Below are 115,343 nucleotides of genomic sequence, written 5' to 3'. Positions count from 1 at the left end.
CACCCGCCGACCGGCGGGCAGGGCCTGAACCTCGGTGTCCAGGACGCGTTCAACCTCGGCTGGAAGCTCGCCGCCGAGGTCAACGGCTGGGCGCCGCAGGGGTTGCTGGACAGCTACCACGCCGAGCGGCACGCGGTGGGCGCCGCCGTGCTGGACAACACCCGCGCGCAGATCACGCTGATGGGCACCGATCCGGGCGCGATCGCCCTGCGCGAGCTGTTGTCGAAGCTGATGGACTTCGAGGAGGTGAACCGGTACGTGACCGGGATGATCACCGCGGTCGGGGTCCGCTACGACTTCGGCGAGGGCCCCGACCTGCTCGGCCGACGGCTGCGGGACGTGCCGCTGGAGCGGGGCCGGCTGTACGAGCTGATGCACGAGGGCCGCGGGCTCCTGCTGGACGGCAGCGGCCGGCTCTCGGTGGCCGGCTGGGCGGACCGGGTCGACCACGTCGTCGACCGGAGCGAGGAGCTGGACGTGCCCGCCGTGCTGCTGCGGCCGGACGGCCATGTCGCGTGGGTCGGCGAGGACCAGCAGGACCTGCTCGGCCCGCTGGCCCGGTGGTTCGGCACGCCCGTCGCCTGAGCACGGGCGTCCGCGCGTGGCGGCGCCGGACTCAGCTGCAGCTGATCAGCAGCGCGAGGGTGGCCGTGCAGGTGCGGGACGCCCGGTCGTTCGTCGCCACCGGGTCGGTGGGCGCGCTCGCGGTGCGGGCGGCGGTGACGGTGAAGGTCCGACCGAGGTTGAGCAGGCCCACGTAGACCGTCACGTGTCGGGTGACGCTCGCCCCCTTGGCGAGCGGACCGGCGATCGCGCAGGTCAGCTTGCCGGCCGCGATGGTGCAGTCGGTCGAGGAGGAGGTGAGACCGGACGGCAGATCAGCGGTGACGGTCGCCGAGGTCACCGTCTCCGGGCCCTGGTTGGTCACGGTGAGAGTGTAGTCGACCCGCCCGGAGAGCAGCCCGCCCACCGGGTTGGCACCGAGGGTCACCGCGAGGTCGGCGGTCGGCGCGATGTAGGTGAACCGGCCGGCCGGGACGACGGCGCTGGTGCCGCCGGGCGTGGTGACCCGGACGTCGACCGCCCCACCGGCGGAGGCGGCGGGCGCCTTCGCGGTGCAGCTGGTCTCGGTGCACGAGAAGGTGGCCGCGTTGCCGGCGGCGCCGAAGCTCACCGCGGTCGCCCCGGCGAGGTCGGTCCCGGTGACGGTGACCGTCGTCCCGCCCGCCTGCGGACCGGAGGCCGGGGTGACGGCGGTGACCACGGGCACCGGCAGCGGGAAGCCGAGCACCGTCACGGCGCCCGAGGCGAAGTCGGCCAGGTAGCCGCGCCGCCCGTCGGGGGTGACGGCGAGCGCGTACGGGTTCGTGCCGACCGGTACCGTCGCGGTGACCGTACGGTCCGCCGTGGCGATCACGCTCAGCGTGCCGTCCGTGTAGTTCGAGGCGTACGCGGACTTCCCGTCGGGCGACAGCGCGACCGAGAACGGGTTGGCCCCCACCGACACCGTGCCCACGACGGTGTTGCCCGTCGTGTCGAGCACGCTGACGGTGTCGTCGCCCCCGTTGGCCGTCCAGAGGCGGGTGCCGTCGGAGCTCAGGGCGAGGCCGAAGACGCCGTGGCCGATGGGGACGCTGGCGCTCACCGTGTTGCTCGCGGTGTCGATGACGTCCACCGTCTGGGCGGCCGAGGCGGCCACGTACACGTGCGCGCCGTCCGGGGAGACGGCCACGCCGTGCGGCTCGGCGCCGACCGGGACGGTCGCGGTGACGGTGTTGCTCGCGGTGTCCAGCACGCTCACCGTGTTGGCGCCGGCGCCGCTGACGTACACGTGCGCGCCGTCGGGCGCGACCGCCACGCCGAACGGCTCGGCGCCGACCGGGACGGTGGCCGTCACGGTGTTGCTCGCGGTGTCCAGCACGCTGACGGCGTTGTCGAGGTGGTGGGTCAGGTAGGCGTGCTGCCCGTCGGGCGCCCAGGCGGCCGCGTACGAGCCGCTGCCGGCCGTGAAGGCGCCGGAGACCGCGCCGGTGGCGGCGTCGAGCACGGTGACGGTACCGCTGCTCTGGCTGGTCACGTACGCCCGGCTGCCGTCCGGCGCGAGCGCGACGCCCGCCGGGTAGGGCGCCACGGTGACGGTGGACGTCACGACGGGCGCGGGAGCGACGGCCCAGGCGGCGCCGGGCTGCACCAACAGCGCGGCCGTGGCCGCCCCGGTGGCGACCACGGCCGTCCAGACGCGGCTCGGGGAACGGCTTATTCTCACGGGGGATTTCTCCAGACTCGTCAGACCATCGGGGAAACGCTCGGCTCGGCGACGACTTCGTCGCCCACCGGGCCGCACGAAGCGTAGAAGGCGACATGACGGACCGTCATGAGTTGACCGGGATTGTCGCCAAGTGTTTAGAAATGGTCGCCGTCCGACACCGCTCCCGGGACGCCGCCGCGGTACCGGTGGCGGGCGGGCGCCGGTCGGGAGCAGCCTGGAGGGAGGCGGTCGGCACGACCCCGGGAGCGGTCATGGACGAGATCGACGTACTGGTGGTGGGCGCGGGCCCGGTCGGACTGACGGCCGCGGCCGAGCTGCGCCGTCACGGGGTCGACTGCCGGATCGTGGACCGGCTGGCCGCCCCGCAGCACTACGCCAAGGCCGTCGGCGTCCAGCCGCGCACCATGGAGGTCTGGGACGCCATGGGCCTGGTCCGGGCGGCCCTGGACGAGGCGGTCCCGATGCACGGCCAGCTGCTCTTCGTCGACGGGCGGCCCGGCCCCCGGATCGAACTCGCGCTGCCGCCCGACATCCCGTACGGCTTCGCCGCGCTGCCCCAGTACACGACGGAGCGACTGCTCACCGAGCACCTCGCCGGGTACGGCACGCCCGTCGAGCGCGGCACGGAACTGGTCTCAGCCGACCAGGACCCGGACGGCGTGCTGGCCGTGCTCCGCACCGCCTCCGGGCCGCGGGAGCTCCGGGCCCGCTACGTGATCGGCTGCGACGGCGCGCACAGCCTGGTCCGCAAGGCCGCCGGCCTGCGGTTCGAGGGCGACGCCTTCCCCGAGCAGTACATGCTGGGCGACGTCGAGGTCGAGTGGGACCTGCCCGCCGGCTACGGCGTCCGCGCCACCCACCACGACGCCGACGGCCGGGTGGACGACCTGCTGGTCTGCATCCCGCTCCCCGGGCGGGGCCGCTACCGGATGTCGATGATGGTGCCCGACGAACTGGCCGGCCCGGACGCGGCGGACGGCGTCGCCCACGGGCTGGAGGGCGGCGCCGCCCCCGAACTGCGGCACATCCAGGCCGTCCTCGACAGGCTCTCGCCCCGGCCGGTGCACGCCTCGGCGCTGCGCTGGTCCTCCACCTTCCGGATCAGCCACCGCCTGGTGGACCGCTACCGGGCCGGCCGGCTCCTGCTGGCCGGCGACGCCGCCCACATCCACCCGCCCACCGGGGCGCAGGGCATGAACACCGGCATCCAGGACGCCCACAACCTGGCCTGGAAGCTCGCGCTCGCCGTCCGGGGCATCGGCGCCGACGGGCTGCTCGACAGCTACCACGCCGAACGGCACCCCGTGGGCGAGGAAGTGGTCGGCCGGACGGTGCGCAACGCCCGGAGCGGGGTCCAGGCCTCCCCCGGCGCCGCCGAGGACCTCGGCACGGTGCTGCGACGGGAGGCCCAACTGCTGGTCGGCTACCCGGACAGCCCGCTGGTCGAGCCCGGTCCGGGCAGTGGGTCCGGTGCGGACGGCGGGCCCGGTCCGGGCAGCGGGCCCGGTGCGGACGGCGGGCCCGGTGCGGACGGCGGGCCCGGTGCGGACGGCGGGCCCGGTGCGGACGGCGGGCCTGGCGGGCCCGAGCCGGGCGACCGCGCTCCGGACTGCCGGGAGCTGACCCGCGACCTGGCGAGCTACCCCGTCCGGCTGTTCGACCTGCTGCGCGGCCCGCGCCACACCCTGCTGTTCCACGTCGACACCGCCACCCCCGGTGTCCTGGTCACCACCTGCGCGGTGGCCGCCCTCTCCACCGCGCACGGACTGCTGGACGTCTACGCGCTGCTCGCCCCGGACGCGCCCGCGCCGCCGTGGCGGCTGCCGACCGCGCGGGACTCCGCCGGGGAGTTCCGCGCCGCCTACGCGGCCCGCCCCGGCGAGGCGTTCCTGATCCGCCCCGACGGCTACCTCGCCGGACGGTTCCACCCGCCCACCCCGGAGGGCCTGGCCACCTGCCTGCGGCGCACCTTCGGCACGGGGTGAGGGCCGGCCGGCTCAGCCGGTCGGCGCGGCCCCGAGCAGGCGCTGCCACAGGGTCTCCGGCGCCACGCGCGTCCGGTAGTCGAAGTAGAGGCCCAGGTCGCCCTCCTCGCTCGCGAACGAGTCGAGGGTGCGCTGCCCCATGGCCTCGTCCAGGAAGCGCGGCTGGTCCCACGGGGCCGTCAGCAGCGCGACCGGGTCCGTCTCCGGCTCACCGGGCGGGCCGATGTAGACCACCCAGCAGGCCATCTGGGGGAAGTAGCCCGAGACCGCGACCTGGCGCACGAGCTCGCCGAGCGTGGTGGAGCCTTCGGCTGGTACGACGCCCCGGTGGGGTGCGTCCACGTCGTCGCCCATGGCGACGCTGGCACGCGTGATATTGACTCGCATGGGGCCAGCGTAGCGAGTATTCGTCATTCTGACGAGAATGGTGCCTGCGGGACACTCCGGCGTGGCCCGACGGCGTTTCACCGCCCGCCCCCGCTGGAACAATGAGGTCACACCGTCGGCGAGGGGCCGCCTCGGCGCACCGCGCGGCGCGACTCCGGATGCGTCGACTCCCGACCTCTCGCGCGGCCGTCGCGGTCTTCACGGTCGGCCCGAGGAAGCCGCCGGATCGCCCGCCGCGGGCGCACCGAGTCGCTCCCCTCCGGCGCTACTCGGGGAGTTGGGGAGAGATGGGCTGGCTGATCTTCTTCATCGTGGTGGCGATCGTCGGGTTCGGCATCAAGGGCATGCTGGGCGGGGACGACAAGCGCAGGAAGTCCCGCTACCGGGGCGGGGACGGGGGCAGCAGCAGCTCCGGCGGAGGGTGCGGCGGGGGCGGCTGCGGAGGTGGTGGCGGCTGCGGCGGTGGAGGGTGCGGCGGCGGCAGCAGTTGAACGCTTCGAAACGACCGCATCGGCCGGTCGGAGAGGGGACAGCGTGCTCGCGCGAACGTTCGCCCGGCGCCTCGACCGCGTGCAGGCGGCGGTCGACACGCTCGAACTCCCGCCGGCCGTCTACCGGACGTGCCCGTTCCAGCCGCGCGAGCTGGTCGAGACGGGGCTACGGCAGTGGCTGCGCTGCTGCGGAGCGGCGATGCTGGACCGGGAGGTCATCGGCATGCCCTCGTTCGCCGTCGACGAGGCCTGGCACGGACTGATCCTGTGCACCGAGCGCTACGCGGCCTTCTGCCGGGCGGCGTACGGCCGGTTCCTCCACCACCATCCGCAGGGCGGCGAGCTGTCCGGGAGCGCGGAGCGGGCGGGATCGATGCACCAGCAGCTGCACCGCACGGCCGTGGCCTGGGAGTTCGTGGCCGGCCCCGGCGAGGAGTGCGTCCTGTGGGACGTGGATGTACGGGTGGGCGTGCCCGAGCCGTGGGGCCGAACGGGCAGCGCGTAGGCCCCCGGCCGGCGTGGCGGCCGGGGGCAAGAGTGTCAGGCGTCGCCGAACTCGCCGACCCGGACACCGGCGACGAAGGAACGCCAGGCGTCGGAGGGGAAGACGAGCGCAGGACCCTCGGGGTCCTTGGAGTCACGGACGGGGACGAGGCCAGGGGAGTCGGCCGCCACCTCCACGCAGGTCCCACCGTTGTTGCTGTGTGAACTCTTGCGCCACTGGGCGCCACTCAGGTCTACGGACATGCCCATCAAGTCCCTCCCCCACGCGTAAAATCAGCTACCCATGCTGGCGGCGTCTATATCCCCACGAAGAACCACGCAAACGGCCCCCGATCGGCATACCGATCGGGGGCCGCAGACGACAGCCGGTCAGACGCCGCCGAAGTCGCCTGCCCGGACACCGGTGACGAACGAACGCCAGGCGTCCAACGGGAAGACGAGCGCAGGACCCTCGGGGTCCTTGGAGTCACGGACGGGCATGACCCCCTCGTGGCCGTCCGCCACCTCGACACAGCCACCCTGACCGTTACTGAAGGTGCTCTTGCGCCAATGGGCACCACTGAGGTCAACGGGCATCGTCCTCGAAGTCCTTCCGTGCTTTTCGGATGAAGGCCAACGACGCCGCCTGCGACAGCGCCTCGACCTGGAGCCGATCGTAACTGCCAACCCAGCCAGCTACCGTCTCGGCATCCCGCTCAAGATACCCACGCTGAAGGGTCTCGGTGTACCCCATGACTCGGCGGTCCGGAAGCACCAGGAGAACAAGTGGATAGTTGAGCGGCCTGTCCTCCCCCAGTTCAAGCGGAGCGACTTGAAGGACGACTGTGGGGCGCTGCGACAAGGCCTCCAGATGCCTCAACTGCTCGGCCATCACTTCATGACCACCGATCGGCCTGATCAGGCATGTTGCATCGAGGACAGCCTGGACCGTCGGCGGGCGACTGTCGGACAGGCGACTCTGGCGCGCTTCCAGGAAGGCCAGCCGTTCGGTTGCCTGAGCCTGTGTTGAATGACCCTGTCGCACCGCAGCCGCCTCGTACGCCTCAGCGTACGAGTGAACTTGCAGCAGGCCAGGGACCACGCCGATCTCGAAGAGCCGTATGGCCGTTGCGTGCGATTCATGCTCAGCGAACTCCGGAAAGCCTTCGATCAGGACACTGTGCTCTAGCTGATCAAGCATTAGCTCGATCGTCCCGCCGGTCTCCAGGGCTCGGTCCGCTTCGCAGGCGAGCCGACGGCTGGGCGACTCCACCCCTCGTTCAATTCGCGAGATGTAGGACGCTGAAAATCTGATGAGTTCGCCGAGCTGCACCTGGGTTAGGCCGCGAGCCTCGCGTGACCTGCGCAGCTGAACACCCAGCGCAGCACTCGGGGATGACGCTGGATCAAGATCTCGGCGATTCACGCGACTCCTCAACTGAACCCAGTCCAACTCGTCAGTTCCGTAGCTTCCGATCGTAGCTCCATCCACCCCACCATGGATACAGGTCGTAACAGACCAATCGCCCAGAGCTACCAAGGGAGCCCCCATGCCCAGCCGCCCCCGCATGCCCGCGTACACCCCCGCGGTGGGCGAGGTCGTCCACGACCTCGCCCACCGGACCTCCAACGGGCAGCCCTCCGAGGCCGTCTACATGGACACCCTCGGCGGCGCCGCCTACCTCAGACCCGAAGCCGGCGGCTGCGAGTGGACCACCGGCCCCCACCACATCCGGCCGCTCGACAGGCCCCGCTTCGTCGACGTCCAGCGCCCCAGCCGGCCGCGCGCCAACGATCCGGCGTGAGCCCCGCGTTCAGGCTCCTCACCACACTCCTCGGGGTCTCGGCCCTCAGCGCCGCCACCGCCGCGCTCGCCTGCTGGCCAATCCGCCACGGCCCCCTCGGACCCCGCCTCCTCATCTCCGGCCTGTTCCTCGCCACCGGCCTCGTCACCGCACTCCCCGCCTGCTTCACCCGACTGTCGGCGACCACACCCGGCCGCTGACCCCCGAACTCCCGCGTGCCGGTGTGGTGCGCCACGCGGGACGCCCGGTCCGGCCCGCGACCCCAGCCGCGAGCCGGACCGGGCACTCACCCCCAACTCCCCCAAGGAGCCCACGGTGCTCTACCCCCTGCCCGAGATCCTCACCAACCCGCCCCGCCGACGCCTCGGCCACCAGGCCCTCGTCCTCAACACCGACGGCGCCGTCCTGCTCGTCGAGACCACCTACAAGACCGGCTGCACCCTCCCCGGCGGCAGCGCCGAACGCAACGAACTCCCCCACCTCGCCGCCCGCCGCCACACCGAGACCGAGACCGGCCTCGTCCTCCCCCTGCGCACCATCCTCGCCACCGACTACGTCGACGCCCAACTCCTCCCCGAAGGCGTCAACTTCGTCTACTGGGGCGGCCGCCTCACCCGCGCCCAGGAAACCACCGTCACCCGCCACCGCCCCCCGCACCGCATCATCGCCCTGCACTGGGTCCAACCCGACCGACTCGCCGACACCATGGCCACCGACCAGCACCGCCGCACCGCCCAGGCCCTCACCGCCCTCGCCCGCGGCGCCCACCTCCCCTTCCTCCTCCGCGGCATCCCCGCCGAATAACTGTCGGACGAGGGCCGGAGGTAAGGTCGGTGGCTCATCAGTCAGTTGTGAGCCCTAGTGAGGTCAGCACGTGGAACCGACGGGGGACGGCGGCCCGGGTCACCCGGCTCCGACGGAAGTCCGCAACGACCTCTCGGGCCAGGTGTCCGGACCGGCCATCCAGGCGGGAAGCATCCACGGCGACGTGAACGTCGTGATGGTGACCACCGCCCGGGAACCCGACCTCCCCGACGAAGCCGACCTTCCCGATCAGGCCGTCGCCGAGAGACTGCGCAGGTCGTCGCGCAGCTGGCGGGCGCGTTTCTCCAGTGTCGATCTGGTCAACCTGCCACGGATCGCGATGCTCGCGGACGGGAAGGCCGTGATCAGCGCGGCCGCGAAGGCGGGACTCGACGTCACCAAGCCGTTCGGAGGCCAGGCACTGGCCCCCGGGCTCTTCGTCCAGAACGTCAGGCCGTTGTTCGAGACCTGGCACTCGGAGGAGGCGACGAAGCTCGCCGACAACACGGTCGACGATGTGTACCGCGGCCTCCTGGTCTCCTTCGAGGGCAGAATGCGCTGCCGCAACCCGCCGAGAATGCCCCCGACCGAGCCCACCGGCGTCCTCTCGAAGGACCCGCACCTCCTGTTCGACATCGGCGAGCGCCGGGTGATCATCACCTTCGACCCGCGATGGCTCACCACGTCCACGGCCTCGGGCACGCTCCACACCGCCGCCCGGAACCCACTGGTCTACTCGGGGCTGGGCGTCGTGACGGCGGTCCTGGAGGACGGCACGGTCCGGGTCTCGGCGCTCGTCTTCGGTCAGCCCGAGAGCCCGTTCCAGTCCCAGCTGAAGCACGCGGAAACGTCCAGGCTGCGAACTCCGGCCGGGCTCACCACCGCCGACTTCCAGAACGAACACTCCACACGCACCGGGCAACCGCTCCCCCGACTCCGCGAAGGAACAACCGTGCGTCGTACAGGCGTCGCTCTCCTCTTCGACGAGGACCAGGTGATCTCCGGTCAGATCGACCGCTCCGTGTTGGCCCGGTCGACGCGGATCGCCCCGGAGTACCGTCGCGACCTCGGCGTGGCGGTCGCGAGCCTGGTCCTCGGTCCGGCTCTCGACGTGGGGGCCACGGCGGCCGACATCGCCGCACACCTGCTGGCCCGGGCGCCCTCGCTCTGGAAGTCCGTGACGGTCCCGGGGCTCACCGCGCTACTCTGTGCGCGCAACATCGCCGTGTCCACCGTCACCGGGCTCAGCACGGAGCAGATCGCAGACCTCGACGAGTTGATGCGGGCGGAGGTCCCGAGCTATCTCGGCGGCGTGGAGCTGGACCGGACCCTGCCGATACAGGAGCAGCTCTTTCCGGAGTACGACCAGTACCACGTCGTGGGCGCCGAGCTCCGACTGGTCCACAGCGCCGAGAGCCGGTACATCGCCGAGGCCGAGGGCCTGGACCTCGACGAGCCGCTGGAGGAGTGGCGGCGGACCGGACTCTTCCGCACGGTGACGTGGGAGGAGGACACCCGCCAGTCGGCGGAGGAGGAGCAGGTCGCCCTGTACCTCCTCCAGGACTGGCTGGGCGACCGGGCCGATTAGGGTTCGCTCCGGCGGATCCTGACCGGTCGCACCACCGTACGCTGGGGCGGTGCTGCTCCCCACCGTCCCGCGCACCCGCCTGCGTTCCGCCGATCGGCCGGCTGTCGACACGCCGTTCGGCCCGCTGACCTTCACCACGACCATCGGGAACACCGCTCTTGCGCCCCCGCCCGACGAGCTCTTCCGGCTGCCCGCCGATCGCACCGTCGCCCGCTGGGTGACTCCTGCGGCCCGCGTCGAGCTGCTGCTGACCCCGTACGATCCCACGCTGGACCCCGAGACCTGGGGGCCGCTGACCGACTGCCGCGCGGCGGTCTGGAGGATCGACGCCCTCGCGCCGCTCGGGCGGGTGCGGTTCTCGGCGGAACTGCCGGCGCCGCTTCCCGAGGGCGCCGACAGTGGGTACGACGGGGGGCAGGGGCTGGCCGCGATCACGGTGGAGGACGAGACGACCCGGCTCACCGTCGGGGGCAACGACGAGGAGGCGATCTGCTGGGCGGCCGAGGCGCGCGAGGTACCCCGGCGGTGGGCGGCGCTGATCGACGAGGTGTCCGAGCACGCGTCCCGCACGTGGGGCGTGGACTACGGCCGCTCCCCCTCGATGTCCTGGACGCTGCCCCCGCTGGAGGCCGGCGAGCACTGTGAACTCCCCGTGGTGGCAGCTTGGGCCCCGGTCGCCGACGAGAGCGCGAACACCTGGTACGCCGTCATGCCGTCGCCGACGGTGGTGCTGCGTCAGGTCGCTGCCGAGGCGGCGAAGCGGGCCGACACTCCGGCCCCGGGCTGAGCACCACCCCGGCCGTCACGCCCCGTCGAAGCGGTGCCGGGCGGACTCGATCGCCTCCAGGTGCCGGTGGGTCCAGTCGCACATGGCGTCGACCGTGGCGCGCAGCGCCCGGCCCGGTTCGGTGAGCGTGTACTCGACGCGCGGCGGCACGGTGGGGTGCACCGTCCGCTCGACCAGGCCGTTGCGCTCCAGCAGGCGCAGGTTCTGGGTGAGCATCTTGTGGCTGATGCCGTCGATCCGGCCGCGCAGTTCGGTGAACCGCAGCGTGCCGTCGCCCAGGGTCTCGACGATCAGGAGCGCCCACTTGTTGGCGATGTCCGAGAAGATCTCCCGTGCCAGGGAGTCCGCGCGGGTCAGGTCCGCGTCGTCGACCGGGCCCTTGGGGCCCCTGAGCTGCTTGGTCACCATGAGGTTCCCCAGTCACCGAAAAGTGCGTTCTTCCACGTCAGCCGCCACTCTCCTACGGTTACCGAGTCACCGCAAGAGAGCACAGGAGGCAGAGAGCACGATGGCCATCACCCTGCTGAACCCCGCCGGGCTGCCCGAGATCGACGTCTACCGGCAGGTCGCGGTCGCTTCCGGTTCGCGGACCGTCTACGTCGCCGGGCAGGTCGCCTGGGACGCCGACGGGGCGACCGTCGGCGTGGGAGACCTGGCGGCCCAGGTCGAACGGTGCTACCTCAACGTCGGCACCGCCCTGGCCGGGGCCGGGGCGTCGTTCGACGACGTCGCGAAGCTGACCGTCCACGTCGTCGACTGGACACCCGACATGATGCCGCTGCTCCTGGACGGAATCGCGCGAGCGGCGTCGAAGCTCGGGACCACCGCCGCCCCGCCCGCGACCCTGCTCGGTGTGGCGGCCCTGGACGTCCCCGAGCACCTGGTCGAGGTCGAGGCCGTCGCCGTCCTCGACTGAGCGCACGTCACCGATGCCCGCGCGCCGGAAGTCGGCGGGTCCGACTTCCGGCGCCTACTCCGGCGTCCGCCGTCCCGTGGGGCACCGAGTCGGAGGCCGAGGGCGTCATCGGTCGCCGGGAGTAGGTCCCTCGCCCCATGTGCGCTCCGCACCCGCTGACTAGGGTCGGCACTCATGCAGACCACGGGAATCGTTCGCCGTCAGGCGGCGGAGCGCAGGCGCGACACTCTGGCACGGCTCGTCCGCGAGCGGGACGCGTGGGTGTCGACCGCGCATCCCGATCACGGGCCGCACCAGGTGCCGCTCTGGTTCCGGTGGGACGGACAGGCGGTGTGGATGTGCACCACCGCCACGTCCGCGACGGCACGCAACGTCCGAGCGGACCCACGCGTGCGCCTGGCGCTGCCCGACACGTTCGACGTGGTGCTCCTCCAGGGTGAGGCCGCCTGGTTCCCGGACCAGGACGTGCCCGGCGACGCGGCGGCGGCGTTCAGCGCCACGTTCGGGTGGGACCCGCGTACGGAGGAGGATTCGTACCTGTACATTCGCGTGACGCCGAAGACCGTGCGCGCCTGGCGCGGCGAACCGGAGCTGCGCGGCAGGGTGATCATGCGCGACGGCACGTGGGTGGAGTAGCAGCCGTCCTGCGACACGGCACGTCCTCGGCGCACACATCCCCGGGCTCTCGACGAGGAGCGCACCGGCCCGACGGAGCCGGCCGCGATCCGGTGGCGGACCGAGCCGTACGTCGGGCAGGCTCGTGCGCATGGTCTCAGTGATACAGAACGTGGCGATCGACTGTGCGGATGCCCATGCACTGGCTCGCTTCTGGAGCGAGGTGCTCGGTCACCCCCTGCACGCGGAGGACAAGCCCGGTGATCCGGAGACCGAGGTGATGCTGCCGGAGGGCCCGCTGCTGCACTTCAACCAGGTGCCGGAACCGAAGACGATCAAGAACAGGCTCCACCTGTGCCTGCGTCCGACGACCACGCGCGAGGAGGAGGTCGAGCGGCTGCTGGCCCTCGGCGCCACCCTCGTCGACGACCGCCGGGAACCCGACGGTGCCGGCTGGGCCGTCCTCGCGGACCCGGAGGGCAATGAGTTCTGCGTGCTCCGCAGTGCGGCCGACCGCGCGGCGATGTCGTCCTGACGCCGACGGATCCGCTCGCGACGCCACCTCCGGAGCGGGCCCCGGCCGTCCTGACCCCGGAAGGACCCGGCGGCCCGAGCGGCGGACCGCGCGCCGGGCCGCCGGCTCCTCCCGGGTCAGGACCGGCTGAGCTGACGTGCTGCCGCGTCGACGGTCTGCGCGAGGAGGACGGCGATGGTCATCGGACCGACACCACCGGGGACGGGAGTGATCAGGCTCGCCCGGTGCCGGGCGGTCTCGAAGTCGACGTCCCCGACGTTGCCCGGGTTGTAGCCCGCGTCGATCACCACGGCGCCGGGCTTGATGTCCGCCCCGTCGATGAAGCGCGGCCGGCCGACCGCGGCGACCAGGACGTCCGCCTCACGCACGATCGAGGGCAGCTCGACGGTGCGGGAGTGACAGTAGGTCACCGTGGCGTCCCGCCCGAGGAGGAGCATGCCGACGGGCTTGCCCAGGATGGGGCTGCGTCCCACCACGACGGCGTGCTTCCCCGTGAGGTCGACGTCGTACTCGTCCAACAGGCGCATGATCCCCCCGGGCGTGCAGGAGACGAAGCCGGGCAGCCCGAACCCCATCGACGCGAAGGAGTGCGTGGTGACCCCGTCGACGTCCTTCTCGGGAGCGATCGCCTCGAACGCGGCGCGCTCGTCGATGTGCGCTCCCACCGGGTGCTGGAGCAGGATGCCGTGCACGTCCGGGTCCTCGGACAGCGCGGTGACGGCCTCCACCAGGCCGCCGGTGCTCACCGAAGCCGGCAGGGCCACGTGTCGCGAGCGGATGCCGGCCTTCGCGCAACGGGCCTGCTTCATCCGGACATAGGTGACCGAGGCCGGGTCCTCTCCCACCAGCACAGTCGCCAGACAGGGGGACACCCCGGTGCGCAGACGGATGTCCTCGGCCAGTGCGGCGCTGGTCCCGGTCATTCGGCGGGCGAGATCCGTACCGGCCATCAGCCGCGCCTGCCGCGTCTCCATCATGTGCCACTCCTGAGCTCCACGGTGAGGTGCCCAGGCGCACGGCATCGACGATGCGTCAGGCCGCTCCCCGGTGGTACTCCACCTCAGCGCCAGTCACGGCCCGAGCCCACGATACCCGCGACCACCGGTCGGTTGGTCCCGTCCGCCGGAACTCGATCAGCCAGGTGTCACCCTTGGTGATCCGCGGCCGTAGCGCCTCCTGACGCGTCGCGGCGCCGCGACGTGCACAGGTTCCGGGTGCCGGCTCCGCGCGGTGCCCAGGGCGCTGCGGTGGAGCGCGGCCGCGGTTCGCGCGTCACCGGCGTGGCGGTGGGTCGGCCGGCGACCCCGTCGCCGCAGACTCCCCTGCCACCCTCCCCAAGGGCGACAATCGTGGCATAACGGTACAGACGCACCGGCCAGAACGTATCGTGCCAAGGACGGCCGCGGGCGATCGCCGACCGGTGGGAGGCCACGCCGTCCACCGGCGGGAAGGCCCCGAGGCACCCGCCCCGGAGGCACCCGGCCCCGAGTCACCCGGGCGCCGCCGCAGGAGACAACACCGGACAAGGGGGCACCACGGGTGGTCGATCCGCAACTGACACCCGAGGTCTTCGACCGGGCGATCGTGGCGATCGCCCTGACCGCGGGCCGGGAACACCGCCTGGTCTACCGCAACGACGCCTTCCGTGAGCTCTTCGGACCGCGCTCGATCGGCGTTCCCGTCCGGGAACTGTTCGCCGAACCCGGCGTGGAGCGGTTCTTCGAAACGCTCGACCTCGTCCTGGCCGACGGCACCGCCCGCCAGGTCACCACCCCCCGCACGGTGGAACGGCCCGGGGACGACAGCGACGACCATCGGCACTTCGTCTACAGCTGCTCACCCATCTCCTCCCGCTTCGGCCCCGGCATCCTGATCGCCGCGATCGACACCACCACCGAGGTGCACGCCGCCCAACAGGCCGAACAGCTCTCCAGCGACCGCCTGCGCACCCTGGAGCGGTACGAGGCGCTGATCTCCGCCGTCTCCCAGCTGGTCTGGATCGTCCGCGCCGACGGCTCCATGGCCGAACTCGTGCCCGGGTGGCAGCGGCTCACCGGGCAGCCCTGGCGGGAGACCATGGACGAGGCGTGGTTCGAGCTCATCCACCCCCGGGACCGCGCCGGGCTGGCCGAGAAGTGGACGAAGGCGGCGACCGGCGAGCCGTCCATGTTCGAACACGACTTCCGGGTGCGCACCGCCTCCGGGGACTACCGGCACGTCGCCGCGCGCGCGGTGCCGATCGTCCGCGAGGGCCGGCCGGTGGAGTGGGTCGGGGCCACCTCCGACATCGAGGACCGCTGGCGCAACCGGCTGCGCGAACGCCTGCTCGCCGGGGCGCTCGCGGTGACCGAGACCGCCCGGCCCGACGACGCCTTCGCCGCCGTCGCGGACCTCGTCGTCCCGGAGCTCACCGACGCCTGCACGGTGTTCCTGCTCTCCACCCGCGAACACACCACCCGGCCCGACGAGATCCTCGGCACCCGGATCGCCTCCACCGCCCGGCCGGGCCTGCCACCGCTGCCCGCCCTGCGCCAGCAGAGCTACCGGCTCGGGCCCGCCGCCCTGCGGGTCGTCGCCCGCCAGGCCCCGGCCCTGCTCACCTTCCCGGTCGGCGACATCCCGCCCGGCGTCGTCCCCCGCGAATCGGCCCAGTGGCTGACCCGGGCCCGCGCCACCAGCCTCACCCTGCTGCCCATCGTGATCGACGGCACCACCGTCGCCCTCGCCGCGGCCGCCGGCTGCGAGGACACCCCGCCCCCCGGCCGGACCGACATCGACCTGCTCCAGGAAGTCCTCCAGCGCGCCCAGGCGACACTGCGCCAAACCCTGGAACTGCAGCGCACCCGGCAGGTGGCGCTCGTCCTCCAGCGGGCGCTGCTCACCGCCCCGCCGATCGTGCCGGGCGCCGAGCTCGCCGCGCGCTACCAGCCCGGTAACCGGGCCGCCGAGGTCGGCGGCGACTGGTACGACGCGTTCCTGCTGCCCGACGGCTCGCTCGCCCTGACCATCGGCGACGTGGCGGGGCACGACCTCACCGCCGCCACCACCATGGGGCAGCTGCGCAGCATGCTGCGGTCCGTCGCGTACAACCGCACCCACCTGCACACGCCCGCCGACACGCTCACCGCGCTCGACACCGCCGCCGACGGCCTCGGGGTGGCCGCCTTCGCCACCGCCGTCCACCTGAACCTGGTCCGCGACGGCCACGGCTGGCGGGCGGCGTGGTCCAACGCCGGGCACCCGCCGCCGCTGCTGGTGCCCGCCTCGGGCGAGCCCCGGTTCCTGAGCACCGAGGAGGCCGACAGCGATGTGCCGCTCTGCGTCGCCCCCGCCGAGCAGCGGCACACCCACTGGACGGACATCGCGCCCGGGGACACCCTGCTGCTCTACACCGACGGGCTGGTCGAGGTTCCCGGGGAGAACCTGGCGGCCGGGCTGGAGCGGCTGGCGCGGGCGGCGGGCGAGGCCGGTCACCGGCCGCTGGACGAGCTCTGCGACCACGTGCTCGCCCAGGTCGCCGACACCCGGGACGACATCGCCCTCCTGGCCTTCCGCACGCTGGCCGCGCCCGGCTGAGCCGTCCCGCGCACGTTCCGGCCCCGGGGTGGCCGGTGACCGGTCGGCCGCACCGCGCGGGAGCAGCCGAGTGACCGGTCAGCCCCGCGCGGTCGGCGGGCGGCTGCGGGCGGCCGGGGAGCGCGGTCGGCGGGCCGGGCGCGGACCGTGGCGCCTGCCGCCGACCCGGGCGAACGTCCCACGCCTGACGTTCGCCCGGCGGGAGCCGGACCGGGCCCACGGCACACCGAACAGCGGCCACGCCGGAAGAGCCGGCGCGGCCGCTCGGGTCGGGCGCGGCTCAGCCGCCCCGGGGGAACGAGCGCTTCACCTTGCCCTTGGTGTCGGCGGCGAGGTAGCCACCGCCGTACGGGCCGGAGAGGTAGACCCGGATGCTCGGCGTACCGTCGAGGCTGTCCGGGCCGATGATCAGGTAGCGGCTGGTCGGGTTGGGGACGTTCAGCGTGTCCTGGGCCTTCTGGAGCAGCGCCGGAATGATCTCCCAGTCGTAACTCCGCAGGTCGACCGTCTTGTCCCGGGACGTCATCGTGCCACCCGGGGTACGGGTGACCTTGCCGGCGCGGTAGTCGAGCCGGTCGTAGACCGTGGCGTCGGCGGCGGTCGGCCCCGTGGCGCTCGCATAGGTGGGGTAGACGGTGAGGTCGGTGATCTTGGAGTCGGCCAGGAACGGGCGGACGGCGTCCACCGTGGTGCGGACCCCGGCCGGGGTGAGGAAGTCCGGCGGAACGGCGGACGGGGGCGCGGACTTGGTCGCCCCCGGCGAGGAGGCGGCGGGCGCGGGCGTGGCGGCGGTCGAGGCGGCGGCAGGCGCACCGGGGTCCGCGCTCCCGGTCACCCCCGTGCTGGACGCCGCCGGGGGCGCGGCGGCGTCGGAACCGCCGGGGGCACCCGAGTCGGGCCGGAGGTTCCAGGCGAGGACGCCGGTCAGCGTGACCGCGGCGACCGAGAACACCACGGCCCGCGCCCGCCTGCCGCGCGGCGCGGGGACCACCCGGCCGGGCGGGGTCGCGTCGGTCGGGAACTCCGGGTGAGCCGTGGACCCGGGGTGAGCCGTGGACCCGGGGTGAGCCGTGGACCCGGGGTGGACCGGGCCGGTGGCGCCCGGGTGGACCGGCGCGTCGACCGGGCCGGCGCCGTGGCCCCAGCCGTCGCCGTAGCCGTACGCCGGACCGGTGGCGGCCCCGGCACCGGCACCGGGCGACAGCCCGAACGTCGCCCGGTCGGCGCCCGGCCACGGAGCCGGCGCGGGCCGCGGTGTGTCCAGCCCCGTCGGTGACCAGGCCACCGCGCCGAGGGCCGGACCGTACGACGGCCCGGGAGCGCCCCCGGCCTCGGCGTCCGCGAGCGCGCGGTCGAGCTGCTCCGCGTCCGGCCGGGCCGCCGGGTCCCTGGCGAGCAGGGCGGCGAGCAGCGGCCCGAGCTGCCCCGATCGCACCGGCGGCGGCAGCGGCTCGTCGAGCACGGCGGCGAGGGTGGCGAGCGTGGTGGCCCGGCGCAGCGGGTGGTGACCCTCGACGGCGACGTACAGCATCATGCCGAGCGACCACAGGTCGGAGGAGGGATCGCCCTCGGACCCGCGGATCCGCTCCGGGGCGATGTACTCGGGCGAGCCGATCAGGGCTCCGGTGCTGGTGAGGGCGGTGGCGCCGTGCATGGCGGCGATGCCGAAGTCGGTGAGGACGGGAGTGCCGTCCGGTCGCAGCAGGACGTTCCCGGGCTTGACGTCGCGGTGCTGGATGCCGGCCGCGTGGGCGGCGCGCAGCGCCGAGAGCACCCCGCGGCCGATCCCGGCGGCCTCGGGCACCGTGAGCGGGCCCCGGGCCAGCCGGTCGGCGAGGCTGCCGCCGGTGACCAGTTCCATGACGAGCCAGGGGTGGGGGTGGTCGGCGGTGTCGACGATGTGATGGATGATCACCACATGGGGGTGCTGGAGCCGCGCCAGGGCGCGCGCCTCGCGGAGCACCCGCTCGCGCAGCTCCCGCGCGCCCTCCGGGTCGGCGGCCGCCATCGCCGGATCGGGCGGGCGGACCTCCTTCAGGGCCACCTCGCGGTGGAGCGCGTTGTCCCGGGCGCGCCAGACCAGGCCCATGCCTCCACCGCCGAGCCGTTGCAGCAGTTCGAAGCGGCCGTCGATGAGCCGTGCGTCCGACCCCTCAGCGTTCATGGCCGTCATGGTAGGAGACGCCGCCGACACCCTCGCGGCCGGGACCACCGGGACTGCCGGACCGGCGAGCGCCGGAACCGGACCCGGTTCCGGTTCCGGCGACGGGGGTGACCGGTCAGGACCCGGTCCGCACCCCGTCCAGGGCGATGGCCAGGACCCGGTCACGCTGCCCCTCGTCGGGGAACGCGACCGAACTGACGCCGGAGACCAGGCGCAGCAGGTCGTCGATGGAGATGTCCGCCCGCACCACCTCGGCGTTCTGCGCGCGCTGGAGCAGCGGGGTACCGGCGTCGAACATCGACTGACGGCAGGCCAGGAAGATGTCCGACTCCTCCCCCTCCAGCGCCTCGCGGATCGCCCGCTTGGTCAGGGTGTAGGCGGCGAACCGGCGCAGCCAGCCGGCCAGCGCCTCCCAGGGCGCGCGCCCCGACAACTCCTCGGCCAACCGGCTCAGTTCATTGACCTCGTTGGCGTAGACCGTCTCGAAGAGGTGCCTGCGAGTGGGGAAGTTGCGGTAGAGGGTGCCGATGCCGACGCCGGCCCGGCGGGCGATGTCCTCCAGCGAGGCCTCGGCGCCGTGCTCGGCGAAGGCCTCGCGGGCGGCCACCAGCAGCGCGTCGAAGTTGCGCGCGGCATCGGCGCGGCGCGGACGCTGGGCCGCGATGAACTCGCCGACCACGACCTGTTCCGTCACTGGGGATCTCTTTTCGGACACCGGGTTGAAGCGGAGGTATGCCTCCGCTAATCTGGAGGCATGCCTCAACTTTAGCAGTGGGGCCCCGCCCCCGCCCCTTCGCGGTACCCGGCGGGGCCGCCCTCAGCCCCCTCGTCGATCCGGCACCGGCACCGGACCCGGCCCCGGACGCCGCCCGCCGGGCGGCTCCACCTCCGCACGCGACCGTTCGCCAGGTTCCCGTTCGCCGCACAGCGCGGCACGGCACGGCACACCCGGCACAGCACCTCGCCGCGCGGCGCTCGGCGAGGCACCCGCTTCCCCGTACCTCCGTACTCCCGTACTCCCGTACCGCACGCATCCCGTGGGCACGCGCTCCCTTCGTGCCCCCATGCCCCGAGAAGGTCCGATGAGCCGCCCGTCCAATCGCCTCACCTTCGGCGTCCTCGCGACCGGTGCGGGCGTGTTCGCCCTGCTCCAGTCGCTGATCACGCCCGCCCTGCCGACCGTCCAGCACGCGATGCACACGTCCCAGGCCACCGTCACCTGGGTGATGACCGCCTACCTGCTCTCCGCCTCGATCTTCACCCCGATCCTCGGGCGGGTGGGCGACCTGGTCGGCAAGAAGCGCACCCTGGTCGCGGCGCTCGGCGCGCTGCTGGTGGGCTGCCTGATCGCCGCCGTGGCCCCCAACATCACCGTCCTGATCATCGCCCGGATCATCCAGGGCATCGCCGGCGCGCTCTTCCCGCTCTCCTTCGGGATCATCCGCGACGAGTTCCCCGCCGCGCGGGTGGCCACCGGGATCAGCAACCTGTCCGCCGTCATCGCGGTGGGCAGCGGCCTCGGCATGGTCCTGGCCGGGCCGATCGTCGGCGCGCTGGACTACCGCTGGCTGTTCTGGTTCCCGGTGATCATCGTCGCCGTCACCGCCGTGATCGCGTACCGCTACATCCCGGAGTCGCCCGAGCGTCCCGAGGGCGCCGGCGGCGCGGGCCGGGTGAACTGGCTCGGCGCCGTCCTGCTCTCCGGCTGGCTGGTGGCGCTGCTGCTCCCCATCAGCCAGGCCTCGAAGTGGGGTTGGGGCTCCGCCGGCGTGCTCGGCCTGCTGCTGGCAGCCGTCGTCCTGTTCGCCCTCTGGGCCCTGGTCGAGGCCCGCTCGCGCAACCCGCTGATCGACCTGCGCATCATGCGCCTCCCGGCGGTCTGGACGACCAACACCGCCGCCCTGCTGTTCGGCGGCGGCATGTACGCGGTCTGGGCCTTCCTCCCCGGCTTCGCGCAGACGCCCTCCTCGGCCGGCTACGGCTTCGGGGCGAGCATCACCGGCGCGGGACTGCTGATGCTGCCCATGCTGGTCACCATGTTCGTGGCGGGCATCCTCGGCGGCCGACTGGCCGGCCGGTTCCCCGCCAAGGCCCAGCTCATCACCGGCGCCGTTCTCGGCTCGGCCGCCTGCGCGATGCTCGCGGCCTGGCACGACCGGCCGTGGCAGGTCGCCCTGGCGGCGGGCGTCTTCGGGCTCGGCATCGGTCTGGCCTTCGCCTCGATGAGCAACCTCATCGTCCAGAGCGTGCCCGCGGCGCAGACCGGCGCCGCCACCGGCATGAACGCCAACATCCGCACCATCGGCGGCTCGATCGGCGCCGCGCTGATGACCAGCCTGGTCACCGGCCACCTCCAGCCCTCCGGCCTGCCCTACGCCGCGGGCTACACCGACGGGTTCACGCTGCTCGCCGTCTTCTGCCTGGCGGCCGCCCTCGCCGCCCTGCTCGTCCCGGCCCGGCGGTCCGTCCCCGTCCTGCTCGGCGGTTCGGCGACCGCCGCCGACGCGGTCACGCCGGCGGCCCCCGGGGCGGCGGCTCGGCCGGAGACGGTCCGGAGCTGAGCCCCCGCGTCGCCCCCGGGACCGCCCCGGGGGCGACACCGGGTGCCTGCGGCGCGCCTCGGCAGCGCCGCCGGGCGGGGCCTCCGGTCCGGTCCGGCGGCGCTTGCCCGGCGGGTGCCACCCACCGCCGACGGCCGGGGCCGGCCCAGCCGTCGGCCTAACCGATCAACGCCGTGAAGGCGGCCTCCAGTCCGGTCACCGCCGCCGCCAGCAGCGCGACCGACCGGAGGGCGTCGACGACGGTGCCGACCCGGCGCCGGAGCACGCCCTCGCGCGGCTGGTCCCGCGCCGTCTCCTCCAGGATCCCGGCCAGGGCCGCGTCGGCGTCCACCGCGTCCTCCTCCGCCACCGCGCCCGGCTGTTCGGTCCGCAACCGGGTCAGGGCGGCGCGCAGGGACTCCGCCGCGGCGCGCAGCCCGTCCGGGCCGGTCGCGGCGGCGGCCCAGGCGTCGCCCCCGACGCCGATCTGCACGGTGGCCCCCTGACCGCCGGCGATCGGGCCGATGACCGTACTGCCGTTCACCTGCACACCACCGGCGTTCCGGTTCCCGACCGCCGGCGGCCCGGGCGGGCCACCGGCCGGGACGTTCGCCTGCTGCTCCATCAGAACCACTCCTCGCCGGTCTCTTCTACGGTGTCCGGATGGTGACCGAGGAGCCGGCGCCACCCGCGACCGGACCCCTCACCGTGCTGTTGTTGACCTGGACCCCACCGTTGTTGATGTTGGTGATGTTCTGCGACTGCTCCTCGAAGGCACCGCTGTCGTAACCGCGTGCCCTGAGTTCGTCGCCCACCGCGCTGAAGACCCGCTGGGTGACGGTGTTCAGGAAGCGCTGCACGTCGTGCGCCTGGAAGATGTGCTGGAACTCGTCCGCGGCGCCCAACTCCCGCACGCTCGACCGCGGTGCGTAGTCGACGGCGTAGCCCGCCCCCAGGATCTGCCGGTAACGGCGCGCATGGGTGGCGGCGTGCCCGCGCGAGCTCCACGCCCGGCTCACCTGGCCCACCGCGACGGCGATGTCACGGCTCAGCCGGCGCGCGGCCCAGCCGAGGGCGTTGTTCCAGTCGCCGAGGGCCGAGTGCCGGCCCAGGTGGTCGACGACGTGGTAGGCCTGATCGACCGGCGCCAGGACGTACGGCAGCCATTCCAGGTAGAGCAGCCCGCCCCGGGTGGTGGTGCGGACCAGCACGGTGACCACCACCTCCTCCTGCCAGGACCCGACCCTGATCGCCAGGTAGTGCCGGAGCCGCTCGTGCCCGGAGCGGCCCAGGAGGTCCGCCCACGCCGGTTCGAGCAGGACCTGGTCACCGGCCCGGGCGGACATCGCGCCGCGCCAGTGCCGGGGGTCGTCACGGCGCATGCTGGGCCGAAACACCCGGTCGGCGACGGAGAGCCCGCGCAGCGGATCATCGGGATAGCGGGTGTCCTGCGCCAGTTGGCGCACCCGCGCGGCGATCGCCCGGTAGAGGACCGAGGCGTCGATCGGCTCGGCCTGCAGCCCCTGGGCCGCCCGCTCGGCGGCGGGCCTCAGCTCGAAGGTCATCCGCCAGCTGGGCCCCGCGAGGCCCAGGCCGACCAGCGGCGCCCGGCTGCGGTAGAGCAGTTCCGGTCCGCTCTGCTGCTCGCGCAGCCGGTCGTACAGCCAGGCGGCGCGGCGGCCGTACGGCTTCGAGTCCGGTCCGGGCGGCCCCCCGGCCAGGGCGGCCAGCCGGCGGCGGATCGCCAGCCGCAGCACAGCGGCGATCAGCCACAGGACGACCAGCTCGACGAGGACGGGCCCGGCCTGGGCCCGCAGTTCCGGGCCCAGGTCCTCGATCCGGCTCGCGGCCGTGTCTTCGAGGTAGCGGAACGCCATGACGACGAGCACCAGCACCACCAGGGCCGCGACCGCCCGCTGCCGTACGCCCTCGGCACGGCCGGCCGCCCTCCGGCGCGGCGGCCGCACGACGGCCAACCGCTCCAGCGACAGGCCGATCCGATGGTCCATCCGGTCCGTGCCGTACCCGCCGAAGAGGCCGAGGAGCACGACGACCCCGATCGCCGCGATCGCCGCCACCGGGCCGAGCAACGGGAAGCCGGCCGCCAGCACCACCAGGAAGGCCGCGCCCGCGCAGGCCTCCCAGCGCCGGGCGGTCAGCGCCTCGTGCAGCACCCGGACCAGATCGGTGCCCGGGGACGGGGCGGGGATCCGGAACGACTGCTCGACCAGTTCCTCGATCAGGTCCGCGCGGAAGTCCCGGTCCAGCCAGGCCGCCGCGCAGAGGTAGCGGGTCGCGTCGCCCGGGACGGGACCGGCCTGGTCGGACAGGTTCTCCGGCGTCGCCGGGGTGGGCGGCCGGCCGCCGGCTGCGCCGTACGCGCCGCCGCGTCCGAACCCGGCAGCGGGCGGCGGCGCGGCGCCGGGCGGCGGCACGGCGAGCGGGCCGGGCGGGTGGCCCCAGCCGGCCGGGCCGGGCGGGCCGCTCTGGAACGCACCCCCGTACGGTGCCCCGCCGTACGGTGTCGCGCCGCCGTAGGACGCTCCGGCAGCGGGCGGCGGTCCGGCGTACAGGCCCCCGTACGTCCTGTCCTCGACGGGCGGCCGCGCGGGCCGTGGCGGAAGCGGTGGAGCTGCCGGCCGTGGCGGTGGTGGTGGCTGGGCTTCGCTGTCCATGACGTCCCCCGGTCGTCAACGAATGTACCTGCCAACAAGAGCGCCCAGTAAAGCAGTTGGCGGACGACTCCGACAGAGCCGGCGCGCGCCACCGGTACAGTGACGCGTCGGCCCCGGACCGGCCGCACCGCGGACCGCCGGGCGCCCCACCGGCCCGCGCGCCGTCCCGCGCGCCCGCCGACCCGGCCCCGTCCCGCGCGCCGGCGCCGCCCTCCGACCCCGCCCTCCGACCGCGCCCGGACCGGGGCGCGGTCGGAGTGTGCAGGAAATTGGATTCCAGGATTCGCATTCGCTAGCCTTTCGAACGTGAGGCTGACCAAGAGCACCGACATCGCCCTCCGCGTCGCCATGCGGCTGGCGGTCCTCGACGAGGACACGAACCCGACCACCCGCGAGGTGGCCGAGTCCGTGGGCGTGCCGTACACGCACGCCGCCAAGGTCGTCAGCCGGTTGCAGCACCTCGGCGTGGTCGAGGCGAGACGCGGGCGGGGCGGGGGCCTGGCCCTCACCTTCGCGGGCCGGACCGGCTCGGTCGGGTCGCTGCTGCGCGAGCTGGAGGGCGTCGGTGACGTGGTCGGCTGCGAGGACGAGCCGCCCTGCCCGCTGCGGGCCGCCTGCCGGCTGCGCGGGGCGTTGCGGACCGCGCAGGAGGCGTTCTTCGCCTCGCTCGACCCACTCTCGATCGACGACCTGGTCGCCCCGCCCACCGGACCGGTCCTGCTGAGCCTCACCGGCCGACCCACCGGCTGATCCCACCCGGGCCCCTGCCTCGACCCTCCCCGCCCACCGTCCCGCCGCACCGCCGGGTCGCGCCTCCGCACGGCCTTTAATGCGACTCTCAGATACCAGTTTGGAGCGAGCCCCATGCTGTCCGCCAAGTCCGCCGAGATCGTCGAAGCCACCCTGCCCGTCGTGGGCGGCGCGATCGGTGAGATCACGCCGCTCTTCTACGACAAGCTGTTCGCCGACCACCCGGAGCTGCTGCGCGACCTGTTCAACCGCGGCAACCAGGCCAACGGCACCCAGCGCCAGGCGCTGGCCGGCTCGATAGCCGCGTTCGCCTCCGCGCTGATCGCCCACCCCGACCAGCGGCCGGACGCCATGCTCACCCGGATCGCGCACAAGCACGTCTCGGTCGGCATCCGCGACGACCAGTACCGGACCGTCCACACGTACCTGTTCGCCGCGATCGTCGAGGTGCTCGGCGAGGCCGTCACGCCGGAGGTCGCCGCCGCCTGGGACGAGGTGTACTGGCTGATGGCGAACGCCCTGATCGCCATCGAGGACCGGCTCCGCGCCGAGACCGCCGCCGCGTGGTCGGGCGACCCGGAGGACCTCTGGCGCCCCTTCACCGTGGTCGCCCGCCACCAGGAGACCGACGAGGTGACCAGCTACCTGGTCCGCCCCGCCGACGGCGGCCCGGTCCCGCCCGCCCGGCCCGGCCAGTACGTCTCGGTGCGCGCGACGATGGCGGACGGCGCCCGGCAGATCCGCCAGTACAGCCTCTCCGGGAGCGCCGACGGCGCCCTGCGCTTCAGCGTCAAGCGGGCCGCCTCCGGGGCCGACGGGACGCCGGCCGGCGAGGTCTCCGGCCACCTGCACGACCACCTGCGCACCGGCGACGTCGTCGAACTCGCCCCGCCGCTCGGCGACCTCACCCTCGCGGACGGAACCGGCCCCGTACTGCTCGCCTCCGCCGGCATCGGCAACACCCCGATCACGGCCATGCTGGACCACCTCGCCGCCGCCGGCTCCCCCCGGACGGTGATCTCCGTCCACGGCGACCGCGACCAGCTCTCGCACGCCTTCCGCGCCGACCTCGACCGGTTCACCGCCGAGCTGCCGGACGCCGTCGCCCACGTCTTCTACGAGCGTCCGCTCGGCGACTGGCCGCAGGAGCGCACCGGACTGGTCGACCTCGCCACGGTGCCGGTCCCGCCCGGCACCGTCGCCTACCTCTGCGGCCCGCTGCCCTTCCTCCGCTCGGTACGGGCACAGCTGCTCGCGGCGGGCGTACCGGCCGCGGACATCCACTACGAGGTATTCGGACCGGACCTCTGGCTGGGCCAGGACGCCTGAGCCCCTCCCGCTCCCCCTCCCCTTCCCCCGGCCACGCCGCCGCGCCACGCCGCCGCGCCACGCACCCGCCCGGCGCGGCGGCCTGCGGACCCGGACCCGCCGGCCCGAGCGCCGCGGCTCAGGCCGGCCGCAGCTCCAACGTGCAGCACTTGGGGCCGCCCCCGCCCTTGAGCAGCTCGGAGACGTCCACCGGCACCGGCTCGTAGCCGTGCTCGACCAACCGGCCGGCCAGCGCCTTGGCGGCCTCCGGCAGCAGGACCCGCCGCCCGTCCGAGACCGCGTTGAGGCCGAACACCTCGGCGTCCGCGCGGTCGGCGAGGATCGCGTCGGGGTAGAGGCTGCGCAGCAGCGCCTGGCTGTCGGGCGAGAAGGCCGCGGGGTAGTACATGACGTGGTCGTCGTCGAGGACGGCCAGCGCGGTGTCCAGGTGGTAGAAGCGCGGGTCGACCAGCGTCAGGCTGAGCACCTGGACGCCGAACAGCGCCCGGGCCTCGGCGTGCGCCGCCGGATCGGTGCGGAAGCCCGTGCCGGCCAGCACCCGCCGGCCGGCCACCAGGTGGTCGCCCTCCCCCTCGTTGACGTGACCGGCCCGGTGGACCTCCCGATATCCGGCGGCCCGGAACCACGCCTGGTGGGCATCGGACTCACCGGCCCGCTCGGGGTGCCGGAAGGTGGCGACCAGTGCCCGGCCGGCCAGGACGGTGGCGCCGTTGGCGGTGTAGACCATGTCGGGTAGGCCGGGCAGCGGTTCGATCAGCTCGACGGTATGGCCGAGCCTGCGGTACGTCGTACACAGCCGCTCCCACTGGCGGACGGCGAGATCGGTGTCGGTCGGCCGTGCGGGGTCCATCCAGGGGTTGATGGCGTAGTCGACGGTGAAGTACGTCGGCCGGCACATCAGGTAGCGCCGCGGCCTCGCGGTGCGCTCCGGGGTTCGATTCGGCATGCGGCTACCTCCGCTGTCCGGGAAGTCGGGGTTCGGGAGTGCTGGGGCACTGGGAGTGCTGGGGTACTGGGGTACTGGGGTGCGGGCCCACCGGGGTGCCGGCGTACCGGGTGCCGGGCCGCCGGGTGCGCCCGGCCCCGGGTGCCGGGCAGCGGGGCGCGCCCGGGGACCCCCGGCGCGCGCGCAGCCCAGAGGGCGGCTGCCCGGGCCGCGCCGTTCGCACACCTGCGCGGCCGCCCCCGCCGGGTGCAACCCCCCGCGCACCCGGCGCGCGCACCGGCGCACGGAACATCACCAACAGGGCCCAAGTCGACCGATCAGAAGTCCGCTTGATGATCCGTCAGTCCGCTCCGATCGGGCGAAGCCACCGCGATCGACCCCGCGCCCCGTTATTCCCGATACCCGCCGACATCGCACGTGGTCCATCTCACGTACCCGCACAGGCCACCTACGGTGGCGTAGGTCACTTGAGACAGTGAACTATCTCCTTCATGCCGAACCTCCAGGAGACCCTTGACCTCAGTTCGTACGCGGCCCTCGGGGACAGCTTCACCGAAGGGCTGAACGACCCCGGCCTCGGCGGCGCCTTCACCGGCTGGGCCGACCGGCTCGCCGGACTGCTCGCCGACGGATGCCCGCCGGGCGGGTTCCGCTACGCCAACCTCGCGGTGCGCGGCCGGCTGCTCGACCAGATCATGGCCGAGCAGGTGCCCGAGGTCCGGCGCATCCAGCCGGACCTGGTCACCTTCTGCGCCGGCGGAAACGACATCCTGCGCCCGGGCAGCGACCCGGACGAGGTGGCCGAGCGCTTCGAACGTGCCATCGTCCAGCTCACCGAATCCGCCGGGACGGTGCTCATCTGCACCGGCTTCGACACCCGCGGCGTGCCCCTGCTGAAGCACCTTCGCGGCAAGATCGCCACGTACAACGGCCACATGCGGGCCGTCGCCGACCGCAACGGCTGCAAGGTCGCCGACCTCTGGTCGCTGCGCGCGGTGCAGGACCGCCGGGCATGGAGCGAGGACCGCCTGCACCTCTCGGCCGAGGGGCACCAGCGGGTCGCCCTGCTGGCCGCCCGCTCGCTGGGCCTGCGCACCGAGCAGGACCCGGAGGCGCCGTGGCCGGCCCTGCCGTTCCAGACCGCCGCCGACCAGCGCCGGGAGAACCTGCAGTGGGCCCGCGAGTTCCTGCTGCCGTGGGTCGGCCGCCGGCTGCGCGGCGAGTCCTCCGGCGACCACGTCGAGGCGAAGCGCCCGGAACTGCTTCCGCTCTGACGTACCGTCACGCCCGGCCGGGCGCGCTCCCCGTCGATCCGACGACGGACCGCGCCCGACCGGACCGCGTCAGCCGCAGCACCGCCCCGTGCAGCAGGGCGGCCGCCCCGGCGCCGACGAGGTACCAGCCGAGATCGGGCACGTCGAAGGTGGAGCCGAGCACCAACCGCGCCACGGCACTGCGCCGGCCGAGGCCCTCGGGCACGCCGGTGAGCTGGAACAGCTCGACCGCCCAGCTCAGCCCGGCCGTGACCACCGCCGCGACCGACGGGCGCAGCCTCGGCGCGACGAGCAGCACCAGGGCGTACAGCAGCACCGTGTAGGCCGCGTCGCCCGCGTACTTGGCGACCTCACCACCCGCCACCGCCCGCACACCGAGCCCGGCCCCCACCGTCAGCACCGCCGCCACCGCGGCGCCCACCCGCACACCGCCACTCCCCCGAAGCCCGTTCACGCCGGCCAGCTCAGGGGCCCCTGTCCACCGGTGCCCCTTCCGGCCGTCGACCGGACAACCGAACCCGACCACGACCGAGACGACGGACGGCTTCGGCGCGGAAGGCCGATGTGGTGGCACCCCGAACCGGCGCCCGGCATACTCGGGGATGCCCGAACGGGTTCGGACGACCAGTGGACGGCGCGGACGCCGAGGAGGAGGCCGCGGCGATCGCGGCCCATCTGGACCGACTGGCCGGCAGGACCGCCGCCGGCCTGCTCCAGGAGCGGGAGGCGGGCTGGTACGAGTTCGCCCACCTGAGCTTCCAGGAGTACCTGGCGGCTCGCCACCTGGCCGGCTACGTCAGCCCGCGCGACCGGCTCGACCTGGCTCTCGATCCGGCCTGGCGGCACGTCTTCCTGTTCACCGCCGGCATCGCCCAGATGTCCCGGGAAGGGCTCGCCGACCTGCTGATCCTGGTACGCCGGCTGCTGCGCGGCGCGAGCGCGGCGGGCACGGGCACGGGCACGGGCACGGGCGCGGACCTGGAGCGCAGCGCGGTGGGCGCCTGTCTGGCGGCGGAGATGCTGGCGGAGCTGGGCACCGCCGCGGTCCGGCGCTACGGGCTGGAGTCCGCGCTGGCAGGCTCTCCGCCGTCGGAAGCGGAGGACGCCGAGTTCACCGGCCTGTGGCCGTTCGCGGTCGAGGTGGCGGCCCGGCTCGCCGCGGACCGCCGACTGGGCCGGGCCACCCGGATGCGGGCGCTCTGCGCGGCCAGCCGGCTGGGTGACCCCCGGTTCGCCGAACGAGACGATCCGTTCGGAACGCTCGGGCAACTGGTGGTGGTACCGGGCGGCCGGGGCCGGGTCGGCACCGACCGCCCGCTGGCCATGCACGACCCCAAGCGGGTGCCGTCGAACCCGCCCCGGCAGGTCCGGGTGCGAGAGTTCGAGATCGGCCGGTACCCGGTCACCAACCTGGAGTACCAGGCCTTCGTGGCGGACGGCGGCTACGAGCGGCCCGCCTGGTGGCAGAGCGACGAGGCCGCTCGCTGGCGGGCCGGTGACGAGGGCTTCCTCGGGGAGCTGGTGGAGCTCTGGGAGCAGCAGAAGGACCTCAACTTCGTGAAGGAGTTCGGCGAGCCCGAGTTCGCCACCTACGCCCAGCACGCCTCGGCCCGGATCGCCCGCCGGACCATGGCCCGCGGTCTGCCGCTGTACTGGCGCGACGCCCGCTTCAACCTGCCCACCGCACCGGTGGTCGGCGTCAACCTGTGGGAGGCACAGGCCTACTGCGCCTGGCTGCAGCACCGGCTGCGCGACCAGGGGCGGATCGGCGAGCGCGACACCGTCGCGATCCCCACCGAGATCGAGTGGGAGTGGGCCGCGGGCCGTTCCTGGGCCGGCCCTCGGCTCGACTACCCGTGGGGCGGGCGGTTCGACCCCGATCGATGTCTGGTCCGGGACTTCACCGATCCCGGTGACAGCCGAATCGTCAACTTCGGCGCGATACCGGTCGGCTTCTTCGCGCCGACCGGCGACGGTGCCACCCCGCCGGGCCCCGAGGACCTCGGCGGCAACGTCTGGGAGTGGGTCACCAGCCGCTCACTGCTGTGGAGCGACCCCGGCGAACGCGACGCCCCGGGCGGTCTGGAGAAGCGCGTGGTGCGGGGCGGTTCCTGGTACAGCCGCGAGCCGATGGCCACCCATGTGAGCTTCCGGCTCGACGACCCACCGTGCAACGCCTACTGGGACCTCGGCTTCCGGATCGTGGTCCGCCGCTCCGGGACGGGGGGAACGGGGGGAACGGGGTGAACGGGGTGAAGGGAGGGGACGGGCGGGACAGGACGAGCCGTCCGCGGCCCGACCGCCCCCGACCGGGCCGGCCATTGCCGCGGTCCGTGGGCGGCGCACGCCCGACGCGGCGCCGTCGCGGTGACGGACGGCGAGGTGCGCCCGCCGGACCGCGTCCGGATCCGCCGGCCCCCGCCCGCAACCGCCACCCGCCGTCGGGCGTCCCTCCCTCCCGACGGGCCGCGTGAGCGGACCGGTAACCTGCTGCCCGGCCCGCGGACGGGCCGGGTCCGCGCAGGTCGCGGGCGGGAACGACAGAGGACGGGGCGGGGCACGATGACGCAGCTCACCGAAGCGGTGGAAGAGTCCGGGGCGCGGGCGGACGCGGCCGGAGCGGGGCGGCGGTTCGCCGTCGACGGGTTCGCGCCGCGCCACGACGGTCACGCCCGCGAGCGCGGCAAGGCTCTGCGCGAGCGCATCCCGCGTGAGCGGCACGCCGAGTTCGGCACCCCCGACGACCGCCCGACCGCCGTCGAGGCGATCGAGGCGTCCAACGCCGGCCGTCTCACCGAGCTGGTCCCGATCCGGCTGGGCCGGATGGCGGCCACCCCGTTCGCCTTCCTGCGCGGCTCGGCCGGTCTGATGGCCGCCGACCTCACCGGCACACCCACCACCGGGATCACCGCCCAGCTCTGCGGTGACGCGCACGCCGCCAACTTCGGCCTGTACGGCGACGCCCGCGGCCAACTCGTGATGGACATAAACGACTTCGACGAGACCGTGCCCGGCCCGTGGGAGTGGGACCTCAAGCGGCTCGCCGCGAGCCTGGTGCTGGCGGGCCGCGAGGTCGGCGCCGACGAGACGACCGCGCGGCGTGCCGCGTTCGACGCCGCCGGTTCCTACCGCCGCACCATGCGCACGCTGGCCAAGCTGCCCGTCCTGGACGCCTGGAACGCCGTCGCCGACGACCAGCTGGTCTCGTTCGCCCAGGCGCACGACCTGGCCGAGGCCCTGCAGAAGGTCGGTGCCAAGGCGCTGGGCAACACCAGCGCCCGGTTCGCCGCCAAGTCCACCGTCCGCGCGAAGGACGGCGGACTGCGGTTCACGGCGGCGCCCCCGGTGCTCAGCGAGGTCCCGGACGTGACGGCCGCCGCGGTGGCCGCCGCGCTCGGCGAGTACGTCACCACCGTGCCCGCGGAGCTGCACCCGCTGCTCGCCCGCTACCAGGTCCAGGACGTGGCGTTCCGCGTGGTGGGCACCGGCAGCGTCGGCACCCGCTCGTACGTCGTCCTGCTGACCGACCACCGTGAGCAGCCGCTGGTGCTCCAGGTGAAGGAGGCGCGCCCGTCGGTACTGCTGCCGCACCTGGCCCGCGCCGGCTACCCGGTGACCGTGCCGGACGGCCACGAGGGCCGCCGCGTGGTCCTCGGCCAGAAGCGCATGCAGGTGGTCAGCGACACCCTGCTCGGCTGGACCACGGTGGACGGACTGCCCTACCAGGTGCGGCAGTTCCGCAACCGCAAGGGCAGCGTGGACCCGGCCGCACTGCTGCCCGACCAGTTGGACGACTACGCCCGGATCACCGGCGCCCTGCTCGCCCGGGCCCACGCGCACACCGCCGACCCGGGCGTGATCAGCGGCTACTGCGGCAAGAACGAGGCCCTGGACGAGGCGGTCGCCGCCTTCGCGGTGGCGTACGCGGACCGGACCGAGGCGGACCACGCCGACCTGGTCGCGGCCGTCCGGGCCGGCCGGCTCCCGGCCGAGCACGGCGTCTGACCCCGGCTCGTCGTCACGTCGCCGGGGCGGTGCGTCTCGTCGGGGCGGTGGGCTGCCTCGGCTCGCCGGGCCGGTGGGCTGTCGCCGGGCGGCCGGCGAGCGGGTCAGCCGAGACGGTCGGCGGGGTCCAGGAACGGCGCGACCACCGCGACGAACTCCGCCGGCCGGGCGTGGTGCACCAGGTGGCCGGCCTCCACGGTGACCACCCGGCAGTCGGGGATCCGCTCGGCCAGCTCGGCGAGCCGGTCCTGCGGCACATGGCTCGCCCGGCCGCCGGCCACCACCAGGGTGGGCGCGACGATCGCCGCCATCCGCTCCAGCCAGCGCGGGTCGGGGGTGTCGATCTGCTCCTTGACCGCCTTCACCACCGCCCAGTCGAAGGCGACCGGTTCGGCGGGCCCGTCGGCCACCGGGCTCGCCGGGCGCGGGTGGGGCGCGGGGACGTCCTCCAGCACCAGTCGGCCCACCCGTTCGGGGTGCTCCTGGGCCAGCAGGTACGCCACCACCCCGCCCATCGAGTGACCGACCACATCGACCCGCTCCAACCCGAGCGCGTCCAGCAGGCCGAGGACGTCGTCGCGCATCGGTCCGACGCCGTACCGGCCGGGCCACCCGCTGTCCCCGTGGCCGCGCAGGTCGAGCGCGAGGACGCGGTGGTGCGGGGCGAGGTCCGGCAGGACGCCGTCCCAGTCGGTGGCCCGCTCGCCGAGCGCGTGCAGCAGGAGCAGCGGCGGGCCGCCCGGCGGGCCGGACTCACGGTAGGCGAGGGTGACCTCCGGCAGCTCGACAGTCCGATGAACAGTCATGACGGTCACCGTATGCCGTGATCACCGGCTGCCGGCCCGCCGTTCGCCCACCGCTCGATCCGGCCGCGCCGGCGCCGTGCGCGCTCGGCGCTACCGCCGCGCCCGCACCTCACCGCCCTGGCCGGACCGACCGCCCTCACCCGGCCCGGCGGCCTCGCCGGTCGACGCCGAGCCGGTGGCCCCCGCCCGACCGCCCGGTCCCGGGACCTCCGCCCTCCCTCCCGAGCCGGCGGCCTCGCCGGACCGACCCGGCCGGTCGTCCTCCCGCGCCGCCGCCCGGCTCGCGAGCACCGAGGCCAGCACCGCCAGGCCGGCGACCGCCGCGCAGACGGCACTGGCGTACGCGTACGCGGCCCGGTGGCCGCCACCGCCCCCGGTGGCGCGCAGGTAGACGCCGGAGAGCGCCGAGACGCAGACCGCCGCCGCGATCCGCTGCGCCATCTGCAGGATCGCCCCGCTCACCCCCGCCGCCTCGGCGGGCGCGTGGCGCAGCACGTACCCCTGGTTGGTCGCGGTCATCACCCCGGCGGCGGCGCCGCCGAGCAGTTGCAGCGCCGCCAGCAGCCAGGGCAGCGCGCCGACGGGCCCCCAGCGCACGAGCAGGCCGCCGGTCAGCATCACCAGCGACGCGACCGTCAGGCCCGCGGTGACGGTCCGCCGGCCGAAGCGCTGCACCACCCGCCAGGCGAGCGCCGAGGCGACCCCCATGGAGACCGCCGAGGGCAGCGCGACCAGCGCTGCACCCAGTGGGGAGAGGCCGAGCCCGTCCTGCAGGAACATCGCGAGCACCAGCCCGGCCGCCACCGCCGACCCGAACTGGGCCATCGCCACCGCCGTACCGAGCGCGTACGGCGCGGACCGGGTGAGCGCCGGGTGGATCAACGGGTGCCCGCCGGTGCGGGCGCGGCGGCGCTGCCACCACACCAGCAGGCCGAGCAGCAGGGCCGCGCCGGACGCGAAGGCCAGCCAGCCGGTCAGGGCGGGCGGCTGCACGAAGGGGAGCATCAGCACCAGGGTCAGCGCGGCGACCAGCAGCAGGCCGACCAGGTCGAGGTTGGCGTCACGGGCGCTGGGGCGCGGGCGCGGCAGCCAGCGGGCCGCCAGGACGACGGTCGCCAGCCCGAACGGCACATTGAGCAGGAAGGTCAGCCGCCAGCCGAGCTCCGGTCCGGCGGCGGCCAGGACCGCGCCACCGATCGGCGGGCCGAGCGCGAAGGCCAGGCCGCCCGTGACGGCGTACATCCCGAGCGCCCGGGCCCGCAGCTGGCCGTGGAACACGTCCTGGATGGTGCCGATCATCTGGGAGTTGACCAGTCCGGCCCCGACGCCCTGGAGCAGCCGGGCGGCCACCAGCACCCAGGGCTCGGTGGCGGTCGCGGAGAGCACGCTGACGGCGGTGAACACGGCCAGGCCGGTGACGAAGAACCACTTGCGGCCCCGGACGTCCCCGAGTCGCCCGCCCGGCACCAGGGCCAGGCCGAAGGCCAGCGAATAGCCGGCCACGATCCACTGGAGATGGGCGGGCTGGGCGTGCAGGCCCTCCCGCAGGGCCGGTATCGAGGTGTTGAGGACGGACTGGTCGAGCAGGGTGGTGAACCCGCCCGCCACGCAGACCAGCAGGACGCGGCGCCCGACGGCGTCGAAGCGCTCCCGGGGCACCGCCGTGCCCACCGGCGACTTCACGGCTCGACCACCACCAGCGCGTACCGGGCGGCTTCCGGGCCGGGGCTGCGGAAGCGGGTGCTGTCCGCGACGAACCGCAGACAGTCACCGGCCGCGAGCTGCTGCGGCTCGCCGTCGACGGTCAGCTCCAACCGGCCCTCCAGCAGCCAGAGATGATGCTCCAGGCCGGGGACGGACGGCCGGTCGTAGGCGATGTCGGCGCCCGCCGGCAGCAGCCCCTCGATGATCTCGGCCCGCAGCGAGCCGTCCGGCGGAGACACCGAGCGCCGGACGAACCCGGTCGCCTCGTCACGCCAGATCCGCTGCTCACCGGCCCGGACCAGCCGGTCCGGGGCCGACTCGACCTCGGCGAGCAGTCGCGACATCGTGCGCCCGTAGACGGCGCAGAGCCGGCCGAGCAGGGCGGCGGTCGGACTGACCTCCGCGCGCTCGACCCGGGACAGCGTGGACCGGCTCACCTCCGCCCGTCGCGCCAACTCCTCCAGCGTCCATCCGCGTTCCACCCGGAGCTCGGCCAGGCGGTTGGCCAGCCGCTCGTCGGCGGCCGTATCGATTCCCATATTCGCGATGCTATCCCGGATATGGGATCAGCTACAGGGTCTCCGCGGTCCACGGAGCGACCGGCCCTGACGGCACGGCCCCGACCTGGCCGGATAGGGTCGGTGCGTCGGGTGTGGGCGAACGCGCGCACCGCAACGGGGGGGACGCCGCGGCGCGCGGTGGGCCCGGCCGGCATCATCGCGTCACCGTGTCAGGGGTAGAAGTGCGTCGTTCCACAGGTCTCGTCGGTACCGTGCTCGCACTGGCGTGCGCCGCCGGGTGCTCGTCCGCCACCACCGGGGCCACGACCGGATCGTCCGCGAGCGGCCCGGCGGCGGCCGGCTCCACCACCGGCGCGAGCGCCCCGGCGCCGTCGGCCACGGCCTCCGCGTCGGGCACCCCGTCCACCGCGTCGCCGACGCCCGCCGCACCGCCGACGCCCACCCCCTCGGCGACGCCGACCGTCGAGCCCGCCACCGTCGTGCGCGAGGCCGCGGCCGCCACGGGCCGCACCAGCGCCCGGGTCGACCAGAGCGTGCGGCTCACCAACGGGGACACCACGTACGACCTGGCGGTCTCCGGTGACTTCGACCTGGCGGCGGACCGGGGTCAGCTCGGCGTCGACCTCCCCGGCGGCGCGATCAGCCACCTCGACGAGATCTTCGCCGACGGCCAGGTGTACGTGCGCGGCTCGGCGGGTGTGCCGTCGGGGACCTGGGCGGCGATCGACCGGGACCGGACCATCGCCCACGCCCTGCTCCGGTCGCCGGTCAACGACCCGGAGCACGTCCTGCAGCAGATCTCCACCCTGGGTCGGGTCACCCGGAGCGGCGAGGAGGAGGTGAGCGGGGTCCGCGCCACGCGCTACGACGGGATGCTGACCACCGACGCCGTCACGCTGCGCCTGGCACCGGAGATTCGGAGCAAGCTGGAGACGTACCGGAGCCTGAGCGGCTCCGACCTGCCGATCCCCGCCGGGGTGTGGGTCGATCCGCAGGGCCGGGTGGTGAAGGTCCAACTGACCCTGGACATGAGCCCGATCCACTCCGTCACCACGGTGGCCTTCAGCGAGCTGGGCAAGGCGGTGAAGGTGACGGCTCCCCCGGCGAGGAACACCACGGCGGTGACCGAGCTCTCCGGTGTCCTCACCGGCTGACCCGCCGGAGCTCCTGAGGCCTTCGCCCCCGGTCTCCTGAGGCGTTCGCCCCCGCTAGCCGTCGACTCCGGGGCCACCACCGGGCCCCGGGGTCTGCGACCCTCGAACTCCCGGTTCGTGCGCAGTTCTTGCGGCCACCGGCCGCTCCACCGCCAAGCTCCTCCCCCGGGCGCGCCCCTTCCGGAACGGTGAACCGCCGATCATATGATGTCCGCGACTGCGGGCCGACTGGCCCGCAGGACAGGGGGGATCATGTTCGGCATCATCAGGCCGTGTCGGCACCGGCTGTCCGAACGGTTGCGGGCCTCGTGGACGGCCCATCTGTGCGGGCTCTGCCTGGCACTCCGGGACGACCACGGCCAACTCGCCCGGACGGCCACCAACTACGACGGTCTGATCATCTCGGTCCTGGTCGAGGCGCAGAGCGCGAAGGACGACACCTCCTGGCGCCGCACCGCCGGGCCCTGCCCGCTGCGCGGGATGCGCACCGCCCCGGTAGCCAAGGGCGAAGGGGCCCGGCTGGCGGCCGCCGTCTCGCTGGCGCTCGCCTCGGTGAAGATCCGCGACCACGTCGAGGACCGGGACGGCGTGTTCGCCCGCCGACCGGTCGCCGCCGGGGCCCGCGCGATGACCAGGCGCTGGGACCGCAAGAGCGCGGGCGGCGCCTCGGCGGTCGGCTTCGACACCACCGTCCTGCTCGACGCGGCCGCCCGCCAGGCCGAGTTGGAGCGCGGGCTGCCGCCGGGCGGGTCCGTCCTGCTGGTCACGGAGCCCACCGAGAGCGCCACGGCGGCGGCGTTCGCGCACACCGCCGCCCTGGCCGGCCGGCCCGGCAACACCGAACCGCTGGCGGAGGCGGGCCGCCTGTTCGGCCGCCTCGCCCACCTCCTGGACGCCGCCGAGGACCAGGCCGAGGACGCCGCGAACGGTGCCTGGAACCCGCTCACGGCCACCGGCACCGACCGGGCCGAGGCGGAACGCCTCTGCTGGGACGCCGTCCACGGCATCCGGCTCGCGCTGCGCGAGGTGGAGCTGACCGACCGCGCCCTGGTGCACGCCCTGCTGGGGCACGAGACCGAACGGGCCGTGGAGCGCGTCTTCGGCCCGGCCGCGCACACCGCCTCCTGCCGCACCCGGACGACGCCCGCCGACGGCTCCGCCCCACACGGGCACGGGGACAGCGGGCACGGGGCCGGCGAGCACGGGGCCGGTGAGTACGGGGGCGGTGAGTCCGGGGGCGGTGAGTACGGGGGCACCGGGCACAAGGCCGCCGAGCAGAAGGCCGTCGAGGACCGGAACGGCGGACGGCTTCCGCTCGGCGCCGACCCGCGGCAGGCACCGCCCCGCCAGGACCCGCCCCGCCAGGACCCGGACCAGGCACCGCCGGCCGGTCCGAACGCGCCGGTCCCGCCCTGGGTGCCGCAGGGCCCCGGGTTCACCCCGCCCGGCGGCAAGCCCCCGCAGCGCCGCAACCTGCTAGCCGGCTGCGCGGTCTGGGCGCTGATGGCCTGCACCTGCCAGCTGATGTGCTGCTCGCACGACGATCCGTTCTCGCGCGAGCGCAAGGAGGGGTGGTGCGAGCGGCACGACGGCGACTGCGGTGACTGCTGCGACTGCGGCAACTGCTGCGACGGCTGCGGGGACTGCTGCGGGGACGGCGGGTGCTGCGACAGCTGCGGCTGCGACGGCGGCTGCGACTGCGGCAGCTGCTGAACTCCGCGGCGCCCCGTACGGGCCGGGGCAACTCCCGCTCGGCACGGGGCACCTGAGTCAACCCGAGGTGACGACCTGAGGGGGAGGCGGGGTCGTCCCCGAGGCCGGGCCGCCGGGCGTGGCGGCTCCGACCTGCGGCGTACGGCGGTTCCGCCGTACGCACGACGACCCGCCGACCGCACACGATCTAACGTGGCGTCATGTCGAAGCTTCCCTGGCGCCGCGCTGCCGCGCCACCGCTCCCCCTCGCCCTCGCCCTCCTGTTGCCCGTCGCCCTGCTGCTCGGTCTGGTCGGACCGCAGGCCGCGACGGCGGCGCCCGTCCCCGCCACCGGCCGGGCCGCGCTGCCCGCCGCCGCACCCCCCGACGCACCACAGGTCCCCGCGCCCACCTCCCGCCGGCCGGTCGGCACCACCTCGGCCCAGCTGGTGGACACCGGCCGGCGCGACCCCTGGCGCGCCGACGCGGCCACCCGCGAACTGATGGTGACGTTCTGGTACCCGGCCCTGTCCTCACGCGGCGCGCGGGCCCCGTACATGTCCGCGGAGCTGTCCACCGCGCTGTTCGGAACCCCGGAGCTCGCGACCGTGCGCACCGGCGCCGCGGCCGGTGCGACGCCCGCCCCGGGCCGGCACCCGCTGGTCGTGCTCTCCCCCGGCTTCGGCTACAGCCGCACCTCGCTCACCGGCCTGGCCGAGGACCTCGCGGCGCGCGGCTACGCGGTGGCGGCCCTCGACCACACCTACGAGACGGCCGTGCAGTTCCCCGACGGCCGGGTGGAGGCCTGCCTGATCTGCCGCCGGACGGACGACCGGCTGGGGCCCGAGGTCACCCTCAGCCGGGCCCGGGACATCCGGTTCCTGATCGACCGGCTGACCGCCCCCGGCCCGGGACCGGTCCGCGGTCTCCGGATCGACCCGTCCCGGATCGGCGCGGCCGGCCACTCGCTCGGCGGCGCGAGCGCGGTCGAGGCCATGCGGGAGGACAGCCGGATCCGCGCCGCCGCCAACCTGGACGGCGACTTCTTCACCCCGCTGCCCACGGACGGCCTCGCCCGCCCGGTCCTCCTGCTCAGCGCCCGGCGCAGCAACGACGCCCCCGGGGCGGCGGCCAACTGGGAGGAGACCTGGAAGCGCCTGACGGGCTGGAAGCGCTGGCTGGACCTCCCCGAGGGCGGTCACCTGTCCTACTGCGACATGCCCTGGCTGCTGGACGCCTTCGGGGTGCGCGACCAGATCCCGCCGGAGACCGCGCACGGCCAGTACGGCAGCCTCGGCGGCGAACGCGCGCTCGCCGCCACCCGGACGTATCTGGGCGCCTTCTTCGACCGGCATCTGCTCGGCCGTCCGAGCCCCGAACTGAACCGCCCCTCGGCGAACTACCCGGAGGTCCGCTTCGTGAAGTAGCCCGCGTCCACGCCGACGCCCACCTACGGGCCTGTGCCCACCTACGGGCCGACACCCACCTGCGGGCCGGTCCCCGCGCCCCGGGCGGGTTCGGCCGGGGGCGGCACCGTCACGGGCGACGGGCCCGGCAACAGGCCCGACACCGGGCCGGACACCGAACCCGACACCGGTCCGCGCTGCCAGAGCGGCAGCACCGCGACCGTCCCGCAGCCACCAGCGGCCACCGACCCGGCCTCACACATCGGACCACGCCTGGGCGGCCGCCCGGCGGTCCTCCGTCAGCGACTCCCCCAGGCGAGCCAGCAGCACGCGGAACTGTTCCGCGTCCTGCTCCGTCATCCGCCCTTCGGGCAGAGCCCGCACGCCCTGCTCCTCGACCGTTCCCTCGTCCATGCCTCTGACGCTAGGCGCCGGCGATCAACGACCGATAAACACCCGCGTCACGGAGGTACCACCAGGACCACGAAGCCCACCACCGAACCCCCACCACCGGCGCCCACCAGCGGCGCCCACCACCGGCCGCGGCGGCGGGTGGCGTCGACACGGTCGCGGCGGGCTACGCCCGGCCGAGCACCCGACCCACGGTGATCTCGATGACCACCCGGTCCGGGTTCACCCGGGGCTCGCGATACCGCTCGGTGTACCGGCGGACGGCGTCGGCCACCGCGTCCGGCTCGTCCCGCACCACGGCCACGCCCTCCAGCGTGGACCAGCGCGCGCCGTCCACCTGGCAGACCGCCACCCGCATGCCCTCGGCCCCGGCCGCCAGCACATTGCGCACCTTGCGGCTGGTCCGGCTGCTGATCACCCGCGCGGTCGCCGTCTCCGGCTGGTACGTCACGCCCACCGGCGCCACGTGCGGCGAGCCGTCCGGGCGCTGGGTGGTCAGGGTGGAGATGTGCCGTTCCCGCCAGAAGGCGAGGAAGGCGTCGTCGAGCTCGCGCGGATCATGGGCCATGCCCGCGATCGTACGACGCCCGGCCCGGTGCTCTGAGCACCGGGCCGGGCGTCGTACCGGCGGGCCGACCGGGCGTCCTGCCCTGCGGTGCGGCAGGCCGCGGGAGCCGTGGGACGTCGGGGGGGGTCAGTGGCCGCGGGCGATCCACTCGGGGAGCCCGGGTGCCTCGGCGGCGATCGTGGTGGGGTCGCCGTGGCCGGTGCGGACCACCGTCTCCGGGGGGAGGGCCAGGAGGCGGTCCCGGATCGAGTCGATGATGGTCGGGAAGTGCGAGAACGACCGGCCGGTGGCTCCCGGGCCGCCCTGGAAGAGGGTGTCGCCGGTGAAGACCGTGCCGAGGTCCGGAGCGTAGAGGCAGACCGCGCCGGGCGCGTGGCCCGGGGTGTGCAGCACGGTCAGCTCGGTGCCGGCCACCTCGATCCGCCCGCCGTCGGCGAGTTCGCCGTCCGGCAGCCGGTCGGGGTGGGTGAGCTTCCAGAGCGGCAGGTCGTCCGGGTGCAGCAGGATCGGAGCGCCGGTGCGGGCCGCGAGGTCCGGGGCCGCGTCGATGTGGTCGTTGTGCGCGTGGGTGGAGACGATCGCCAGCAGACGACGCCCGCCGAGGGCCGCCTCGATCGCCTCGGCGTCGTGGGCCGCGTCGATCACCACGGCCTCGACGTCGTCACCGACGATCCAGACGTTGTTCTCCACCTCCCAGCTGCCGCCGTCGAGGTCGAAGGTGCCGGCGGTGACCAGCCGGTCGATCCGTGCGCCGCTCACAGGATCACCACCGAACGGAGCACATCGCCCTCGTGCATCCGCGCGAACGCCTGCTCCACGCTGTCCAGTCCGATGGTCTCGGTGACGAACGCGCCGAGGTCCAGGCGGCCCTGGAGGTGGAGGTCGATCAGCATCGGGAAGTCCCGCGACGGCAGGCAGTCGCCGTACCAGGAGGACTTCAGCGCGCCGCCCCGGCCGAACACGTCCAGCAGCGGCAGCTCCAGCTGCATCTCCGGCGTCGGAACGCCGACCAGGACGACCGTGCCGGCCAGATCGCGGGCGTAGAACGCCTGCTTGTACGTCTCCGGGCGGCCGACCGCCTCGACCACGACGTCCGCGCCGTTGCCGTCGGTCAGCGCGCGGATGGCCTCGACCGGGTCGGTGGTGCGGGAGTTCACGGTGTGGGTGGCGCCGAGCTTGCGCGCGGTGGCGAGCTTGCGGTCGTCGATGTCCACCGCGATGATCTTCGCCGCGCCGGCCAGCCGCGAGCCGAGCACGGCCGCGCCGCCGACCCCGCCGCAGCCGATCACGGCGACGGAGTCGCCCCGGCCGACGTTGCCGGTGTTGATCGCGGCACCGATGCCCGCCATCACCCCGCACCCCAGCAGGCCCGCTACGGCCGGCTCGGCCGCCGGGTCGACCTTGGTGCACTGGCCGGCCGCGACCAGGGTCTTCTCCGCGAACGCGCCGATCCCCAGGGCCGGGGACAGCTCGGTGCCGTCCAGCAGCGTCATCCGCTGCTTGGCGTTGTGCGTGTCGAAACAGTACTGCGGGCGCCCGCGCCGGCAGGCGCGGCACTGGCCGCAGACCGCGCGCCAGTTGAGGACGACGAAGTCACCGGGGGCGACCTCGGTCACGCCCTCGCCCACCGACTCCACGATGCCCGCCGCCTCGTGGCCCAGCAGGAACGGGAACTCGTCGTTGATCCCGCCCTCCCGGTAGTGCAGGTCCGTGTGGCAGACGCCGCAGGCCTGGATCCGCACCACCGCCTCGCCCGGCCCGGGGTCGGGTACGACGATCGTCGTCACCTCCACGGGCGCGCCCTTGGCACGCGCGATGACTGCCTTCACCTGCTGGGCCATCCGATTCCACCTCCGTCGGCCGATGCGGCTCTGCACCGGCGTGACCTGCGACAAACGACTTGCCCACGAAGCGTATCGTCCGGGCAGGGCCGCACCCGGCGAACGGCCCCGGTGATCCCGCTCACCGCCGCACGGGCGTCAGGGGCGCGCGGCCGGAGCCGAGCGCCCGTCATCGGCCCCCCAACCACCCCGCGTTGGCTGGAATCGTTGCTGACTGTGGCTCGGTGCCCACGTACGGTCGTAACGACCCGTCCGACTCACCCGCCCCGTCCGCCCACGCGCCCGAACTCACCGACCGGACCCGACCCGCCCCGGACCCGACCCAGACCCGACCCGCCCCGGCCGACCTGACCGAATCGCCCCGGCCCGACCGACCCATCCCCTCCCCGCGCACCTCCCCGGATCCACCCCCCGTCGGGCCACCCCCTGTGGCCCACCGCCCTGGAGTCTGGAGTACGGATGTCCGCCGAGAACAGTGCCACCCGTGCCACGACCGGCCCCGCCGAGGCCCCCACGCCCGGCCCGCCCCACCCGACCACGCTGCCCCACCCGACCACGGCGACCGCGCTGCCCCCGTTGCCGCCGCTGCACTGCCTGCGCCGCCTCGAACCGGGTCCGCCGCGCCTCGGCGCGCTGCCCACCGGCACCCCGGTCTGGCTGGTCAGCCGTCACGCCGATGTGCGACAGGTGCTCGCCGACCCCCGCCTGGGCCGCGCCCCGCTGTACGCGCCCGACGCGCCCCCGCTCACGCTCGCCCCGAACCTCCTGGACGACCCCCAGGGCATCCTGAACCTCGACGGTACCGACCACCAGCGGCTGCGCCGCACGGTGCAGCGGGCGTTCACCCCGCGCGCGATCGCCCGCTGGCGCCCCTGGGTGGCCTCCGTGGTCGAGGCGCTGCTGGACGAGTTGATCGACCAGGGCTCCCCCGTCGACATCATCTCCGGCTACACCCGACCGCTGCCGGTCGCCGTGATCAGCCGGCTGATGGGCCTCGACGGCCTGGACGGCAAGCGCCTCGCCCACTGGAGCGACCACGCGCTCTCCACCACCGCGCACTCCGCCGAGGCGGTCCGGGTGGCGATGGAGGAGTTCGCCGACTTCGGTGCCGGCCTGATCGCCGAACGCCGGACGGCGCCCGGCGACGACCTGGTGAGCGGACTGCTCGAAGCGGCCCGGGAGAGCGACGGCATCACCGAGCGTCAGTTGGTCTCGCTGGTGATCGGCCTGGTGGTGGCGGGGCACGAGACGACCATGACCATGCTCGGCAACGCCCTGGTCTATCTGCTCGGCGACGGCCGCGAGGCCTGGCACCGGCTCTCCTCCGACGAGCAGAGCGCGGCCGCCGCCACCGAGCAGTTGCTTCGGGCCGTCCCGCTCGGGGACGGCGATGTGCTCCCCGGCCTGTTCCGGCACACCGTGGAGGACGTGGAGATCGGCGGTGTGGTCATCCCGGCGGGCAGTGTGGTCGCCGCCGACACCCGGACCGCCAACCACGACCCCGAGGTCTTCACCGGAGATCTGCTGACCGAGCTGTTCTCGCCGTTGGCCGCACCGATGTACACCTTCGGCGCCGGGCCGCACCACTGCCTGGGCGCCTGGTTGGCCCGGATGGAACTGGAGTTGGCCCTGCACCGCCTGGCCCGCCGGCTGCCCTCGCTCCGGCTCGCCGGGCCGGCGGAGTCCATCGACTGGCGGCGCGGGCTGCTGACCCGCAGCCCGAACACGCTCCAGGTCGCCTGGTGACGCCGGACGCGGCCGGCCACGCCCCGGCGGCGGGCGGCGCCACCCAGGCGGACGCGGTGAGCACGGCGGCCGCCGGGCCGACCTCCCGGGAGGAGCCGGTGGTGGTCCGGGTCGACCGGAGCCGCTGCATCGGTTCGGGCATGTGCGCGCTCACCGCCCCCGGCTCGCTGGCGCTGGGCGCCGACGGGTTGTCCCGCCCGGTGCGGGAGTCCGGTCCCGACGGTGCGCCGGCCGGCGAACGGCTGACGGAGGAGCTCCTGGAGGCCGTCGACTTCTGTCCGGTCGAGGCACTCGCGCTGCACTCGGCCCTCGACGGCCGTCTGGTCGCCCCGTCCGAGTGAGACCGTCGGCGCCGCCGCTCCGCAGCACGGAGGGCGGCGCCGACGGCCCGCCGAGCGCAGCGGGCCCGCCGAGCGCACCGGGCGCAGCGGCCCACCGGGCACGACCGCCCACCGGGTGCCGCCCGCGCCGGCCCGCACGGTTTCGCCGCTCAGCCCCGTGCCGCGCCCTCGGGGCCCGCGCCCGTTCGGGCCAGCGCGGCCCGGATCTCGTTCACCGGATCCTCCTCGTGGTACGGGCGCTCACTGGTCTCGACGTGGTCCAGGAACTCCTGGTACCGCACCGCGTAGGCCAGGTGGTAGAGCGGCTCGACCAGCTTCAGCGCCCGCTCCGGGTCCGCCCCGGGGGCGTGCTCCCGCCAGGCGCGCGACCACACCTCGGCGACCTGCGTCCACCGCTCCTCGGACACGTACTGTCGGGGGCGCAGGCCGTCCATCGCCGGGTGCCCGAGACAGGAGTCCGCGTAGTCGACGACCACCGTCCGGGTGCCGTCGGAGCGCCAGTTGCCGGGGTGGAAGTCCCCGTGCACCAGTGTCTCGGGCAGTCCGCAGGCGGCCAGGTCGGCGACCAGCGCGGGCAGCCGGGCGGCGAGCGCCCGGGCGGCGGCGAGCTCCTCGACCGTCAGCGGCCCCCCGGCCGGGCCGGAACCGTCCGCACCACCCGGCGCCGCAGCACTCAGCCGCGCCGCCTTCTCCAGACGGTCGAGCAGCGCGTCCACCTGCGCGAGCAGGACGCGCGGGGTGCGGTCGCGCAGCCCGGACGCGGCCGCCCGGCCGTCGGCGGCGAGGGCCGCCTGGGCGGCGACCAGCCGCGGCACCACGTCGGCGACCTCCTCGGCGGACGGGCCCCAGCAGTCCTCCCCGGGCACGTGGTCGAGCAGCAGCCGCCCGTGCGCGGGGTCGGCGCCGAGCACCGGTGGCACCAGCGTGGGATCGACGCTGCCGAGCAGCGCGATCACCTCTCCCTCGCGGGAGTTGAACGCCGGGTTGATCGCCTTCAGCCAGGCGTCGACGCCGGTCGCCGTCCGGTAGCGGAACAGACCGGACAGGTTCCACGTCCGGACCTGCTCGACCGGACCGGCCACCGGGCGCCCCACCTCGCGCAACGTCCGCTCCGCCCAGTCGAGCGCGGACCGCAGCCCGGACGCGGTGGCCCAGCCGGCCCGGCGCTCGGCCGGTCCGAGCAGGGCCGCGATGTCGGCGCCCTGCTGACGCGGCACCAGTCCGGCCGGGCGCTCCAACGCTTCGACGTGGTAGACGACATGCCCGCCACTGCCGCCGCCACCCTCGGCCACCTCGGCGAGCCGGAGCACCAGCACCGGCACCCCCAGCTCCTCCGACACCCGCTCGACCACCGGCGCGGCGGCCGACCACCACCCCCCGTCGACCTCGAACGGCCCCACCGGGCCGAGGTACTCGCCTTCGTGGGTGAGATGGATGCCGACCGTGCGACCGCGCTGTTGTCCCATTCGGGCAGGTTCGGACATCCCGCTCCACCGGCACAACCGGTTTTCCCGCGCCCTGCGCCGCCCCCGGGCGAACACCCACGGGCCGGTGCGCCCGGGCCGCCTCACATCCGGGATCTCAGCACGTCGACCTCACAGCCCGGTGTGAAGGGGTCGAAGCCGTGCTCGACCAGCCAGCGGACCGCCAGCAGGCTCCGCAACGACCCCCACGCGCGGATCACGTCGAGGTCGACGGCGGTGCCGTAGCCGGCGATGACGTCGTCGAGGTGCTCCTCGTGTCCGAGCGTGAAGGTGGCGAGGTCGTACAGGGCATCGCCCCGGCCCGCCTCGGACCAGTCGATGATGCCCGTCACCTCGTCGCCGTCGACGAAGACGTGCGCGATCTGCAGGTCGCCGTGCGTGAAGGCCGGAGTCCACGGCCGGAACGCGGCCTCGGCGACCCGGCGGTTGCGCGTGACCAGGTCGGCGGGCAGGACGCCGTTCGTCACGAGCGACGCGCACTCGGAGTCGAGTTCCGCCGCCAGCGCGGCGATGCTCCGGCCGGCCCGGCCCGGCCAGGAGGGCGGCGACGCGTCGTGCAGCTCCCGGATGGCGGCGCCCGCCGCGGCCCACGCCGCAGACGACCCGGTCGACGGCCCACCGAGGCGCCCGAGCGTGCTGCCCGGAACGGCGGCGAGCGCGAGCACGGGCGGCTTGCGCCACAGGACCTCCGGCGTCGGAACCGGCGCCAGGGACATCGCCTCGACCTCGATGTCGATGCGCCCCTGATCGGCGTCCACCTTCAGGAACACGTCGCCGACGCGCAGCGTCGCCCGCTCGGCATGGGCGACGACGATCTTGACCTCATCCATGAGCGACCAGTATCCGGCGGACCACCGCCGACGTCGCCGGGTTTTCGCCCGCACCCACCGGCGGGCCGGGCCGCCCGGCGAACGACCGCCGCGCCCACCGCGTCACGACGTCCACGGCTGCCGCTCGACGGGCGAGGACACCCCGTGGGGCGGCGACCGGCGCCGCACCGGCAGCCCCGACACGCTCGCCGCGCTCCGACCGATCCGGGCCGCCCGCCCGGACGGCGCGCCGTCCACCTGACCCCCGACGGCCTCTCCGCCCGCGACGGCACGAGGATCCGCCGCCGGGGCGGACGGGCCCCGGCCACCGCCGCCGGACAGTCATTGCCGACACTTCCGTCATGGGAAGAGCACGGAAGCCGTACTGGCGCACGATCGGGACGCCGAGGGCGCTCATCCTCTACCGCACGCCGGACCGGTGGCGGTTCGCGGTGTCCTTCGAAGCCCCGGGCGGCATCGCCGACGGTGCCCTCGACCACCCCGCGCCCTCGTGCGAGCCCGAGACCGCACAGGCCGCACTCCACCGCAGAGCGGAAGAGCTCACCCACCGGGCGCTGGAGGTCTCGTGGCAGCCCGCCGATCAGCCGGATCAGTGGATTGGACTCGTCACCAGGGCCGGACCACTACCCGACGCCGATCGCTGAGCCGCCCTCGACAGGCCACGCGGCACCCCGGTGCTGCGTGGCCGCACCCCCGGTGGACCTGGTGCCGTCACCGCACTAGGGGATCGCCACCCCCGCTCCCGAGACCCGGACGCGGTTGTCGCCCTCGCGGAGTTCGACGCCGAGCACGCCCGGGCGGCCGAGGTCCTCGCCCTGGTGGAGGGTCAGGACGGCCGGTACCGTCACCGCGCCCCGCTCCCGCAGGTAGGCGCCGAAGGCCGCGGCGGCCGCGCCGGTCGCCGGGTCCTCCACCACGCCGCCGACCGGGAACGGGTTCCGGACGTGGAACACGTGCTCGCTCTCGCGCCAGACCAGCTGGAGGGTGGTCAGCCCGCGGGCCGTCATGTGGGCCGCCAGGCCGTCGAAGTCGTAGTCCAGCCGGGCCAGCCGGTCACGGGTGGCGGCCGCCAGCACCAGGTGCCGGGCACCGGCGTAGGCGATCCGCGGCGGCAGCGCCGCGTCCAGCTCCTCGGCCGACCAGCCGAGCAGCGCGAGCGCTTCGGCGACATCGGCCTCGTTCACCTCCTCGACGTGCGGCTCGACACTGGTCAGGGTGGCGCGCAGCGTGCCGTCCGCGCCCTTGTCCACGTCGATCGGCACCTCGCCGGCCGCGGTGGCGAAGACGTAGCGGCCGGGGCCCGACCGCTCGGCGAGCGCGACGGCGGAGGCCACGGTGGCATGGCCGCAGAACGGCACCTCCAGCAGCGGACTGAAGTACCGCACGGCGTAGCCGGCCCCGGCCCGGCCCGCGACGGCGGCGGCCGCCGCGTCCGGTACCAGGAAGGCCGTCTCGGAGTAACCGACCTCGGCGGCGATGGCGAGCATCCGCTCCGCCGAGAGGCCGGCGGCGTCGAGCACCACACCGGCCGGGTTCCCACCGGCCGGGTCGCCGGCGAAGGCGGCGTAGCGCAGGATGTCGGTCTCGGGAACGGCCGCCGGTGCATCGTCATTGATCATGATCGCTCGAACGCCTCCCCTTGCCCTCCTGTTCCCGGCCGCCGACCCGACCCGGGGGTGCGTCCGGCGCCGCACGCCCTGGGGCCCCACCGAGCGCGCCCCCGTGGCACCGTCAGCACCGTCAGCGCAGCACCGCCTCCAGCAGGTCGGAGCCCAGCCGGGCGCTGTTCGTCAGATCGAGCTGGTAGAGCATGTACCGCCCGCGCCGCCGGGTGGTGAGCAGCCCGGCCCGGCGCAGCACCGCGAGATGCCGCGACACCTCGGGTGCGCTGAGGTGCCAGGCCGCCGCCAACTCGCCCGTGGTGTGCGGGCCGCGCGCCATCGTGCGTGCGAGCCGGAGCCGGACCGGATGGGCCAGCGCCTCCAGCCGCTGCTGCACCACGGCGAGCGAGACCGGTTCGGGCAGCCCGCCCTCCGGGATCGGGTACTGCACCACCGGCCGCCACCCGGCCGCGTGCACCACCAGCAGGTGCGGGTACCCGAACGCGGTCGGGATGAACGTCACTCCCCCGGCGGCGGCCCTGGTGGCGTTGTCCTGCAGCTTGTCGACGACGATCCGCCGCCTCCCGTCCGCCAGCTCCTCCAGCGCCACCGAGGGGGACACCGCCGCGAGCGCCTCCTCGGCGCCGTGCCGGGCGAGCAGGTCCGCCTTGTGCCGGGCGTCGGCGGCGAGGTCCGGCAGCACCCGCTGCCAGGCCTGCGTGAAGAAGGCCTCCCCGCACTCCTCCAGCATCCGCCGGACCAGGGCCCGGACGGCCGGCGGGTCGGCGAACAGCCGCTCGGTGAAGTCGGCCTGCCGGGGCCCCCGGGCCAGCGCGAGCTCCCGGGCGCGCTCCTGCGCCACCGGGTCGGTGAGCGGCGAGGCACGGCGGTCGCCGAGCCGGGACGTCCCGCAGCTCATCGTGACGGCGGCCCGGACGTACAGTTCGTCGTCGATCCGGTCGACCGCGTCCAGTTCGTCGGCCAGGGTGGCCCCCGGCAGACCGGGGACGAGGAAGTCGGCGCGCGAGGACCGCCACAGGAAGTCGGCCTCCGACAGGCGCTCGGACAGCTCGGGAGAGATCGAGGCCGCCGTGCTCGCCGCCCAGCCGTGCAGTGCGGGATGGTGCCCGGGCTCAGCGAGGACGTGCAGCATCGCCGTCAGCTCGGCCAGCGGCGAGGGCGTGAAGTGCAGGTGCCCGTCGGGCAGCGCGGTGACGTCGATGCTGAGGCTCACCCCCTGATCCTGCCAGCCGGGTGCGGGGGCTCCGCGCTCGATTGACGGGAGTCGTCAATCGACGTGCTCAGGGACGGTTCCGGGGCGCACGGTACCGGCCATGACCCCGCTCCAGCAGAAGTCCCGCTCCGGTGGCAGCGCCGCCCGTGACGGCCGCCCGTCGGACCCGCCCACCGCCCCGCCCACCCGGTCGCACGACGAGCCCGACGGCCCGCCGCGTCCGAAGCCCGACGGCCCCGTAGGCACCGAACCCGACGGCCCCGTCCCCGTACGCACCGGTCCCGACGAGCCGCCGCGGGCGAGGGCCGCCGCGCTGCTCACCGACCCCGCCGCGCTGTTCGCCCTGCTCACCGCCGCCGGCGGCCGCCGCTACGCGGCCGCGCTGCTGGTGGACGCCCTCGGGACCGGTCTGCTCCGCCCGTTCCTGCTGCTCTACGGCATCGGCGTGCTGCGGCTCGACGCGGGCACGGTCGGTCTGGCGATGTCCGTCGGCATGGTGGCGGGCCTGCTGGTGCTCCCGCTGACCGGACGCTGGATCGACCGCGGCGCGCGCAGCCTCCCGGCGGCGGCGACCCTGCTGGTCCGGGCGGCCGGCGCGGTGGCGCTGCTCGTGGCGGACGGCCTCGGCGGGTTCACGGCGGCCGCCGTGCTGCTCGGGATCGGCAGCCAGTCCTGGCCGACCACCCACGCGGCCGTGGTCAGCACGCTCACCGAGGGGCGCGTCAGGGACGCGGCCCTGGCCGCCGGCCGCACGCTGCGCAACGCGGGCCTGGGCGCGGGCGCGCTGCTCGCCACCTTCGCCGTGGCCGGTGGATCGGGCGCGATCCGGCTGCTCGCCGGGGTGACGGCCGCCGCGTGCCTGGTCGCGGCGGGTCTGGTGCACTCGCTCCGGGTCACCGCGACCGGTCCCACACCCGGCGCCGGCCCCCGCCCGGCAGCGGACTCCCGCCGGGCAACGGACTCCCGCCGGGCAACGGACTCCCGCCGGGCAGCCGGGCCGGCGCTGCGCCGGATCGGTCTGCTGAGCGCCGCCAACCTCCCCTACGCGTTCTGCTTCGACGTCCTGGAGGTGGCCCTGCCCGCGGTACTCGTCCTTCACCTGCACGCCTCCCCGGCCTGGTCCTCGGGCGTGTTCGTGGGCAACACCGTGCTGGTGATCACGCTCCAGCTGGCGATCGTGCTCCGCCTCGGCAACCGGTCCCGGCGGGCCGTGCTGGCCACCTCCGGCGCCGTCCTCGCCCTCTCCTACCTGGGCTTCTGGGCGGCCACCGCGATCGGCGGCACGGCCGGAGCGGCCACCCTGGCCGCCGTCTCGGTGCTCTTCACGCTCGGCGAGATCCTCTACACCGGTTCGGGGACGGCCCTGGTCGCCGCCACCGCGCCGCCCGGGCTGCTCGGGCGGGCGCTCGCCCGCTGGGAGGTGTCGATGGGCATCGGCCGCGCGCTGGCCCCGGTGGTGCTGACCACGCTGCTGGCCGTCGGACCGGGCGCGCTCTGGCCGGTGCTGGCGGCCGCCACCCTGCTCGCGGCGGCGGCGGTCACCAGGCTGGCGCCGAAAGGGTGACGGAACGCCGGTGGGACGATCGTCCCCATGGCCGTCACCGTGTACCAGCAGCGACTCCGCGACCGCTTCCTCGCCCCGGCCGTCACGGCGCCACCCGCGCCGTGGCGGCCGGTCGGGCCCGGCCAGATCCCGGTCGGCGGACTGCTCGGGATCGGCTTCGCCACCGACCCGGCCACCGGGGGTGACCTCGTCCTGGTGGTCTCCACCGGCGGGCACGGCCTCTTCGACGCGACGACCGGCGAGAAGATCGCCCGAGTGTACGAACCGGACGAGGAGCCGGACGGCCCGGATCTCGCCTGTCCCGGCATCGGTCCGATCGCGGACGTCCGCGTCCCGGTGGCCGGCTTCCACGGCGGCGGGCTGCACACCGGCGGCGACGACGGCTGGCACGTCGAGGTCGTGGTCCCGGAGTGGCCGAACGAGCGGGTCCTGCTCTGCACCGGCCGCGGCCCGTACGAGGGCGAGCACGGCGAGACCTGGTGGCATGTGTTCCACTCCTCCTGGTCGACCTTCCGCGCCGCCGGCTTCTCCCCGTCGGGGCGGACCCTGGCGGTGGCGACGAGCAGCGACCTCACCCTGTGGACCCTCGCCGGGGAGCCGGCGAACCGGCCGTGAAACCCCCGCCGCCCCGGGCCACGGTTTCCTCCCGCCCCTCCCGTCCGCCGCCCCTCCCGCCCCCTGTCCCCCGTCCGCCCCGCCCGAGGTGCGGGCCCACCGCCGCTCGCCGATGCTGGGCGGCGACGCGTGCCCGGTGTACGGCGGCCGGGCCGGCCCGAGGAAGGACACCCCGCATGAGTTCCCTCGACTTCGAGGTCGTCGACGGCCCCGACAGCTCGCTCAACAAGACCTCCGTGCTGGTGACCGGGCCCACCGACGCCCTGCTGGTGGACGCCGGGTTCACCCGCTCCGACGGGCGCCGGCTGGTCGAGCGGATCCGGGCCACCGGCAAGCGGCTGACCACGGTGTTCGTCAGCCACGGCGACCCGGACTTCTACTTCGGCGCGCAGGAGGTGCAGGACGCCTTCCCGCAGGCGCGCTTCCTGGCCACGGCGTCCACCGTCGAGCACATCCGGGAGACGTACGAGGGCAAGCTCAAGGCCTGGGCACACCTCGGACCGGAGCTGCCGACCCGCCTGGTCCGGCCGGAGGTGCTGCACGGCGACGAGGTCGTCTTCGAGGGGCACCGGTTCGAACTGCGCGGGGCCGACTTCCACCTGCCGGACCGGCACTACCTCTGGCAGCACCACCACCGGGCGCTCCTCGGCGGGGTGCTGCTCTTCGAGGGCCTGCACGTCTGGACCGCCGACACCCCGACCCCCGCGCAGCGGGCCGCCTGGATCGATCTGCTGGACGGTATGGAGGCGCTGGAGCCGGAGTTCGTGGTGGCCGGTCACCGGACCGCCGACGCGCCCACCGACAGCAGCGCGATCGTGCACACCCGCGACTATCTGCGCGCTTTCGAGACGGAGATCGGCCGGACCGCCGACGCGGCGGCGGCCAGGGCGGCGCTGGAGCGTCGCTACCCGGGGCTCGGCATGGCACTGGCGGTCGACCTCGGGACGAAGGTCGCCAAGGGCGAGATGGTCTGGGGCTGAGCCGCGATGATCGAGATCCCGAAGTCCGAGGCGTCGTTCGCCGAGTCCGACGCGCCCGCCGACGTGGTGCGCCGCCAGTACCTGGCCTCGGCGCGCGGCGACCTGGCCGCGCTGCGGGCCACCCTGGCCGAGGACGTCGAGTGGACGGAGATGGCCGGCTTCCCGCTGGCCGGTACGTACCGGACCCCGAAGGGCGTCACCAACGGCGTGATGGAACGGCTGGCCACCGACTGGGAGGACTGGACGGCGCACGACGACCGCTACGTGGTGGCCGGTGAGGACGTGGTGGTGCTGGCCCGCTACACCGCGGTCAACCGGGCCACCCGCCGGCCGCTCGCCGTGCGGGTGGCCCATCACTTCACCGTGCGCGGCGGCCGGATCGTCCGCTTCGAGCAGTTCGTCGACACCGCACTGGTCCGCGACGCCATGACGCCCTGACGCCATCACACCCTGACGCCATCACACCCTGACGCCTGACGTCCCGACACCGCGCCCCTAAACCCCGCACACCCTCGCTTCACCCGTTCGGGGGAGCCTGTCGCGGCGCGCCTCGCGTGGCCTCGACAGGCCCTTCGGCCGGCGGCAGGCTGTCCGTGATTCCGGCCGGAGAGCGAGGGGTTCAGCATGACCACGGACACAGCGGGAACGGACGACGGCAGCGGGCACGAGCGGCCGTTCGTCATCGTCGGCGCCTCCCTGGGCGGTGCGAAGGCGGCCGAAGCCCTGCGCGAAGCCGGTCACCGGGGCGGCATCGTCCTGATCGGCGCCGAGCACGAGCGGCCCTACGAACGACCGCCGCTCTCCAAGGGCTACCTGCTCGGCAAGACGCCGCGCGAGAAGATCTACGTCCATCCGCCGCAGTGGTACGCCGACCACGACGTGACGCTGCGCCTGGGCACCACCGTCACCTCGGTCGACCCGGCCGCGCACACCGTCACACTCGCCGACGACGGCCGGATCGAGTACGCGAAGCTGCTGCTCACCACCGGTTCGGTACCGCGCCGGCTGCCCGTGCCCGGCGCGGACCAGGAGGGCGTGCACTACCTGCGCCGGGTCGAGGACAGCGACCGGATCAGGGCGGCACTGGCACCGGGTGCCCGGGTCGCGGTGATCGGGGCCGGCTGGATCGGCCTGGAGACGGCGGCCGCGGCCCGGACGGCGGGCGCCGAGGTCACCGTGCTGGAGGCGGCCGAGCTCCCCCTGCTACGGGTGCTCGGCCGCGAGGTCGCGCAGGTCTTCGCGGACCTGCACCGCGACCACGGGGTCGACCTGCGGTTCGGCGCCCAGGTCGAGGAGCTGACCGGCAAGGACGGCGCGGTCACCGGCGTCCGGCTCGCGGACGGGACGACGGTGGCGGCGGACACGGTGATCGTCGGCATCGGCATCGCCCCCGACACGGCGCTCGCCGCCTCGGCCGGGCTGGAGCTCGACAACGGGGTGAGGACCGACCAGCACCTGCGCACCTCCGACCCGGACATCTACGCGGCGGGCGATGTCGCCAACGCCTTCCACCCCCTGTTCGGCCGCCACATCCGGGTCGAGCACTGGGCCAACGCGCTGAACCAGCCGCAGACCGCCGCCCGCGCGATGCTCGGCCAGGACGCGGCCTACGACCGGGTCCCGTACTTCTTCACCGACCAGTACGACCTGGGCATGGAGTACACCGGCTACGTCGAACCCGGCGGCTACGACCGCGTGGTCTTCCGCGGCGACCCCGCCACCCGCGAGTTCATCGCGTTCTGGCTCGACGGCGGAAGGGTCCTCGCGGGCATGAACGTCAACGTCTGGGACGTCACCGACCCGATTCGCGACCTCGTCCGCACCGACCGGGTGGTCGACCTCGACCGGCTGACGGACCCGGGCATCCCCCTCGACGAGGTCTGAGCCGACACAGGCGCTCCGGGTGGAGCGCACCGCGAAGAGCCCCCGGTTCACGTCCGACAACGTGAACCGGGGGCCGTCAGGGAGGCGACCCGGGCCCGCACGGACAGGCGACCGAAGGCCCCGCACCACCCCCCTGGACAGTCCTCCCGGGCCCACCAGGTCGCCCGGTCAGTGGCTACCGATCTGGCCGGAGAACACCGACCACGGCCACGTACGGCACCGCCACCGGCCCGATCGGCGCGCCCGTCAGCCGGTGACCAGGGCGAGGACGAAGCCGTCGTAGCCCTTCTCCCCCACGGTCTGCACGGCGGTGGCGGTCAGGCGGGGGTGCGCGGCGATCTGTTCGGTGAAGGTGCGGACGCCCTGGACGCGCGGGTCGGTGCTGGCCGGGTCGGTGACGGCGCCGTCGCGCACCACGTTGTCGCCGATGATCAGGCTGCCGGGGCGGGTGAGGCGCAGCGCCCACTCCAGGTAGGCCGGGTTGCTGGGCTTGTCGGCGTCGATGAAGACCAGGTCGAAGGGGTCGCCGCCCTCCTGCTCCAGCTGCGGCAGGGTGTCCAGGGCCGGGCCGGTGCGCAGTTCCACGACATCGGCGAGTCCGGCCCGTTCGATGGTGCGGGTGGCGACGGCGGCGCACCGCTCGTCGGCCTCCAGGGTGACCACCCGGCCGCCCGCGGGCAGCGCGCGGGCGAGCCAGATGGTGCTGTAGCCGCCGAGGGTGCCGATTTCCAGCACCCGGCGCGCGCCGTGCACGCGGGCCAGCAGGGCGAGCAACTTGCCCTGGTTGGGCGCCACCTGGTGCGGGGGCAGACCGGCCGCCTCGCTGTCGGCGACGGCGGCGAGCAGGGCGGCGTCCTCCTCGACCAGCAGCGCGTTGAAGTAGCTGTCGACGGCGGTCCAGGTCTGCTGCGGGTCGGGGCGGCCGGTCTCCGTGGTCATCTGAGGGTTCCCTTTCCGTACTGAGTGAGTTCCGAAGAGAAACTTACCCCGTGGCCGGACCGGACGCGGCACCGGCCCCCTGCCGCGGGGGCAGGGGGCCGGTGATCGGTCGGGTGCGGGCCGTCGGGAACCGGCCGTCGGGGTGCGGTCAGGCCACCGGCGGGAAGGCGTCGGCGTCAGGCTTGAGGAGCTGGCCGGGGGCCGGCACCGCCTGGTTCACCAGGTAGGAGGTGACCAGCTTGTTCAGCTCCTTGCTCCGGCCGACCGCGCAGTGCTCGACCACGTCGACACTGACCAGCACGGCGCTGCCGAGCTGGCGCTGCATGCGCTTGGCGAAGGTGTACTGGGTGGCCGGGTCGAAGGTGTTGCCGATCACCATCACCGGGGTGGCGGTCCGCCGGTTCCACGGGCCGGTGTAGCGCTCGACGTCGCGTGCCGGGGCCGGCCAGGTCGCGCAGGCGGGTGCGTCGAAGGCCTGGTAGCGGCCGAAGGTCGGCGCGTCGCGCTCCCAGGAACGGGCCGCGTTGGCGAAGACCCGCGGGTTCGACGGGTAGGGCTTGTCCTGGCAGTTGACGCCGTAGTAGGAGTCGTCGGCCGAGTACGGGGTGTCCGCCGGGGCCTCGCGCAGCGCGGCGGGCACGGTCACGGCCAGGACGTTGGCGTCGTCGGTGTTCTTCGGCGCCGTCAGGGCCGGGGCCTTCTGCTGCCGGAGCACGTCGTCCAGCGCCTGCAGCGAGGTGGCCAGCGGCGCCTGCCGGCTCTGCGCGTAGAGCGCGTTGGCGACCTGACTGGTGAAGCTGGACAGCGTCACCTGGGTGCCGTTCGGCAGGGTGACCGGGGAGGTGCGCAGGTGGTCGCGGATCGCGTCGAACCTGGCCCGGGTGTCACCGGTGCCGAAGGCGCAGCGCGGCGCGCCGGCCGCCTTGCAGCGCTTGAGGTACTCGTCCAGCGCGAGTTCGAAGCCGTCCGCGCGCTGCCTGTCGTACTCAAGGCCGTTGTGCAGCCGCAGATTCGGGTCGACGTTGCCGTCGATGATCAGGGCGCGGACCTTGTCGGGGTACATGTTGGCGTAGGTGGCACCGATCAGCGTGCCGTAGGAGAACCCGGCGAAGCTGAGCTGACGGTCACCGACACCCCGGCGCATCCGGTCGAGGTCGCGGACGACGTTCTCGGTCGACATGTGCTCGATCAGCGGGCCGGCGTTGCGGTCACAGGCGTCGGTGTAGTCCCGGGTGGCGGCCAGGGTGCCGTCGATCTCGGCCTTGGTGACCGGCACCCCGACCAGTCGGTCGAAGACGCCGTTGGCCTCCTCGTCGGTGGTGAAGCACTTCAGCGGGTTGCTCCGGCCGACGCCGCGCGGGTCGAAGCCGACCAGGTCGAAGCGGGCCTGGACCTCGGGCTCGAAGCGGGTGGTGGTCGCCCAGAGGTAGCCGCTGCCGCCCGGTCCGCCCGGGTTGAGGAACAGTGAGCCGATCCGCTTCGCCGGGTCACCGGCGCGCCGGCGCAGCATGGCGATGCCGATCTTCTCGCCGGACGGGTCCGCGTAGTCCAGCGGCACGGGGTAGACGGCACAGTCGTAGATTCCCGGGTCCGGTTTCGTCGGGTCGGGATTGCACGGTGTCCAGGCGACCGGATCGACCCGGGCCTCGGCGGCCGCCGGGCCAGGATCCGGTGCCGCCGACGCGGCGACGGCGGTACCGGCGACGAGCGCGAACGCGCTGGCGACCGCCAGCGCAAGACTGGTGATACGGGACACGTAACCTCCTCCGGTTCAGCAAACCCGGTCAGCCTGGCAGCCGGTGCTCGGGAGGGGAAGACCACGTACGGTCGTAGATTCTTCTGGCTTGACGTCACCTGTCCGGCAATTTCCGGTATCGGAGCCGGTTCTGGCGCAAAATCCACCGCACTGTGACCGTACATCGCCACCCCGGGACGGGAGGGCAAAGCAGGCAGGACAGTCGGGACAAGCGGACAGTCTGGACAAGCGGGAGCGACGGGTCAGGGCGGGCGCCGGTGACGGCCGGTCAGGCCCGCGCGGGCACGGCCTCCGGTGCCTCGTCCGTCACCGCACCCCCGGCCGCGCTCGCCGCCGCCGCTCCCGGGCGCCGCCGCTCCGCCCACCGCACGGCCGGCCCCATCGCCCAGCCCGCCGCCGCGAAGAGCCCGCCCAGCAGCAGCCAGCCGGGCACGCCCCAGGTCAGCAGCAGCGTGGTGAGCAGCAGCGGCCCGACCGTACGGGCCACCGCCACGCCCGAACCGAAGAAGCCCTGGTACTGGCCGGTCTGATGGGCCGGCGCCAGGTCGAAGGCGATCTGCCAGGAGCCGGCCGACTGCCGCAGCTCACCGGCGACCTGGAGCACCGCCGCGGCAACCAGCAGCGCGCCCAGCGCCCAGAGCGGCAGGCCCCCGGCCGCCGCCAGCGCGAAGACCCCGCAGGAGGCGAGCAGGACGAACCCGGCCTCGCGCACGGTTCGCGCGGCCGTCCGCAGCCCGGTGACGCGGCGGGCCACCCGCACCTGGAACAGCATCACCCCGAGCGTGTTGAGGACGAACAGGGCCGAACCCAGCCAGCCGAGCCCGGGCGCCCGGTCCGCGATCCAGAGCGGAATCACCAGGCTGAGCAGCGGCATCCGCAGCAGCAGCACGGTGTTGAGCAGCGTCACGACGGCGAACGGCCGGTCGGAGAGCACCTCCAGCTTGGGCGCGGCACCCGTCCGGTCGCGGCCGGGCTCCACCACCGGCAGTCGCAGCAGCATCAGCCCGGCCGACAGGAAGCCCAGCGCGGTGACCAGGAAGGCGACGAGGAAGGCCGCCCTCGTCCCGACCGTCAGGACGACGCCGCCGAGCGCCGCGCCCAGCGCCAGGCCGGCGTTGAGCGTCGACTGCAGCCGGGCGAGCAGGGCCGTGCGCTCCGCGCGGGTCACCAGGCCGCCGATCAGCGCCTGGCGCGCGGCGGTGAGCCCGGACTGGGTGGTGGCGTAGAGGGAGGCCGCGACCAGGAACGCCGCGAAGGACTGGACCACCAGGAAGGAGGCCACGACCGCGCCGGTGGCGACGGCCAGCAGCACCGCCGTTCCCCGCGGCCCGCGTCGGTCGGCGAGGTGGCCGAGCGGGACTCCCGCGAGCGACCCCACCGCCCAGGCCAGCGCGAGGCCCAGCCCCAACCGGGCGGGCGAGAGCCCCACGATCCGGGTGAAGTACAGGGCCGAGCAGGTGAAGTACGCGCCGTCGCCGATCGAGCTGATCAGCTGGGCGGCGGCGAGGGTCCGTCGGGCCCCGGCCGGCGGAATGGAACGAATCGACACAGCTCTCCCGGGTCGGGCGGCCGTCGGCCGCTCGGTCGCACTGACAGGATCAATGCTAGGGAGCAGGTGTACCGCTGGAAAGGGCCAGTGATCTTCCTCGGGAGTGGGCCACTTGGGAGCGGGAGGCCCTCCTCGGGACGGCGGACCGCAACAGCCGGGCGGCGGGGACGGGGACGGCGGCGGGGGCGGGGGCGGGGGCGGGAGAACGGTCCCGCCCCCGGCCGCTCACCGGTAGACGCGGGCCTGCAGACGGTACAGCTCGGCGTACAGGCCGGCCTCGGCCGCGAGTTCGGCGTGGCTGCCGACCTGCGACACCCGCCCGCCCTCCAGCACCACGATCAGGTCCGCCATCCGCACCGTGGAGAAACGGTGCGACACCAGCAGGGTGATCGCGCCGGTGTCGGCCCGGGCCTGCGCGGCGAGGTCGGCGAAGCGCTCGAACAGGGCGTGCTCGGCGGTGGCGTCCAAGGCCGAGGCCGGTTCGTCCAGCGCCACCAGCAGCGGGCGGCGGCGCATCAGCGCCCGGGCCAGACCGAGCTTCTGCCACTGTCCGCCGGAGAGTTCGGCCCCGTCGCCGTAGCCGCGGCCGAGCAGCCCGTCGAGGTCGCCGTCGACGCGGGCCAGTGCCGCGCCGCAGTCGGCGGTCTCCAGCACCTGCCCGAGCGCGGCGTCGTCGTCCAGCCGCTCAAGGTCCCCGATGCCCACGTTGTCCCGCAGCCGCAGCTCCAGCCGGGCGAAGTCCTGGAACAGGGTGGCCACCCGGCGCTGCCAGAGCCTCGGGTCGCACTCCTCCAGGTCGACGCCGTCGACCAGGATCCGGCCGGCGGTGGGTCGGTAGAGCCCGCACAGCAGCTTGACCAGGGTGCTCTTGCCGGCCCCGTTCTCTCCGACCACGGCGAGCGCGGCGCCCGCCGGGATGTCCAGGGTGACGTCGTCCAGTACCGGGCGCTCCTGGCCCGGGTACCGGAAGGTGACGCCCTCCAGTCGGATGCCGGCCGTCATGGCGTCGGGGACGACGCCGGCCGCCGCGGCCTCCGGGCGCGGCTCGCGCAGCCCGTCCAGCCGCTGCAGGGTGCGGCCGGCGCCCTGCAGCACCGAGAGCAGTGTGAGCGCGCTGGAGACCTGCAGACTGACCTGGGCCGCGAGCGTGATGACCAGGATGACGTCGCCGATCCCGGCGCCCACCCCGGCGTTCACGGTCTGCCGGGCCACCAGGTAGATCGCTCCGCCGTACGCGGCGGCGAAGGCCAACTGGCCTGCCGCGCGCAGCAGTCCGGCCATCGCGTGGGAGCGGGCCAGGGTGCCGGTGGCCCGCCGCCAGTCGCGGCCGTGGCGCTCGACGAGCACCGACGCGGCGCCGGACAGCCGGATCTCCTTCACGGAGGCGTGGGTGGTGGCGAGTTCGAGCAGGTGCCGGCCCAGCCGGTTCTCCGGCGCGGTGGCCTCCTTGCCGCGGTCGACCAGGAGTTGGGCCCGGTTGCCGACCAGCACCGGCACCACGGCGAACAGCGGGAGCAGCAGCAGCCACGGGTTGAGCAGGCCGAGCAGTACCGCGGTGACGGCCATCTGCAGCCCCAGGCCGCCGAGTTGGAGCACCGCTTCGAGCGCGGCCCGGGTGCGCGGAAGCTCCTCGCGGATCAGGGTGAGGGCATCGGCGACATCGGCGCGGTCCAGCTTCTCCAGGCCGCAGTCGCCGTGGGCGATCGAGATCACCTCGGCCTGCAGGCTGAGCTCCTCCAGTTCGCCCAGCTCGAAGTAGGAGAGGTGGGCGAAGTGGTTCATCGTCAGTTCGACGACCAGCAGCAGGGCCGTGGTCAGTGCCAACCAGGTGGCGGCCGATCCGGTGCCGTCGATCGCGGCCGTGGTCAGCTCCTTGAGGCTCACCGCGATCAGCGGCGTGGCCAGGTAGCCGACGGTCATCAGCAGGACGGCGTGGGTCAGCCGGCGGGAGTCGCAGTGCGCGGCGAGCCGCAGCAGGCGGCGCACGGCGTGGAACAGTGTGGTCATCGGGCACCCACCGGGCGCATGCTGCGGTCCTCTTCCTGTCCTTCGGCCCGGTCGTCGTCGGAGCTCCCACCGGAGTCCTCGTCGCGCGCGAACCGCTCCGCCTGGATCCTGAACAGCTCGGCGTAGCGGCCGTCGAGCTCCATCAACTCCTCGTGGGTGCCGCTCTCCACCACGCCGCCGTCGGCCAGCACGACGATCCGGTCCGCGCGCCGCACGCTGGAGAAGCGGTGCGCGATGATGACGCTGGTGATGCCCTCGGTCATCTCCAGGAAGCGGTCGAAGAAGGCCGCTTCGGCCCGGACGTCGAGTTGTGCGGTGGGCTCGTCGAGGATCAGCAGCGAGGCCCCGGCGTCCACGGCGAGCAGCGCGCGGGACAGCGCGATGCGCTGCCACTGCCCGCCGGAGAGGTCGCTGCCGCCCTCGTACTGGGTGGACAGGACGGTGTCCAGGCCCTTCGGGAGCCGCGCGACGATCTCGGCCGCACCGGCCCGCTCTGCGGCGGCGAGCAGCGCGGCGCGGTCGCCGAGCAGCTCCGGGCGGCCCATCCCGATGTTCTCGGCGGCGGTGAGCTGGTAGCGCGTGAAGTCCTGGAAGATGACGGCGATCCGGCGCTGCCAGTCGGCGGCGGGCAGCCCGGCGAGGTCGGTGCCGGCGGCGGTGATCCGGCCCTCGGTCGGCCGGTGCAGCCCGGCCAGCAGCTTCACCAGGGTGGTCTTCCCGGAGCCGTTGAGCCCCACGATCGCGGTGGACCGGCCGGGCAGCAGCTCCAGCTCCAGCCCGCGCAGTACCTCGGGACCGTCCTCCTGGTAGCGGAAGGCGACGCCCTCGAAGCGGATCGGGCCGTCGACGGCGGGCGGCCCTTCGCCGGCCGGGCCGTCGAGGGCGGTGCGCGGCACGGGGACGCCGGCCCGCGCCAGGGCCTCGAAGCGGACCAGCGAGTCGTAGGCCGCCAGCCCGTACTGGGTCTGGACGTCGCTCTCCGGGAAGTAGACGCCGAAGCGCATCGGGATCAGCACCGCCTGGAGGGCCACCGAGAGTTGGAGCAGTGACAGCGTGCCGTCGGATCCGCTGCGGGCCAGGACGACCAGCGCGGCGCCGCCGCCGAGCAGGCCGACCACCGCGAGGCCGACGAAGGGCCAGAAGAGCAGCCGGCGCCGACCCGTCCAGAGCGGCTCCAGGTAGTCGCGGGCCTCCTGCTCGTGGCGGCCCAGCAGCCAGGGCAGCAGCCCCAGCATCCTGGTCTCCTTGGCGAGTTCGGGACCGCCGGCGGCGCGGCGCAGGTAGCCGACCCGGCGGCGCGGACCGGCCAGCGACCCCAGCAGGGTCGCGAAGCGCCCGAGCGAACCGCGCTGGCCGAAGCGGATGACCAGCGCGGTGACGGCCACCATGACCCCGGGGGCGACACCGAGCGTGACCGTCACCATGACGGCGGCACCGGCGAGTTGGGCGTAGCGGGCGACCAGTGCCAGGGCCCCGGCGGCGGCGTCGCCCGGGGTGGGCCGGGCCCGGTCGAAGGCGCTGCGGGCGTCCGAGAGCAGGTCGAGCACGTCCTGCCGTTCCAGCTCGGCGGCGGGCAGGTCGTTCAGCGCGCCGTTCATCAGCCGGCCGATGCAGGCGCCGTCGACCCGACGGGTGACGATCTCACTGATCACGGTCTGGAACGGGGTCAGCAACTGCTGCAGGACGAACGCCCCGACGGCGATGCCGAGTGCCGAGGCGACCTTCTCCCAGGCCGCCCCCGCGGTGCCCCCCGCCGCCGCGGCGGCCGGGATCTCGGCGATGACGCGGCTGGTCCAGGCGATGAACGCGATCGGCAGCAGTCCGACCACGAGGTGGACGAGTACGGCCGGCACGAGCAGACCGGCACCGGCGTGGCGCAGCAGCTCGACAACGGCGCGCCAGCGCCTGATGCGGCTGCCGAGCCATCCGGCGTCGGCAGACGGAACGGAAGACGGCACCTTGAAAACCCCCGTGGACAGATGTGCTGACGAAGCCGCCGGGCCGTTGTGCCGCTGGACCGACGAGCCGAGTGAACTGGGAGACGCGAACCGGACGGACGGAGCCGGTGAACCGACGAGCAGGGAGAGCGGACGCGGGAAGCGCGTCGACCGCGGTCGTTCGTACCGGTGCTGGAAGACACCCCGAAGCAGGACCGGCGGCTGTGCGGCGCGAGCAGGAACCTCGGGGTACCCGGGCGGTCGGCGGAGGGGGCGGGCGTGGGTGACATCCGATTTTGTTCCGCTGCTGCTCATGATCGTGCGCCGCGATCAGCTTGGACTAGACCAGTAGTCACGTCAAGGAATTCGCGGAACTGCCGGCCCCGGGCGGACCCGGCGGTTCGGCCCGGCCGGCCGGGCCGGCCGGGCCGCCAGAAGGTGCTGGACAACCGGAAGCGGGGGTCGCTAGGGTCCGAAGTGGAATGGAGCAAACCGGCCGGCAGGTCGGCGCATCCGTCCTTCACCTCGGACCGGGGTCGACGTGGGCCGCCGCCCGATCGGCGGCCCCGCACCTCTGGAAGCCGGACCGAGGGCCAGGCCCCACAAGCCAGCCCCACCTCCGCAGCGTCCCAGCACCACGGCATCCCACCGCGGCACAGCCCCACCCACCGCACAGCCCCGCTTCGCGCTCCGCCGGACCGGCCGCGCGCGGCGGGCCGCGCGGGCCTGCCCGCACGTCCCCGAACGACGCACCGCACCCCCGAGGCGCCCCACTGCCGTGGCGCCCGGCCGAGGACGCGGCAGCCCCGCCCGCACCACGCCGTCATCCGCACCACGCCGTCATCCGACCGCGCCGCCTGACGCAGCGCAGCCCCGAGAGGCCTAGGCATGGAACAACGTCGCGTCGGCTCCCTCCGGTTCCAGGGGGACCGGACCGAGAGCGCCCCGATGACCTGGGGTCAGCGCGCCATCTGGAAGTCCATCCAGTGGCTCGACGAGGGCGCCCACTACTACAACATCCCCCGTGTGGTCTCCGCGCCACCAGGACTGACGGTCGCTCGGGCCGAAGCGGCCCTGGGTCGGCTGCTCTCCCGTCACGAGGCACTGCGCACCCGCTTCGAGCAGACCGTGCAGGGGCCGGTGCAGAACGTCTCGGCCGCCGGCGAGCTGACCGTCCCCGTCCACGAAGCCCCGCCCGGCCAGGGCGCCGCGCTCGCCGACGAGGTGTCCCGGGCGCTGGCCGCCGAGCCCTTCCGGCACCGCGAGGAGTGGCCCTTCCGCTGCGCCCTGGTACTGGAGCAGGGCGAGCCGGTCCAGGTCGCCCTGGTCTTCTCGCACCTGGGCGTCGACTTCTGGGGCGTGCAGCAGGTCGAACAGGACCTGCGCGACCTGCTGGCCGGGCAGGACCCGGAGCCGCCGGCCTGGCAACCGCTCGACCAGGCGCGGTTCGAGACCGAGGGCCCGGGTGCCGCGCGCGGGACCGCGTCGGTCGAGTACTGGCGCCGGACCCTGGCCAGCGTGCCGCCCGCGATGTTCCCGCCCGCCCAACTCCCGTCCACCGAAGGGACAGAAGGGAGCGAGGAGACGGGCGGGGCCGAGCGCTTCGTGCGGCTGCGCATGAACTCGCCCGCCGCCGCCGTGGCCGCCAGTACGCTCGCCGACCGCTGCGGGGTCAGCACCGGTACCGTCCTGCTCGCCGGGACGGCCGCGCTGCTCGGCACCTACACCGGGAACAGCACCGCCGTCCTGCAGTTGATCGCCGTCAACCGGCACGACGAGCGCAGCCGCCGGCTGGTGGCCGCGATGACCGCCAACGCGCTGTTCTCGCTCGACGTGGCCCGGCCGACCTTCGAGGAGGTCATCCGCGCCACCTTCCTCGCCGGGATGAACGCCTACCGCTTCGCCCAGTACGACCCACTGGTGGTCGACGGGGTGATCGACGCGGCCCGGGAGGCGAGCGGCGGTGTCCTGCGACTCTCCTCCTTCTTCAACGACGTTCGCCTGAACGACCGTTGGGAGCAGCTGCCGGCCACCGACGGCTCCGAGCAGCAGCTGCGGGCGCTCACCGAGAAGACCGAGGTCTCGCTGATCGGCAGCTGGGAGCGGCAGGACGCCGACTTCTTCCTGCACACCACCTACGAACCCGACACCTGCCTGCTCTATCTGATGGCCGACACCGCGCTGATCCCCCGACCGGAGATCGAGCGGTTGCTGCGCGCCTTCGAGCGACTGCTCGTGGAGGCCGCCGTCGGCCGGCCGGCCCTGGACACCCTCCCGGTCGCCGGGTCCTGACCCGCTCTCCCCCACCCTCCTCCCGAAGCCACACCACGACGCGTCCCGGTCCTCCCGGAGCACGTCCCCCTCCCGACGCACCTCCCGGTACTGCCGACGCACGTGCCGGTACTCCCGGGGTACGCCCCGGTACTCCCGGGGTACGCCCCGGCCGCACGCCGGGCGTACGTCCGCCGCAAGGTCCACAGCCCCACCGTCAACCGTCACACAGGAGCAGCAGCCATGAGCAGCACCGCACCCGCCATCTGGGACGAGGAGGTCAGCGCCGCCGTCGAGCGCCTGACCACCGCCGCCGAGAACGAGTACTACAACCCGTACCAGACCTTCGACTGGCCGGAGGGCATCCCCGAGGGCGCCCTGTGGATGAGCGAGGACCTGATGACGGTCCACGGCACCGACGCGGCCGCCGAACTCACCCGGGAGCAGTACCTCGCGCTCGCCCAGTGGGAGAGCGTCAACTTCTACAGCCTCAACGTGCACGGCATCCGCGAGCTGATGCAGGAGGTCGTGGCGCGCATCCACGCCCCGGGCTACGAGATCCCCACGCCGTTCTTCCACCACTTCCTGGGGGAGGAGAACGAGCACATGTGGTTCTTCGCCGAGTTCTGCCTGCGCTACGGCGGCAAGCTCTACCCCAACCGGGCGATGAGCTTCGGGGACCAGAAGCACTCCGCGCTGTTCGACAACTTCATCGTCTTCAGCCGGATCCTGATCTTCGAGCAGATCGTCGACCACTTCAACAGCAAGATGGCAGCCGACACCGCGCTGCCGGAGACGATCCGGGCGATCAACCGGGTCCACCACCAGGACGAGTCCCGGCACATCGCGTTCGGCGCCCAGCTGGTCCGGGCGCTCTGGGACCGGCTGCGCGAGGCCGGCGACGAGCAGGAGCTGGCCGCCGCCCGGCAGTACATCGAGAAGTACATCAACGCCTCGATCCAGCAGCTGTACAGCGTGGACGTCTACCGCGACGCCGGCATCCCCGAGCCGTTCGCCTTCCGCACCCGGCTGCTCGCCGACCCGGCCCGGGTGCCCGTGCACGACGCCATCGTCAGCCGCACCACCGCCTTCTACCGCCGGATCGGCGTGCTCGCGCCCAAGACGGCCTGAACCCCCGGGGCCGTCTGAACGCCTGAACGCCGGGGACGGTCTGAACGCCCGGGACCGCCCGGCCACCGAGGACCGCCCGACGCCGAGGGCCACCCGACCGCCACGGCCCTCACGGCACGCGCGACACCCGTACCGCGACACACCCACCGGAACACCCACGAGAACGAGGTCCCGCCCGCATGACATCGACCGTAGAGCCCGCCCCGCCCGCCGCCGTCCGGCTGCGCGACCCCGGCCCCGGCCTGGTCGCACTCGAACCCGCCCGGGCCGCCCTGCTGCTGGAGCTCGACGCGCTCTTCACCGACCTGGCCGAGCAGGTCGCCGCGCCCGCCGTGGTGGGCCCGCCGCTGCTGCCCGTGGAGGGCCTGGCCAAGCTCGACTACTTCCGCAACTTCCCCCACCTCGGGGTGCTCGCGGCCCGCCTGTCCGAGCAGGCCGTCGACGAGCTGGCGGCCGGTGCGGAGGCCGGCCGGCAGCCCGTCGAGCCCACCGGCTACGTGCTGCCCTCGGCCACCTGCTACGGCGTGCTGCTCTCGCTGGCCGGCCAGGAGGTCGGCGAGGAGCTGCGGCTGACCGCCGTCGGCCGCTGCTTCCGCAACGAGGACCACTACGACGGCCTGCGCCGGCTCTGGGGCTTCCACATGCGCGAGGTCGTCTACTTCGGCTCGGCCGACGGCGCCCGCGACCACCTGGCCACTTCCCGGGTGTTCATCGAGGAGCTGGCCGAGCGCCTGGGCGTCGAGCTGTCCTACCAGCCCGCCAACGACCCGTTCTACGACCGGACCGGCTCCCGCGCCAAGCTGATGGCCCTGGACCCGGTGAAGTACGAGTTCGTCGCCACCGACGGCACCGCGATCGCCTCGGTCAACCGCCACCGCAACTTCTTCGGGGAGCGGCTCGGCATCACCGCGGGCGGGCAGACCGCGCACAGCAGCTGCACCGCGTTCGGCGTCGAGCGCTGGGTGCACGCCATGCTGCTCGCCCACGGCAGCGCCGACCAGGCCCTGGCCCGGGTGCGCGATGTCCGCGGCTGACACCGGGGAGCGGGCCGGGGTGCTCGCCGCGGCCGAGCGCGGCGCCGCCGCGCTCGGGGTGGAGTTCCCCCTGGTGCAGGCCGGTATGGGCGGCATCGCCGGGCCGGCCCTGGCCGCCGCCGTCAGTGAGGCGGGCGCGCTGGGCACGGTCGCGCTCTACAAGGGTGACCGGGCCCTGGTCGTCGAGCTGATCGGCGACACCGCGCGCCGGACGACGCGCGTCTTCGGCGTCAACCTGATCCCCGAGGTCTCGGGCCGGCTGCTGCGGGAGCAGATCGACGCGCTGATCGAGGCGGCCGACCGGCAGCTCGTCCTCAACAGCTACGGCCTGCCGCCCGAGGCCGAGGCCCGCCGGGTGCTCGCCGCCGGACACCGGCTGCTCGTCCAGGTCGGCACGCCCGGCGAGGCGGCCGCCGCCGTGGAGCTGGGCGCCCACGCCGTCGTCCTCCAGGGCACCGAGGCCGGCGGCCACCACCTCGGTGACCGGCCGCTGGACGAGCTGCTGGCCGGCTACGACCAGGAGGTGCCCGCGCTGGTGTCCGGTGCCGTCACCGACGGCGCCGGGCTGCTGGCCGCGCTCCGGGCCGGGGCCTGCGGGGCGCTCTGCGGCACGGTCTTCGTGACCACCGCGGAGTCCGCCGCCCACGACGACTACAAGCGGGCCGTCGTCGCGGCCACCGGCGCGGACACCCTGATCACCGACCGCTTCTCGATCGGCTGGCCCGGCCGCCCGCACCGGGTGCTGCGCGGCCCGGTAACCGACGCACCCGAGCCGCCGCCGGCCACCCTGATCGCCTGGACCACCGTGATGGGGGTGCGTCGGCCGGTGCCGCGCGGCTCCGCGGCCGCTCCCACCGTCGAGGCGGAGGGCCAGATCGACGCGATGGCCCGGTACGCGGGCCTCGGCACCGGCCGGATCACGGCCGTCGAGCCCGCCGGCCACGTGGTCGCCCGGTTCCGCGAGGAGTTCCGGGCCGCCCTGGCCGGCGACCCGCTCACCGGCACCGCCCCCGCCGGACCCGCCCACCCCTCCGAAAGGACGTGACCTCATGGCCCTGGATCTCGGACTGACCCAGGTCAGCCAGCTGGCGTTCGGTTACTGGCACTCCCAGGTACTGATCGCCGCCGTCGAGCTCGCGGTGTTCGACGCGCTCGCCGACGGCCCGCTGGGCGTCGAGGAGGTCGCCGAGCGCTGCGCCGTCCCCGCCGACTCCGCCCTGCGACTGCTCGACGCCGCGACCGCCCTGCGGCTGCTGACCCGTGACGCCGACGGCGGGTACGCCAACACCCGGACCGCCGAGCGCCTGCTGACCACCGGCTCGCCGGAGTCGCTGGTGCGCTGGGTGCGGGTGATGGGTCGCTGGTACCAGCCCTGGGGCCGGCTCGGCCAGGCCCTGGAGCAGGGCCACGCGGTCGAGGACCGCAGCGAGCGGCTGACCGACGACCCGGCGTACGTCGAGGACTTCATCCTCGGCATGCACGAGTACAACTCCCGTACCGCGGAGGCCGTCGCCCGGGCCCTGCCGAGCGAGGACGCCCGCCGGCTGATCGACGTCGGCGGCGGCGCGGGCAGCTACAGCATCGCGTTCTGCCGGGTCTGGGAGGGGCTGCGGGCCGAGGTGGTCGACCTCGCCCCGGTGGTCGAGCTGGCCGGAAAGGTGATCGGTGAGGCCGGCCTGGCCGACCGGGTCACCGCCCGGACCGGCGACTACTACCGGGACGCTTTCGGCACCGACGCGGACGTCGTGCTGCTCTCCAACGTGCTGCACCAGGAGAGCCCGGAGAACTGCCTCTCCATCCTGCGGCGTTCGGCGGCGGCGCTGCGCCTCGGCGGCCGAGTGCTGGTGCACGGCCACTTCCTGGAGGAGTCGCGCACCGCGCCGGTGTTCACCACCCTGCACAACCTCTCCGCCCTCGCCCTCTGGAGCGGCGGCCGCAGCTACACCACCGACGAGATGGCCGAACTGATGACGGCGGCCGGCCTGTCGGACATCGAGGTGCTGCCGACGGCCGAGCAGTCGGCCCGCCTGCTGGTGGGCCGCACCGCCCCCAGCACGGGCTGAGCCCGGCACCACCCCGTCCCACCACCGCCGCCGGCACCGCGGACCCCGCCGTCGGACCCTTCGAACCTCCCAGGAGCTGTCATGCAGCAGATCATCGAGTGGATCAACGCCAAGAACCCGGAGCTGGACCGGGAGATCGACCGCGAGGAGGACCTGATCGAGGGCCGCCTCATCGACTCCCTGGACTTCCTGGAGTTCATCTACCTGCTGGAGAGCATCTCCGGCCGCACCATCGACCTCCAGGAGGTCAGTGTCGACGACTTCCGCACCGTCGAGCGGATCGAGCGGCGCTTCCTCGCCGACCTCATCGAGGCGGCATGACGACGCCCGACCCGCACCTCGCACCGCACCCGGAGTCCTCCGCCCTGGTCACCATCGACCTGCAGCGGGACTTCCTCTCCGACAGCCCCTACGGCATCCCCGGGACGACCGAGGTGCTGCCGCGGGTGCGCCGGACGGTCGAGGCCTTCCGCGCCGCCGGCCGCCCGGTGGTCCACATCGTCCGGCTGTACGAGAAGGGCGGCGGCAACGCCGACCTCGTCCGCCGCACGCTGCTGGCCTCCGGCACCGAGCTGGTCTCCCCCGGCTCCGAGGGGAGCCGGCTCGCCCCGGCGCTCGCCCCGGACAACGCGCCCCCGCTCGACCCCGAGATCCTGCTGGCCGGACAGGCCCAGGAGTTGGGACCGAACGAGTACGCGATCTTCAAACCGCGCTGGGGCGCGTTCTACCGGACGCCGCTGCAGGAGCTGCTGGAGCGGCACGGCGTGGACACCGTGGTCCTCGTCGGCTGCAACTTCCCGAACTGTCCCCGGGCCACCCTGATCCAGGCCAGCGAGCGGGACTACCGGGTGGTGGCCGTGCCCGACGCGATCTCCCGCACCAGTGAGCAGGGCCTGGCGGAGGTCGCCGGCCTGGGCGTCCAACTGCTCGACACCGCCGAGCTGCTCGCGCGGTTCGGGTTCCCGGCGGCCGAGGGGAGCTGACCCCGGCGCGCGGTCGGAGCGGGCCCGTCCACCCGGGCGGCCCGCTCCGGCCGCGGGCGCCCCGCACCCCCGGAGCGGGGCGCCCGCCCACCGCCGACCGGGCCGCGAACCCCTCGTCCCGCACCCCCACCCGAGGGGTGAACCTCCGTGCGAGTACGGAGCGGCCGTCACCCGCCCGGCGGTACCGAAACGCTGCCCGGACGGTGCGGTGCCGTCCGTATCCGCCCCATCCGACATCCCCACAGATGCCCGTTCCGGCCCGAAGTGCCCGTGTTGACCGGCCAGTAACCCACTCCTATGCTCGACCGCGTTCGTGATCCGGCACCGGGGCCGGGGCCGCCGAGGCCCGCCCGGCCGGAGCCGGCCCCGGCTCGAAGGGCTCCTGCCATCAGCACCTCCGTCGCACCCTCGGACCGCGTGCGGGACACCGTCCCGGGCGCCACCGACCGTGCCACCGCGCCCACCGGCCGTACCACCGCGCCCACCGACCGCCGCCGCTTCCTCACCTACCTGCTGGCCGCCCCCACCCTCACCATCGCCGCGCGGGCCGGCCTGGACGCCGCCGCACCCGCCGCCGCCCACGCGGCCGCCGCCGAACAGGCCTCCGCCGCACCGCAGTTGCTCGGCCTGCCCGGCATCCCCGACATCCTGGACCTCGGCGACGCACTGATCGTGGCCGGCCTGCCCACCGCCCACCTGCTGGTGCTGGAGATCGGCACCGACGGCCGCGCCGCGCTGCACCTCCCCCGGCTGGAGGTCGGCCAGGGCCTCACCACCACCATCGCGATGCTCGTCGCCGACGAACTCGACGCCCGGCTCGGCGATGTCGACGTCCCGCTCTCCGACGGCCGCCCCGACCTGCTGTTCAACCAGCTCACCGGCGCCTCCAACTCGGTGCGCTCGCTGTACGACCCGGTCCGCGCGGCGGCGGCCGCCGCCCGGGCCCGGCTGGTCACGGCCGCCGCCCACCGCTGGTCGCTGCCCGCCGACACGCTGCGCACCGCCGACTCCGCCGTCCTCGCCCCCGACGGCCGCCGGGCCGGCTACGGCGAACTGGCCGCCGCCGCGGCCACCGTGGCCGTCCCGGCCGTACCCGCCACCCCCAAGTCCCCCGACCAGCAGCGCCTGGTGGGCCGGCGGACCGGGCGGATCGACGCCCGTGACATCGTCACCGGCCGCGCCACCTACGCGGGCGACCTCGCCGTCCCCGGCGCCGTACCGACCGTGGTCGCCCGCCCGACCACCATCAACGGCACCCTCAGGACGCTGGACGCCTCCGCCGCCCGCACCATGCCCGGCGTCCTCGGCGTGGTACAGATCCCCACCGGCGTGGCGGTGCTTGCCGAAACCTTTGACCAGGCGCTCAAGGCCCGCGACGCGCTGCGCACCTCCTGGAACCCCGGGCCGGTCGCCGCACTCTCCGACCCCGACATCCGCGCCCGGCTGCGCGCCGCCCACGCCCCGTTCCTCGTCCCACCGCTGCTCACCCAGTACGTGGACGGCGAGTTCGACTTCGCCTTCGTCAACCACGCGCCCATGGAGGTGCTGACGGCCGTCGCCGACGTGCGGCCCAACCGCGCCGAGATCTGGTTCGCCTCGCAGACCCCGATCGTGGCGCAGCAGAGCATCGCCGCCGACCTCGGCCTGCCGCAGGACGCCGTCACCGTCCACGTGGTGCGCGGCGGCGGCTCGTTCGGCCGGCGGCTGTTCTTCGACGCCGCGCTGGAGGCCGCCCGGATCTCCCGGGCGGCGGGCCGCCCGGTCAAGCTGATGTGGACCCGCAACGACGACATGCGCCACGGCCGGATGCGCCCCGCCAGCCACCACCGGGTCCGCGCCACCTACGGGCTGGGCCAGGTGCTCAGCTACGAGCACCGGGTCGCCACCGTGCGGACCGACTTCCGGCACGGCCTCGGGGAGGCCCTCACCGCCGCCGGGTTCAACCTCTCGGTGGCCGGGATCAGCCTCGCCCAGGCCTTCTTCCTGCTCAGCGAGAAGAACCCGTACAACGTCGGCGTCCCGACCCAGCTCCTCTCCGAGGTGCCGCTGGAGATGCACACCGGCAGTTGGCGCTCGGTCTACTCGGGCACCGTCCGGGTGGCCGACGAGATCATGATGGACGAACTGGCCCGGCGCCTCGGTCAGGACCCGGTCGCCTTCCGCCGGGCCCGGCTGCGCGACGCCGGGGGCCGGGCCGTCCTGGACAAGGTCGCGCAGGCCGGCCGGTGGGGTCGCCCGATGCCCGCCGGCCAGGCCCAGGGCATCGGTTACCACGACGAGAACGGCGGGCGGGTCGCCTACCTGGTCGAGATCGACACCGCCGACCCCCACCTGCCGCGGGTCACCCGGGCGGTGATCGCCGCCGACCTCGGCCGCGTGATCAACCCCAGCGGCCTGGAGGCCCAGTTGACCGGTGCGCTGATCGACGGCATCTCGGTGATCCTGCAGGCCGGCAACCACATCGACCACGGCGCCGTCCGCGAGGGCAGCTTCGCCGACTTCCGCTACGCCCGGCAGCGGCACACCCCGCCCTCGGTCGAGATCCATCTGCTGCCGCCGAGCGGACCACCGGGCGGCGCGGGCGAGTTGGGCGTCCCGGCCGCCTCGGCCGCGGTCGCCAACGCCTACGCCCGCGCGACCGGCACCGCCCCGCGCTCCTTCCCCCTCGACTTCTGAGCCCGCCGCCCGGCTCCCCCGGCTCCTCCGGCGGCTCCGGCCCCGCTCGACCGACCTCCCCGACCTCCTCGAAGGGCCCGACTCCCCATGCCCAGCCACACCTTCGTCCTCAACGGGCAGCCGGTCACCGTCGAGGCGCCGGACGACATGCCGCTGCTCTGGGTCCTGCGCGACAAGCTCGGCGTCACCGGCCCCAAGTACGGCTGCGGGGTCGGGGTCTGCCGCGCCTGCACCAGCCACCTGGACGGCGCGGAGTTCCAGCCGTGCACCGCCGCGGTCAAGGACTGCGCCGGACGCGCGGTCACCACCATCGAGGGCCTCGCCGACGGCGAGATCCTGCACCCCGTCCAGGAGGCCTGGCTGGAGTGCGACGTCGCCCAGTGCGGGTTCTGCCAGCCCGGCCAGATCATGACGGCGGTCGCCCTGCTGCGCCGCTCCCCGAACCCGACCGACGCGGACATCGACCAGATCCAGAACATCTGCCGGTGCGGCACCTATCCGCGGATCCGCGAGGCGATCAAGAAGGCCGCCGCCGCCGGGCAGACCGCCCCGACCACGGCCGGACTCGGGTCCGCCGCCCCGACAGCGGTCGGCATCGGAACACCGACCCGGGCCGGGACCGGCCTCGCGCCCGGTCTCGCCCCCCGGTCGGCCTGAGTCCTGGCCAGATTGGTCCAGTCCACTTAGGGTGAAGATCCGTCAGAACGACTGATCCCAGGGGTGGATGACGATGATCGGGCGCCGCTCACTGCTGACCGTCGCGGGGCTGGGCGCGGCCGCGCTCACCCTCCCGGCCACCACCGCCCGGGCCGCCGCGCCCGTGCCCGCCGCGGTGCCCGCCCGACCGCGACCGATCGACCTCCCGGCGCCGACCGCCCGCCGCCCGGTCGGCACGGTCGCCCTGCACCTGGTCGACCACGCCCGGCAGGACCCGTTCGCCCCCGCCCCCGGGCCGCGCGAGCTCATGGTCCAGCTCTGGTACCCGGCCCTCGGTATCGCCGGCCGGCCCCGCGCGCCCTACACCACCGCCCGGGTGGCCGCCGTCATCGAGACCGCGCTGCCGCTGAACCCGGGCACCATCGGCGCCCTGCGGCCCACCGCCCGCACCGGCGCCCCCGCCACCCCCGGCGCGCTGCCGCTGCTGCTGCTCGGCCACGGCCGCAAGGGCGGGCGGAGCAACTGCACGGCGTTGGCCGAGGAGTTGGCCGCCCACGGCTATCTGGTGGCCGCGATCGACCACACCTATGACGCGGCCGCCGTCGAGTTCCCCGACGGCCGGCTGGTCCGCAGCGCACTGTCGGACGCCCCGGAGGACTGGGACGCGGCCGAGCGCGAGGAGATCGCCGCCCGGGTGGACGACCTGCGGTTCGTCGCGACGGAGCTGACCGCGGGCGCCACCGCCCGCCGCCCCGGGCTGCCGGGCGCCGATGCCCGCCGGATCGGCGTGCTCGGCCACTCGATGGGTGGCGCGGCCGCCGCCGAGGCTCTCCGCCGGGACGACCGGTTCCTCGCCGGCCTCGACCTGGACGGCGGCCTGTTCGGCTCCCCCGTGGCCGAACTCGGTCTGGACCGCCCGTTCCTGCTGCTCACCTCGCTCGCCGATCACGACACCTGGAGCCGCTGGCGCGCGCACCAGCGCGGTTGGGGCCGGCAACTGCGCCTCGGCGGCGCCGGCCACCTCGCCTTCACCGACCTGCCGCACGCCGCCGGCCCCGGCGAGCTGGCGGCCCATCTCCCGGCCGAGGTCTACGCCGAACTCATCGGCACCGTCGCGCCGGGGCGCGCGACGGAGCTGACCCGCGCGTACACCCGCGCCCACTTCGACCGCTTCCTGCGCGGGCGCCCCTCGGCCCTGCTGAACGGCCCCGCCACCCGCTACCCCGAGATCGAGTTCCGCTGGAGCCGGGGCCGGTAGCGCCTCGCCGACCCGCGTCCGACCGCCGCGGCCCGCGCGCAGGCCGGCCGCTCACCTCAGCTCACCTGCGGATCGCGCCCGAAGAAGGCGGCCAGCCGGTCGTAGACGGGCGCGTCCTCGGACACGGCCACCTCGGGACCGAAGGCGTGCCGCTCCTCCTCACTGCCCCGGTACTCGGGGCGCAGCGCGCCGCGCCCCCAGGCGAGCGAGGCCCGCGCGACGTCCTGGTCCAGGCCGTCCGTGGACTGGCCGGTGGAGCGGGCCACGTCCCAGCCGTGGACGGCGAACTCGGCGGTCTGCTGGTCCACCGGGAAGCGGGCGGGCAGCTCACCGACGCCGGGCACCTCGATGACGCCGCCGAGGTCGCCGGCCTCGCGCCAGGCGGCCACCAGCCCTTCGGCACCGGCCTCGAAGGCGTGCAGCCAGTCGCCCTCCAGCCGGGTGAAGGGCTGCTTCCAGTCCGGGGTACCGCCCTCGGCCCGGACGGTGAACTGCCGCAGGTCGAAGAGGAGATGGCTGACCAGCTGCGCGACGTCCCAGGAGCGGCAGGTGGTCGGGTGGGTGGCCTGTTCGGCGCCGATGCCGTCGATCAGGCCGGCGGTCTGTGCCAGGGCACGGGCGAGCAGGTCGATCGGGTCTTCCGCTGCGGTCATGGCACACCTCTTCGCTTCGGGGTCGGGCGACCGGACCGGCCGATCGTAAACGGGAGGACCGACAACCGGCCCGGCGCAACACCGCGCCGGGCCGGTCGTCGACCCGCTGTCGACCCTTCGCCCGGCCTTTCGTCACCGGTCACTGGTCACCGGCCGGCGGCCGGGTCAGGCCGCGAGGCCGCCGTCCACGGCGATCTCGGCCCCGCTGATGTACCGGCCGCCCTCGCCGACCAGGTGCGCGACCGTGGCCGCGATGTCCGCGCCACTGCCGTACGCGCCGAGCGCCGTCAGACCCCGCTGGAACTCCGCCGACGGGCCGTCGGCCGGGTTCATCTCGGTGTCGATCGGGCCGGGGTGGATGACGTTGGCGGTGATCCCACGCGGGCCCAGCTCGCGGGCCAGCGCCTTGGTGAGACCGGTCATCGCGGCCTTGCTGGCCCCGTACAGCGTGGCGCCGGGGAAGGCGACCCGCTGTGCGAGGCAGCTGCCGATGGTGACGATCCGGCCGCCTTCGGCCAGATGGGCGGAGGCCGCCTGGGCGTAGAGGAACGGCGCCCGGACGTTCACCTCCAGCACCCGGTCCACGTCGTCGAGCGCGAGCTCGCCGATCGGGCCGATCGCGCCGACACCGGCGTTGTTGACCAGGATGTCCAGCCGTCCGAGGCGCTCCACCACGGCCTCGACCGCGGACCGGACGGCCTGCGGGTCGGCGCTGTCCGCCCGGAGCGCCCAGCCGCGCCGGCCCATCCCGGTGATCTTGGCCGCGACGGCCTCGGCCCGCTCCGCGTCGCTCCGGTAGGTGACCACGACATCGGCGCCGTCCTCGGCCAGCCGCAGGGCCACCGCCTCCCCGATCCCCCGGCTGCCGCCGGTCACCAGGGCCACCCGGCCGGTCGGCGCACTGTTCTGGTTCATCGTCATATCGTCAGAACTCCTTGACTCGTTCTCGGACATGACTCGATCCTCGGCCCACGCCGTCCGTGAGTCCGGCGGTATTCGGACGTCGCGTTCAATCTTCAACAATCATCGGGGCCGACGCGCCGAGCGGCCACCCCCAGGACGGGGTGGCCGCTCGGCGCGGGTGCGGGCGGGCGTCAGACGCTGAGGGTTTGACCCGGGAAGATGAGGTCCGGGTCGCCGCCGATCGCCTTGACGTTCTTGGCGTGCAGGTTCGCGGTGTCGAGGCCGAACTTGGCCGCGATGTCGCTCAGGGTGTCGCCGCTCTTGACTGTGTAGCTGCCACCGGAGGTGTTCCGGTCGGTGGCGGCCGGCTTGGCCGGCTTGGCGACGTCCTGGGACTTCCAGGACTGCGTCTTCTGGGCCTGGTCGCCCTGCGCGGGCTTGCTCGGGGCCTGCTTGGCCTGCGGGGCCTGCGCGGGCTTGGCAGGCTGCTGCGCCTTGGGGGCGGCGGCCTTGGGGGCGGCCGGCTTGGCCGCGCCGGCGGCCGGGGCCGAGGTGTCGACGGCCGCCGGGGCGCCCCCCTTGGCCAGACCGGCCTTGGCCGAGCAGACCGGCCAGGCGCCGGGGCCCTGCGAGGCGAGCACCTTCTCCGCGACGGAGATCTGCTGGGCCTTGGTGGCCTGGTTGGCCTGCGACGCGAAGGCGGTGCCGCCGTACGCGGCCCAGGTGGACGGGGTGAACTGCAGTCCGCCGGAGAAGCCGTTGCCGGTGCTGATGCTCCAGTTGCCACCGCTCTCGCACTGGGCGACGGCGTCCCAGGTCGAGGTGGACGCGGCGGAGGCCGAGGTGGCCGTGACGAGGCCGGCCACCGGGAGGGCCGCGACGGCCCCGCCGACCAGCACCAGACGGGCACGGCTGCGGCGCTTCCCGGCGGTGGTGGTGTGGGTGGTGGCAGCGGCGGTCTCGTTACGGATCGTCATGAAAGTCCTCTCGACAAGCCCCGGGCGGGCAGACGGAACCAGGCCCTTGGCAGGGCCGTCGCGCTCACCTCACTCGACGGGCGGCGGGGCACGTGTCGGACGTGCGTGCCGCCCCGGCCACCCTCGCTCGCCGACGGCCTGTTCGAGCCGGTCGCGTCAACGGGCACGGCCCTCGCGCCGGGGGTCAGTCGGCGGGCTGTGCGTCGGGGGTGAACCCGGGTGGTGCTCGTTGCACCGCCAATGAAGCTACGGGCCCTCCGGGGCGGCTTCAAGCAATTCTTGGGCGCCGCAGGTCAGTTGACTGTTACCGGCGGTATCGATCATGAACACGCACCCGAAATGACCGCATTTGACGGTATTTTCAAGATCGAATGGTCAATTTCCGTGCTCCCGCTCACATCTGTCCATCTGTGAAGCCGCCCACACCGTCGACGCAGCGCGACCGTGAATCGACGGACCGTCACCGCCGGCACCGGAGTTCCCGGTTCCGCGCGGCGGTATCGTGGCATCGCCCACACCGACTACTCAGCGTGGCCACGCCGTGCGCACCGCGTAGCACACGACCAGTCCGTATCCGACACAGAAGCTGAGCCTCCGCGCTCGCGGTGAGAGCCGCGCACCCACCGAGACGCCCACCGCCGCCACCACCTGCTGCCAGAGCAGCGAGGCCGCCAGGACGCCCGCGACGAAGGCCGCACCACCCGCACCACCCCGCGGGCCGCCACCGCCCGTGACCAGGGCGGCGAAGTAGAGCGCCGTCGTCGGGTTGACCGCCGTCAGTGCGGTGAACCGCAGAAAGGCCCGGCCCGGCCCGCCGAACGCCCCCGCGCCGCCCGGCCCGCCCGACGCCCCCGCACCGCCCGGCCCGCCCGACGCCCCGACGGCCGCCGCCGGGCGGCGCAGCCCGAGCAGCCCGTGAACCGCCACCGCCGTGAGCACCACCGCCGAGCCCGCCCGGGCCCAGGCCTCCCAGCCGGCCGCCGTCGAGGCCAACCGGGAGCCGAGCGCCGTGGCGAGCGCCGCGTACGCCGCGTCCACGAAGGCCACCGCGCACGCCGCACTCACCGCGGCCGCGCGCCCGCGCCGCCCCTCCTCCAGCAGCAGCACCCCGACCGCCCCCAGCGGCACCGCCACGCCCAACCCCGCCCCGACTCCCGCCAGCGCCGCCGCCGTACCCGCCGTACCCGTCACATCCGTCATGGGGGCCACCGTGACGCAGCCGCCGCGACAACGACGGCCGGAACCCGGCCGGGCCCGCGACAATCGCGGTATGGATGCCCTCGACAGCGAAATCCTCGGCGAGCTGCGCGCGGACGCGCGGATCTCCTACCGCGACCTCGGCGCCCGGGTCGGCCTGAGCGCCAACGCCACGGCCGACCGGGTCCGCCGACTGGTCCGGACCGGCGTGATCCGTGGCTTCACCACCTTGGTCGACCCGGCCGCCGACAACACCCGGCCGGGCCTGACCGTCTTCGTCGACGTCCGGCTGCGGCCGGAGACGGACAGCGACACTTTCGAGACCACGGCGCTACGGCTGCCCGGCGTCACCGAGACCGCCCATGTCACCGGCGAGTACGACTACCTGCTGCGCGCCCGGGTGGCCGACGCCGCCGGGCTGGACCACCTGCTGCGCCGGCTGAAGCACGAGGCGGGCGTCGCGCACTCCAGCACCCGCATCGCCCTGCGGATCGCCACCCGCTGAGCACTGGGCAGCGCCCGAGGAGCGCTCGCCGACCTGGCCGGCCCGGGTCAGATCGGGCCGCCCAAACCCGCGTCCCGGGCCAGCAACGCCGCCTGCACCCGGTTCTCGCACCCCAGCTTGGCCAGGATCCGGCTGACGTACGCCTTCACCGTCGCTTCGCTCATGTGGATCCGGGTGCCCGCGTCCGCGTTGGAGAGGCCCTCGCCCAGCAACGCCAGCACCTCCAGCTCGCGCGGGGTGAGCACCTCCAGCCGCTGCCGGGCCGAGGCCCCCCGGGCCGCACCCGGGCCGCCGCGGGCACCGGCCAGCGAGTCCACGATGTGCCGGGTGGCGGCGGGCGAGAGGAAGGCGTTGCCGGTGGCGGCCGCCCGGACGGCCTGGATCAGCTCGGCGGGCGCGGTGTCCTTGAGCAGGAACCCGGCACCGCCCTCGGTCACGGCGCGCAGGACGTTGTCGCGCTCCCCGAAGGTGGTGAGGATCAGCGCCCGCGCGCCGGGCACCACCCGGCGCAGCTCGCCGAGCGCGGTCAGCCCGTCCATCACCGGCATCTGGATGTCCAGCAGGACGACGTCGGCCCGGTGGGCCAGCGCGAGGTCCAGGGCCTGCCGGCCGTCGGCGGCCTCGGCGACCACGTCGATGTCGTCGGCGGAGGACAGGATCATCCTGATCCCGGCCCGGATGAGCGGCTCGTCGTCGGCGACGAGGACTCGGATCACTGCTGGTCATCCCCTCGATGTGGTGCGGGTGGCGCTGCTCGCCACCATCCTCACACCTCCCGGGCCGGCCCTGTCACCCGCGCGGGCGCGGGCTCAGAACCGCCCCAGGTAGTGCTGCTTCTCCACCAGCACGCCGTCCTTGAAACAGAACCGGGCGACGGCGTCCTCGCGGCTCGTGCCGCTGGTGTCCCCGGAGAGGAAGTAGCGGCAGGCCGAGCCCTCCGGCGGGGTCGGGCCGCTGCCCTCGTAGTCCTTGGTGAAGAAGCCGTTGCCGGCCGGCAGCCGGCTCAGCACCTCGGCCTCGGGCGTGCCCTCCTGGATCGAGTCGTACAGCGAGCGCTCCACGGTCGCCTCGTTGGCGGCGCCGATGAAGGCCACCACCCCCCACACCAGCAGCCCCAGCACGGTGAGCAGGACGACCGCCCCGCCGACCGCGCAGCCGATCGCCGGGCTGCGCCGCCGACGGCGGTCGGACCCGTCGTCGGCCGCCGGCAGCGCGGCCAGTACCCAGGCCTCGTCCGCCCCGGCGGTTCCCGGGGCGGCCGGCGCCCCGCCGGCCCCCTCGTACGGGAGCACCGCGGCGAGCCGGAACCCCGCCTCCGCGGTCGGCCCGGCGTGCACCATCCCACCGACCAGCCGGGCCCGCTCGCGCAGCCCGGTCAGCCCCTGCCCACCGCTGACCGGTGCCGACCGGCCGCCCGCCGGTACCCCGGCCGGCTCCGGCGCGCGCGGGTTGGCCACCTCCACCACCAGCGCGTCCGGCTCGTAGCGCAGCGCGACCGAGATGGGCGCGCCGGGGGCGTGCTTGTGCGCGTTGGTGAGCGCCTCCTGGACGATCCGGTAGGCGGCGTGGCCGACGTTGGCGGCCGGCGGCCGGCGCTCGCCGTCCTCCCCGAAGGAGACGGTCGTCCCGGCCGCCCGGGAGGACTCGACCAGCTTCTCGATGCCCTCCAGACCACCGGTCCGCGCGCCGCCGCCGGCCGCGGCACCGACCGGCGCGGGCCCGGGCGCGGTCGACTCGTCGTGCAGCACGCCGACCACCTCGCGCAGCTCGCGCATCGCGGTGACCGCGGCCAGCCGCAGCACGCCGACCGCCTCCCGCTGCCGGTCGGACAGGGTGCGGTCGACCTCCAGCGCGCCGGAGTGCACGGAGATCAGGGCGAGCTGGTGGCCCAGGCTGTCGTGCATGTCCTGGGCTATCCGGTGCCGCTCCCGCAGCCGGGCCTGGTGCGCCACCATGGTGTGCTCGCGCAGCAGCTGCTCGTTGCGCTCCCGCAGCGCGTCCAGGAGCGCCCGGCGCTGGGCCCGGTACCGGCCCCAGAGCGCGGGCAACACCGCGACCAGCAGGAATCCGCCGAGGGAGAGCCCGAGCAGCAGCTTCAGCGGCGCCTCCTCGAAGTCCTTCACCGTGCTGGTGGCCGTCGTCAGCAGGAAGGCGCCGGCGAAGGAGCCGGCCAGCACGCTCACCCGCTTCACCCGGGCGCCGGCCGACCAGCCCGCGCAGGCCAGCAGCGGCAGCGGCCCGGCGGCCCAGCCGGCGACGGTGGCGGTGAGCAGCAGCACGGTCGAGGGCAGACCGCGCCGGAGCAGGAAGAGCACGGCCGTCCCGAGTGCGGTGACCGGCCACAGGGACGAGCGGGAGACCACCTCGATCAGCGCCGCGAGCGTGCCGAGCACCAGCGCGCCGACCGCCTCCCGCACCACCGTGCCGGGCCCCCAGGGCCCGGGCAGTGCCGTTCGTACCGCCCTCGACCAGGCCTTCGCTATCGCGTCCACCCCGCGAGGCTAGCCAACCGGCCGGCCGGGCGCCGCCGCCGTTCGTCGTTGTCCGCACCGACGAAAGTCGCGCGGTGCCACCGGGGTCCGGCGGTCGCCCCGGCCGGCCCCCCGGGGGGCGGCCTCACCCGTAGGCGGTGAGCATCAGCGCCACGTCGTCCACCCGGTGGGTGGAGCCGACCTCGTGCAGCAGCCGCTCCGCCAGCCGCTCCAGTCCGTCCTCCTCCGCGCCGGCCTCCCCCGCCGCGCCGGTGAGGGCGGCGCGCAGCCGGTCCACGCCGTGGTCGATCTCCACCGCCGGATCCTCGACCAGCCCGTCCGTGTAGAGCGCGAGCAGCGAGCCCGGGGCCAGCCGGAACTCCGTGACCGGGTACTCGGCCCGGTGGTCGACGCCGAGCAGCGGCCCGCCCGCCACGTACAGCGCCTCGGTGCTCCCGTCGGGGTGGCGCAGCACGGGCGGGAGGTGGCCGGCCCGGGCGATCCGGGCGGTGCCGTCGGCGGGGGTGAGCCGGATCAGGCAGCAGCTGGCGAGCAGCCCGGGGTCGAGGTCGAGCAGCAGCTGGTTGGTTCGCGTCAGCACCTCGTCCGGCGGGTGGCCGCTGGCCGCGAAGGCCCGCACCGCGCTGCGCAGCTGGCCCATGGTGGCGGCGGCGCCGACGCTGTGGCCCTCGACGTCACCGATGACCAGGTTGAGGTCGTGACCGGTGACGATGGCGTCGTACCAGTCCCCGCCGATCTCCATCCCCTGGGTGCCGGGCAGGTACCGCGCGGTGATCCGGACGTTCTCCAGGTGCGGCAGCCGGTGCGGCAGCAGGGCCTGCTGGAGGCCGCGGGCGAGGGCGAACTCGGCGTCGTAGAGCCGGGCCCGCTCCAGCGCCTGGGCGATGAAGCCGGCGAGGGCGGTCAGCAGCCCGCGCTCCTCCAGGGTGAACGCGCGGGACTCGTCGAAGCCGATGATGCAGCTGCCGACCGGGTGGCCGGAGGCGATCAGCGGCAGGAAGGCCCAGGCGCGCATCTCGTCCAGGGCGATGCCGGGGTAGGCGGCGGCGAGCTCGTGGACGGACTCGAAGAAGATCGGCGTGCCGGAGCTGAGCGCCTCGGCGCCGGGCACCCGGGCGCCGGTCGGGGTGCCCTCGAAACGGTCCAGGAAGCCGTCCGGGTAGCCGGTCTGGGAGACGAGGTGCAGGCGCTTGTCGCGGATGGTGTAGATGGCGAGCTCCTGGCCGCCGAAGGCCGGCAGGATCTGCTCGGCGACGGCACGGCAGACCTCCCGGACGGTGACGGCCTCGCTCAGCGCGCTGGCCAGCTGGAGCAGGTGGTACATCGCCCCGACGCCGGTCCGGGCGCCGGGCGGGGGCTCGGCGGGAGGCTCGACCGCGCCGGCGGGCGGCTCGGCGGCGACGACCCGGCCGGTCACGCCGTGGGTGTCCGGGTAGAGCGAGAAGGCCAGCCAGCCGTCCGGCGGCCGGGCGGCGAGGAAGGCGGTGGGCTGCTGGGAGAGCATCGCGGCGCGGTAGCGGTTCTCGTACGCCGGATCGGAGAGCCAGGGCAGCACCTCCCACGGGTGGTGGCCGACCAGGTCCTCGCGGCGGGCGTGCAGCAGCAGCTCGACGCTGCGGTTGGCGTAGGTGATACGGCCGTCCGGGTCGAGTGAGAAGACGCCGTCGCGCAGCCGCTCCACGGCGGCCGCGGCGGCGGTGCCGGTCCGGGTGTCGAGCACGGCGCCGACCAGGTGGGAGCGGCCGTCCGGTCCGCCGGCCTCGGGGACGCGGCCCCAGAGCTCGACCGGATAGGGGTGCCCGTCGTGGTCGAGCACCCGGACCCGGGCCGCCAGGACCCGGCCGTGGTCCAGCGCGGCGCGGGCGGCGGCGCGGAACTCGGGCAGGTCGCCGGGGGCGATCCGGGTGGTCAGGGTGGCCGCCCGGCCGTCGAACTCGGTGGGCGACAGCCCGAAGATCTCGCAGAACTGGTCGTCGGCGGAGATCGCCCCGGTGGCCAGGTTCCAGTCGAACAGGCCGACCCGGGTGGTCGGCGGTGCGGGTGGCGCCAGCTCGACCACGGCGGTGTCGCCGTTGGGCTCGATCAGGCGCCGGTGCCCGTCCAGGGCCGCCAGCGCGGCCGCGAGCCCGTCGGCCACCACCCGCAGGTGCCGCTGCGCGCCGCCCGGTACCCCCTCGTCCGAGGCGGCCCAGAGCACGCTGATCACCCCGTACGTCTCCTCGGCCGTCTTGACGGGCACGCAGGCGGAGGCGAAGTCGTAGGGCATGCCGACGGCCAGCTGCGGGAAGCGCCGCATGGTGTCCTCGGTGTCGGCCAGCGCGATCGTGCGGCCCGTCCGGAAGCTGACCGCGACCGGCATCGGCCCGGCCGCCGCGACCCGCCGGAACGGGGCGATGATCGACAGCGGCACGCCCGCCAGGGTGCAGAGCACCAGCGAGCGGCGGTCCCGGGCGCGCAGGTAGACCATCCCGCCGTACGCGTCGGTCTCCGCCAGCACCCTGCGGACCGCGGTCGCGAGCAGCGCGTCCCGCTCGTGCGTCGCCCCGGCCACGGCATCGCGCTCCCGGGGACGGCGCGCTTCGGGCCGCGTCGCCCGAGGACCGCCGGTCGCGTGCGGACCGGACCCGTCCGCCGACACACCCTGACGCATTCTCCCTTGCTACGCCCGGGTCAAGGGACTGTCAAGGCGAGCCCGGTCCGGGCCCGGCCACCGCTCCGGACCGTCCCGGCGGGCGGGGTCGGGGCAGGTCGGCCCGTACCGGCCGCCCGCGAACCGTCCGGACGGGCTTCGATATCCTCCGTCGGACAGCGCAGCACAACGGCTGCCCCCGGGGGAAGCGAGTACACCCATGCAGCCGGCACCGTCCGATCCTGCCCGCCCGTCGGCGTCCGACCGGGCCGACGCCGCCTGGCAGTGGGACACCGACGCGGACGACCGCCCGGCCGCACCGGCCGAGGTGCTGAGCGGAGGCGGCGACGAGGACGGCGGTCCGCGGCCGACGCGGCGGCGGTTGCTGGCCGGCGCCGGGGCGCTGGCGGCGGGTGCCGCCGTCTGGGCGTTCGCCCGCTCGGCCGGCGGCCCGGACCCGGCCCCGCCCCGGCCACTGCCCACCCGGGCCGCCGGGCCGGAGCCGCTCTGGACCTACCGGGGCCGGGAGTCCGCCGCGCCCGAGCGGCTGAGCGGGCGCCCCGCCGTCCCGGTGCTCCTCTCCCGCGAGGGGCTCCAGGTGCTCGACCCGGCGGCCGGCACGCCGCTGCGGATGCTGACCTTCGCCGCGGCGAAGGCCGACTGGCCGAACGACGTGGACCAGCCGAACGGCCGGGTGGTCGTCGGCACCGACCGGGTCTTCACCACGTCCAACGGCCACCTCGACAGCCATCACCTCACCGATCCGGCCTCGGAGTGGAGCCTGCCGCTGCCGGGGGAGGCCGGCAACGGCGCCGCCACCCTGTTCGGCTGCGCGGACGACATCGTGTACGGCGAGGTCACGCCCCGCCCGTACACCGGCGGCGGCGAGCTGTTCGCCGTGCGCGTCCCGGACCGTCGGGTGCTCTGGCACCGCCCGTCCCCGCTCGGTGAACGGCCGCTCGTCCCGGCCGGTCCGGCCGGCGGCCGGGTCCCGGTCCTCGACAGCTCGGCCGGCGGCTCGCGGCTGGCCCTGCTGGACGCCGCCAGCGGGACGCGGCTCTGGGCGGTCCCCGCGGAGTCGGGCCTGAGCTGGGCCGTCGCCGACGCCGAGCACGTCTACGCCCCCGAGGGCCCGGCCGGGTTGCGGGCGCTCCGACTGGCCGACGGCACCCCGCACTGGTCGGTCGCCCCGGGACCGGCCGACCAGTGGCGACTGCTGCCGCCGGTCGCCGGCGGCGCCCTGGTCTACCTGTTCCGGGACAACGGACTGGTCAGCGCCCACACCGCGGCCACCGGCGCCCAGCTCTGGGAGCACCGGCTGCCGTTCCGGCTGGACCGCCGCAGCCGCCCGCTGCTCGCCGGACCGGCCCTCTACGTGCCCGGCCCGGCCGCCGCGGGCGTCCGCGCCCTGGACGCCGCCACCGGCGAGGAGCGCTGGACCTTCCGCGACTCCGGCCCCGGTGTCGACGTCTGGTCGCTCTCCAACGACGTCGGCCACCTCTTCGCCGGCCACGACGACGTCCTGCACGCGCTCCCGCTGATCTGAGCACCCGCTGGTCCGCGCGCCCGCTCCGGTCGGCACCCCGGCCCCGCGCCGTCCTGCGGGCCGGGGCAGGATGGCGGCGTGCTGGTACACCCGATCTCGCCCGAGCGGCTCGCCGAGCTGCTCACCGACCGCGTCGCCGCCCTGCCCGGGGCCGGTGAGCGCCCGCTGCGGGTGGCCGTCGACGGCGCTCCGGCCGCCCGGCCCGACGTGCTCGCGGACGCCCTGGTGGAACCGCTGCGGGTGCGCGGCCTGCCGACCCTGCGGGTGTCGGCCTCGGCCTTCCTCCGGCCGGCCTCGGTCCGGCTGGAGTACGGCAAGCAGGACCCGGACGCCTACCACGACCTCTGGCTGGACGACGGCGCCCTGCTGCGCGAGGTGCTGGACCCGCTGGAGCCCGGCGGCACCCGCCGCGTCCTGCCGTCCCTGCGTGACCCGGCCACCGACCGCGCGACCCGCGCGCCGTACACCACGCTGCCGGCCGGCGGTGTGCTGCTGCTCGACGGCGCCCTGCTGCTCGGCCGGTGGCTGCCGCTGGAGCTGACCGTCCACCTCGCCCTCACCCCGGCCGCGCTGGCCCGCCGCACCCCGCCCGAGGAGCGGTGGACCCTGCCCGCCTTCGCCCGCTACGCGGCCGAGACCGTCCCCGCCGAGGCGGCCGACCTCACCGTCCGGGTCGACGACCCCCGCCACCCGGCCCTGGTCGAGCGCCCGTAGCGGTGGACCCCCCGGGCGCGGGCCCGCGCTGGCAGTGCGGGCACCAGAACGCCACCCGCTCCCGCGGCGCACTGCCCTGCGTCGCCGTCCGGACGAGCGTCCCGCAGCGCGGGCACGGCCGCCCGGCCCGGCCGTACACCCAGTGCCGGCGGCCGGGCCGGGTGTCACCGGTCGTGATGTGACCGGGCCGCAGCCGGTTGGCCTCCAGGAGCTGCCGGGCCCGCTGCACCAGCCGTTCCGGGCGCGGCAGGCCGTCCACCCTCGTCCACGGGGTGACACCGGCGAGGAAGCAGAGCTCGTTGGCGTAGACATTGCCGATGCCGGCCAGGTTGCGCTGGTCCAGGAGCGCCTCGGCGAGCGGCCGGCCGGGCTCGGCGAGGAGCCGGCGCAGCGCCTCGGCCGGGTCCCAGTCGGGGCCGAGCAGGTCGGGTCCGAGGTGGCCGACGACGCGCGGTTCGTCGGCGGTGCGCAACAGCTCGACGACCGGCAGCCGGTAGCCGACCGCCGTGCCGTGCTCGGTGCCGAGGACGGCCCGGATCTGCCAGGCGGGCCCGCCGGCCCACCGTTCGCCGGGGCGGTAGACCTCCCAGCGGCCGTCCATCCGCAGATGGGTGTGCAGGGTGAGGCCGCCGTCGAGCCGGGTGAGCAGGTGCTTGCCGCGCGCGGCGACCTCCAGGACCCGCCGCCCGGTGAGATCGGCGGTGGCGTGCGCGGGGACCCGCAGGTCGGCGGTGGTCAGCACCCGGTCGGCGAGCTCCTGGTGCAACCGGGCCGCCACGCGGTGGACGGAGTCACCTTCTGGCATGGCTCCATCCTCCCCCGCCCGGCGGCCCCGCGGGCGGCCCGGGCGGGCGTTCAGGCCTCCACGACGACCTCGTCCGCCTGCGGGCCCTTCGGGCCCGGCACCTCCACGAAGGTCACCCGCTGGCCTTCGTGGAGGCTCTTGAAGCCCTCCTGCCGGATCGCCCTGAAGTGGACGAAGAGGTCGGGGCCGCTGTCGGGGGTGATGAAGCCGAACCCCTTCTCGTCGTTGAACCACTTCACGGTGCCGGACTGACGCTGCGACATGTCCACTCCCTCCGGATCAGGTGTTCCGACCGAGCGCGGCCGGGGCGCGCGGTTCGCCGCGGCCGGTCAGGCGGCGGGCGGCTCCTGCTGCTCGCGCACCACGACCACCGGGCAGGGGGCGTGCTCGGTGAGGTGACGGCTGACGGAGCCGAGCAACGCGCCGGTGAATCCGCCGAGGCCCCGGCTGCCGACCACCACCAGGGCGGCGCCGCCGGCCGCCTCCAGCAGGGCCTGCGCGGCGTTGCCGGGCATCACGGCCTCGGTGATCCGGACGCCGGGGTCCGCCCCGACGACCTTGGTGACCGTCTCGGACAGCGTCCGCCCCGCCAGTTCCTCGGGGTTGAAGCCCTCGGCCGGGGGCACGGCGAGCCCGGCCCAGCCGTAGAAGGCCGGGTACTCCCAGGCGGCGATGGCCTGGACGCTGCCGCCGGCCAGCCTGGCGTAGTCGACCGCCCAACGCAGCGCCCGCTCCGAGGCGGGCGAGCCGTCCACGCCGACGACGATCCGGGGGTTCGCGCTGTTGGCCATGCCGCTGCTCCTTGCTCGACTACCTCGGCTTCACCTGCCGCTGACCCCCCAAACATAGATCGATCGGGACATACGGTCGCCAATTGCCACGCCGGGGGCGCCGAACGCTTTCGAACCCTGTGCGATCGCGGCCCGCCGCCGAAGAAGTCCCGGCCGGCGCGCACGCTCCCCGGGCCCGGGCTTGGTACTGGCGGGTGCGCGGGCCCCATCACCCACGCACCCGCCAGCGTTCGAGGACGGCCGGGGCCGTCAGGCCCGGTAGGCGGCCCAGGAGTTGGACATCCTGGCGACCTGACCGGCGGTGAACTGGGTCATGCAGGAGTCGTAGGTGTAGTCCATGAAGTTGTGGATCGGGTCGACTCCGGTGGCCGTGCAGGTGTCGCGGCCCGTCGGGCACTGGTACGCCGCGCTCTTCTCGGCCGGGGTGTCCGCGACGTAGTCGCCCTGGCCCCCGCAGCCGCCCTGGAAGGTGTGGTACAGCCCGAGCCAGTGCCCGACCTCGTGGGTGGCGGTGTCGCCCTCGTTGTAGTTGGCGGCCGCGCCACCGGGGAACGAGCTGTCGAGGATGACCACGCCGTCGTCGCTCGGGTTCGACCGGTAGGAGCTGGGGAACGTCGCCCAGCCGAGCAGCGACTGGCCGAGCTTGGCGGTGTAGAGGTTGAGGGCGTTGGCGCCGCCCTTGCGCAGCGAGGTCTTCATCGACCGCTCGGCCGAGGAGCCCGGGGTGATGCCGTTGTACCAGGTCGCGTTGTCGGTGTAGTCGGTACCGACCAGCTGGAACTGGAACTGGCTGGGGGTGTTGCCCGCGCCCTCGCCGCCGTAGGCGGCGTTGAGGACGGAGATCTGCCTGCTGATGTCCGTCGCGCTGAGCTTGCCCGTCGTTCCGGCGTGGACCACGTGCACGTACACCGGGACGGTCGTGGCGGCGGCCGCCGCGCCGGGGGCGAGCAGCGTGCTGCCCTGGGAGGAGTGGGCCAGCTGGGCGACGCGGGCGTTGAGGTCGGCGTCCATGGCCTGGGCCTGGGCCTCGGTGACGGCGTTGGGCTCCTGACCGCCCGGGCTGCCGGCGGGCTTGCGCGCCCCGGCGTCCTGGCTGTCCCCGCCGACGCACGCGGCGGCGATCCGGTCGGACGTCCGCGCCGCGGTGGTGGAGAACGCCGAGGGGGCGGCGAACTGGGTGAGCCCGAGGGCTGCGACGAGGGCTGCGGCGCTGAGGAATCTGCGGGGGGCACGCGAGGGCACGCGGGCAGAACGACGCATCTGCGCTCCTGAGGGGGAGTTGTGGGGGGCGGCGGAGGGGGCCGCCGAGCCTAGGCTACGCAGGGCCGCGTGTACGCGTCAGATCTGTTCCGGCCTGAAAGTTCTGACGACATATCGGACAGAACCCGGAAGCCCGATCGAGTGACCCCGGTCACAGGTGGAACATTTCCGGTGCCGCCCGACCGGGGGGATGCCCCCGGGTTGTCCGAAAGTTGACGCCCCGTCCACCCGGTGGCCGTCGAAAGGCCGCCCGGACCGGTCGGGTCGGCGGCCCCGCACCGCCTCGCCGAGACTACGACGCCACGAAGACGATCTCCCGCACGGCGCGCGCACCGGCCCGGTCGAGTACCACCGCCGACGCACACCCGGCCGGCGGCTCCCCGGCGCCCGCCAGCCGCCCGCGCAGCCGCCGGGCCGACTCCCGGTGCCGGGCGAAGGCGTACGCGGAGACGCGCTGCCCACGGGCCCGCTGGCCGCCGCGGGCCTCGTCCGCGCTGGCGTCCAGCAGGATCAGGTGCACCCGCCGGCCCTGCCGGGCGGCCGCCCGGCCCAGCCAGCGCCGCACCCAGGGCAGCGTGCCGCAGTCGTGCACCGCCAGCGGGCCGCCGGCCAGCACGGCGCGGCGCAGCCGCCGGTAGTGCGCGGCCCGCACCAGCGGGCGGTAGACGAAGTACGGCAACCAGCCGGGCAGCCGGGCGGCGTACTCCTCCCGGACCTGCTGGGAGTCGACCAGCGGGGCGCGGACGCAGCGGCGCATCAGGGTGCTCTTTCCGCTCCCCGGCAGGCCCGACACGATCAGCACGTCCTCGGCGCGGTAGTGCAGCGCCTGCCGCGCCGGCACCCCGGCGGGGACCACCTCGACGTGCCCACGGCGCAGGTCGTGCAGGCCGCGCGGGCGCAGCACCGCCGCGGCCGGGCGGGCCTGCGCGGCGCACGCCGATCTCGGCACGGGCACCTTGGCCCCGGACACCCCGACCTCAACCACCGGCACTCCCCTGACTCCGCGGCCCCGGCTCCCCGGTCTCCGCCTCCCGAAGGAGCCTTCCCCCTTCAAGAGAGAGTAAAGACTAGTGGTCAGCGCCGGTCCGGCCGAGCCCTTTCGCACCGGCGCGACGCCTCCCGCACAACGCCCTCGCAGGACGCCCCTCGGACCGCCGCATCCGAGGCGGCCCGCGGGGCCCGCACCGGCGGGGCCGCGCGCGGGCGCCGGGCCGCCCGCGGCCCGCCCCGGCGGCGCGGAGTGGGCGGGAGCGGCCCGGCACGGGTGCGCGGGCCCGGCGCTGGGGCGGTCAGCCCAGCTGCGGGGCGACCCGGGAGGCGATCAGCTCCAGGTGGTCGAGGTCGTCCAGGTCGAGGATCTGCAGGTAGACGCGCTCGGTACCGACGGCGGCGTACCGGCCGAGCGCCGCCACCACCTCGTCGGGCGTCCCGGCCAGGCCGTTGGCCTTCAGCTCCGCCACGTCGCGGCCGATCGCGGCGGCCCGGCGCGCCACCTCGGCGTCGTCCCGGCCCACGCAGGCGACCAGGGCGTTGGAGTACACGAGGTCGTCGGCCCGGCGGCCGGCCCGCTCGACGGCGGCCCGGACCCGGCCGAACTGGGCGGCGCTCTCCTCGACCGAGACGAACGGCAGGTTGAACTCGTCGGCGAAGCGGGCGGCCAGCGCCGGGGTCCGGGTCGGGCCCTTGCCGCCGACCAGCACCGGGATCTTCGGCTGGGCGGGCTTGGGCAGCGCGGGCGACTCGGTCAGCCGGTAGTACTCGCCGGCGAAGTCGAAGGTGTCGCCGACCGCGGTGCTCCAGAGGCCGGTGATGATGGCCAGCTGCTCCTCCAGCCGCCCGAACTTCTCCTTCGGGAAGGGGATGCCGTAGGCGGCGTGCTCCTCCTCGTACCAGCCGGCGCCGAGGCCGAACTCGACCCGGCCGCCGCTCATCGCGTCGACCTGGGCGACCTGGATGGCGAGGACGCCGGGCAGCCGGAAGGTGGCGGCGGTCATCAGGGTGCCCAGGCGGATGGTGCTGGTGTCGCGGGCCAGGCCGGCCAGCGTGATCCAGGCGTCGGTCGGGCCGGGCAGGCCGTCCACCCCGCCCATCTTGAGGTAGTGGTCGGAGCGGAAGAAGGCGCTGAAGGTGCCGAGCTCCTCGGCGGTCCGGGCCACCCGGAGCAGCGTGTCGTAGCTCGCGCCCTGCTGGGGCTCGGTGAAGATTCGAAGATCCATGCGGTCCATTCTGGTACAGACCACCCGGTGCTTCCGGGCGATCCTTGGGCTTCGGCCGGGTGGCGCGGCCCTCCGGCGGATGGCCGCCGCCGTGACCGGTGCAACGACCGGCGCGGTGGCCGCCGCCGCGACCGGCGGGGTGGCCAAGGTCTCAGCCCGCGGGGCCGCCCCGCCGGGCCGGCTCGCCTACCGTTGGACGGATGTTCGCCACGCCCGACGGGTCCCACCGGGACTCCCCCGACCAGCCGGCCGGCTGCCCGCTGCCCGGGATCGTCGCCGCCTTCACGCCGCGGCTGGCCGAGTTCGCCTTCGAGCCCGGCTTCGTCGCCGCGGTCGACCAGCACGTCGCCCAGCTGCGCGAGCTGCTCTACGCGCAGGGTCCGGAGCTGCTGCCGCGGGCCCTCGACCGCGCGGAGCTCGCCGAGTACGCCGAGGGGTTCCTGGACGCGCTGATCGAGATCGGCTGGCGGGAGCCGGTGGGCTACGACTTCGCGGTGCACCGGCTGACCGCGATCTGCTGGCTGGTGCGCGAGCAGGACCTGCTCGCGCCCTGACGGCGGGCCGTACCGTCCGGCCGGACGATTCTCCCGGGCGCGCCCCGCCACCGGTCGGGCTGCGCGTAAAGTGGCGGTCCAACGGACGGACGGCGGGGCGGGACGGTACAGGGTGAGCGGCGACGACACGGCGAGCACGGTCCGGACCGGTCGCGAGGGCAGTGCGGCCGGACACCGGGCCCTGGTCTGGCGGGAGCTGCCCGAGCGCCCCGCGGCCGCGGTGCTGGTGCTGCACGGCGGCCAGGAGCACAGCCGCAACCGACCCGGCCCGCTCAACCTGCCCGGCCTGCGGATGTACGGGTTCGTCCGGGCGCTGCGCCGGGAGACGGCGGGCGCCGGGGTGGCGATCGGCACGGTCCGCTACCGCCACCGCGGCTGGAACGGCGACCGCGCGGACGCCGCCCGGGACACCCGCGCCGCGCTCGGCGACCTGGCCGAGGAACTGGGTCACGTGCCGACGGTGCTGGTCGGCCACTCGATGGGCGGCCGGGCGGCGCTGCGCGCGGCGGGCCACCCGAACGTCACCGGCGTGGTCGCGCTGGCGCCGTGGTGCCCGGCGGCGGACCCGTGCGAGCAGTTGGCCGGCCGGGACGTCCTGATGCTGCACGGCGACCGCGACAAGGTCACCGGCCCGGCCGACACCCGCGCCTTCGCCGCCCGCAGCCGTGCGGCCGGGGCCCGGGTCTGCGGCTACACCGTGCTCGGCAGCGGTCACACCCTGCTCCGGCGCTCCGGTGACTGGCACCGCGCGACCGCCCGGCTCTGCGCCGGCCTGCTCGGGCTGCGCGACCTCCCCGCCGAGGTCGACGCCGCGCTCGCGCTGCCCGCCGACGCCCCCGGCGCCCTCGGTCTCCCGCTGCCCGCCCAGCCGCGCACCGCGCCGCCGCGCCGCCTCACCCCGGTCCTGCCGACCGACGCCTGACGCCGGACCGCCGGCCGGAGGCCACCCGTCGCCGGGCCGCTCACCGCCCACCGGGCCGGTCGCCGTCCGCCGCCGGCTCGACGGTCGTCCCGGGGGCGGGCACCGCGTGCTCGGCCGCGCGACTGACCTTCTCCCAGGCCGCCCAGGTCTCCATCCGGCCCCGCGCGATGTCGAAGGCCAGGTCGTAGACCATGCTCCCGAGCAGCAGACGCAGCGGCGGCTCCTCGCTGTCGACGAGCGCGAGCAGCGCCTCGGCGGCGAGCTTCGGGTCGCTGTCGACCGAGCCCTCGGCGAACTGCTTCGCCAGCTCGGCCCGGAGCGGGTCGTAGACCGGCAGGGTGTCGGTGCTGTGCATCGCCGTGTAGAGGTCGGTCCAGTAGCCGCCGGGCTGGACCATGCTCACCTTCACCCCGAAACCGGCCGCCTCCCCGGCGAGCGCCTCGCTCAGACCCTCCAGCGCGAACTTGCTCGCGCTGTACAGCCCGGTGCTCGGGAAGCCGCCCAGCGCGGCGATGCTGGAGATCTGCACGAGGTGCCCGGAGCCCTGGGCCCGCAGGGTGGGCATCACCGCCTGGCTGACCCAGAGCGCGCCGAAGAAGTTGACGTCCAGCTGGGCGCGGGCCGCCGCCTCGTCGAACTCCTCCACCATGCCCATCGAGAGCATGCCGGCGTTGTTGACGACGATGTCGAGCCGGCCGAAGTGGTCGACCGCCTCGGCGACGGCCGCGAACACCGCGCCCCGGTCGGTGACGTCCAGCCCCAGGGGCAGCACCCGCCCGGGGTGGGCGGCCGCCAGCTCCTCCAGCGGCCCGGTGCGGCGGGCGGCGACGGCCACCAGGTCGCCCGCGGCCAGGGCCGCCTCGGCGAAGGCCCGACCGAGCCCCCGGCCGGCACCCGTGATGAACCAGACCCGCGCGGTACGTCCGGCTGAGGTACGCATCGGCACCATTTCCCTCGATAGAGACGAGACGGTTCGTCTCGTGCGATGTCCTCACTATCACCCGTTCGGATCTTCCTGTCAAGACGGAACGTCTCGTCTCAGAATGGGAGCCGCCCCGGCCCCGGACCGGGCCGGCCGTAGCGCCGACCGATCCGCTCCGCAGCGTCAGGTGCATTGCCCACGACCCTTTTTGGCAGTTTCCGACCGCCGTGATCGCGTGGCCGGTAGCGTCACTCCTGTCGTCCGAGGCCCATGGGCACCGGCTGCCCCACGGGCGCCGGGCGCCGCCCGGTGCGACGTGTCAGGGCGCCGCTGCGGGGAGCGCGCCTTCGTGTGGACCCCGAGGAGTGAGCACCAGTGATGACTGCCAGGCACCGCGGCGACGTCGAGACCGTACCCGCGGGCGAGCCCGCCACCGGACGGGCGGTCCGAGGATGACCCTCTCCCCCCGGCACCCGTTCGAACCCGAAGCGGGCCTCGCCGACTACCTGGAACGGCACGCCCGCACCTCCCCCGAGAAGATCGCGATCATCCATCCGGACGGCCTCGAACCGGACGGCGGGATCCGCTACCGCGAACTCAGCTACGGCGAACTGCAGCGCCGGGTCGAGGAGTTGGCCACCGGATTCAGCCGGATCGGGATCACCTCGGGCATGCGGACCATCCTGATGCCCAAGCCCGGACCGGATCTGTACATCCTCGTCTTCGCCCTGCTGCGGATCGGCGCCGTGCCGGTGGTGGTGGACCCGGGCATGGGCATCAAGCGGATGCTCAACTGCTACCGCGCGGTGGGCGCGGAGGCCTTCGTCGGGCCCTCGGTCGCCCACGCCGTCCGGGTCCTCGGCCACCGCACCTTCGCCACCGTCCGGATCAAGGTGACCCTGGGGCGCCGCTGGTTCTGGGGCGGCCACACCCTGGACGGGCTGCTCGGCGGCACCGGGTCGGCGCCGGCCCGGCCGGTGACCGGCGACGACCTGATGATGATCGCGTTCACCACCGGGAGCACCGGCGCGGCCAAGGGCGTCGAGAGCGTCCACCGGATGGCCACCGCGACGGCGCGGCAGATGCACGCCGCGCACGGGCGCGACCGCGACGACATCTCGCTGGTCACCGTGCCGATCTGGGGGCTGTTCGACCTCATCTACGGCTCCACCATGGTGCTGGCGCCGATCGCTCCGGCCAAGGTGGCCCAGGCCGACCCGAAGCTGCTGACAGCGGCGCTGACCCGGTTCGGGATATCCACCGTCTTCGGCTCCCCCGCGCTGTTCCGGGTCCTCGCCGCGCACCTGGAGCGGGAGCCCACCCCCCTGCCCGCGCTGCGCAGCGTGGTGTCCGCCGGGGCGCCCGTCCCGCCGGACCTGGTGGCCACGCTGCGCCGGGTCCTGGACGGACGGACCGGGATCCACGTCGCCTACGGCGCCACCGAGGCGATGCCGATCTCCTCGATCGAGTCGGCCGAGATCCTGGGCGAGACGGCGGCGCGCGGGGCGCTGGGCGACGGCACCTGTGTGGGCCGGCCGGTGGACGGGACCGAGGTGCGGATCGTCCGGGTCAGCGACGGCCCGCTGCCGGACTGGGAGGCCGGCCTCCCGGTCGCCCCCGGGGAGATCGGCGAGATCGTGGTCGCGGGGGACGTGGTCAGCCCGCGCTACCACGCCACCGCGGACGCCAACGCCCAGTACAAGATCCGCGAGCGGCCTGCGGCGGGGCCCGAGCGGAGCTGGCACCGCACCGGTGACCTGGGCTATCTCGACGACGCCGGGCGGCTCTGGTTCTGCGGGCGCCGGGCCCAGCGGGTCCGCACCGCCGAGGGCGACCTGCACACCGTCCGGTGCGAGGGGGTCTTCAACGCGCACCCGCTGGTCCGGCGCAGCGCGCTGGTCGGCGTCGGCGCCCCCGGCGCCCAGCGTCCGGTGGTGTGCGTGGAGACCGAGGCCGGCGTCGGCGAGGAGCGGTGGCCGGAGCTCGTGACCGAGCTGCGCCGGCTCGGCGCGGACGTCCCGCTGACGGCGGGGCTGCGGGACTTCCTGCGGCACCCCGGGTTCCCGGTCGACATCCGGCACAACGCGAAGATCGGCCGCGAGGAGCTGGCCGGCTGGGCCGAGCAGCGGGGCGTCACCCCCGCCTGAGCCCGCCCGGGGCGGGCCGGTCCGGGCGGTGTTCCCGCCCGGACCGGCCCCCGCGGGCCCGGCAGGTCAGCGCGACAGCCAGAAGGCCTGCCGCTGGAAGGCGTAGGTGGGCAGGTCCACCCGCCGCCCGCCCGCGAGGACGGGGTGCCAGTCGACCGCCTGCCCGCCCACCCACGCGCGGGCGAGCTCCTCCACCGTCCCGGCCGGCCGGGCCGCTCCCCCGCCGGCTGTGATCACGGTCCCGGCCGTGATCACGTTGTCGGCCGGCACCCCCTCGGCCAGGGCCTTCAGACCGGAGAGGAACCCCTCCCGGTCGGCGGCGAGCACCACCGCGCGGTGCTCCAGGCCCGCCCGGCCGGTGGCCAGCGAGAAGGCGACGTCCCGGGCGGACAGCTCGGTCCGGGACGCCACGAAGTCCGCGAGGCGCTCCGCCTGCGCGGCCACCGCGGCCGCGCTGCGCCCGGACAGCACCCAGGGCAGCGGCCCGCCGTCCGGGCCGGCGGGCCCGGTGGCCTCGACGGGCGGCGCGACCTCGGGGACGTGCTCCAGGACGACGTGCGTGTTGGTGCCGCTCATACCGAACGAGGACACCCCGGCCCGCCTCGGCCGACCGGTCTCCGGCCACGGCCGCGCCTCGGTCAGCAGCCTGACCTCCCCGGCCGACCAGTCCACCCGCGGCGACGGCTGCCCGGCGTGCAGGGTCCTGGGCAGCACGCCGTGCCGCATGGCCAGCACCGTCTTGATCACTCCGGCCACCCCGGAGGCCGACTGGGTGTGGCCGATGTTGGACTTCACGGTGCCCAGCCACAGCGGCCGCTCCGGCGACCGGCCGGCCCCGTAGGCGGCCAGCAGCGCGGTGGCCTCGATCGGATCGCCCAGCGCCGTGCCCGTCCCGTGCGCCTCCACCGCGTCCACCTGATCCGGCGTCAGCCGGGCGTTCGCCAGTGCCTGCTGGATCACCCGCTGCTGGGCCGCCCCGTTGGGCGCGGTCAGTCCGTTGCTCGCGCCGTCCTGGTTGACGGCCGAACCGCGGACCAGCGCCAGCACGGGGTGCCCGTGGCGGCGCGCGTCCGACAGGCGCTCCAGCAGCACGACGGCGACCCCCTCGGCCATCCCCATGCCGTCCGCGTCGGCCGAGAAGGACTTGCAGCGGCCGTCCGCCGACAGCTCGCCCAACCGGCTCAGCCCGACCAGCTCTGAGGGGTAGGACATCACCGTCACCCCGCCCGCCAGGGCGAGCGAGCAGTCACCCTGGCGCAGTGCCTGGGCCGCCAGGTGCAGGGCCACCATCGAGGACGAGCACGCCGTGTCGACGGTGACCGCGGGGCCCTCCAGGCCGAGGGCGTAGGAGACCCGGCCGGACAGGATGCTGATCACGTCTCCGAGGCCGAGATGCGCCTTCAGGTCGTCGGTGACCTCGGCCTGGGCGCCGTACCCCTGGTAGCGGGAGCCGATGTAGACACCGGTCCGGCTGCCGCGCAGGGTGTGCGGGTCGATGCCCGCGCGCTCGGCGGCCTCCCAGGAGGCCTCCAGCAGCAGCCGCTGCTGCGGGTCCATCGCCAGGGCCTCGCTCGGGCCGATGTCGAAGAACCCGGCGTCGAACTCGGCGGCGTCGTGCAGGAATCCGCCCTCCCGGGTGCAGGTGGTGTCGGCGCGGCCCGACTCCGGGTGGTAGAGGCCCGCGAGGTCCCAGCCGCGCCCGGTGGGCAGGCCGGAGACCGCGTCCGTACCGGCGTCCACCAGCCGCCACAGGTCCTCGGGCGTACGGACGCCGCCCGGCAGGCGGCAGCTCATCGCCACGATCGCGACCGGGTCGTCCTCGCCGGCGGCGGCCGCCGCCGGCCGCTCGACCGGCCGGGGCGACTCCCCCAGGATCTCGGTCCGGAGCCGGCCGGCGAGCGCGAGCACCGTCGGGTGGTCGAAGACCACGGTGGTCGGCAGCCGCAGACCGGTCGCGGTGTTCAGCCGGTTGCGCAGGTCGACCGAGGCCAGCGACTCGAAGCCGAGGTCACGGAAGGGCCGCCCGGTCGCGATCGCCTCGGGCGAGGTGTGGCCGAGCACCGCCGCCACCGTCCCGGTGACCAGCTCCAGCAGCTCCCGGTCGGCCTCCGCCGGACGGCCCGCCAGGCGACCGCGCCACTGCGCGAGCACGTCCGCCGCCTGCCCCTGCCCCTGCTCGTGCCGCTCGCTCCGGCGGCCTCGGCGGGCTTCGGGCAGCGCGTCCAGGAGCGGGCGCGGCCGGGCCGAGGCGAAGGCCGGGACGAAGCGGTCCCAGGCCACGTCGACCACGGCGACGACGGTCTCGTCGCGGTCGAGGATCTGCTGGAGGGCGGCGACGGCCGGTTCGGGGTCCATCAGGGGCAGCCCCTGCCGGAACAGCCGGCTCTCCGCCTCCTTGGCGGGGCCCTCGGCGCCCCAGCGGTCCGGCGTGTTCCACAGCCCCCAGGCCACCGAGGTCGCCCGCAGGCCCCGGGCCCGGCGCTGCTGCGCGAGGGCGTCCAGGTAGGCGTTGGCCGCCGCGTAGGCGCCGTGGTCTCCGCTGCCCCACACTCCGGCGACGGACGAGAACAGCACGAAGGCGTCCAGGTCGTCCAGGGCGTCGCGGCTCTCCCGGGCGTCGCGGCTCTCCCGGTCCCCCGGGTCGAAGATCCGGTCGAGGTGGCGGGCGCCGTCCGCCTTGGCGGCGAGCACCTCGGCGAACTCCGCCGGTGTGGTGGCGTCCAGCGAACTCAGGCGGATGAAGGCGGCGGCGTGCACGACGGCGCGCACCGGCGTACCGTCCGCCGCCAGCCGGGCCACCAGCGCGGCCAGCGCGGATCGGTCCGCGACGTCGCAGGCCACGATCGTCACCCTCGTTCCGGTGGCCGCGAGTTCCTCCTGGAGCGCGGCCGTCTCCGGACCGGTGGCACCGGAGCGGCTGGTGAGCACCAGGTGCTCGGCCCCGTTACGGGCCAGCCAGCGGGCGAGGTAGGGGCCCACCGCCCCGGTGGCGCCGGTGAGCAGCACGGTGCCGCGCGGCCGCCAGCCGGCGGGGCCGCTCTCCGTACCGGGGGCCGGGTCGGACCCGACGGCCGCGCGGACCAGCCGGCGCGCGTACAGGCCGCCGGCCCGCACGGCCAGCTGGTCCTCGTCGTCGATCCCGGCGAGCGCGCCGCAGAGTCGGGCGCGCGCCCGGTCGTCCGGTTCCTCCGGCAGGTCGACCAGACCGCCCCAGCGGTCGGGGTGCTCCAGGGCGACCGTCCGGCCGAGACCCCAGAGGGCGGCCTGGTCGGGACGGTCGAGCGGATCGTCCCCGTCGACCGAGACCGCGCCGCGGGTCGCGCACCAGAGCGGGGCCCCGACGCCCGCGTCGCCGAGGGCCTGCACCAGGGTGAGGGTGAGGGCCAGGCCGACCGACAGCGCGGGGTGGTCGGGGTGCGGCTGCCCGGCCGCTGCCGGCAGCGCCAGCACACCTGCCAAGGGCGTTTCTCCGATGGTGAGTTCACGCAGCCGCCCGGCCACCCGGGCGCGGTCGTCGGCCGGGTCGAGCTCGATCCGCAGCACTCGGGCGCCGTACCCGGTGAGGGTCCGTTCGGCCTCGACGGCCCAGGGGTCGCCGGGGTGTCCGGGGTCGCCGGGGTGTCCGGCGGGAGTCGCCATCAGCCAGGTCCCGCTCAGGGACGGCGCGGTCGGCTCCGGCAGCGCCTGCCAGTCGACCACGTAGCGCCAGCCGTCCACGACGGACCGCGTCCGCTGCCGCTGCCGCCAGGCGGCGAGCACCGGCAGGGCGGGCGCCAGGGCGTCGGCGGCCGCTCCCCGCTCCGGGCCGACGCCCAGCACGCCGGCCAGTGCCTCGATGTCGCCCTGCTCGACGGCCGTCCAGAACGACTGGTCCGCGAGGGGCCGTTCGCCGCTCTCCGGGCCGTCCTCCGGCCGCTCGTCCTGCGCCGGGGCGTCCAGCCAGTAGCGGCGGCGTTGGAAGGCGTAGGTGGGCAGGTCGACGGGGTACCCGCCGGCGAGGGCGCTGCTCCAGTCCACCGGCAGCCCGGCCGTCCAGAGCCCCGCCACCGAGGCCAGCACCCGGGGCGTTCCGCCGTCGTCACGGCGCAGCGTGCCCGTCACGGTCGCGGTGCGACCGGCGCTCTCCACCGTGTCCTGGAGGGCGGTGGTCAGCACCGGGTGCGGACTGACCTCGACGAACACGGCGTGGTCGTCGTCGAGCAGCGCCCGGGTGACCGCCTCGAACTCCACCGTCTGCCGCAGATTGGCGTACCAGTAGGCGGCGTCCAGCTCCTCACCGTCCATCCGCCGCCCGGTCACCGAGGAGTAGAACGGGATCACGCCCGCCCCCGGTACCACCGGCGCCAACACCTCGACCAGCTCCTCCCGGACCAGGTCGATCTGCGGCCCGTGCGAGGCGACACCCGCCTGAACCCGGCGGACCCGGACGCCGTCCGCCTCACAGCCGGCCACGAAGGCGTCCAGCGCGTCGAGATCCCCGGACACCACCACGGTGCCCGGACCGTTCACCGCCGCCACCGAGAGCCGACCCTCCCAACCCCGCAGCCGCTCGCGCACCTCCGCCTCCGGGAGGAACACCGGAGCCAGCCCACCGCGGCCGATCAGCGCGGCGAGCGCACGGCTGCGCAGGGCGACGAGCCGGGCCGCGTCCGCCAGCGACAGCACACCGGCCACACAGGCCGCCGCCACCTCGCCCTGCGAATGCCCCACCACCGCCGAGGGCTCCACCCCGTAGGAGCGCCAGAGCGCCGCCAGCGACACCATCACCGAGAACAGCACCGGTTGCACCACGTCGATCCGGTCCAGCGACGGAGCCCCCGGAACGGCCCGCAGGACGTCCAGGGGATCCCAGTCGAGGTGAGGCCTCAAGGCCTGGGCGCACTCCGTCATCCGGTCCCGGAAGACCTCCGACTCCGCCAGCAGCTCCACACCCATGCCGAGCCACTGCGAGCCCTGCCCGGGGAAGACGAAGACGGTGCCGTCGTGCGAGGTCACGGCGGAGCGGACGATTCCGGCGGCGGGCCGGCCCTGCGCGAGCGCGTCCAGACCGCGCAGCAACGCCTCCCGGTCCTCCCCCAGCACCACCGCCCGCTCCGCCAGGCCCGCCCGGGTCACCGCCAACGCGTGACCGACATCCCGCACACCCAACGCCGGCCGCTCCCGCAGATGCGCCGCCAACCGGCCCGCCTGCGCCCGCAACGCCCCCTCGTCACCGCCCGACAGCAGCCACGGCACCCCGTCACCGCCCCCGGCCGACACCGGGACCTCCACCGCCGGCGCCTCCTCCAGCACCACGTGCGCGTTCGTCCCGCTGATCCCGAACGACGACACCGCCGAACGCCTCGGCCGCCCCGTCTGCGGCCACGGCCGCGCCTGCGTCAACAACTCCACCGCGCCCGCCGACCAGTCCACCCGCGGCGACGGCTCGTCCACGTGCAACGTCGCCGGCAACACCCCGTGCCGCATCGCGAGCACGGTCTTGATGACCCCCGCGACACCGGCCGCGAACTGGGTGTGGCCGAGGTTCGACTTCACCGAACCCAGCCAGGCCGGGCGGTCCCGCGGCCGGCCCTGGCCGTAGGTCGCCAGCAGCTCGACGGCCTCGATCGGATCGCCCAGCGCCGTACCGGTGCCGTGCGCCTCCAGCAGGTCGACCTGGTCGGCCGTCAGCCGTGCCTCGGCCAGCGCCTGCCGGATCACCCGGCGCTGCGCGGCACCGTTCGGCGCGGTCAGACCGTTCGACCGGCCGTCCTGGTTGACCGCGCTGCCCCGGAGGAGCGCGAGCACCGGGTGCCCGTGGCGGCGGGCGTCGGAGAGCCGCTCCACCAGCAGCAGGCCGACCCCCTCGGCCATGCTCATCCCGTCGGCGCCGGCGCCGAAGGCCTTGGAGCGGCCGTCGCGGGCCAGGGCGCGTTGCCGGGCGAGCTCCAGGATGCCGTCCATGGTGGACATCACCGTCACGCCGCCGGCGAGGGCGAGATCGCACTCGCCCTCGCGGAGCGACCGGGCCGCGAGGTGCAACGCGACCAGCGAGGACGAGCAGGCCGTGTCCACCGTGACGGCCGGCCCCTCCAGTCCGAGCGTGTAGGAGACCCGGCCGGAGGCGACACTGCCCGACCGCCCGTTGCCCAGGTAACCCTCCAACCCCTCCGGGACCCGGCTCAACCGGGTGCCGTAGTCGTGGTAGCCCAGGCCCGCGAAGACTCCGGTGCGGGTGCCGCGCAGCGTGTGCGGGTCGATGCCCGCCGCCTCGACGGCCTCCCAGGACGTCTCCAGCAGCAACCGCTGCTGCGGGTCCATCCCGAGTGCCTCGCGCGGGCTGATCCCGAAGAACTCCGCGTCGAAGTCCGCGACCTCGTCCAGGAATCCGCCCTGCCGTACGTAGAAGGTGCCGGGCACGTCCGGGTCGGGGTCGTAGTGGCCGTCGATGTCCCAGCCCCGGTCCCGGGGCAGGTCGGCGATCACGTCCGCGCGGTCGGTCAGCAGCGTCCAGAGGTCCTGCGGTGTACGCACCCCGCCGGGCAGCCGGCAGGCCATGCCCACGATGGCGATCGGCTCGGGCGTGCTGTCGGCGAGTTCGGCGTTCTGCCGGCGCAGCAGCTCGTTCTCCTTCAGCGAGAGCCGCAGGGCTTCGACCAGACGGTCCTGGGTCTCAGGCATCTTTCCTCCACTGGCGGGTTCCGGGTCGGGCGGCCGCCGCGGCGCCGGTCGGCCGGGCGGGCCGGCCGGCGCCGCAGCGGGATCGCGCGGTCATGTCGCGCTGCCGAAGGCGCGGGCGATCAGGTCGTCGGCGTCCATGCCGTCGAGCCGGTCGAGCTCCTCGTCCGCCGTCGCGGGCGCCGGGGACGGGGACGGGGACGGGGACGCGGGCGCCGGCAGGTCGGGCCGGGCGGCCGGGGCGGACCGGTCCGACGCGTCGGCGAGGCCCAACAGCACGTCGAGCAGGCCGAGTTCGCGCAACCGGTCGACCGGCAGCGCGGCGAGGGTCCGGCGGATCTCCTCCTCACCGGGCCCGGACCCTCCGCTGCCGGCGGCGCCCGGGGTCGCCGCCCCCGCGTCGGCGCCGGGGTCGGTGCCGGTGTCGGTGCCACCGGGGAAGAGCTCCTGCCGTACCCGCTCGGCGAGTTCGCGCGCGCTGGGGCTCTCGAAGACGACGGTGGCGGGCAGCCGCAGCCCGGTCGCCGTGTTCAGCCGGTTGCGCAGCTCGACGGCGGTCAGCGAGTCGAACCCCAGGTCCTTGAACGGGCGGTCCGCCCCCACCAGGTCCGCTCCGTCGTGGCCGAGCACGGTGGCGGCGTGGCCCCGGACCGCCCGGAGCAGGACGCGGGCGCGCTCGGCGGCCGGCAGCCGGGTCAACCGCACGAGCAGCGACTCGTCCGCCGCCCGGTCGCCGCGGACCGTCCGCCGCACCGGGGTGACCAGCTCGCGCAGCAGCGGGGCGACGTCCTCGCCCCGACCGCGCAGACCGGCCAGGTCGAGCGGCGCGGCCACCAGCGTCGACCGGTCCAGCCGCACGGCCGCGTCGAAGAGCGCCAGGCCCTGCTCCGGCGTCATCCCGACGGCGCCGCTCCTGGCCAGTCGGCCGTGGTCGCTCGCGCCGAGGTGCCCGGTCATCCCGCTGCGGGGCTGCCAGAGCCCCCAGGCCAGCGACAGGGCCGGCCGCCCGGCGGCCCGCCGCCGGGCGGCGAGCGCGTCCAGGAAGGCGTTGGCCGCCGCGTAGTTGCCCTGCCCGGGGCTGCCGAACACCCCGGCGGCCGAGGAGTAGAGCACGAAGGCGGCGAGGTCCTCGCCGGCGGTGAGGTCGTGCAGCGCGAGCGCCGCGTCGGCCTTGGGCCGCAGCACCGCGGCCACCTGGTCGGCGGTCAGGGAGTCCACCACACCGTCGTCGAGGACGCCCGCGGTGTGCACGACGCCGCTCAACGGCGGGTGGACGCCGGCGAGCAGCGTGCGCAGCGCGTCCCGGTCGGCGGTGTCGCACGCGGCGATCGTCACCTCCGCGCCCAGCTCCCTCAGCTCGGCCTCCAACGCACCCGCACCCTCGGCCGCCGGACCACCGCGACCCACCAGCAACAACCGCCGCACCCCGTACGACCGCACCAGATGCCGCGCCAACAACGACCCCAACGTGCCCGTCCCCCCGGTGATCAACACCGTCCCCTCCGGACCGAGCTGCCGGGGAACGGTCAGCACGGCCTTGCCGATGAGCCGGGCCTGGCTCAGCTGACGGAAGGCCTCGGGTGCCCGGCGGACGTCCCAGCAGGTGGTCGGCAGCGGCGACAGCACGCCCTGCTCGAAGAGGTCCACCAGCTCGGCCAGCATCTCCCGGATCCGGTCCGGCCCGGCGGCCTCCACCAGGTCGAACGCCCGGTACGTCACGCCCGGGTGCGCGGCGGCCACCTCCCCGGCCGCGCGGACGTCCGTCTTGCCCAGCTCGACGAACCGGCCGCCGCGCGGCAGCAGGCGCAGCGAGGCGTCGACGAACTCCCCGGCGAGGCAGTCGAGGACGACGTCCACACCCCGCCCGCCGCTGGACGCCAGGAACGCCTGCTCGAACCCGGTGGTCCGCGAGTCGGCGATCCGGTCCTCGTCGAGCCCCAGCGCGCGCAGGGCCGCCCACTTGCCCCGGCCGGCCGTCCCGTAGACCTCGGCGCCCAGATGGCGGGCCAGTTGGACGGCGGCCGTCCCGACCCCGCCCGCGGCCGCGTGGATCAGCACCGACTCACCGGCCCGCAGGCCCGCCAGGTCGACCAGGGCGTAGTAGGCCGTCAGGAAGGCCACCGGCATGGCCGCCGCCTCGGCGAACGACCACCCGTCGGGCATCCGGGCGACCAGCCGGGCATCGGCCACCGCCAGCGGCCCGAAGGACTTGGGCAGCATGCCGAGAACGCGGTCGCCGGGCGCGAACCCGGTGACCCCCGGCCCGGTCTCCAGCACCACGCCGGCGCCCTCGCCACCCAGGTACGCCGCCGGGTCCGGGTACATCCCCAGCGCGACCAGGGTGTCACGGAAGTTCAGCCCGGCCGCGCGGACGGCGATCCGCAGCTCTCCGGCGGCCAGCGGCGCGAGCGCCTCGGGGTGCGGGGTGAGCGCCAGGTTCTCCAGCGTGCCCGGCTCGTCGGTGGCCAGGTGCCAGGCGGGCCCGTCGGGCACCGGCAGTTCACCCCGGGCCGCCGCCCGGACGAGCCGGGGGGCGTACAACGCGCCGGCCCGGACCGCGATCTGGGGCTCGCCCGTGGTGGCGGCCGCGTCCACCAGCTCCGGCGCGGCGGAGTCGTCGTCGAGGTCGACGAGGACGAACCGGCCGGGGTGCTCGGCCTGCGCGGAGCGCAGCAGCCCCAGGACGGCCGCGCCGACCGGGTCCGGCGCGCCGTCCGCGGCGAGGGCGGCCACGGCGCCCCGGGTCACCACCGCCAACGGGCCGGTGTCGGCGGGGGCTTCGGCCAGCCGGGCCCGGAGCTCGGTCAGCACCCGCTGGACGGCGTCCCGGGCATCCCGGGCCGGGTCGGCGCCGGAGGGCGAAGTGACCCTTTCGGAGGGCGCGGTGACGAGGAGCCGCGCCGTCCGCGCGGCCGGACCGGCCGGGAGCGGCAGTGCCCGCCACACCACGTCGAAGAGCGCGTCGGCGCCGGCCACCGGGTGCTGTCCGAGCGAGCCGCCCGGGATCTCCCGGACCAGGAGCGACTCCGCCGAGGCCACCGGCCGGCCGTCCTCGTCGGCGACCAGCAACGCCACCGAGTCCTCACCGGTCGGCACCAGCCGGACCCGCAGCACCGCGGCGCCCGAGGCGTGCGGACGGTACCGGCTCCAGGAGAACGGGAGCCGGGCGGCCCTTCCGACACCCTGGACCGCCCAGGCGTGCAGGGCGCTGTCCAGCAGGGCCGGGTGCAGGGCGTAGCGCCCGGCGTCGGCCCGTTCGGACTCCGGGAGCCCGACCTCGGCGAAGATCTCCGCCCCGCGCCGCCAGAGCGCCCGCAGCCCGCGGAACGCCGGTCCGTAGCCGTACCCGGCCTCGTCGAGGCGCTCGTAGAAGCCCGTCGTGTCCACCGCGACCGCGCCCTCCGGCGGCCAGACGCCCAAGTCCGTTTCCCCGGTGGGGTCGTCGGACGCCCCGGCGGGTTCGGCCGGGGCCAGCAGGCCGCCGGCGTGCCGGGTCCACGGCTGTCCCTCGCCCTGGCAGGCGTGGACGGTCACCGTCCGCCGTCCGGTGTCGTCGCGGTCGCCGACCGCCACCTGGAGGCCGATCGCCGCCCCGTCCGGCAGCGGCAGCGGTGCCTCGATGACCAGCTCCTCGACCACCGGGCAGCCCACCTCGTCGCCGGCCCGGACGGCCAGTTCGACGAAGGCCGTGCCCGGCAGCAGGACGGTGCCCGCCACCGCGTGGTCGGCGAGCCAGGGGTGACTGCGCCGCGACAGCCGGCCGGTGAGCAGCAGGCCGTCTCCACCGGCCGGCGCGACCACGGCGCCGAGCAGCGGGTGCCCCGCGTCGGCCAGTCCGAGTCCGACGGCCGAGCCGCCGTGGTCGGCGACGGCGGGCCGCACCCAGTAGCGGCGGCGTTGGAAGGCGTAGGTGGGCAGGTCGACGGGGTGCCCGCCGGCGAGGGCGCTGCTCCAGTCCACCGGCAGCCCGGCCGTCCAGAGCCCGGCCACCGAGGCCAGCACCCGGGGCGTTCCGCCGTCGTCACGGCGCAGCGTGCCCGTCACGGTCGCGGTGCGACCGGCGCTCTCCACCGTGTCCTGGAGGGCGGTGGTCAGCACCGGGTGCGGACTGACCTCGACGAACACGGCGTGGTCGTCGTCGAGCAGCGCCCGGGTGACCGCCTCGAACTCCACCGTCTGCCGCAGATTGGCGTACCAGTAGGCGGCGTCCAGCTCCTCACCGTCCATCCGCCGCCCGGTCACCGAGGAGTAGAACGGGATCACGCCCGCCCCCGGTACCACCGGCGCCAGCACCTCGACCAGCTCCTCCCGGACCAGGTCGATCTGCGGCCCGTGCGAGGCCAGGGTGGCGGTGGCGGAGACCTGACGGGCGCGGACGCCGTCCGCCTCGCAGGCCGCCACGAAGGCGTCCAGCGCGTCGAGATCCCCGGACACCACCACGGTGCCCGGACCGTTCACCGCCGCCACCGAGAGCCGGCCCTCCCAACCCCGCAGCCGCTCGCGCACCTCCGCCTCCGGCAGGAAGGCCGCGACCATGCCGCCCCGGCCCGCCAGGGCCGTCAGGACCCGGCTGCGCAGGGCGACGAGCCGGGCCGCGTCCGCCAGCGACAGCACACCGGCCACACAGGCCGCCGCCACCTCGCCCTGCGAATGCCCCACCACGGCCGAGGGCTCCACCCCGTAGGAGCGCCAGAGCGCCGCCAGCGACACCATCACCGAGAACAGCACCGGCTGCACCACGTCGATCCGGTCCAGCGACGGAGCGCCGGGTACGGCCCGCAGGACGTCGACGAGGTCCCAGTCGACGAAGGGCCGCAACGCCTCGGCACACTCGGCCATCCGGTCCCGGAAGACCTCCGATTCCGCCAGCAGCTCCACACCCATGCCGAGCCACTGCGAGCCCTGCCCGGGGAAGACGAACGCCACCCGGTCGTCGGCGCTCGCCCGGGCGCGGACGATTCCGGCGGCCGGCCGGCCCTGCGCGAGCGCGTCCAGACCGCGCAGCAACGCCTCCCGGTCCTCCCCCAGCACCACCGCCCGCTCCGCCAGACCCGCCCGGGTCACCGCCAACGCGTGACCGACATCCCGCACACCCAACGCCGGCCGCTCCCGCAGATGCGCCGCCAACCGGCCCGCCTGCGCCCGCAACGCCCCCTCGTCACCGCCCGACAGCAGCCACGGCACCCCGTCACCGCCCCCGGTCGACACCGGGACCTCCACCGCCGGCGCCTCCTCCAGGATCACGTGCGCGTTGGTCCCGCTGATCCCGAACGACGACACACCCGCCCGACGCGGCCGGTCCACCTCCGGCCAGGACCGCGCCTGCGCCAACAACTCCACCGCGCCCGCCGACCAGTCCACCCGCGGCGACGGCTCGTCCACGTGCAACGTCGCCGGCAACACCCCGTGCCGCATCGCCTGGATCATCTTGATCATTCCGGCGGCGCCGGCGGCCCCCTGGGTGTGGCCGAGGTTCGACTTCACCGAGCCCAGCCAGACCGGGCGGTCCTGCGGCCGGCCCTGGCCGTAGGTCGCCAGTACCGCCTGCGCCTCGATCGGGTCACCCAGCCTGGTCCCCGTCCCGTGCGCCTCCACCGCGTCGACCGCGTCGGCGGAGAGCCCCGCGTTGGCCAGCGCCTGCCGGATCACCCGCTGCTGCGCCGGCCCGTTCGGTGCCGACAGTCCGTTGCTCGCACCGTCCTGGTTGACCGCGCTGCCCCGGACCACCGCGAGCACCCGGTGCCCGCGCCGGCGGGCGTCGGAGAGCCGCTCCAGGACCAGCAGGCCGACCCCCTCGGACCAGCCGGTGCCGTCGGCCGCGGCCGAGAACGGCTTGCACCGGCCGTCGGCCGCCAGCCCGCGCTGCCGCGAGAAGCCGGTGAACGCGGCCGGCGTGGTCATCACGGTCACCCCGCCGGCCAGCGCCAGCGAGCACTCCCCGGAGCGCAGCGAACGGCTCGCCAGGTGCACCGCCACCAGGGCGGACGAGCAGGCGGTGTCGACGGTGATGGCCGGGCCCTCCAGCCCGAGCGAGTAGGAGATCCGGCCCGACGCGACGCTGCCCGCGCCCCCCGTGCCCGCGTAGGGCTCCAACTCGGAGGCGCCCTCCGCTCCTTCGAGCAGTGCGCCGTACTCGTGGTACAGCAGTCCCGCGAACACCCCGGTGTCGCTGCCCCGCAGGGACGCCGGGTCGATGCCCGCCTGTTCGATCGCCTCCCAGGAGGCCTCCAGCAGCAGCCGCTGCTGCGGGTCCATCGCGAGCGCCTCGCGCGGGCTGATCCCGAAGAACTCCGCGTCGAACTCACCGGGGTCGGCCAGGAACCCGCCCGCGTCGACATAGCTCTTGCCGGGGCGGTCCGGGTCGGGGTCGAACAGCGCGTCCAGGTCCCAGCCCCGGTTCTCGGGGAAGCTCCCGACCACGTCCCGGCCCGCCGCGACCGTCTCCCAGAGGTCCTGCGGGGAGTCGATGCCACCGGGGAAGCGGCAGGACATGCCGACGATCGCGATGGGCTCGTCCGGCACCGCGACGGCGGCCGCCCGCGTGGCCGTGGCCGCGCGGGTGTCCGCCGGCGCACCGAACAGCTCGGCCTCCAGCCACTGGGCCAGCGCCGCGGGGGTCGGGTGGTCGAACACCAGGGTGGCCGGCAGTCGCAGCCCGGAGGCCGCGGCGAGCCGGTTGCGCAGCTCCACGGCGGTCAGCGAGTCGAAGCCCAACTCACGGAAGGCGAGCACCGGTTCGACCTCGGCGGTGGTGCTGTGGCCGAGCACCGTCGCGGCGTGCGAGCGGACCAGCTCCAGCAGCGCCCGCCCGCGCTCGGCGACCGGACGGGCGGCGAGCCGCTCCGCCAGGGTGCCGTCCGCCCGGCCCTCGGCGGCCCGGGCGACCCGCCGCCCCGGGCGCACCAGGCCGCGCAGCAGGGCCGGGACGGGAGCGTCGGCCGCACGGAGCCCGGCGAGGTCGAGCGCCATCGGCACCAGGACGGCGTCATCCGCCGCGAGCGCGGCGTCGAACAGCGCCAGCCCCTGCTCCGTGGAGAACGGCCGCACTCCGCTCCGGGCGATCCGGCGGTGGTCGGCACGGTCCAGATGCCCCGTCATACCGCTGGCCTCGGCCCACAGGCCCCAGGCCAGCGACACGGCCGGAAGGCCCTGCGCCCGACGCGCCTCGGCGAGCGCGTCCAGGGCCGCGTTGGCCGCCGCGTAGCCGCCCTGGCCGGCCCCGCCGAGCACGCCCGCGGCGGAGGAGAAGAGGACGAAGGCGGCGAGGTCCTGGTCGGCGGTGAGGTCGTGCAGCACGAGGGCGGCATCGATCTTCGGCCGCAGCACCGCGGCCATCCGCTCCGGTGTCAGACCGGCCACCAGGCCGTCGTCCAGCACCCCGGCGGCGTGCACCACGCCGGTCAGCGGACGCTCCAGGCCGGCGAGCAGCGTGCGCAGCGCGTCCCGGTCGGCGGTGTCGCACGCGGCGATCGTCACCTCCGCGCCCAGCTCCCTCAGCTCGGCCTCCAACGCACCCGCACCCTCGGCCGCCGGACCACCGCGACCCACCAACAACAACCGCCGCACCCCGTACGACCGCACCAGATGCCGCGCCAACAACGACCCCAACGTGCCCGTCCCCCCGGTGATCAACACCGTCCCCTCCGGACCGAACCGCGGAGCCGGTGCGACGCCCTCGGGCGCGGCCGCCCGCACCAGCCTGGGCACCAGCGGCTCGCCGCCCCGGAGCGCCAGTTGGGGCTCCGGGGAGGCGAGCACGGCCGGGGGCAGGAGCGGCACGGCCGCCGGGTCGTCGGTGTCCACCAGGGCGAAGCGCCCCGGATGCTCGGCCTGCGCGGAGCGGACCAGGCCCCAGACCGCCGCGCCGGCCGGGTCGGCGGCCTCGCCGGGCCGGGCGGCGACCGCGGACCGGGTCACCACGACCAGCCGGCGGTCCGCCGACCGCTCGTCGGCCAGCCAGGACTGCAGGGTCACGAGTGCCCGGCCGGCCAGCAGGTGCACCGCCTCCGCCGGGTCGGCCTCGTCGGCCCCGGGGGCGGGGAAGTGCTCGACCACCACGGCCGCCTCCGTGACGTCCGACGCCTCCGGAACGGCGGTCTCGGACCGGTCGGACGCCGGCACCCAGGCGATCCGGTGCAGGGCGTCCCCGGTCGTGTCCCCGGCACCGCCGAACTCCTCGACGGAGACGGGACGCAGCGCGAGCGAGCGCGCGCTCGCCACCGGCCGGCCGGCCGGATCGGCGACGGCCAGCGCCATCCGGTCGGCCCCCTCCGGACGCAGGCGTACCCGCAGGGAGGAGGCGCCCACCGCGTGGACGCGCACCTGGTTCCAGGCGAAGGGGAGACGGGCGGGGACCGGGGTCGCGGCGGCCTGGTCCGCCGGGACGTCCGCGTCCGCGTCCGTGGCACCGGCTGCGGCGGTTACGTCGGTTGCGGCGGCTGCACCGGCCGCGTCGGCCGCGTCGGCCAGGAAGGTGGCGTGCAGGGCGGCGTCGAGCAGCGCCGGGTGCAGACCGTACCGGCCGGCCTCGGCCGACTGCTCCTCGTCCAGGCCGACCTCGGCGAACACCTCCGCGCCCCGGCGCCAGGCGGCGCGCAGCCCGCGGAAGGCCGGCCCGTAGTGGTAGCCCGCCGCCACCAGCCGCTCGTACAGCCCCCCGGTGTCCAGGGCCACGGCCCCCCGCGGCGGCCACACACCGGCGTCGAAGGCGTCCGAAGGCTCCGGGGCCGGAGCGGAGGGGGCCAGCAGGGCGGTGGCGTGCCGGCTCCACGGCCCGTCGCCGCCCTGCTCCGGCCGGGTGTGGACCCCGACCTGCCGCACCCCGGACGGCTGCGCGGCACCCACCCGCACCTGCAGTTGGAGGCCGCCCCGCTCGGGCAGCACCAACGGCCGCTCGATCACCAGCTCGTCGAGCAGCTCGCAGCCCACCTGGTCACCGGCCCGGACGGCGAGTTCGACGAAGGCCGTCCCCGGCAGGATGGCGGTGCCCGCCACCGCGTGGTCGGCCAGCCAGGGGTGACTGTCCAACGAGAGCCGGCTGGTGAACAGGACTTCGTCGCTGTCGGCCGGCTCGATCACCGCGCCGAGCAGGGGGTGGTCCGCCGTACCGAGACCGGCGCCGGTCAGCCCGCCGGTCGCGAGCCCGGAGGCGTTCAGCCAGTACCGCTGCCGCTGGAACGGATAGGTCGGCAGCTCCACCCGCCGCGCGGGCACGCCGCCGAAGGCCGCCGTCCAGTCCACCGAGCGGCCCTGGACGTGCACCTCGGCGACCGAGGCCAGGAACCGGGCGGGTCCGCCGTCGTCACGGCGCAGCGAGCCGACCGTGATGCCCTGGCTCCCGGCCGCGGCCAGGGTCTCCTGCACGCTCGTGGTCAGCACCGGGTGCGGGCCGATCTCCACGAAGACACCGTGGCCCTGCGCGGCCAGCGCCCGCGTCGCGGGTTCGAAGGCGACGGTCCGGCGCAGATTGCGGTACCAGTAGTCGGCGTCGAGCTCGGCACCGGTCAGCCACCGCTCGTCCACCGTCGAGTAGAACGGCACGGCCGCCGGGCCGGGCTCGATCGGCGCGAGCACCTCCAGCAGCTCGGCGCGCAACAGCTCGACCTGCGAGGTGTGCGAGGCGTAGTCCACCGGAATCCGCCGCGCCCGCACGTCCACTTCCTGGCAATACGTCAGAAGCTCGTCCACCGCGGCCGGTTCGCCGGCCACCACGGTGCCGGCGGGGCCGTTCAGCGCCGCGATCTGGATCCGGTCCTGCCAGCGGGTGAGCAGCTCGCGGACATCGTCGGCGGGCAGCGGAACGGACACCATGCCCCCACGCCCGGCCAGCGCGGTCAGCGCCCGGCTGCGCAGGGCCACCACCCGGGCCGCGTCCGGCAGCGACAGCGCGCCCGCCACGCAGGCCGCCGCGATCTCGCCCTGCGAGTGGCCCACCACCGCGGCCGGCTCGACAGCGTAGGAGCGCCACAGCTCGGCCAGCGACACCATCACGGCGAACAGCGCGGGCTGCACCACGTCGACCCGCTCCAGGGACGGCGCGTCCGGCCCGCCGCGCAAGGCGGCGAAGAGGTCCCAGTCGACAAAGGGCCGCAACGCCTCGGCACACTCCGCCAGTCGAGCCCGGAACACCTCCGAGGCCTCCGCCAGTTCGACCGCCATGCCCACCCACTGCGCGCCCTGGCCGGGGAAGACGAACACCGTCCGACCGACGCCCGGACCGGCCGCCACGCCGCGGACCACACCCGGCGCGGGCACGTCCTCGGCCACGGCGGCGAGGCCGCGCAGCAGCTCGTCCGGGTCGGCGCCGAGCAGCACCGCACGGTGCTCCAGGACGGCCCGGGTGGTCGCCAGCGCGTGCCCGACCGCCGACGGGTCGAGCACGGCGCCGGCCTCGCGGGCGGCCTCAGGGGCGGCCTCAGGGTCGGGCACGCGCCTGGACGCGCGCTCGGACGCCGGACGGTCCTGGAGGGCCGACCGCAGGCGCACGGCCTGCTCGCGCAGCGCGGGCGCGCTGCGCGCGGACAGCAGCCACGGCACCACGGCGGGCGGGGCAGCCGGAGCGGGGGCGGCCGGGGCGGGGGCCGCCGGGGCCTCGTCCCCCTCGGGCTCCGACGCGGCCGGCGCCTGTTCGAGGACGACGTGCGCGTTGGTCCCGCTCATGCCGAACGAGGAGACCCCGGCCCGGCGCGGACGGTCGAGCACCGGCCAGGGCCGGGCCTCGGTGAGCAGGCGGATCGCTCCCGAGGACCAGTCGATGTGCGGGGACGGCTCCTCGGCGTGCAGCGTCCTGGGCAGCACCCCCTTCCGCATCGCCATCACCATCTTGATCACCCCGGAGACGCCGGCCGCGCCCTGGGCATGGCCGACGTTGGACTTCAACGAGCCGAGCCACAGGGGCTGTTGGTCCGACCGCTCCCGGCCGTAGGTGGCCAGCAGGGCCTGCGCCTCGATCGGGTCGCCGAGCCTGGTCCCCGTCCCGTGCGCCTCGACCACGTCGACCTCGGTGGCGGACAGCCGGGCATCGGCCAGGGCCCGCCGGATCACCCGCTGCTGGGAGGGGCCGTTCGGCGCCGACAGTCCGTTGGACCGGCCGTCCTGGTTGACCGCCGAACCGCGCACCACGGCCAGCACCTGATGGCCGTTGCGGCGCGCGTCCGACAACCGCTCGACCAGCAGCAGGCCCACCCCCTCGGCCATGCCGAAGCCGTCCGCGCCCGCCCCGAAGGCCCGGCAACGCCCGTCGGTCGACAGGCCGCGCAGCCGGGAGAAGCGGACGAACTCCTCCGGCGTGAGCATCACCGTCACACCGCCGGCCAGTGCCAGCGAGCACTCCCCCGACCGCAACGACTGGACGGCGAGGTGCAGGGCGACCAGCGACGAGGAGCAGGCGGTGTCGACCGTCACCGCCGGGCCCTCCAGGCCCAGGGTGTAGGAGATCCGGCCCGAGGCGACGCTGGCGGCGCTGCCCGTGCCGACGTGCCCCTCCAGATCCGCGGGGATCTTCGCACCGCGCCGTGCGTAGTCGCCGTAGACCACCCCGGCGAACACCCCGGTGTCGGTGCCGCGGACCGACACCGGATCGATGCCCGCGTGCTCGAAGGCCTCCCAGGCGGTCTCCAGCAGCAGCCGCTGCTGCGGGTCCATCGCCAACGCCTCACGCGGCGAGATCCCGAAGAACCCCGCGTCGAAGTCGGCGGCGTCGTGGAGGAACCCGCCGGCCCGGACGTAGGAGCGGCCCGGCACGTCCGGGTCCGGGTCGTAGAAGTCCGTGAGGTCCCAGCCCCGGTTCACCGGCAGCTCAGAGATCACGTCGGCCCCGGCCGCCACCAGGTCCCAGAGACCCTCGGGCGAGGTGACCCCGCCGGGCAGCCGGCAGGCCATGCCGACGATCGCGATCGGCTCCTGCCGGCTGTCCTCCACCTCCCGCAGGCGGTCCCGGGTCTCGCGCAGCTCGGCGGTCACCCGGTTGAGGAAGTAGCGCATCCGGTCGTCATTCATGAGCGTTTCCCTCTGCGGAGTCGTCGGGCTGGTAGATGCCGAACTCGTCGCCGAGGAGTCCGATCAGTTCGTCGTCGGTCACGGCTTCGAGGGCGGTGACGGTGTCGGCGGGGCCGGCGACGGCACCCGGCGCGGTGGCGCGCCAGCCGGCCAGCAGGTCCTGGAGGCGGTCGCCGACCGCCTGCCGTTCGGCCCCCGCGACGGCGGCGGCCGCCAGGACCGCCGCCAGCCGGTCCAGTTCCGCCAGGATCGGCACCACCGTGGTGTCCGGGCGCGGTGCCAGTTCGGCGTACAGGTGGTCGGCGAGCGCCGCCGGCGTCGGATGGTCGTAGATCAGGGTGGCGGTCAGCCGCAGGCCGGTCGCCGCCCGTAGGCGGTTGCGCAGTTCGACGGCGGTCAGCGAGTCGAAGCCGAGGTCCTTGAACGGCTGGTCCGGCTCGATCGCCGCCGGCGAGGAGTGCCGCAGGACGGTCGCGATCACCGGCCGGACCAGCTCCAGCAGCGCGCCGGCGCGCTCGGCCTCCGGCAGCTCCGCCAGCCGGCGGGCCAGGTCGGCCGAGAACCCGTCCGGATCGGTCACGGCCACCGGGCCGGGGGCGGCGGCACCGCGCCGCACCGCACGGAGCTCGGCCAGCAGGGGCACGCTCCAGGCCGGATCGTCCCAGGCACAGCGCAGAACGGCGACGGAGGTGTCGTCGTGGTCGAGGATCCCCCGCAGGACGTCCAGCGCCGCCTCCGGGTCGAGGTCCTGGGCGCCGTGGCGGCGGATCCGGCCCTCGGCCCCGGGGGTGGCCCCGTCCCAGTGCCCCCAGGCGATCGCGGTGGCGGGCAGGCCCTTGGCTCGCCGGTGATGGGCCAGGGCGTCCAGATAGGCGTTGCCCGGCGCGTA

Annotated in this window: 93 protein-coding genes, 1 pseudogene and 1 riboswitch (1 of these 95 running past the window's edge); of the genes and pseudogenes, 48 read left to right on the top strand and 46 right to left on the bottom strand. The window is 75.0% G+C overall.

The genetic code is table 11. The features are described 5' to 3' along the window. A protein-coding gene (gene rox, locus ACFXHB_RS14730) for a rifampin monooxygenase (RefSeq protein WP_380574498.1) crosses the window boundary here: on the top strand, window positions 1-585 show its final stretch. Its footprint begins 849 nt before the window's first position; only the last 585 of its 1,434 coding nucleotides appear in the window; its start codon lies beyond the left edge, outside the window; the stop codon is at window positions 583-585. Window positions 586-616: 31 nt separating this feature from the next. Here the strand turns inward: rox and ACFXHB_RS14725 are convergent, their stop codons facing one another. After that, a complete protein-coding gene (locus ACFXHB_RS14725; RefSeq protein ID WP_380574497.1) occupies window positions 617-2,266 on the bottom strand; it encodes a beta-propeller fold lactonase family protein in 1,650 nt (549 codons plus the stop codon). Between the two features lie 254 nt (window positions 2,267-2,520). Between ACFXHB_RS14725 and ACFXHB_RS14720 the strand changes: the two genes are divergently transcribed. Further along, a complete protein-coding gene (locus tag ACFXHB_RS14720) occupies window positions 2,521-4,254 on the top strand; it encodes an FAD-dependent monooxygenase (protein ID WP_380574496.1) in 1,734 nt (577 codons plus the stop codon). Window positions 4,255-4,266: 12 nt separating this feature from the next. On the opposite strand, the gene ACFXHB_RS14715 is transcribed toward ACFXHB_RS14720, so the two are convergent. Continuing rightward, window positions 4,267-4,641, bottom strand: a complete 375-nt coding sequence (locus ACFXHB_RS14715) for a hypothetical protein (protein WP_380574495.1) — start codon at window positions 4,639-4,641, stop codon at window positions 4,267-4,269. 287 nt (window positions 4,642-4,928) lie between these two features. Here ACFXHB_RS14715 and ACFXHB_RS14710 point away from each other — a divergent pair, with 287 nt between their 5' ends. Next, entirely contained in the window at window positions 4,929-5,132 is a 204-nt protein-coding gene (locus ACFXHB_RS14710) for a hypothetical protein (protein WP_380574494.1), read from the top strand. A 43-nt stretch (window positions 5,133-5,175) separates the two neighbouring features. Continuing rightward, the gene (locus ACFXHB_RS14705; protein ID WP_380574493.1) at window positions 5,176-5,637 is read left to right on the top strand and encodes a hypothetical protein; all 462 of its coding nucleotides are present in this window, start codon (window positions 5,176-5,178) and stop codon (window positions 5,635-5,637) included. A gap of 35 nt (window positions 5,638-5,672) precedes the next feature. Here ACFXHB_RS14705 and ACFXHB_RS14700 read toward each other — a convergent pair whose 3' ends face one another. The 3 genes from ACFXHB_RS14700 to ACFXHB_RS14690 form a co-directional block, all read right to left on the bottom strand. After that, window positions 5,673-5,885: a DUF397 domain-containing protein gene (locus tag ACFXHB_RS14700; protein WP_380574492.1), complete on the bottom strand. Its 213-nt coding sequence runs from the start codon at window positions 5,883-5,885 to the stop codon at window positions 5,673-5,675. A gap of 120 nt (window positions 5,886-6,005) precedes the next feature. Further along, complete coding sequence (locus ACFXHB_RS14695) at window positions 6,006-6,212, bottom strand: DUF397 domain-containing protein (RefSeq protein WP_380574491.1); 207 nt, start codon at window positions 6,210-6,212, stop codon at window positions 6,006-6,008. Next, the gene (locus tag ACFXHB_RS14690; protein ID WP_380574490.1) at window positions 6,202-7,167 is read right to left on the bottom strand and encodes a Scr1 family TA system antitoxin-like transcriptional regulator; all 966 of its coding nucleotides are present in this window, start codon (window positions 7,165-7,167) and stop codon (window positions 6,202-6,204) included. Before ACFXHB_RS14690 ends, ACFXHB_RS14695 begins: the two co-directional genes overlap by 11 nt. On the opposite strand from ACFXHB_RS14690, the gene ACFXHB_RS14685 reads away from it, so the two are divergent. From ACFXHB_RS14685 to ACFXHB_RS14665, 5 genes are all read left to right on the top strand, one after another. Continuing rightward, entirely contained in the window at window positions 7,166-7,420 is a 255-nt protein-coding gene (locus ACFXHB_RS14685; protein ID WP_380574489.1) for a hypothetical protein, read from the top strand. The two genes, ACFXHB_RS14690 and ACFXHB_RS14685, sit on opposite strands and share 2 nt — an antisense overlap. After that, window positions 7,417-7,620, top strand: a complete 204-nt coding sequence (locus tag ACFXHB_RS14680; RefSeq protein WP_380574488.1) for a hypothetical protein — start codon at window positions 7,417-7,419, stop codon at window positions 7,618-7,620. Before ACFXHB_RS14685 ends, ACFXHB_RS14680 begins: the two co-directional genes overlap by 4 nt. A 115-nt stretch (window positions 7,621-7,735) precedes the next feature. Beyond that, window positions 7,736-8,224, top strand: coding sequence for an NUDIX domain-containing protein (locus ACFXHB_RS14675; RefSeq protein WP_380574487.1), 489 nt, complete (start codon window positions 7,736-7,738; stop codon window positions 8,222-8,224). A gap of 70 nt (window positions 8,225-8,294) precedes the next feature. After that, window positions 8,295-9,812 carry a hypothetical protein gene (locus ACFXHB_RS14670; protein WP_380574485.1) on the top strand — a complete coding sequence of 506 codons (1,518 nt, stop codon included), beginning with the start codon at window positions 8,295-8,297 and terminating at the stop codon, window positions 9,810-9,812. 49 nt (window positions 9,813-9,861) lie between these two features. Beyond that, window positions 9,862-10,599, top strand: coding sequence for a hypothetical protein (locus tag ACFXHB_RS14665; protein ID WP_380574484.1), 738 nt, complete (start codon window positions 9,862-9,864; stop codon window positions 10,597-10,599). Window positions 10,600-10,614: 15 nt separating this feature from the next. Here the strand turns inward: ACFXHB_RS14665 and ACFXHB_RS14660 are convergent, their stop codons facing one another. Beyond that, window positions 10,615-11,007 (bottom strand): winged helix-turn-helix transcriptional regulator, encoded by a 393-nt coding sequence (locus tag ACFXHB_RS14660; protein ID WP_380574482.1) that lies wholly within the window; start codon window positions 11,005-11,007, stop codon window positions 10,615-10,617. 100 nt (window positions 11,008-11,107) lie between these two features. On the opposite strand from ACFXHB_RS14660, the gene ACFXHB_RS14655 reads away from it, so the two are divergent. The 3 genes from ACFXHB_RS14655 (at window position 11,108) to ACFXHB_RS14645 (ending at window position 12,665) form a co-directional block, all read left to right on the top strand. After that, on the top strand, window positions 11,108-11,515 hold the full coding sequence (locus ACFXHB_RS14655; protein ID WP_380574481.1) for a RidA family protein: 408 nt from the start codon (window positions 11,108-11,110) through the stop codon (window positions 11,513-11,515). A 174-nt stretch (window positions 11,516-11,689) separates the two neighbouring features. Beyond that, window positions 11,690-12,151, top strand: coding sequence for a pyridoxamine 5'-phosphate oxidase family protein (locus tag ACFXHB_RS14650; protein ID WP_380574480.1), 462 nt, complete (start codon window positions 11,690-11,692; stop codon window positions 12,149-12,151). Between the two features lie 130 nt (window positions 12,152-12,281). Then, window positions 12,282-12,665: a VOC family protein gene (locus ACFXHB_RS14645; protein ID WP_380574479.1), complete on the top strand. Its 384-nt coding sequence runs from the start codon at window positions 12,282-12,284 to the stop codon at window positions 12,663-12,665. Between the two features lie 116 nt (window positions 12,666-12,781). Here the strand turns inward: ACFXHB_RS14645 and ACFXHB_RS14640 are convergent, their stop codons facing one another. Next, the gene (locus tag ACFXHB_RS14640) at window positions 12,782-13,642 is read right to left on the bottom strand and encodes a bifunctional 5,10-methylenetetrahydrofolate dehydrogenase/5,10-methenyltetrahydrofolate cyclohydrolase (RefSeq protein WP_380574478.1); all 861 of its coding nucleotides are present in this window, start codon (window positions 13,640-13,642) and stop codon (window positions 12,782-12,784) included. Between the two features lie 21 nt (window positions 13,643-13,663). Continuing rightward, window positions 13,664-13,749: riboswitch (ZMP/ZTP riboswitch) on the bottom strand. A gap of 455 nt (window positions 13,750-14,204) precedes the next feature. Between ACFXHB_RS14640 and ACFXHB_RS14635 the strand changes: the two genes are divergently transcribed. After that, the gene (locus tag ACFXHB_RS14635) at window positions 14,205-16,241 is read left to right on the top strand and encodes a SpoIIE family protein phosphatase (protein WP_380574477.1); all 2,037 of its coding nucleotides are present in this window, start codon (window positions 14,205-14,207) and stop codon (window positions 16,239-16,241) included. Between the two features lie 280 nt (window positions 16,242-16,521). On the opposite strand, the gene ACFXHB_RS14630 is transcribed toward ACFXHB_RS14635, so the two are convergent. Both ACFXHB_RS14630 and ACFXHB_RS14625 read right to left on the bottom strand, forming a co-directional pair. After that, window positions 16,522-18,405 carry a protein kinase gene (locus ACFXHB_RS14630; RefSeq protein WP_380574476.1) on the bottom strand — a complete coding sequence of 628 codons (1,884 nt, stop codon included), beginning with the start codon at window positions 18,403-18,405 and terminating at the stop codon, window positions 16,522-16,524. 115 nt (window positions 18,406-18,520) lie between these two features. Next, window positions 18,521-19,099 carry a TetR/AcrR family transcriptional regulator gene (locus ACFXHB_RS14625; protein ID WP_380574475.1) on the bottom strand — a complete coding sequence of 193 codons (579 nt, stop codon included), beginning with the start codon at window positions 19,097-19,099 and terminating at the stop codon, window positions 18,521-18,523. Window positions 19,100-19,487: 388 nt separating this feature from the next. Between ACFXHB_RS14625 and ACFXHB_RS14620 the strand changes: the two genes are divergently transcribed. Beyond that, entirely contained in the window at window positions 19,488-20,966 is a 1,479-nt protein-coding gene (locus ACFXHB_RS14620; RefSeq protein WP_380574474.1) for an MFS transporter, read from the top strand. Between the two features lie 157 nt (window positions 20,967-21,123). On the opposite strand, the gene ACFXHB_RS14615 is transcribed toward ACFXHB_RS14620, so the two are convergent. Beyond that, window positions 21,124-21,570: a hypothetical protein gene (locus tag ACFXHB_RS14615; RefSeq protein WP_380574472.1), complete on the bottom strand. Its 447-nt coding sequence runs from the start codon at window positions 21,568-21,570 to the stop codon at window positions 21,124-21,126. 25 nt (window positions 21,571-21,595) lie between these two features. Continuing rightward, window positions 21,596-23,620 (bottom strand): hypothetical protein, encoded by a 2,025-nt coding sequence (locus ACFXHB_RS14610; protein ID WP_380574471.1) that lies wholly within the window; start codon window positions 23,618-23,620, stop codon window positions 21,596-21,598. 306 nt (window positions 23,621-23,926) lie between these two features. Here ACFXHB_RS14610 and ACFXHB_RS14605 point away from each other — a divergent pair, with 306 nt between their 5' ends. Then, on the top strand, window positions 23,927-24,370 hold the full coding sequence (locus tag ACFXHB_RS14605) for an RrF2 family transcriptional regulator (RefSeq protein WP_380574470.1): 444 nt from the start codon (window positions 23,927-23,929) through the stop codon (window positions 24,368-24,370). A 114-nt stretch (window positions 24,371-24,484) separates the two neighbouring features. Further along, the gene (locus ACFXHB_RS14600) at window positions 24,485-25,699 is read left to right on the top strand and encodes a globin domain-containing protein (RefSeq protein WP_380574469.1); all 1,215 of its coding nucleotides are present in this window, start codon (window positions 24,485-24,487) and stop codon (window positions 25,697-25,699) included. A gap of 118 nt (window positions 25,700-25,817) precedes the next feature. On the opposite strand, the gene ddaH is transcribed toward ACFXHB_RS14600, so the two are convergent. Further along, window positions 25,818-26,645: a dimethylargininase gene (gene ddaH / locus ACFXHB_RS14595; RefSeq protein ID WP_380574468.1), complete on the bottom strand. Its 828-nt coding sequence runs from the start codon at window positions 26,643-26,645 to the stop codon at window positions 25,818-25,820. A 491-nt stretch (window positions 26,646-27,136) separates the two neighbouring features. Here ddaH and ACFXHB_RS14590 point away from each other — a divergent pair, with 491 nt between their 5' ends. After that, window positions 27,137-27,919: an SGNH/GDSL hydrolase family protein gene (locus ACFXHB_RS14590; protein ID WP_380574467.1), complete on the top strand. Its 783-nt coding sequence runs from the start codon at window positions 27,137-27,139 to the stop codon at window positions 27,917-27,919. A 7-nt stretch (window positions 27,920-27,926) separates the two neighbouring features. Here the strand turns inward: ACFXHB_RS14590 and ACFXHB_RS14585 are convergent, their stop codons facing one another. Next, window positions 27,927-28,346 (bottom strand): DUF2809 domain-containing protein, encoded by a 420-nt coding sequence (locus tag ACFXHB_RS14585; protein WP_380574466.1) that lies wholly within the window; start codon window positions 28,344-28,346, stop codon window positions 27,927-27,929. A gap of 200 nt (window positions 28,347-28,546) precedes the next feature. Here ACFXHB_RS14585 and ACFXHB_RS14580 point away from each other — a divergent pair, with 200 nt between their 5' ends. Both ACFXHB_RS14580 and ACFXHB_RS14575 read left to right on the top strand, forming a co-directional pair. Next, window positions 28,547-30,166 (top strand): formylglycine-generating enzyme family protein, encoded by a 1,620-nt coding sequence (locus ACFXHB_RS14580; RefSeq protein WP_380574465.1) that lies wholly within the window; start codon window positions 28,547-28,549, stop codon window positions 30,164-30,166. A 315-nt stretch (window positions 30,167-30,481) separates the two neighbouring features. After that, complete coding sequence (locus tag ACFXHB_RS14575) at window positions 30,482-31,924, top strand: DUF2252 domain-containing protein (protein WP_380574463.1); 1,443 nt, start codon at window positions 30,482-30,484, stop codon at window positions 31,922-31,924. A 104-nt stretch (window positions 31,925-32,028) separates the two neighbouring features. On the opposite strand, the gene ACFXHB_RS14570 is transcribed toward ACFXHB_RS14575, so the two are convergent. The 3 genes from ACFXHB_RS14570 to ACFXHB_RS14560 form a co-directional block, all read right to left on the bottom strand. Next, window positions 32,029-32,730 (bottom strand): alpha/beta fold hydrolase, encoded by a 702-nt coding sequence (locus ACFXHB_RS14570; protein WP_380574462.1) that lies wholly within the window; start codon window positions 32,728-32,730, stop codon window positions 32,029-32,031. 90 nt (window positions 32,731-32,820) lie between these two features. Continuing rightward, window positions 32,821-34,413, bottom strand: coding sequence for an MFS transporter (locus ACFXHB_RS14565; protein ID WP_380574461.1), 1,593 nt, complete (start codon window positions 34,411-34,413; stop codon window positions 32,821-32,823). Next, entirely contained in the window at window positions 34,410-34,973 is a 564-nt protein-coding gene (locus tag ACFXHB_RS14560) for a helix-turn-helix domain-containing protein (protein WP_380574460.1), read from the bottom strand. The genes ACFXHB_RS14565 and ACFXHB_RS14560 overlap by 4 nt, the downstream gene beginning before the upstream one ends. A gap of 233 nt (window positions 34,974-35,206) precedes the next feature. Between ACFXHB_RS14560 and ACFXHB_RS14555 the strand changes: the two genes are divergently transcribed. From ACFXHB_RS14555 to ACFXHB_RS14545, 3 genes are all read left to right on the top strand, one after another. Further along, window positions 35,207-36,109 carry an LppX_LprAFG lipoprotein gene (locus tag ACFXHB_RS14555; RefSeq protein WP_380574459.1) on the top strand — a complete coding sequence of 301 codons (903 nt, stop codon included), beginning with the start codon at window positions 35,207-35,209 and terminating at the stop codon, window positions 36,107-36,109. A 252-nt stretch (window positions 36,110-36,361) separates the two neighbouring features. Next, complete coding sequence (locus ACFXHB_RS14550) at window positions 36,362-37,822, top strand: DUF5685 family protein (RefSeq protein ID WP_380574458.1); 1,461 nt, start codon at window positions 36,362-36,364, stop codon at window positions 37,820-37,822. A 200-nt stretch (window positions 37,823-38,022) separates the two neighbouring features. Further along, window positions 38,023-39,228: an alpha/beta hydrolase family protein gene (locus tag ACFXHB_RS14545; RefSeq protein WP_380574456.1), complete on the top strand. Its 1,206-nt coding sequence runs from the start codon at window positions 38,023-38,025 to the stop codon at window positions 39,226-39,228. A 234-nt stretch (window positions 39,229-39,462) separates the two neighbouring features. Here the strand turns inward: ACFXHB_RS14545 and ACFXHB_RS14540 are convergent, their stop codons facing one another. The 4 genes from ACFXHB_RS14540 to ACFXHB_RS14525 all read right to left on the bottom strand — a co-directional run bounded on the left by ACFXHB_RS14540 (window position 39,463) and on the right by ACFXHB_RS14525 (window position 42,027). Beyond that, window positions 39,463-39,621, bottom strand: coding sequence for a hypothetical protein (locus tag ACFXHB_RS14540; protein WP_380574455.1), 159 nt, complete (start codon window positions 39,619-39,621; stop codon window positions 39,463-39,465). A gap of 163 nt (window positions 39,622-39,784) precedes the next feature. Further along, window positions 39,785-40,186: a pyridoxamine 5'-phosphate oxidase family protein gene (locus ACFXHB_RS14535; RefSeq protein ID WP_380574454.1), complete on the bottom strand. Its 402-nt coding sequence runs from the start codon at window positions 40,184-40,186 to the stop codon at window positions 39,785-39,787. Between the two features lie 126 nt (window positions 40,187-40,312). Further along, window positions 40,313-40,945 carry an MBL fold metallo-hydrolase gene (locus ACFXHB_RS14530; protein ID WP_380574453.1) on the bottom strand — a complete coding sequence of 211 codons (633 nt, stop codon included), beginning with the start codon at window positions 40,943-40,945 and terminating at the stop codon, window positions 40,313-40,315. Next, on the bottom strand, window positions 40,942-42,027 hold the full coding sequence (locus ACFXHB_RS14525; protein WP_380574452.1) for an S-(hydroxymethyl)mycothiol dehydrogenase: 1,086 nt from the start codon (window positions 42,025-42,027) through the stop codon (window positions 40,942-40,944). The genes ACFXHB_RS14530 and ACFXHB_RS14525 overlap by 4 nt, the downstream gene beginning before the upstream one ends. A 459-nt stretch (window positions 42,028-42,486) precedes the next feature. Between ACFXHB_RS14525 and ACFXHB_RS14520 the strand changes: the two genes are divergently transcribed. Then, complete coding sequence (locus ACFXHB_RS14520) at window positions 42,487-43,773, top strand: cytochrome P450 (RefSeq protein ID WP_380574451.1); 1,287 nt, start codon at window positions 42,487-42,489, stop codon at window positions 43,771-43,773. Next, entirely contained in the window at window positions 43,770-44,114 is a 345-nt protein-coding gene (locus ACFXHB_RS14515) for a ferredoxin (RefSeq protein ID WP_380574450.1), read from the top strand. Before ACFXHB_RS14520 ends, ACFXHB_RS14515 begins: the two co-directional genes overlap by 4 nt. Window positions 44,115-44,263: 149 nt before the next feature. Here the strand turns inward: ACFXHB_RS14515 and ACFXHB_RS14510 are convergent, their stop codons facing one another. Beyond that, a complete protein-coding gene (locus tag ACFXHB_RS14510) occupies window positions 44,264-45,580 on the bottom strand; it encodes a phosphotransferase family protein (RefSeq protein ID WP_380574449.1) in 1,317 nt (438 codons plus the stop codon). A gap of 101 nt (window positions 45,581-45,681) precedes the next feature. Continuing rightward, window positions 45,682-46,428 carry a phosphotransferase family protein gene (locus ACFXHB_RS14505; RefSeq protein WP_380574448.1) on the bottom strand — a complete coding sequence of 249 codons (747 nt, stop codon included), beginning with the start codon at window positions 46,426-46,428 and terminating at the stop codon, window positions 45,682-45,684. On the opposite strand from ACFXHB_RS14505, the gene ACFXHB_RS14500 reads away from it, so the two are divergent. Together ACFXHB_RS14500 and ACFXHB_RS14495 are read left to right on the top strand one after the other, a co-directional pair. Next, complete coding sequence (locus ACFXHB_RS14500; RefSeq protein WP_380574446.1) at window positions 46,427-46,669, top strand: hypothetical protein; 243 nt, start codon at window positions 46,427-46,429, stop codon at window positions 46,667-46,669. The genes ACFXHB_RS14505 and ACFXHB_RS14500 overlap by 2 nt on opposite strands. 100 nt (window positions 46,670-46,769) lie before the next feature. Then, a complete protein-coding gene (locus ACFXHB_RS14495; protein WP_380574445.1) occupies window positions 46,770-47,072 on the top strand; it encodes a hypothetical protein in 303 nt (100 codons plus the stop codon). A 75-nt stretch (window positions 47,073-47,147) separates the two neighbouring features. Here the strand turns inward: ACFXHB_RS14495 and ACFXHB_RS14490 are convergent, their stop codons facing one another. Both ACFXHB_RS14490 and ACFXHB_RS14485 read right to left on the bottom strand, forming a co-directional pair. Next, entirely contained in the window at window positions 47,148-48,047 is a 900-nt protein-coding gene (locus ACFXHB_RS14490; RefSeq protein WP_380574444.1) for a PhzF family phenazine biosynthesis protein, read from the bottom strand. 121 nt (window positions 48,048-48,168) lie between these two features. Continuing rightward, window positions 48,169-49,263: a DUF5937 family protein gene (locus ACFXHB_RS14485; RefSeq protein WP_380574443.1), complete on the bottom strand. Its 1,095-nt coding sequence runs from the start codon at window positions 49,261-49,263 to the stop codon at window positions 48,169-48,171. 100 nt (window positions 49,264-49,363) lie between these two features. Between ACFXHB_RS14485 and ACFXHB_RS14480 the strand changes: the two genes are divergently transcribed. From ACFXHB_RS14480 to ACFXHB_RS14460, 5 genes are all read left to right on the top strand, one after another. Next, a complete protein-coding gene (locus tag ACFXHB_RS14480; protein ID WP_380574441.1) occupies window positions 49,364-50,827 on the top strand; it encodes an MFS transporter in 1,464 nt (487 codons plus the stop codon). A 27-nt stretch (window positions 50,828-50,854) separates the two neighbouring features. Further along, window positions 50,855-51,442, top strand: coding sequence for a hypothetical protein (locus ACFXHB_RS14475; protein WP_380574440.1), 588 nt, complete (start codon window positions 50,855-50,857; stop codon window positions 51,440-51,442). A 176-nt stretch (window positions 51,443-51,618) separates the two neighbouring features. Further along, window positions 51,619-52,422, top strand: a complete 804-nt coding sequence (locus ACFXHB_RS14470) for an MBL fold metallo-hydrolase (RefSeq protein WP_380574439.1) — start codon at window positions 51,619-51,621, stop codon at window positions 52,420-52,422. 6 nt (window positions 52,423-52,428) lie between these two features. Continuing rightward, window positions 52,429-52,860: a nuclear transport factor 2 family protein gene (locus ACFXHB_RS14465; protein WP_380574438.1), complete on the top strand. Its 432-nt coding sequence runs from the start codon at window positions 52,429-52,431 to the stop codon at window positions 52,858-52,860. Window positions 52,861-53,046: 186 nt separating this feature from the next. Further along, window positions 53,047-54,306 (top strand): NAD(P)/FAD-dependent oxidoreductase, encoded by a 1,260-nt coding sequence (locus ACFXHB_RS14460; protein ID WP_380574437.1) that lies wholly within the window; start codon window positions 53,047-53,049, stop codon window positions 54,304-54,306. Window positions 54,307-54,552: 246 nt separating this feature from the next. Here ACFXHB_RS14460 and ACFXHB_RS14455 read toward each other — a convergent pair whose 3' ends face one another. From ACFXHB_RS14455 to ACFXHB_RS14435, 5 genes are all read right to left on the bottom strand, one after another. Continuing rightward, window positions 54,553-55,245: an O-methyltransferase gene (locus tag ACFXHB_RS14455; RefSeq protein WP_380574435.1), complete on the bottom strand. Its 693-nt coding sequence runs from the start codon at window positions 55,243-55,245 to the stop codon at window positions 54,553-54,555. A 148-nt stretch (window positions 55,246-55,393) separates the two neighbouring features. Beyond that, a complete protein-coding gene (locus ACFXHB_RS14450) occupies window positions 55,394-57,001 on the bottom strand; it encodes an alpha/beta fold hydrolase (protein WP_380574434.1) in 1,608 nt (535 codons plus the stop codon). A gap of 268 nt (window positions 57,002-57,269) precedes the next feature. Then, window positions 57,270-58,550 (bottom strand): MFS transporter, encoded by a 1,281-nt coding sequence (locus tag ACFXHB_RS14445; RefSeq protein ID WP_380574432.1) that lies wholly within the window; start codon window positions 58,548-58,550, stop codon window positions 57,270-57,272. Between the two features lie 225 nt (window positions 58,551-58,775). After that, on the bottom strand, window positions 58,776-60,557 hold the full coding sequence (locus ACFXHB_RS14440) for an ATP-binding cassette domain-containing protein (RefSeq protein ID WP_380574431.1): 1,782 nt from the start codon (window positions 60,555-60,557) through the stop codon (window positions 58,776-58,778). Beyond that, entirely contained in the window at window positions 60,554-62,515 is a 1,962-nt protein-coding gene (locus ACFXHB_RS14435) for an ABC transporter ATP-binding protein (RefSeq protein WP_380574430.1), read from the bottom strand. Before ACFXHB_RS14435 ends, ACFXHB_RS14440 begins: the two co-directional genes overlap by 4 nt. A gap of 867 nt (window positions 62,516-63,382) precedes the next feature. Between ACFXHB_RS14435 and ACFXHB_RS14430 the strand changes: the two genes are divergently transcribed. The 10 genes and pseudogenes from ACFXHB_RS14430 (at window position 63,383) to ACFXHB_RS14385 (ending at window position 74,567) form a co-directional block, all read left to right on the top strand. Continuing rightward, complete coding sequence (locus tag ACFXHB_RS14430) at window positions 63,383-64,786, top strand: condensation domain-containing protein (protein WP_380574429.1); 1,404 nt, start codon at window positions 63,383-63,385, stop codon at window positions 64,784-64,786. Window positions 64,787-65,008: 222 nt separating this feature from the next. After that, window positions 65,009-65,896, top strand: coding sequence for a diiron oxygenase (locus ACFXHB_RS14425; protein ID WP_380574428.1), 888 nt, complete (start codon window positions 65,009-65,011; stop codon window positions 65,894-65,896). A gap of 179 nt (window positions 65,897-66,075) precedes the next feature. After that, window positions 66,076-66,930: an aminoacyl--tRNA ligase-related protein gene (locus tag ACFXHB_RS14420; protein WP_380574426.1), complete on the top strand. Its 855-nt coding sequence runs from the start codon at window positions 66,076-66,078 to the stop codon at window positions 66,928-66,930. Next, complete coding sequence (locus ACFXHB_RS14415; RefSeq protein ID WP_380574424.1) at window positions 66,917-67,975, top strand: NAD(P)H-dependent flavin oxidoreductase; 1,059 nt, start codon at window positions 66,917-66,919, stop codon at window positions 67,973-67,975. Before ACFXHB_RS14420 ends, ACFXHB_RS14415 begins: the two co-directional genes overlap by 14 nt. Window positions 67,976-67,979: 4 nt before the next feature. Beyond that, window positions 67,980-68,993 (top strand): class I SAM-dependent methyltransferase, encoded by a 1,014-nt coding sequence (locus ACFXHB_RS14410; RefSeq protein ID WP_380574423.1) that lies wholly within the window; start codon window positions 67,980-67,982, stop codon window positions 68,991-68,993. An 81-nt stretch (window positions 68,994-69,074) separates the two neighbouring features. Continuing rightward, complete coding sequence (locus ACFXHB_RS14405; protein ID WP_380574422.1) at window positions 69,075-69,314, top strand: acyl carrier protein; 240 nt, start codon at window positions 69,075-69,077, stop codon at window positions 69,312-69,314. Further along, window positions 69,311-69,976 (top strand): cysteine hydrolase family protein, encoded by a 666-nt coding sequence (locus tag ACFXHB_RS14400; protein ID WP_380574421.1) that lies wholly within the window; start codon window positions 69,311-69,313, stop codon window positions 69,974-69,976. Before ACFXHB_RS14405 ends, ACFXHB_RS14400 begins: the two co-directional genes overlap by 4 nt. A gap of 417 nt (window positions 69,977-70,393) precedes the next feature. Next, a complete protein-coding gene (locus tag ACFXHB_RS14395; protein ID WP_380574420.1) occupies window positions 70,394-72,652 on the top strand; it encodes a molybdopterin cofactor-binding domain-containing protein in 2,259 nt (752 codons plus the stop codon). A gap of 87 nt (window positions 72,653-72,739) precedes the next feature. After that, a pseudogene (locus ACFXHB_RS14390) lies at window positions 72,740-73,186 on the top strand ((2Fe-2S)-binding protein); the annotation flags it as partial. 190 nt (window positions 73,187-73,376) lie between these two features. Then, window positions 73,377-74,567 (top strand): alpha/beta hydrolase, encoded by a 1,191-nt coding sequence (locus tag ACFXHB_RS14385; RefSeq protein ID WP_380574418.1) that lies wholly within the window; start codon window positions 73,377-73,379, stop codon window positions 74,565-74,567. Window positions 74,568-74,623: 56 nt separating this feature from the next. On the opposite strand, the gene ACFXHB_RS14380 is transcribed toward ACFXHB_RS14385, so the two are convergent. The 3 genes from ACFXHB_RS14380 to ACFXHB_RS14370 form a co-directional block, all read right to left on the bottom strand. Next, on the bottom strand, window positions 74,624-75,220 hold the full coding sequence (locus ACFXHB_RS14380) for a TIGR03086 family metal-binding protein (RefSeq protein WP_380574417.1): 597 nt from the start codon (window positions 75,218-75,220) through the stop codon (window positions 74,624-74,626). 165 nt (window positions 75,221-75,385) lie between these two features. Beyond that, complete coding sequence (locus ACFXHB_RS14375) at window positions 75,386-76,141, bottom strand: SDR family NAD(P)-dependent oxidoreductase (protein ID WP_380574415.1); 756 nt, start codon at window positions 76,139-76,141, stop codon at window positions 75,386-75,388. Window positions 76,142-76,314: 173 nt separating this feature from the next. Further along, a complete protein-coding gene (locus ACFXHB_RS14370; RefSeq protein WP_380574414.1) occupies window positions 76,315-77,100 on the bottom strand; it encodes a transglycosylase family protein in 786 nt (261 codons plus the stop codon). 219 nt (window positions 77,101-77,319) lie between these two features. Between ACFXHB_RS14370 and ACFXHB_RS14365 the strand changes: the two genes are divergently transcribed. Further along, complete coding sequence (locus ACFXHB_RS14365) at window positions 77,320-77,514, top strand: hypothetical protein (RefSeq protein WP_380574413.1); 195 nt, start codon at window positions 77,320-77,322, stop codon at window positions 77,512-77,514. A gap of 111 nt (window positions 77,515-77,625) precedes the next feature. On the opposite strand, the gene ACFXHB_RS14360 is transcribed toward ACFXHB_RS14365, so the two are convergent. Next, window positions 77,626-78,300, bottom strand: coding sequence for a LysE family transporter (locus tag ACFXHB_RS14360; RefSeq protein WP_380574411.1), 675 nt, complete (start codon window positions 78,298-78,300; stop codon window positions 77,626-77,628). 70 nt (window positions 78,301-78,370) lie between these two features. Between ACFXHB_RS14360 and ACFXHB_RS14355 the strand changes: the two genes are divergently transcribed. Next, a complete protein-coding gene (locus tag ACFXHB_RS14355; protein WP_380574410.1) occupies window positions 78,371-78,802 on the top strand; it encodes an Lrp/AsnC family transcriptional regulator in 432 nt (143 codons plus the stop codon). A 47-nt stretch (window positions 78,803-78,849) separates the two neighbouring features. Here ACFXHB_RS14355 and ACFXHB_RS14350 read toward each other — a convergent pair whose 3' ends face one another. The 3 genes from ACFXHB_RS14350 to ACFXHB_RS14340 form a co-directional block, all read right to left on the bottom strand. Further along, window positions 78,850-79,518: a response regulator gene (locus ACFXHB_RS14350; protein WP_380574409.1), complete on the bottom strand. Its 669-nt coding sequence runs from the start codon at window positions 79,516-79,518 to the stop codon at window positions 78,850-78,852. Between the two features lie 93 nt (window positions 79,519-79,611). Continuing rightward, window positions 79,612-81,294: a sensor histidine kinase gene (locus ACFXHB_RS14345; protein ID WP_380574408.1), complete on the bottom strand. Its 1,683-nt coding sequence runs from the start codon at window positions 81,292-81,294 to the stop codon at window positions 79,612-79,614. A gap of 124 nt (window positions 81,295-81,418) precedes the next feature. Continuing rightward, a complete protein-coding gene (locus ACFXHB_RS14340) occupies window positions 81,419-83,845 on the bottom strand; it encodes a SpoIIE family protein phosphatase (protein WP_380574407.1) in 2,427 nt (808 codons plus the stop codon). 298 nt (window positions 83,846-84,143) lie between these two features. Here ACFXHB_RS14340 and ACFXHB_RS14335 point away from each other — a divergent pair, with 298 nt between their 5' ends. Then, window positions 84,144-85,469, top strand: a complete 1,326-nt coding sequence (locus tag ACFXHB_RS14335) for a PQQ-binding-like beta-propeller repeat protein (protein ID WP_380574406.1) — start codon at window positions 84,144-84,146, stop codon at window positions 85,467-85,469. A 78-nt stretch (window positions 85,470-85,547) separates the two neighbouring features. Further along, window positions 85,548-86,183, top strand: a complete 636-nt coding sequence (locus tag ACFXHB_RS14330) for a uridine kinase (RefSeq protein ID WP_380574404.1) — start codon at window positions 85,548-85,550, stop codon at window positions 86,181-86,183. On the opposite strand, the gene ACFXHB_RS14325 is transcribed toward ACFXHB_RS14330, so the two are convergent. The 6 genes from ACFXHB_RS14325 to ACFXHB_RS14300 form a co-directional block, all read right to left on the bottom strand. Beyond that, on the bottom strand, window positions 86,131-86,988 hold the full coding sequence (locus ACFXHB_RS14325) for a DNA-formamidopyrimidine glycosylase family protein (RefSeq protein WP_380574403.1): 858 nt from the start codon (window positions 86,986-86,988) through the stop codon (window positions 86,131-86,133). The two genes, ACFXHB_RS14330 and ACFXHB_RS14325, sit on opposite strands and share 53 nt — an antisense overlap. Before the next feature lie 50 nt (window positions 86,989-87,038). Beyond that, window positions 87,039-87,251: a cold-shock protein gene (locus ACFXHB_RS14320; protein WP_380574402.1), complete on the bottom strand. Its 213-nt coding sequence runs from the start codon at window positions 87,249-87,251 to the stop codon at window positions 87,039-87,041. Between the two features lie 66 nt (window positions 87,252-87,317). Beyond that, complete coding sequence (locus ACFXHB_RS14315; RefSeq protein WP_380574401.1) at window positions 87,318-87,779, bottom strand: universal stress protein; 462 nt, start codon at window positions 87,777-87,779, stop codon at window positions 87,318-87,320. Between the two features lie 249 nt (window positions 87,780-88,028). Then, entirely contained in the window at window positions 88,029-89,039 is a 1,011-nt protein-coding gene (locus ACFXHB_RS14310) for a zinc metalloprotease (RefSeq protein ID WP_380574400.1), read from the bottom strand. Window positions 89,040-89,331: 292 nt separating this feature from the next. After that, window positions 89,332-89,988 carry an AAA family ATPase gene (locus tag ACFXHB_RS14305; RefSeq protein WP_380574398.1) on the bottom strand — a complete coding sequence of 219 codons (657 nt, stop codon included), beginning with the start codon at window positions 89,986-89,988 and terminating at the stop codon, window positions 89,332-89,334. Between the two features lie 340 nt (window positions 89,989-90,328). Further along, a complete protein-coding gene (locus ACFXHB_RS14300; RefSeq protein WP_380574397.1) occupies window positions 90,329-91,255 on the bottom strand; it encodes an LLM class F420-dependent oxidoreductase in 927 nt (308 codons plus the stop codon). Between the two features lie 200 nt (window positions 91,256-91,455). On the opposite strand from ACFXHB_RS14300, the gene ACFXHB_RS14295 reads away from it, so the two are divergent. Together ACFXHB_RS14295 and ACFXHB_RS14290 are read left to right on the top strand one after the other, a co-directional pair. Next, a complete protein-coding gene (locus tag ACFXHB_RS14295) occupies window positions 91,456-91,809 on the top strand; it encodes a DUF6401 family natural product biosynthesis protein (RefSeq protein ID WP_380574396.1) in 354 nt (117 codons plus the stop codon). A gap of 112 nt (window positions 91,810-91,921) precedes the next feature. Then, entirely contained in the window at window positions 91,922-92,731 is an 810-nt protein-coding gene (locus ACFXHB_RS14290; RefSeq protein WP_380574395.1) for an alpha/beta hydrolase, read from the top strand. Between the two features lie 40 nt (window positions 92,732-92,771). Here the strand turns inward: ACFXHB_RS14290 and ACFXHB_RS14285 are convergent, their stop codons facing one another. Next, entirely contained in the window at window positions 92,772-93,671 is a 900-nt protein-coding gene (locus ACFXHB_RS14285; RefSeq protein ID WP_380574394.1) for an SDR family NAD(P)-dependent oxidoreductase, read from the bottom strand. Between the two features lie 434 nt (window positions 93,672-94,105). Between ACFXHB_RS14285 and ACFXHB_RS14280 the strand changes: the two genes are divergently transcribed. Continuing rightward, a complete protein-coding gene (locus ACFXHB_RS14280) occupies window positions 94,106-95,800 on the top strand; it encodes a fatty acid CoA ligase family protein (RefSeq protein WP_380574392.1) in 1,695 nt (564 codons plus the stop codon). 66 nt (window positions 95,801-95,866) lie between these two features. Here the strand turns inward: ACFXHB_RS14280 and ACFXHB_RS14275 are convergent, their stop codons facing one another. The 3 genes from ACFXHB_RS14275 to ACFXHB_RS14265 form a co-directional block, all read right to left on the bottom strand. Next, window positions 95,867-102,415 carry a type I polyketide synthase gene (locus tag ACFXHB_RS14275; RefSeq protein WP_380574517.1) on the bottom strand — a complete coding sequence of 2,183 codons (6,549 nt, stop codon included), beginning with the start codon at window positions 102,413-102,415 and terminating at the stop codon, window positions 95,867-95,869. A 135-nt stretch (window positions 102,416-102,550) separates the two neighbouring features. Continuing rightward, window positions 102,551-114,439: an SDR family NAD(P)-dependent oxidoreductase gene (locus tag ACFXHB_RS14270; RefSeq protein WP_380574516.1), complete on the bottom strand. Its 11,889-nt coding sequence runs from the start codon at window positions 114,437-114,439 to the stop codon at window positions 102,551-102,553. Between the two features lie 7 nt (window positions 114,440-114,446). Beyond that, a partial coding sequence (locus tag ACFXHB_RS14265) for a phosphopantetheine-binding protein (protein WP_380574391.1) occupies window positions 114,447-115,343 on the bottom strand: 897 nt, incomplete at its 5' end.

The organism is Kitasatospora sp. NPDC059327 (genome assembly GCF_042752535.1).
GTDB lineage: Bacteria > Actinomycetota > Actinomycetes > Streptomycetales > Streptomycetaceae > Kitasatospora.
Note: the sequence above shows the minus strand (reverse complement) of the source record. Positions and strands in the feature narration are given on the sequence as shown.

Coding starts and splice junctions, on each gene's coding strand:
- ACFXHB_RS14720 (WP_380574496.1), top strand. CDS start 2,521: ATGGACGAGATCGACGTACTGGTGGTGGGCGCGGGCCCGGTCGGACTG.
- ACFXHB_RS14715 (WP_380574495.1), bottom strand. CDS start 4,641: ATGCGAGTCAATATCACGCGTGCCAGCGTCGCCATGGGCGACGACGTG.
- ACFXHB_RS14710 (WP_380574494.1), top strand. CDS start 4,929: ATGGGCTGGCTGATCTTCTTCATCGTGGTGGCGATCGTCGGGTTCGGC.
- ACFXHB_RS14700 (WP_380574492.1), bottom strand. CDS start 5,885: ATGGGCATGTCCGTAGACCTGAGTGGCGCCCAGTGGCGCAAGAGTTCA.
- ACFXHB_RS14695 (WP_380574491.1), bottom strand. CDS start 6,212: ATGCCCGTTGACCTCAGTGGTGCCCATTGGCGCAAGAGCACCTTCAGT.
- ACFXHB_RS14685 (WP_380574489.1), top strand. CDS start 7,166: ATGCCCAGCCGCCCCCGCATGCCCGCGTACACCCCCGCGGTGGGCGAG.
- ACFXHB_RS14690 (WP_380574490.1), bottom strand. CDS start 7,167: ATGGGGGCTCCCTTGGTAGCTCTGGGCGATTGGTCTGTTACGACCTGT.
- ACFXHB_RS14660 (WP_380574482.1), bottom strand. CDS start 11,007: ATGGTGACCAAGCAGCTCAGGGGCCCCAAGGGCCCGGTCGACGACGCG.
- ACFXHB_RS14655 (WP_380574481.1), top strand. CDS start 11,108: ATGGCCATCACCCTGCTGAACCCCGCCGGGCTGCCCGAGATCGACGTC.
- ACFXHB_RS14650 (WP_380574480.1), top strand. CDS start 11,690: ATGCAGACCACGGGAATCGTTCGCCGTCAGGCGGCGGAGCGCAGGCGC.
- ACFXHB_RS14645 (WP_380574479.1), top strand. CDS start 12,282: ATGGTCTCAGTGATACAGAACGTGGCGATCGACTGTGCGGATGCCCAT.
- ACFXHB_RS14640 (WP_380574478.1), bottom strand. CDS start 13,642: ATGATGGAGACGCGGCAGGCGCGGCTGATGGCCGGTACGGATCTCGCC.
- ACFXHB_RS14630 (WP_380574476.1), bottom strand. CDS start 18,405: ATGAACGCTGAGGGGTCGGACGCACGGCTCATCGACGGCCGCTTCGAA.
- ACFXHB_RS14620 (WP_380574474.1), top strand. CDS start 19,488: ATGAGCCGCCCGTCCAATCGCCTCACCTTCGGCGTCCTCGCGACCGGT.
- ACFXHB_RS14615 (WP_380574472.1), bottom strand. CDS start 21,570: ATGGAGCAGCAGGCGAACGTCCCGGCCGGTGGCCCGCCCGGGCCGCCG.
- ACFXHB_RS14610 (WP_380574471.1), bottom strand. CDS start 23,620: ATGGACAGCGAAGCCCAGCCACCACCACCGCCACGGCCGGCAGCTCCA.
- ACFXHB_RS14600 (WP_380574469.1), top strand. CDS start 24,485: ATGCTGTCCGCCAAGTCCGCCGAGATCGTCGAAGCCACCCTGCCCGTC.
- ddaH (WP_380574468.1), bottom strand. CDS start 26,645: ATGCCGAATCGAACCCCGGAGCGCACCGCGAGGCCGCGGCGCTACCTG.
- ACFXHB_RS14590 (WP_380574467.1), top strand. CDS start 27,137: ATGCCGAACCTCCAGGAGACCCTTGACCTCAGTTCGTACGCGGCCCTC.
- ACFXHB_RS14575 (WP_380574463.1), top strand. CDS start 30,482: ATGACGCAGCTCACCGAAGCGGTGGAAGAGTCCGGGGCGCGGGCGGAC.
- ACFXHB_RS14570 (WP_380574462.1), bottom strand. CDS start 32,730: ATGACTGTTCATCGGACTGTCGAGCTGCCGGAGGTCACCCTCGCCTAC.
- ACFXHB_RS14560 (WP_380574460.1), bottom strand. CDS start 34,973: ATGGGAATCGATACGGCCGCCGACGAGCGGCTGGCCAACCGCCTGGCC.
- ACFXHB_RS14550 (WP_380574458.1), top strand. CDS start 36,362: ATGTTCGGCATCATCAGGCCGTGTCGGCACCGGCTGTCCGAACGGTTG.
- ACFXHB_RS14545 (WP_380574456.1), top strand. CDS start 38,023: ATGTCGAAGCTTCCCTGGCGCCGCGCTGCCGCGCCACCGCTCCCCCTC.
- ACFXHB_RS14540 (WP_380574455.1), bottom strand. CDS start 39,621: ATGGACGAGGGAACGGTCGAGGAGCAGGGCGTGCGGGCTCTGCCCGAA.
- ACFXHB_RS14535 (WP_380574454.1), bottom strand. CDS start 40,186: ATGGCCCATGATCCGCGCGAGCTCGACGACGCCTTCCTCGCCTTCTGG.
- ACFXHB_RS14525 (WP_380574452.1), bottom strand. CDS start 42,027: ATGGCCCAGCAGGTGAAGGCAGTCATCGCGCGTGCCAAGGGCGCGCCC.
- ACFXHB_RS14520 (WP_380574451.1), top strand. CDS start 42,487: ATGTCCGCCGAGAACAGTGCCACCCGTGCCACGACCGGCCCCGCCGAG.
- ACFXHB_RS14510 (WP_380574449.1), bottom strand. CDS start 45,580: ATGGGACAACAGCGCGGTCGCACGGTCGGCATCCATCTCACCCACGAA.
- ACFXHB_RS14500 (WP_380574446.1), top strand. CDS start 46,427: ATGAGCGACCAGTATCCGGCGGACCACCGCCGACGTCGCCGGGTTTTC.
- ACFXHB_RS14505 (WP_380574448.1), bottom strand. CDS start 46,428: ATGGATGAGGTCAAGATCGTCGTCGCCCATGCCGAGCGGGCGACGCTG.
- ACFXHB_RS14495 (WP_380574445.1), top strand. CDS start 46,770: ATGGGAAGAGCACGGAAGCCGTACTGGCGCACGATCGGGACGCCGAGG.
- ACFXHB_RS14490 (WP_380574444.1), bottom strand. CDS start 48,047: ATGATCAATGACGATGCACCGGCGGCCGTTCCCGAGACCGACATCCTG.
- ACFXHB_RS14480 (WP_380574441.1), top strand. CDS start 49,364: ATGACCCCGCTCCAGCAGAAGTCCCGCTCCGGTGGCAGCGCCGCCCGT.
- ACFXHB_RS14475 (WP_380574440.1), top strand. CDS start 50,855: ATGGCCGTCACCGTGTACCAGCAGCGACTCCGCGACCGCTTCCTCGCC.
- ACFXHB_RS14470 (WP_380574439.1), top strand. CDS start 51,619: ATGAGTTCCCTCGACTTCGAGGTCGTCGACGGCCCCGACAGCTCGCTC.
- ACFXHB_RS14465 (WP_380574438.1), top strand. CDS start 52,429: ATGATCGAGATCCCGAAGTCCGAGGCGTCGTTCGCCGAGTCCGACGCG.
- ACFXHB_RS14460 (WP_380574437.1), top strand. CDS start 53,047: ATGACCACGGACACAGCGGGAACGGACGACGGCAGCGGGCACGAGCGG.
- ACFXHB_RS14455 (WP_380574435.1), bottom strand. CDS start 55,245: ATGACCACGGAGACCGGCCGCCCCGACCCGCAGCAGACCTGGACCGCC.
- ACFXHB_RS14440 (WP_380574431.1), bottom strand. CDS start 60,557: ATGACCACACTGTTCCACGCCGTGCGCCGCCTGCTGCGGCTCGCCGCG.
- ACFXHB_RS14430 (WP_380574429.1), top strand. CDS start 63,383: ATGGAACAACGTCGCGTCGGCTCCCTCCGGTTCCAGGGGGACCGGACC.
- ACFXHB_RS14425 (WP_380574428.1), top strand. CDS start 65,009: ATGAGCAGCACCGCACCCGCCATCTGGGACGAGGAGGTCAGCGCCGCC.
- ACFXHB_RS14420 (WP_380574426.1), top strand. CDS start 66,076: ATGACATCGACCGTAGAGCCCGCCCCGCCCGCCGCCGTCCGGCTGCGC.
- ACFXHB_RS14415 (WP_380574424.1), top strand. CDS start 66,917: ATGTCCGCGGCTGACACCGGGGAGCGGGCCGGGGTGCTCGCCGCGGCC.
- ACFXHB_RS14410 (WP_380574423.1), top strand. CDS start 67,980: ATGGCCCTGGATCTCGGACTGACCCAGGTCAGCCAGCTGGCGTTCGGT.
- ACFXHB_RS14405 (WP_380574422.1), top strand. CDS start 69,075: ATGCAGCAGATCATCGAGTGGATCAACGCCAAGAACCCGGAGCTGGAC.
- ACFXHB_RS14400 (WP_380574421.1), top strand. CDS start 69,311: ATGACGACGCCCGACCCGCACCTCGCACCGCACCCGGAGTCCTCCGCC.
- ACFXHB_RS14385 (WP_380574418.1), top strand. CDS start 73,377: ATGACGATGATCGGGCGCCGCTCACTGCTGACCGTCGCGGGGCTGGGC.
- ACFXHB_RS14380 (WP_380574417.1), bottom strand. CDS start 75,220: ATGACCGCAGCGGAAGACCCGATCGACCTGCTCGCCCGTGCCCTGGCA.
- ACFXHB_RS14375 (WP_380574415.1), bottom strand. CDS start 76,141: ATGACGATGAACCAGAACAGTGCGCCGACCGGCCGGGTGGCCCTGGTG.
- ACFXHB_RS14370 (WP_380574414.1), bottom strand. CDS start 77,100: ATGACGATCCGTAACGAGACCGCCGCTGCCACCACCCACACCACCACC.
- ACFXHB_RS14360 (WP_380574411.1), bottom strand. CDS start 78,300: ATGACGGATGTGACGGGTACGGCGGGTACGGCGGCGGCGCTGGCGGGA.
- ACFXHB_RS14355 (WP_380574410.1), top strand. CDS start 78,371: ATGGATGCCCTCGACAGCGAAATCCTCGGCGAGCTGCGCGCGGACGCG.
- ACFXHB_RS14335 (WP_380574406.1), top strand. CDS start 84,144: ATGCAGCCGGCACCGTCCGATCCTGCCCGCCCGTCGGCGTCCGACCGG.
- ACFXHB_RS14325 (WP_380574403.1), bottom strand. CDS start 86,988: ATGCCAGAAGGTGACTCCGTCCACCGCGTGGCGGCCCGGTTGCACCAG.
- ACFXHB_RS14320 (WP_380574402.1), bottom strand. CDS start 87,251: ATGTCGCAGCGTCAGTCCGGCACCGTGAAGTGGTTCAACGACGAGAAG.
- ACFXHB_RS14315 (WP_380574401.1), bottom strand. CDS start 87,779: ATGGCCAACAGCGCGAACCCCCGGATCGTCGTCGGCGTGGACGGCTCG.
- ACFXHB_RS14310 (WP_380574400.1), bottom strand. CDS start 89,039: ATGCGTCGTTCTGCCCGCGTGCCCTCGCGTGCCCCCCGCAGATTCCTC.
- ACFXHB_RS14300 (WP_380574397.1), bottom strand. CDS start 91,255: ATGGATCTTCGAATCTTCACCGAGCCCCAGCAGGGCGCGAGCTACGAC.
- ACFXHB_RS14295 (WP_380574396.1), top strand. CDS start 91,456: ATGTTCGCCACGCCCGACGGGTCCCACCGGGACTCCCCCGACCAGCCG.
- ACFXHB_RS14285 (WP_380574394.1), bottom strand. CDS start 93,671: ATGCGTACCTCAGCCGGACGTACCGCGCGGGTCTGGTTCATCACGGGT.
- ACFXHB_RS14280 (WP_380574392.1), top strand. CDS start 94,106: ATGACCCTCTCCCCCCGGCACCCGTTCGAACCCGAAGCGGGCCTCGCC.
- ACFXHB_RS14270 (WP_380574516.1), bottom strand. CDS start 114,439: ATGCGCTACTTCCTCAACCGGGTGACCGCCGAGCTGCGCGAGACCCGG.